The organism is Candidatus Nitrospira bockiana (assembly GCF_965152565.1).
Window position 1 is genome coordinate 1,463,282 of sequence record NZ_OZ224215.1, and the last position, 114,012, is coordinate 1,577,293.

The 114,012-nt window shown below is 65.7% G+C and carries 107 protein-coding genes and 4 pseudogenes (2 of these 111 only partly in view); 74 read left to right on the forward strand and 37 right to left on the reverse strand.

Annotated features, from left to right (window positions below; translation table 11 throughout):
- The 15 genes from ACWHYV_RS07270 to ACWHYV_RS07340 all read right to left on the reverse strand — a co-directional run.
- Positions 1-835, reverse strand: partial view of a DUF1207 domain-containing protein gene (locus ACWHYV_RS07270; RefSeq protein ID WP_447979984.1) — the 5' portion only. Its footprint begins 86 nt before the window's first position; the window shows 835 of its 921 coding nt (coding positions 1-835); its start codon is at positions 833-835; its stop codon lies beyond the left edge, outside the window.
- Between the two features lie 562 nt (positions 836-1,397).
- The gene (locus ACWHYV_RS07275) at positions 1,398-1,916 is read right to left on the reverse strand and encodes a c-type cytochrome (protein ID WP_447980700.1); all 519 of its coding nucleotides are present in this window, start codon (positions 1,914-1,916) and stop codon (positions 1,398-1,400) included.
- A gap of 22 nt (positions 1,917-1,938) precedes the next feature.
- Positions 1,939-3,204 carry a sulfite dehydrogenase gene (gene soxC / locus ACWHYV_RS07280; protein WP_447979985.1) on the reverse strand — a complete coding sequence of 422 codons (1,266 nt, stop codon included), beginning with the start codon at positions 3,202-3,204 and terminating at the stop codon, positions 1,939-1,941.
- A 65-nt stretch (positions 3,205-3,269) separates the two neighbouring features.
- Positions 3,270-3,911 (reverse strand): NAD(P)-dependent oxidoreductase, encoded by a 642-nt coding sequence (locus tag ACWHYV_RS07285; RefSeq protein WP_447979986.1) that lies wholly within the window; start codon positions 3,909-3,911, stop codon positions 3,270-3,272.
- 123 nt (positions 3,912-4,034) lie between these two features.
- The gene (locus ACWHYV_RS07290; protein ID WP_447979987.1) at positions 4,035-4,616 is read right to left on the reverse strand and encodes an NADPH-dependent F420 reductase; all 582 of its coding nucleotides are present in this window, start codon (positions 4,614-4,616) and stop codon (positions 4,035-4,037) included.
- A 77-nt stretch (positions 4,617-4,693) separates the two neighbouring features.
- Complete coding sequence (locus ACWHYV_RS07295; RefSeq protein ID WP_447979988.1) at positions 4,694-5,125, reverse strand: DoxX family protein; 432 nt, start codon at positions 5,123-5,125, stop codon at positions 4,694-4,696.
- A gap of 32 nt (positions 5,126-5,157) precedes the next feature.
- Positions 5,158-5,658: a sugar O-acetyltransferase gene (locus ACWHYV_RS07300; RefSeq protein ID WP_447979989.1), complete on the reverse strand. Its 501-nt coding sequence runs from the start codon at positions 5,656-5,658 to the stop codon at positions 5,158-5,160.
- Between the two features lie 16 nt (positions 5,659-5,674).
- Positions 5,675-7,222, reverse strand: a complete 1,548-nt coding sequence (locus tag ACWHYV_RS07305) for an FAD-binding oxidoreductase (protein ID WP_447979990.1) — start codon at positions 7,220-7,222, stop codon at positions 5,675-5,677.
- 20 nt (positions 7,223-7,242) lie between these two features.
- Positions 7,243-8,124: a hypothetical protein gene (locus ACWHYV_RS07310; RefSeq protein WP_447979991.1), complete on the reverse strand. Its 882-nt coding sequence runs from the start codon at positions 8,122-8,124 to the stop codon at positions 7,243-7,245.
- A 12-nt stretch (positions 8,125-8,136) separates the two neighbouring features.
- A complete protein-coding gene (locus ACWHYV_RS07315; protein WP_447979992.1) occupies positions 8,137-8,469 on the reverse strand; it encodes a c-type cytochrome in 333 nt (110 codons plus the stop codon).
- Positions 8,470-8,489: 20 nt separating this feature from the next.
- Positions 8,490-9,056: an NADPH-dependent FMN reductase gene (locus ACWHYV_RS07320; protein ID WP_447979993.1), complete on the reverse strand. Its 567-nt coding sequence runs from the start codon at positions 9,054-9,056 to the stop codon at positions 8,490-8,492.
- 33 nt (positions 9,057-9,089) lie between these two features.
- Entirely contained in the window at positions 9,090-9,722 is a 633-nt protein-coding gene (locus ACWHYV_RS07325) for an HdeD family acid-resistance protein (protein ID WP_447979994.1), read from the reverse strand.
- Positions 9,723-9,763: 41 nt separating this feature from the next.
- Entirely contained in the window at positions 9,764-10,078 is a 315-nt protein-coding gene (locus tag ACWHYV_RS07330) for a c-type cytochrome (RefSeq protein ID WP_447979995.1), read from the reverse strand.
- Positions 10,079-10,169: 91 nt separating this feature from the next.
- Positions 10,170-10,373: a cbb3-type cytochrome c oxidase N-terminal domain-containing protein gene (locus tag ACWHYV_RS07335; protein ID WP_447979996.1), complete on the reverse strand. Its 204-nt coding sequence runs from the start codon at positions 10,371-10,373 to the stop codon at positions 10,170-10,172.
- The gene (locus ACWHYV_RS07340) at positions 10,345-13,242 is read right to left on the reverse strand and encodes a cbb3-type cytochrome c oxidase subunit I (protein WP_447979997.1); all 2,898 of its coding nucleotides are present in this window, start codon (positions 13,240-13,242) and stop codon (positions 10,345-10,347) included. Before ACWHYV_RS07340 ends, ACWHYV_RS07335 begins: the two co-directional genes overlap by 29 nt.
- A gap of 1,051 nt (positions 13,243-14,293) precedes the next feature.
- Here ACWHYV_RS07340 and ACWHYV_RS07345 point away from each other — a divergent pair.
- The 7 genes from ACWHYV_RS07345 (at position 14,294) to ACWHYV_RS07375 (ending at position 20,003) form a co-directional block, all read left to right on the forward strand.
- Positions 14,294-14,812 carry a hypothetical protein gene (locus tag ACWHYV_RS07345; RefSeq protein ID WP_447979998.1) on the forward strand — a complete coding sequence of 173 codons (519 nt, stop codon included), beginning with the start codon at positions 14,294-14,296 and terminating at the stop codon, positions 14,810-14,812.
- A gap of 36 nt (positions 14,813-14,848) precedes the next feature.
- Entirely contained in the window at positions 14,849-15,406 is a 558-nt protein-coding gene (locus ACWHYV_RS07350; protein WP_447979999.1) for a c-type cytochrome, read from the forward strand.
- Between the two features lie 71 nt (positions 15,407-15,477).
- Positions 15,478-16,524 carry a cysteine hydrolase family protein gene (locus tag ACWHYV_RS07355; protein ID WP_447980000.1) on the forward strand — a complete coding sequence of 349 codons (1,047 nt, stop codon included), beginning with the start codon at positions 15,478-15,480 and terminating at the stop codon, positions 16,522-16,524.
- 482 nt (positions 16,525-17,006) lie between these two features.
- Entirely contained in the window at positions 17,007-17,411 is a 405-nt protein-coding gene (locus ACWHYV_RS07360; protein ID WP_447980001.1) for a BC1872 family protein, read from the forward strand.
- Positions 17,412-17,825: 414 nt separating this feature from the next.
- A complete protein-coding gene (locus tag ACWHYV_RS07365) occupies positions 17,826-18,086 on the forward strand; it encodes a UBP-type zinc finger domain-containing protein (protein WP_447980002.1) in 261 nt (86 codons plus the stop codon).
- 201 nt (positions 18,087-18,287) lie between these two features.
- Complete coding sequence (locus ACWHYV_RS07370) at positions 18,288-18,971, forward strand: SDR family NAD(P)-dependent oxidoreductase (protein ID WP_447980003.1); 684 nt, start codon at positions 18,288-18,290, stop codon at positions 18,969-18,971.
- Between the two features lie 168 nt (positions 18,972-19,139).
- Entirely contained in the window at positions 19,140-20,003 is an 864-nt protein-coding gene (locus ACWHYV_RS07375) for a DUF5996 family protein (RefSeq protein WP_447980004.1), read from the forward strand.
- Between the two features lie 68 nt (positions 20,004-20,071).
- On the opposite strand, the gene ACWHYV_RS07380 is transcribed toward ACWHYV_RS07375, so the two are convergent.
- Positions 20,072-20,551, reverse strand: coding sequence for a hypothetical protein (locus ACWHYV_RS07380; protein WP_447980005.1), 480 nt, complete (start codon positions 20,549-20,551; stop codon positions 20,072-20,074).
- Between the two features lie 33 nt (positions 20,552-20,584).
- Positions 20,585-21,652, reverse strand: a complete 1,068-nt coding sequence (locus ACWHYV_RS07385; RefSeq protein ID WP_447980006.1) for a sulfite oxidase — start codon at positions 21,650-21,652, stop codon at positions 20,585-20,587.
- Between the two features lie 259 nt (positions 21,653-21,911).
- Here ACWHYV_RS07385 and ACWHYV_RS07390 point away from each other — a divergent pair, with 259 nt between their 5' ends.
- From ACWHYV_RS07390 to ACWHYV_RS07470, 17 genes are all read left to right on the forward strand, one after another.
- Positions 21,912-22,433, forward strand: coding sequence for a vitamin K epoxide reductase family protein (locus ACWHYV_RS07390; RefSeq protein WP_447980007.1), 522 nt, complete (start codon positions 21,912-21,914; stop codon positions 22,431-22,433).
- Positions 22,434-22,436: 3 nt separating this feature from the next.
- Positions 22,437-22,772 carry a glycoside hydrolase family 15 protein gene (locus ACWHYV_RS07395; protein ID WP_447980008.1) on the forward strand — a complete coding sequence of 112 codons (336 nt, stop codon included), beginning with the start codon at positions 22,437-22,439 and terminating at the stop codon, positions 22,770-22,772.
- Between the two features lie 180 nt (positions 22,773-22,952).
- Complete coding sequence (locus ACWHYV_RS07400) at positions 22,953-23,297, forward strand: hypothetical protein (protein WP_447980009.1); 345 nt, start codon at positions 22,953-22,955, stop codon at positions 23,295-23,297.
- 634 nt (positions 23,298-23,931) lie between these two features.
- On the forward strand, positions 23,932-24,258 hold the full coding sequence (locus ACWHYV_RS07405) for a YtxH domain-containing protein (RefSeq protein WP_447980010.1): 327 nt from the start codon (positions 23,932-23,934) through the stop codon (positions 24,256-24,258).
- Positions 24,259-24,283: 25 nt separating this feature from the next.
- Positions 24,284-24,616 (forward strand): BON domain-containing protein, encoded by a 333-nt coding sequence (locus ACWHYV_RS07410; protein WP_447980011.1) that lies wholly within the window; start codon positions 24,284-24,286, stop codon positions 24,614-24,616.
- A 113-nt stretch (positions 24,617-24,729) separates the two neighbouring features.
- On the forward strand, positions 24,730-25,470 hold the full coding sequence (locus tag ACWHYV_RS07415; protein ID WP_447980012.1) for an SRPBCC family protein: 741 nt from the start codon (positions 24,730-24,732) through the stop codon (positions 25,468-25,470).
- Positions 25,439-26,491 (forward strand): NAD(P)/FAD-dependent oxidoreductase, encoded by a 1,053-nt coding sequence (locus ACWHYV_RS07420; RefSeq protein ID WP_447980013.1) that lies wholly within the window; start codon positions 25,439-25,441, stop codon positions 26,489-26,491. The genes ACWHYV_RS07415 and ACWHYV_RS07420 overlap by 32 nt, the downstream gene beginning before the upstream one ends.
- Before the next feature lie 20 nt (positions 26,492-26,511).
- Positions 26,512-27,273 carry a metallophosphoesterase family protein gene (locus tag ACWHYV_RS07425; protein WP_447980014.1) on the forward strand — a complete coding sequence of 254 codons (762 nt, stop codon included), beginning with the start codon at positions 26,512-26,514 and terminating at the stop codon, positions 27,271-27,273.
- An 8-nt stretch (positions 27,274-27,281) separates the two neighbouring features.
- Positions 27,282-28,091, forward strand: coding sequence for a nucleotidyltransferase (locus tag ACWHYV_RS07430; RefSeq protein ID WP_447980015.1), 810 nt, complete (start codon positions 27,282-27,284; stop codon positions 28,089-28,091).
- Between the two features lie 70 nt (positions 28,092-28,161).
- A complete protein-coding gene (locus ACWHYV_RS07435; protein WP_447980016.1) occupies positions 28,162-28,509 on the forward strand; it encodes a cupin domain-containing protein in 348 nt (115 codons plus the stop codon).
- A gap of 125 nt (positions 28,510-28,634) precedes the next feature.
- On the forward strand, positions 28,635-29,096 hold the full coding sequence (locus tag ACWHYV_RS07440) for a DoxX family protein (RefSeq protein WP_447980017.1): 462 nt from the start codon (positions 28,635-28,637) through the stop codon (positions 29,094-29,096).
- Positions 29,093-29,968 (forward strand): sterol desaturase family protein, encoded by an 876-nt coding sequence (locus tag ACWHYV_RS07445; RefSeq protein WP_447980018.1) that lies wholly within the window; start codon positions 29,093-29,095, stop codon positions 29,966-29,968. The genes ACWHYV_RS07440 and ACWHYV_RS07445 overlap by 4 nt, the downstream gene beginning before the upstream one ends.
- An 8-nt stretch (positions 29,969-29,976) precedes the next feature.
- Positions 29,977-30,840 carry a halocarboxylic acid dehydrogenase DehI family protein gene (locus ACWHYV_RS07450; protein WP_447980019.1) on the forward strand — a complete coding sequence of 288 codons (864 nt, stop codon included), beginning with the start codon at positions 29,977-29,979 and terminating at the stop codon, positions 30,838-30,840.
- 42 nt (positions 30,841-30,882) lie between these two features.
- Positions 30,883-31,740 carry an alpha/beta fold hydrolase gene (locus ACWHYV_RS07455; RefSeq protein ID WP_447980020.1) on the forward strand — a complete coding sequence of 286 codons (858 nt, stop codon included), beginning with the start codon at positions 30,883-30,885 and terminating at the stop codon, positions 31,738-31,740.
- A gap of 63 nt (positions 31,741-31,803) precedes the next feature.
- On the forward strand, positions 31,804-32,934 hold the full coding sequence (locus tag ACWHYV_RS07460) for a site-2 protease family protein (protein WP_447980021.1): 1,131 nt from the start codon (positions 31,804-31,806) through the stop codon (positions 32,932-32,934).
- A gap of 421 nt (positions 32,935-33,355) precedes the next feature.
- Positions 33,356-34,519 carry a DNA topoisomerase IB gene (locus tag ACWHYV_RS07465; RefSeq protein WP_447980022.1) on the forward strand — a complete coding sequence of 388 codons (1,164 nt, stop codon included), beginning with the start codon at positions 33,356-33,358 and terminating at the stop codon, positions 34,517-34,519.
- 162 nt (positions 34,520-34,681) lie between these two features.
- On the forward strand, positions 34,682-35,947 hold the full coding sequence (locus ACWHYV_RS07470) for a lipase/acyltransferase domain-containing protein (protein WP_447980023.1): 1,266 nt from the start codon (positions 34,682-34,684) through the stop codon (positions 35,945-35,947).
- A 162-nt stretch (positions 35,948-36,109) separates the two neighbouring features.
- Here ACWHYV_RS07470 and ACWHYV_RS07475 read toward each other — a convergent pair whose 3' ends face one another.
- Both ACWHYV_RS07475 and ACWHYV_RS07480 read right to left on the reverse strand, forming a co-directional pair.
- On the reverse strand, positions 36,110-36,676 hold the full coding sequence (locus tag ACWHYV_RS07475) for a Slp family lipoprotein (RefSeq protein WP_447980024.1): 567 nt from the start codon (positions 36,674-36,676) through the stop codon (positions 36,110-36,112).
- 26 nt (positions 36,677-36,702) lie between these two features.
- The gene (locus ACWHYV_RS07480) at positions 36,703-36,891 is read right to left on the reverse strand and encodes a hypothetical protein (RefSeq protein WP_447980025.1); all 189 of its coding nucleotides are present in this window, start codon (positions 36,889-36,891) and stop codon (positions 36,703-36,705) included.
- A gap of 240 nt (positions 36,892-37,131) precedes the next feature.
- Between ACWHYV_RS07480 and ACWHYV_RS07485 the strand changes: the two genes are divergently transcribed.
- The 7 genes and pseudogenes from ACWHYV_RS07485 (at position 37,132) to ACWHYV_RS07515 (ending at position 43,603) form a co-directional block, all read left to right on the forward strand.
- Positions 37,132-38,649, forward strand: coding sequence for a RecQ family ATP-dependent DNA helicase (locus ACWHYV_RS07485; protein WP_447980026.1), 1,518 nt, complete (start codon positions 37,132-37,134; stop codon positions 38,647-38,649).
- 40 nt (positions 38,650-38,689) lie between these two features.
- The gene (locus ACWHYV_RS07490) at positions 38,690-39,841 is read left to right on the forward strand and encodes an AI-2E family transporter (RefSeq protein WP_447980027.1); all 1,152 of its coding nucleotides are present in this window, start codon (positions 38,690-38,692) and stop codon (positions 39,839-39,841) included.
- Positions 39,842-40,091: 250 nt separating this feature from the next.
- Positions 40,092-40,922 (forward strand): annotated as a pseudogene (locus tag ACWHYV_RS07495) (cation:proton antiporter); the annotation flags it as partial.
- A 115-nt stretch (positions 40,923-41,037) separates the two neighbouring features.
- A pseudogene (locus ACWHYV_RS07500) lies at positions 41,038-41,109 on the forward strand (hypothetical protein); the annotation flags it as partial.
- 177 nt (positions 41,110-41,286) lie between these two features.
- A complete protein-coding gene (locus ACWHYV_RS07505; protein WP_447980701.1) occupies positions 41,287-41,586 on the forward strand; it encodes an Ig-like domain-containing protein in 300 nt (99 codons plus the stop codon).
- A gap of 230 nt (positions 41,587-41,816) precedes the next feature.
- Positions 41,817-42,881: an SDR family oxidoreductase gene (locus ACWHYV_RS07510; RefSeq protein ID WP_447980028.1), complete on the forward strand. Its 1,065-nt coding sequence runs from the start codon at positions 41,817-41,819 to the stop codon at positions 42,879-42,881.
- A 140-nt stretch (positions 42,882-43,021) separates the two neighbouring features.
- Positions 43,022-43,603 (forward strand): hypothetical protein, encoded by a 582-nt coding sequence (locus ACWHYV_RS07515; protein WP_447980029.1) that lies wholly within the window; start codon positions 43,022-43,024, stop codon positions 43,601-43,603.
- Between the two features lie 57 nt (positions 43,604-43,660).
- Here ACWHYV_RS07515 and ACWHYV_RS07520 read toward each other — a convergent pair whose 3' ends face one another.
- The gene (locus tag ACWHYV_RS07520; RefSeq protein WP_447980030.1) at positions 43,661-44,101 is read right to left on the reverse strand and encodes a response regulator; all 441 of its coding nucleotides are present in this window, start codon (positions 44,099-44,101) and stop codon (positions 43,661-43,663) included.
- 77 nt (positions 44,102-44,178) lie between these two features.
- On the opposite strand from ACWHYV_RS07520, the gene ACWHYV_RS07525 reads away from it, so the two are divergent.
- The 27 genes from ACWHYV_RS07525 (at position 44,179) to ACWHYV_RS07655 (ending at position 75,289) form a co-directional block, all read left to right on the forward strand.
- Complete coding sequence (locus ACWHYV_RS07525) at positions 44,179-45,579, forward strand: cytochrome ubiquinol oxidase subunit I (protein WP_447980031.1); 1,401 nt, start codon at positions 44,179-44,181, stop codon at positions 45,577-45,579.
- Between the two features lie 152 nt (positions 45,580-45,731).
- On the forward strand, positions 45,732-46,760 hold the full coding sequence (locus ACWHYV_RS07530) for a cytochrome d ubiquinol oxidase subunit II (protein ID WP_447980032.1): 1,029 nt from the start codon (positions 45,732-45,734) through the stop codon (positions 46,758-46,760).
- A 124-nt stretch (positions 46,761-46,884) separates the two neighbouring features.
- The gene (locus ACWHYV_RS07535; RefSeq protein ID WP_447980033.1) at positions 46,885-48,750 is read left to right on the forward strand and encodes a PAS domain-containing sensor histidine kinase; all 1,866 of its coding nucleotides are present in this window, start codon (positions 46,885-46,887) and stop codon (positions 48,748-48,750) included.
- Complete coding sequence (locus ACWHYV_RS07540) at positions 48,747-49,427, forward strand: response regulator transcription factor (protein WP_447980034.1); 681 nt, start codon at positions 48,747-48,749, stop codon at positions 49,425-49,427. Before ACWHYV_RS07535 ends, ACWHYV_RS07540 begins: the two co-directional genes overlap by 4 nt.
- Before the next feature lie 429 nt (positions 49,428-49,856).
- Positions 49,857-52,337, forward strand: a complete 2,481-nt coding sequence (locus tag ACWHYV_RS07545; protein WP_447980035.1) for a phosphoketolase family protein — start codon at positions 49,857-49,859, stop codon at positions 52,335-52,337.
- Positions 52,338-52,724: 387 nt separating this feature from the next.
- Positions 52,725-54,218: a potassium/proton antiporter gene (locus ACWHYV_RS07550; protein ID WP_447980036.1), complete on the forward strand. Its 1,494-nt coding sequence runs from the start codon at positions 52,725-52,727 to the stop codon at positions 54,216-54,218.
- Between the two features lie 60 nt (positions 54,219-54,278).
- Entirely contained in the window at positions 54,279-55,172 is an 894-nt protein-coding gene (locus ACWHYV_RS07555) for a universal stress protein (RefSeq protein ID WP_447980037.1), read from the forward strand.
- A 158-nt stretch (positions 55,173-55,330) separates the two neighbouring features.
- Positions 55,331-58,138, forward strand: coding sequence for a cation-transporting P-type ATPase (locus ACWHYV_RS07560; RefSeq protein ID WP_447980038.1), 2,808 nt, complete (start codon positions 55,331-55,333; stop codon positions 58,136-58,138).
- A complete protein-coding gene (locus ACWHYV_RS07565) occupies positions 58,135-59,037 on the forward strand; it encodes a universal stress protein (protein WP_447980039.1) in 903 nt (300 codons plus the stop codon). The genes ACWHYV_RS07560 and ACWHYV_RS07565 overlap by 4 nt, the downstream gene beginning before the upstream one ends.
- A 70-nt stretch (positions 59,038-59,107) precedes the next feature.
- Complete coding sequence (locus tag ACWHYV_RS07570) at positions 59,108-59,953, forward strand: YihY/virulence factor BrkB family protein (protein WP_447980040.1); 846 nt, start codon at positions 59,108-59,110, stop codon at positions 59,951-59,953.
- A 211-nt stretch (positions 59,954-60,164) separates the two neighbouring features.
- On the forward strand, positions 60,165-61,046 hold the full coding sequence (locus ACWHYV_RS07575) for an LOG family protein (RefSeq protein WP_447980041.1): 882 nt from the start codon (positions 60,165-60,167) through the stop codon (positions 61,044-61,046).
- Between the two features lie 126 nt (positions 61,047-61,172).
- Positions 61,173-63,053, forward strand: coding sequence for a glycoside hydrolase family 15 protein (locus ACWHYV_RS07580; RefSeq protein ID WP_447980042.1), 1,881 nt, complete (start codon positions 61,173-61,175; stop codon positions 63,051-63,053).
- 402 nt (positions 63,054-63,455) lie between these two features.
- The gene (locus tag ACWHYV_RS07585) at positions 63,456-64,196 is read left to right on the forward strand and encodes an SRPBCC family protein (RefSeq protein ID WP_447980043.1); all 741 of its coding nucleotides are present in this window, start codon (positions 63,456-63,458) and stop codon (positions 64,194-64,196) included.
- 95 nt (positions 64,197-64,291) lie between these two features.
- Complete coding sequence (locus tag ACWHYV_RS07590; protein ID WP_447980044.1) at positions 64,292-65,464, forward strand: zinc-dependent alcohol dehydrogenase; 1,173 nt, start codon at positions 64,292-64,294, stop codon at positions 65,462-65,464.
- A 69-nt stretch (positions 65,465-65,533) separates the two neighbouring features.
- Positions 65,534-66,046 (forward strand): DUF6335 family protein, encoded by a 513-nt coding sequence (locus tag ACWHYV_RS07595; protein WP_447980045.1) that lies wholly within the window; start codon positions 65,534-65,536, stop codon positions 66,044-66,046.
- Positions 66,047-66,064: 18 nt separating this feature from the next.
- Positions 66,065-66,658, forward strand: a complete 594-nt coding sequence (locus tag ACWHYV_RS07600; protein ID WP_447980046.1) for a DUF3341 domain-containing protein — start codon at positions 66,065-66,067, stop codon at positions 66,656-66,658.
- 32 nt (positions 66,659-66,690) lie between these two features.
- Entirely contained in the window at positions 66,691-67,446 is a 756-nt protein-coding gene (locus ACWHYV_RS07605; protein ID WP_447980047.1) for an FAD-binding oxidoreductase, read from the forward strand.
- 13 nt (positions 67,447-67,459) lie between these two features.
- A complete protein-coding gene (locus ACWHYV_RS07610; protein ID WP_447980048.1) occupies positions 67,460-68,380 on the forward strand; it encodes a universal stress protein in 921 nt (306 codons plus the stop codon).
- A 133-nt stretch (positions 68,381-68,513) separates the two neighbouring features.
- Complete coding sequence (locus tag ACWHYV_RS07615; protein WP_447980049.1) at positions 68,514-68,894, forward strand: four-helix bundle copper-binding protein; 381 nt, start codon at positions 68,514-68,516, stop codon at positions 68,892-68,894.
- Positions 68,895-69,233: 339 nt separating this feature from the next.
- Positions 69,234-70,427: a CBS domain-containing protein gene (locus ACWHYV_RS07620; RefSeq protein WP_447980050.1), complete on the forward strand. Its 1,194-nt coding sequence runs from the start codon at positions 69,234-69,236 to the stop codon at positions 70,425-70,427.
- A 58-nt stretch (positions 70,428-70,485) separates the two neighbouring features.
- Positions 70,486-71,718 carry a zinc-dependent alcohol dehydrogenase gene (locus tag ACWHYV_RS07625; protein WP_447980051.1) on the forward strand — a complete coding sequence of 411 codons (1,233 nt, stop codon included), beginning with the start codon at positions 70,486-70,488 and terminating at the stop codon, positions 71,716-71,718.
- 43 nt (positions 71,719-71,761) lie between these two features.
- Complete coding sequence (locus ACWHYV_RS07630; protein ID WP_447980052.1) at positions 71,762-71,956, forward strand: hypothetical protein; 195 nt, start codon at positions 71,762-71,764, stop codon at positions 71,954-71,956.
- A gap of 25 nt (positions 71,957-71,981) precedes the next feature.
- Positions 71,982-72,344, forward strand: a complete 363-nt coding sequence (locus tag ACWHYV_RS07635) for a hypothetical protein (protein WP_447980053.1) — start codon at positions 71,982-71,984, stop codon at positions 72,342-72,344.
- On the forward strand, positions 72,344-73,009 hold the full coding sequence (locus ACWHYV_RS07640; RefSeq protein ID WP_447980054.1) for a phosphoribosyltransferase: 666 nt from the start codon (positions 72,344-72,346) through the stop codon (positions 73,007-73,009). Before ACWHYV_RS07635 ends, ACWHYV_RS07640 begins: the two co-directional genes overlap by 1 nt.
- An 11-nt stretch (positions 73,010-73,020) precedes the next feature.
- Positions 73,021-74,361, forward strand: coding sequence for an erythromycin esterase family protein (locus ACWHYV_RS07645; RefSeq protein WP_447980055.1), 1,341 nt, complete (start codon positions 73,021-73,023; stop codon positions 74,359-74,361).
- A gap of 16 nt (positions 74,362-74,377) precedes the next feature.
- Entirely contained in the window at positions 74,378-75,088 is a 711-nt protein-coding gene (locus ACWHYV_RS07650; RefSeq protein ID WP_447980056.1) for a dienelactone hydrolase family protein, read from the forward strand.
- A 3-nt stretch (positions 75,089-75,091) separates the two neighbouring features.
- Positions 75,092-75,289, forward strand: coding sequence for a hypothetical protein (locus ACWHYV_RS07655; protein ID WP_447980057.1), 198 nt, complete (start codon positions 75,092-75,094; stop codon positions 75,287-75,289).
- Positions 75,290-75,293: 4 nt separating this feature from the next.
- Here ACWHYV_RS07655 and malQ read toward each other — a convergent pair whose 3' ends face one another.
- From malQ to ACWHYV_RS07675, 4 genes are all read right to left on the reverse strand, one after another.
- Positions 75,294-77,171, reverse strand: coding sequence for a 4-alpha-glucanotransferase (gene malQ, locus ACWHYV_RS07660; protein ID WP_447980058.1), 1,878 nt, complete (start codon positions 77,169-77,171; stop codon positions 75,294-75,296).
- 96 nt (positions 77,172-77,267) lie between these two features.
- Positions 77,268-78,443, reverse strand: coding sequence for an SRPBCC family protein (locus ACWHYV_RS07665; RefSeq protein ID WP_447980059.1), 1,176 nt, complete (start codon positions 78,441-78,443; stop codon positions 77,268-77,270).
- Between the two features lie 128 nt (positions 78,444-78,571).
- A complete protein-coding gene (locus ACWHYV_RS07670; protein ID WP_447980060.1) occupies positions 78,572-79,249 on the reverse strand; it encodes an endonuclease/exonuclease/phosphatase family protein in 678 nt (225 codons plus the stop codon).
- Between the two features lie 61 nt (positions 79,250-79,310).
- Entirely contained in the window at positions 79,311-81,440 is a 2,130-nt protein-coding gene (locus ACWHYV_RS07675) for a VTT domain-containing protein (protein ID WP_447980061.1), read from the reverse strand.
- Positions 81,441-82,132: 692 nt separating this feature from the next.
- Here ACWHYV_RS07675 and ACWHYV_RS07680 point away from each other — a divergent pair.
- From ACWHYV_RS07680 to ACWHYV_RS07690, 3 genes are read left to right on the forward strand one after another with little or no spacing between them, the layout of a single operon-like run.
- Complete coding sequence (locus ACWHYV_RS07680) at positions 82,133-82,840, forward strand: alpha/beta fold hydrolase (protein ID WP_447980062.1); 708 nt, start codon at positions 82,133-82,135, stop codon at positions 82,838-82,840.
- Between the two features lies 1 nt (position 82,841).
- Positions 82,842-84,239: a hypothetical protein gene (locus ACWHYV_RS07685; RefSeq protein ID WP_447980063.1), complete on the forward strand. Its 1,398-nt coding sequence runs from the start codon at positions 82,842-82,844 to the stop codon at positions 84,237-84,239.
- A 3-nt stretch (positions 84,240-84,242) separates the two neighbouring features.
- Entirely contained in the window at positions 84,243-85,001 is a 759-nt protein-coding gene (locus tag ACWHYV_RS07690; protein WP_447980064.1) for an alpha/beta hydrolase-fold protein, read from the forward strand.
- Positions 85,002-85,047: 46 nt separating this feature from the next.
- On the opposite strand, the gene ACWHYV_RS07695 is transcribed toward ACWHYV_RS07690, so the two are convergent.
- Positions 85,048-85,242, reverse strand: coding sequence for a hypothetical protein (locus tag ACWHYV_RS07695; RefSeq protein WP_447980065.1), 195 nt, complete (start codon positions 85,240-85,242; stop codon positions 85,048-85,050).
- Positions 85,243-85,366: 124 nt separating this feature from the next.
- Positions 85,367-86,911 carry a hypothetical protein gene (locus ACWHYV_RS07700; protein ID WP_447980066.1) on the reverse strand — a complete coding sequence of 515 codons (1,545 nt, stop codon included), beginning with the start codon at positions 86,909-86,911 and terminating at the stop codon, positions 85,367-85,369.
- A 175-nt stretch (positions 86,912-87,086) separates the two neighbouring features.
- Between ACWHYV_RS07700 and ACWHYV_RS07705 the strand changes: the two genes are divergently transcribed.
- The 4 genes from ACWHYV_RS07705 (at position 87,087) to ACWHYV_RS07720 (ending at position 91,862) form a co-directional block, all read left to right on the forward strand.
- Positions 87,087-87,719 (forward strand): superoxide dismutase, encoded by a 633-nt coding sequence (locus ACWHYV_RS07705; protein ID WP_447980067.1) that lies wholly within the window; start codon positions 87,087-87,089, stop codon positions 87,717-87,719.
- 309 nt (positions 87,720-88,028) lie between these two features.
- Positions 88,029-89,741 (forward strand): HAD-IIB family hydrolase, encoded by a 1,713-nt coding sequence (locus ACWHYV_RS07710; protein ID WP_447980068.1) that lies wholly within the window; start codon positions 88,029-88,031, stop codon positions 89,739-89,741.
- Between the two features lie 81 nt (positions 89,742-89,822).
- Complete coding sequence (locus ACWHYV_RS07715) at positions 89,823-90,965, forward strand: AI-2E family transporter (RefSeq protein WP_447980069.1); 1,143 nt, start codon at positions 89,823-89,825, stop codon at positions 90,963-90,965.
- A gap of 156 nt (positions 90,966-91,121) precedes the next feature.
- A complete protein-coding gene (locus ACWHYV_RS07720) occupies positions 91,122-91,862 on the forward strand; it encodes a methyltransferase domain-containing protein (protein WP_447980070.1) in 741 nt (246 codons plus the stop codon).
- Here ACWHYV_RS07720 and ACWHYV_RS07725 read toward each other — a convergent pair.
- The 3 genes from ACWHYV_RS07725 to ACWHYV_RS07735 all read right to left on the reverse strand — a co-directional run bounded on the left by ACWHYV_RS07725 (position 91,801) and on the right by ACWHYV_RS07735 (position 93,515).
- Entirely contained in the window at positions 91,801-92,604 is an 804-nt protein-coding gene (locus ACWHYV_RS07725; RefSeq protein WP_447980071.1) for a hypothetical protein, read from the reverse strand. The two genes, ACWHYV_RS07720 and ACWHYV_RS07725, sit on opposite strands and share 62 nt — an antisense overlap.
- A 55-nt stretch (positions 92,605-92,659) precedes the next feature.
- Positions 92,660-92,896 (reverse strand): hypothetical protein, encoded by a 237-nt coding sequence (locus ACWHYV_RS07730; protein ID WP_447980072.1) that lies wholly within the window; start codon positions 92,894-92,896, stop codon positions 92,660-92,662.
- A 208-nt stretch (positions 92,897-93,104) separates the two neighbouring features.
- Positions 93,105-93,515, reverse strand: coding sequence for a DoxX family protein (locus ACWHYV_RS07735; RefSeq protein ID WP_447980073.1), 411 nt, complete (start codon positions 93,513-93,515; stop codon positions 93,105-93,107).
- A 206-nt stretch (positions 93,516-93,721) separates the two neighbouring features.
- Between ACWHYV_RS07735 and ACWHYV_RS07740 the strand changes: the two genes are divergently transcribed.
- From ACWHYV_RS07740 to ACWHYV_RS07755, 4 genes are all read left to right on the forward strand, one after another.
- Positions 93,722-93,868, forward strand: a complete 147-nt coding sequence (locus ACWHYV_RS07740; protein ID WP_447980074.1) for a hypothetical protein — start codon at positions 93,722-93,724, stop codon at positions 93,866-93,868.
- 579 nt (positions 93,869-94,447) lie between these two features.
- Positions 94,448-97,819 (forward strand): AsmA family protein, encoded by a 3,372-nt coding sequence (locus ACWHYV_RS07745; protein WP_447980075.1) that lies wholly within the window; start codon positions 94,448-94,450, stop codon positions 97,817-97,819.
- 8 nt (positions 97,820-97,827) lie between these two features.
- Positions 97,828-98,493 (forward strand): cyclase family protein, encoded by a 666-nt coding sequence (locus ACWHYV_RS07750; RefSeq protein ID WP_447980076.1) that lies wholly within the window; start codon positions 97,828-97,830, stop codon positions 98,491-98,493.
- Positions 98,490-99,902 (forward strand): glucose-6-phosphate dehydrogenase, encoded by a 1,413-nt coding sequence (locus ACWHYV_RS07755; RefSeq protein WP_447980077.1) that lies wholly within the window; start codon positions 98,490-98,492, stop codon positions 99,900-99,902. Before ACWHYV_RS07750 ends, ACWHYV_RS07755 begins: the two co-directional genes overlap by 4 nt.
- Positions 99,903-99,906: 4 nt before the next feature.
- On the opposite strand, the gene ACWHYV_RS07760 is transcribed toward ACWHYV_RS07755, so the two are convergent.
- The 8 genes from ACWHYV_RS07760 to ACWHYV_RS07795 all read right to left on the reverse strand — a co-directional run bounded on the left by ACWHYV_RS07760 (position 99,907) and on the right by ACWHYV_RS07795 (position 108,417).
- Entirely contained in the window at positions 99,907-101,229 is a 1,323-nt protein-coding gene (locus ACWHYV_RS07760; protein ID WP_447980078.1) for a cytochrome ubiquinol oxidase subunit I, read from the reverse strand.
- A gap of 2 nt (positions 101,230-101,231) precedes the next feature.
- Positions 101,232-102,476 (reverse strand): hypothetical protein, encoded by a 1,245-nt coding sequence (locus ACWHYV_RS07765; RefSeq protein ID WP_447980079.1) that lies wholly within the window; start codon positions 102,474-102,476, stop codon positions 101,232-101,234.
- A gap of 8 nt (positions 102,477-102,484) precedes the next feature.
- Positions 102,485-103,072 carry a c-type cytochrome gene (locus tag ACWHYV_RS07770; RefSeq protein WP_447980080.1) on the reverse strand — a complete coding sequence of 196 codons (588 nt, stop codon included), beginning with the start codon at positions 103,070-103,072 and terminating at the stop codon, positions 102,485-102,487.
- Positions 103,073-103,080: 8 nt separating this feature from the next.
- On the reverse strand, positions 103,081-103,602 hold the full coding sequence (locus ACWHYV_RS07775; protein ID WP_447980081.1) for a quinol:electron acceptor oxidoreductase subunit ActD: 522 nt from the start codon (positions 103,600-103,602) through the stop codon (positions 103,081-103,083).
- On the reverse strand, positions 103,586-104,914 hold the full coding sequence (gene nrfD / locus ACWHYV_RS07780; RefSeq protein ID WP_447980082.1) for an NrfD/PsrC family molybdoenzyme membrane anchor subunit: 1,329 nt from the start codon (positions 104,912-104,914) through the stop codon (positions 103,586-103,588). The genes ACWHYV_RS07775 and nrfD overlap by 17 nt, the downstream gene beginning before the upstream one ends.
- A gap of 20 nt (positions 104,915-104,934) precedes the next feature.
- Positions 104,935-105,621: a 4Fe-4S dicluster domain-containing protein gene (locus tag ACWHYV_RS07785; protein ID WP_447980702.1), complete on the reverse strand. Its 687-nt coding sequence runs from the start codon at positions 105,619-105,621 to the stop codon at positions 104,935-104,937.
- 89 nt (positions 105,622-105,710) lie between these two features.
- Complete coding sequence (locus tag ACWHYV_RS07790) at positions 105,711-107,867, reverse strand: molybdopterin-containing oxidoreductase family protein (protein WP_447980083.1); 2,157 nt, start codon at positions 107,865-107,867, stop codon at positions 105,711-105,713.
- 37 nt (positions 107,868-107,904) lie between these two features.
- The gene (locus ACWHYV_RS07795) at positions 107,905-108,417 is read right to left on the reverse strand and encodes a cytochrome c3 family protein (protein WP_447980084.1); all 513 of its coding nucleotides are present in this window, start codon (positions 108,415-108,417) and stop codon (positions 107,905-107,907) included.
- A 377-nt stretch (positions 108,418-108,794) separates the two neighbouring features.
- Here ACWHYV_RS07795 and ACWHYV_RS07800 point away from each other — a divergent pair, with 377 nt between their 5' ends.
- The 5 genes and pseudogenes from ACWHYV_RS07800 to ACWHYV_RS07820 all read left to right on the forward strand — a co-directional run.
- Positions 108,795-110,543, forward strand: coding sequence for a thiamine pyrophosphate-dependent enzyme (locus tag ACWHYV_RS07800; RefSeq protein ID WP_447980085.1), 1,749 nt, complete (start codon positions 108,795-108,797; stop codon positions 110,541-110,543).
- A gap of 10 nt (positions 110,544-110,553) precedes the next feature.
- Positions 110,554-110,889, forward strand: a pseudogene (locus tag ACWHYV_RS07805) (enolase C-terminal domain-like protein); the annotation flags it as partial.
- A 214-nt stretch (positions 110,890-111,103) separates the two neighbouring features.
- Positions 111,104-111,187, forward strand: a pseudogene (locus ACWHYV_RS07810) (hypothetical protein); the annotation flags it as partial.
- 163 nt (positions 111,188-111,350) lie between these two features.
- Positions 111,351-113,660, forward strand: coding sequence for a putative monovalent cation/H+ antiporter subunit A (locus ACWHYV_RS07815; protein ID WP_447980086.1), 2,310 nt, complete (start codon positions 111,351-111,353; stop codon positions 113,658-113,660).
- Positions 113,657-114,012: the 5' portion of a Na+/H+ antiporter subunit B gene (locus ACWHYV_RS07820; protein ID WP_447980087.1), read on the forward strand. 61 nt of this gene lie beyond the right edge of the window; the window shows 356 of its 417 coding nt (coding positions 1-356); its start codon is at positions 113,657-113,659; its stop codon lies beyond the right edge, outside the window. Before ACWHYV_RS07815 ends, ACWHYV_RS07820 begins: the two co-directional genes overlap by 4 nt.

The following is a 114,012-nucleotide window of genomic DNA, read 5'->3' on the forward strand; positions in this document are numbered from 1 at the left end:
TGACCAGCAACCGGAAGCGGCGGTCGGCTCCGGCTTTCGACCATTCCAACCCACCAACGACGTTGGCGTTGATGATCCAACGAAGCTCCTCGTACGACTGAAAGTCCGCGCCAAAGACCGGCGTGATCCGGAGCCGAGGCAGCTGCCTCGCTAGAATCGGCGGTGTGGTAGTAGGCCCTCGCAGCTCAAGCCCCCAGTGCACCCCATTCCGGTCCAGCGTGGCGGGTTCCCGGTGTATCAGTGTGCTGCCGCCCGCATACACCCGCCCCCACCCTCCTGGCGCATCGAGCGACAGAATCGCCTCGAACGCTTCGAAGCTCAGGTTCACACGGCGAAAGCCCGGCCTGCCCAACAGGAACTCATCGCCCAAATGACTGCTCTGGTGGTACACCCGGATACGGGTCGAGAAGAGCCGGTATCGCCAGGAGACCGGAATCCCGACGACATAATCGGCATTGATGAGGTCGGTTGATGGCGAATCGAGATCGAACTGCGCAAAGACTCCGCCGAGAATGCCGACTTGCCAGCCATTGCAGCCATTGCGCCGTCCCAGCAAACCAAAGGTCTCACCCAGGCCCACCGATGCGAGGTTGACGTAGGTGTTATTGGAGCGGACACGGGTCGCCTGCCAGGAGGCGAAGAACTGAGGCTGCTTCGGATCGGCCCACAGCGGACGGAAGACGTCGTTTTCCGGAAAGACCTCCAGCGGAGACGAGCGAGCGCTGCCTGGAGACACCGCCCCAATCCCTTCGTAGCGACAGTCGACCCCCGAGAGGTCCATAGTCGTCGACTCTTCAGCCGCCATCGACACGAGGGTGAATGCGCACAGTGCCATGACGATCCCACATGGCGCGAGCCATGAGTAGCCACACCGCCTCTCTCGATGACTCAAGTACCCATAAGGCCCCCGCATGCCTTTCTCCCGTGCGGCCTTCGAAAGGAGCGAGGACGGCATACCGCTACTCGGTGCAACGGCCGGTTGGGGTGGAGCCTCGTTTTGACATCCTGTCCATGGCGGCCAAGACGAGTTGGAGAGCGCATTCCGCCTACGGATAAACACCTCGGGCAACCGCTCGGCGCGCCGACTACCTGAGGTGCGTCATCTCCATAGAGTAGTGGTGGCCATCATTGAGGACGACTTCGGCCACCAAGAGCGGGACGCCGGCCTTGTCATGAAGCGTCAAGGTGCCGGTTCCCAACAAGATCTCCCTTCCACGATCGCTGACGAAATTGAAGTATCCTCGTTCTCTGATTGTCAGAGTGACCTACGCATGCTTCCGCAGAGATTCCTCCGTTGCGTCAGCACTATCGTCATCGCATCCTGACCGTCTTCGCCTCGAAGCGTGGCGACGCGACCGCCGCCGCGGCCTCTTCTCCTCCAGCGGAAGAGGACGCGACTACGGCACATCGGGCCGAGGGTCCGGGATAAACCCATGACGGTTCGGCATCTCGATCTTCGGTAAGGTCTGCGTATCGATCACGGCATCTTCCGCGACGATCTGATTCTGGAACAGGAGCCACGCGATGACCGAATAGGCTTCGTCCGGGCTGAGCGACTGCGGCGCGTCGAACGGCATGGCTCGGTAGATGTAGTCGTACAATGTCGTCGCATAGGGCCAGTAACTGCCGATCGTTTTAATCGGCTTCGTCGTCGTCAAGGTGTTCCGGCCGCCGACGAGCCTATCCTTCGGCCCCTCGGTTCCCGTCGCTCCATGACAGGAAGCGCATTTGCGGGCATAGATCTGTGCGCCTTGTTTGACCGTCCCTCGACCGGGTGGAAGTCCCTCACCGGTCGGCGAGACATCGATGTTCCAAGCCCGTATCTCATCCTCGGTCGCCGGCCGGCCCAGGCCATACGTGTCGTGCTCGTCGATGGCCCATCCGGCCGAACTGCTACTCAGCGCGAAACCGAGCATGCCGATGACGATGAGGAATCGCTTAGGCATAGATGTTCCGCACTCGTCCATCGCGTTCGACCTTCCAGCTTTGAATGGCGTGGTAGTGATAGACAGCATTCGTTCCTCGCACCTTTACAAGGTCCTCTCGGGAGGGTTGCACATACCCGGTTTCGTCGACACATCGACTTTGCAAGATCGCCTCTTGTCCGTTCCACCGCCAGGGTAACCGGAATCGTGTGTGACACTTCGGAAGGACCGGCTCCTGAAGACGAGCGGACTGCCAGGTGCGGCCGCCATCGACACTGACCTCGACCTTGGCCACCCGTCCTCGGCCGCTCCAGGCCAATCCGCTGATCTCGTGAAAGCCCGGTTGAAGACGTCGCTGGCCCGAGGGGTAGGTGACGACGGACTTGGCCTCCATCACCAGAGAAAATTGATAGGCCTTCCCGTCCGGCATCAAATCCGTGTACTTGGCCGTCTCCCAGCGGGTCATCCACGGTGCCGACCCGAGCTTCAGCCGCCGCAGCCATTTCACATTGATGTTGCCTTCATAGCCGGGCAAGAGAAGGCGCACGGGATAGCCTTGCTCCGGCCGCAACGCTTCGCCGTTTTGACCATAGCACACGATCGCTTCTCGCAACACGTCCTCCGTCAGCGGGACGCTGCGGTCGAGGCCGGCCGCGTCGGAGCCCTCCGCCAAGACCCAGCTCGCTTCTCGACGAATGCCCGTGGCCTCGAGGAGCGTGGAGAGCTTGACTCCGGTCCACTCGCTGGTGCTCATCAATCCGTGGGTCTCCTGAACGGTGAAGTCCCGCGCCTCGCCCCATCCATCCCAACTGTTGCCGGCGCATTCGATGAAGGCGAGCCGCGAGACGGAGGGCAATCGTTTCAAGTCCTCGAGCGTGAAGACGAGGGGCCGCTCGACGAGCCCATGAATGAGGAGGCGATGGCGCGCCGGATCGATCGTGGGCACGCCGTTGTGGTGGCGCTCGAAGTGCAGGGAGGACGGGGTAATGATCCCATGCAGATCCTGAAAGGGGGTGAGCGAATTGTAATTGTCCGGGGCATTGGCCCCCCATCCTCGTGGCGCTCCCGGTCCTGCTCCGCCCAATCGCGTGGCCTTCTCGAACGGAGATCGTTCCCCGTATGGACGCGGCAGGGCGCCGGGAACGCGCATGGGATCATCCGAGCGCGTTTCTTCAGCTTTAAGCGTAGGAAGAACAAGCGCGGCCGCTCCCGCTGCCGTGAAAGAAGCCGCCTGTCGTACAAACGTCCGTCGATTTATTTGCTCTGCTATGTGGTTCATAAAACGCTCCTGAGAAGCGCGGCAATTTTTCATCATGATTGATTATTGTCGTCTAATCTCGATCCTCAATAGCCCACTGTGAACCGCTGCCTGATGTGCTTGGGCTGCTCCACTTCATCGATCATCGCCATCGCGTAATCCTCGAGCGAGATGCGGCTCTGTCCCTGTGCGTCCACCAGCAACTGATCCGTGCCCAGCCGGAACTTTCCCGTCCGCTGCCCGGGCGCCAGGTTCGCCGAGGGCGCGAGGAAGGACCAATCGAGCGTGGGCTCCTGGCGGAGCATGGTCAGCGCTTCGCGAGTCGCGAGCGCACCCTGCTTCCATTCCTTCGGGAACTCGGGCGTCTCCACCAACTGAACGCCCGGCTTCACTTCCAGACTGCCCGCGCCTCCGACGAACAGGAGCCGCTTCACGCCGGCCTGCTTGACGCCATTGATGATGGCCCGCGCCCCCTTGACCTGGTGATCGTAGAGCTGAGGATCCGTCCAGCCCGGATTGAACGCGCTGATCACGGCATCATGGCTTGCGACCAGCCGAGCCACTTCCTCTTCGTCGTAGACGTCTCCTTTTTGGGGATGGAGTTTCGGGTGGGACGGTAACTTCTCAGGATGCCGGACGATCGCTGTGACCTCATGGCCGCGATCCAACGCTTCCTTCAAAATGGCTGACCCGACAAAACCGGTGGCTCCGATCAACGCGACCTTCATGGTTCGCCTCCTCATGACCCTTCAACCCCGTACTCTGCCTGGAAGGCGCAGATGCTCTTGGCGGCCGGCGTCGGAGAGCCGGACCACCGTTCCCGTCTCGATCGGCAGACAAGCATGGTCGTTTCAATGGATGAGCTTGAACCCGATCTGCGTGCCCATCTTGAGGACGTAGCCAAGCTGGATGTTCAGGTACCCCAGCGTCTCGAGCCAGCGGGCATTCGTGAGCGGACCGGCATCCACAGCGTCGAATCCGATATCCCGCCCCAGGCCTAGCACAAGGTCCTTGGCACCCTGATCGTCAGCTGCCACAAGGAGCGTGAGCGCAGTGCCCTTCACGTGCCCCGTGGCCATGTGCTCGGCGAAGACCGTGTTGAACGCCTTGACGACTCTGGCCGCAGAGGCCTTCTTCTGAAGCTCCTCCGCACCGCTCGTCGTGAAGCCGAGGGCGAGCTGAAAATCGGCCGTGAGGACATTGGTCACGTCGACGAGAGGCTTGCCGCGGATGGTGTCACCCAACTCGCGGATCGCGTCATCGACGGCGGAGTAGGGCACTGCAAGGATGACGATGTCTCCCCACGCGCCCGTTTCACGGACGCGTGCCGGATCCTTCCCGACGGCCCGCACCTCGTAGCCGGCGCCCTCGAGGCCTCGGCGGAGCGCACCGCCCACATTCCCCGTTCCGATCACCGCAATCTTTGCCTTCATGCCGCACCTCCTTCCTCAAAGAAACCTTCCAGGGCTAGACACATGCCGTTCTTTCGGTAACCTGACGCTGCGCTCTCTCATGAACGCGCCTGCCACTGCGATTCGGAGCGACTGAGGCCGATCTCGGCCTCGCCGCGCGCAGCATCCACGCTCCAGATGCCAGACCCGTGGGCCGCGATGAACAGAAAGACGAAGCAATACAGGGCCGCCAGCTCGCCGCCGTTAATGATCGGGAACAAGGCCTGCGTCCCATGAGCCATCCAATAGGCCGCCGCCATGAGCCCGCTGCAGAAGAACGCGGCCCAACCGGCGAAGAGCCCGATGGCGACGAGCAGGCCGCCGATCAGCTCGATCGGTCCCGCAATGTAGGTCACAAACGGTGGGACCGGTGGAGGAGACCCGGGAAACCCAAACAGCTTCTGCGTGCCGTGCCATAGAAACAACAGGCCGGCCACGATGCGCATCAACGCATACGCCTGGGGTTGAAACGGTTTCAGGAAGGTTGGCATGCGTGACCTCCTGTGTGCCGGCGTCGTTGACGTTACAGATGATGAGCCGAGTCGTCGTTCAGGATCCGGACAATGTGAGCCGGGTTGCCTGCAACGACGCAGGCTGAAGGGATATCGCGCGTCACCACGCTACCTGCGCCAACCACGCTCTGGTCTCCAATGGTCACGCCGGGCAAAATCACCACGCCGCCTCCGATCCATACATCGTGGCCAATGCGGATGGGGCGGGCGTATGCCATCCCGGATCGCCGCAGATCGGCTTCCAAGGGATGCGCTGCGGTATACAGTTGTACCGCCGGTCCCATTTGGAGGTTGTCTCCGATCTCGATCAGGCCGCAGTCGAGGAAAACGCAGTTGTAGTTGATGAAGGCGTTCCGCCCGAGCCGGATGTTGTACCCGTAATCACACGCGGTGCCTTGGTAACGGGCGAGCAGCTCATTGTCGTCCCGTTCGCCTGTACAGTCAGAAACGACCCCTGGATCATCATTGGCAGGACGACCACAAGGATCATGTCGCGTCTCAATGCCATGCATGACTCCTTTTCTCTGCCTAGAGCCAAATCCCCGATTTGCCCGGAGCCAGGATGCCGTTGGGATCGAGCGCCTGTTTCAAGGTGCGGTTCACCGACCGCTGAACCGGCCCGAAGCTGTCGGCGACTTTGTCCATGAACGCCGGGTTCGTCCGATAGGTGCCGTACCCGACGGCCAGAAACTCTGTCAGCAGCTCATCGAAACATTGATAGGCGGCCTTTGTCATGTCCGCGTCCGTTCGGTCGTACAGCACATCGATGATGTGGTGCATATCGCGCATGCCGACGATGAACTCCCCGCAGTAGTCCAATCCGTACTTGGCAAGAATGCGCTTGGCGAGCGCCACTTGGCTGAGCGTCTCGCGGCCGCGCGCTTGAGACACGGGCGCGAACCATAAGGAGCCGCCGCCCCCGCGCCAGTTGTACAGCCCGAATTCCCTCATGTCCATTCCGCCCCGCATGAGTGCGGCCCGATAGCCGAACCCGGGATCGTCGCAGACGTCGTCTTCGGTCAGAAACTTGGCCTTGCCCGACCTTCCAAACGCGTCGGTGACGATCTTCCAATTCACGTCCACCTGTTCCTTCGTGCCATAGAGCGCCGCGTAGACGTTCCACATGCCCATCTTGGTGTCACGGATGAGCCGGCGCACCGCTTCGTCAGAAATAGAGCCCGGTCCCGATACATAGTCGCGCCGCTTGGCTTTCAACGGAGCCTCGTAAAGCGCATGCGCGATCACCCCGGAGTTCGGAATGACGCCATTGATGCGGAGCGGCCGCATGAGTTCTACGATCTCCACGAGGTCGCCTTCCTCGGGATATTGGATGAGGAACGGCTTGTACACGGGCGGCGCGGGCTGAAGCCAAAAGCCGAATTTCGTGACGATCCCATAGTTGGACTGGGTAAAAATTCCGTCCAGGTAGGGGCCGTACCCCCACTTGAAGACCTGCCAGGTGGTGGATTTCGCCAAGCCACCCATAGCCGTGCGTAGGATGTCACCGTTCGCGAGTACGACTTCCATGCCGCAGGCATTGAGAAAATGCTCCCCGTATGGTGTATATCCGACCCCCCGGTCCAAGGTATTCCCCGTTGGACTGGCGATGACGGACGGCGCCGGCACCGACAGCCATAAGCCGAGCTTGTGTTCTTGGATGTAGTCGTATAACTGCTTATAGGTGACGCCCGGCTCGACGAGCGCATAGCACAGGTCGCCATCGACCTCGAGAATGCGGTTCATGCGATGCAGATCGAGCACCACCTGACCACGTTGCCCTGGGAGGGCGTCTCCATAGCCGAGGTTTTTGCCGGTCGAGAACGTCCAAATCGGCACCCTGTATTTGTTGCATACGCCCACGATCTTCTGGATCTGCTCCACGGTCGTCGCTATCATCGCGGCGGCCGGCACGTACTTCTCCTCGTGTACCGGCATCATGGTCTTCAAATAGGGCGCAAGCTGTTCGGCCTCCGTCAGCACGTTGTCGTCGCCCAAGATCTGGCGGAACTCCTTGACTGCAGCGTCGAACGCCTGTTCTGATACCCCCTTCGGCAGCGCGAGGTATTTGCTGGCCATGCTCCTCCTCCTTCGGTCGGCTACACATCCAGGACGAATGAGACAAAGCGGTCCATCGGCTGCCGTTGCCCGTGGCCGTGCGGGTGGTCATGGACGAAGGCACGGCCAGAGCAGGATTCGCCGACTGTTGCCACCCCAAGAGCTTTGGCGGTCACCGCATAGCCGACGGACTCGGCCCAATTCCTTGACCGCCAGCTCACAGCCTCACATCTGCACGCCTCTGGAGGAATGGGCGTCCATTCGTCATCGGCGACGAGACCGATCCATCGACAGCCTTCAGCCAACGAGAGGTCCGAGCAGTGAAGGTGCATCGCATCCGGCCGGCTTACCCGGTAGGAGGAGAACCCTGGAGCCGCCCAACCCTTCAACGTCCGCTCATCACCCGGGTCTTTGAGACAGCGCTCCGTGATCGAAAAACTGATGCGCTCTTTGATCATGTGCGAGGCCAAGAGCCCTGCCGCGCCCTGAACCGGCGAGGCGACCAGCCAGTCATGACGAATGCGACACGAACCATCATCCACCGATGCATGCGAACCGATCGAGAACAATCGCACGCCGATCGTCCGAATGACTTCTTGGAAGATCACGGCCTCGGCATCGTCGAGTACGGCAATCCATCTCGTTCCTCGAGATCGCGACACCATCCCGTACACGATGTCAGTCTCGGTTAACACACTGTCCTTCAGCTTGGTGACCCGCAGTCCCTCGAAGCCTCGTGCTGCGCAGGCTGCCCGCGCGCCGGTCGCGAAGGCGTCGTCCGCATTGAGATCACCCAGCAGCAACACATAGTCCGTGGGCGTTCGCGCCGGCGAGCGGGCGAAGGCCCCTGTCGGCACACCGAACGCCAGGAGCGCGCCGCTCGCGAGCATGCCTTTCATCAGACCACGTCGATCGACGTCCATGGCCTGCCCTCCTCACTTGTCGACTGCTTGTTTCGAGACGTATACCGCGAGCTCGTTCAAAGCCTGATCATCGATCTCGGACTGCCGAAAGGCCGGCATGGCCCCGTTGCCATTGCGCACGATGAAGCTGGTGTAGAGAGGGTCGAGCCCGCGGCCCAGAAGGGCCGGACCTATTTTTGTTTCGTGGCAATAGGCGCACACCTTCGCGTAGACCTCCGCTCCGTCCTTGTACCTGAAGCCGGTGTCCGGCGACTCTTTCGAGCCCGCCCATCCCATGGCGGCTACCAGACCGATTCCGGCGACCGCTCCCAGCGTCGAACCCCATGTGAACGACCTTGTGTTCATGTCGCCTCCTGGGCAAAGCGTTAGGCCATGGCCTTCCTGAGCCTTCGCGTCCACGCCACCAACGCCTCGAGGAACTCTTTGATCTTTTGAGTGGTCTTCGCGTCCTTGAGATTGCCCTGCTCATCGAACTTGTCGGTCGCATTCGCAATCATGACTTCCGGATCGTTCAGTGGGAACATGTTCAAGAAGACGAACATCTGCCGCAGATGGTATTGCGCGCGGGCTGTGCCCAGGTTTCCGATCGAGGCGCCCATGATTCCCACCGGTTTGCCGTTCCAGGCGTTGTCGCCGTAGGGGCGTGAGGCCCAGTCGATGGCATTCTTCAGCACGCCGGGGACGGAGTAGTTGTATTCCGGGGTGACAATGAGAATCGCGTCGGCGGCCGAGACTTTGGCTTTGACCGTCCGCACCGATGGCGGCGGTTGATGCTCGTGATCCTGGTTGTAGGGCGGGATGCCGTCGAGCTCAACGATCTCCAACGTGCTGCCGGGAGGTACGAGCCCAACCGCCGCTCGTAGCGCAGCTCGGTTGTACGACTCTTTGCGAAGACTGCCTGCGATGCCGAGTATGCTGATCGTCTCGCTCATCTCATGCTCCTTTTCTGTGCCGTCAGCCACCGTTCACCCGGCCTGTCCCATCTCTCGCCTTGGTGCGGAGGAGACGAGCGTCTCTTCCTGGGTGGTAGGGAGCCGTCGCGCCGCCAGGGCCAGCATGGTCAGCCACGTGCCGCTGAAGATCATGTCGATGCCGACGAAGAGGCCGATCACCCACAGCCCGGATACGGGCCACTCCGCCAGGATCAGAATGCCGAGCAGCAGCGTGACCACGCCGCTGACGACGAGCCATCCCCATTGCGGAGGCCGCAGCGCCGAAGCGGCAACAATGCGGAAGACCGCGCTCGCCAGAAAGAAGGCCGCGATCAGGAGCGTCAGGGACAAGGCGCCGACTCCAGGGTTGAAGAGCAGCAATCCACCAACCACGACGTAGAGGATGCCCATCAGCAGCTCGAGGACGAACCCGCCCCACCGATCGATCTTGAAGGCATGAACCGCCTCGAAGAGACCCCCGACCATGAGCGTCGCCCCGAACACCAAGACCGAGGCCAGCGTCGTGAGCACCGCGTACAGCAGCGCGAATGTCCCCAGAATGACAAAGGCCGCACCAGAGGCAAGAATCCATCCCCAGTTCTCTCGAACCGAAGCGAGACCACTGTGCAACAGGTCGCGCCGACCGAGAGGGGCATCGTGGTTCATGGTTGTGCCTCCTTGTTCGTGGTCGATCGAGCTTTCCTCCTCTACTTTCTCAAGGACTCGACATACGCCAGAACATCGTCGATCTCTTGTGCCGAAAGCTGGGACTTCCACGCCACCATCGAGGTCTTGGGGACGCCGTTTTCGATGATGCGCCGCAATTCTTCCGGGGACTTCTTCTTGCTTTCGGGGCTCGAAAAATCGCCCGCGGGCGGCTTGAGCTTCTTCCCGAGTGGTCCATCCCCTTTGCCCTGCGGCCCGTGACAGGTGACGCACTTGGTCTGGTAGATCGCCTTCCCGTTGGCCGCATCTCCCCCCGCGGCCAACGCGGGCTCGCCACACCAGAAGGCACTAGTCATGATTAAGCACGTCGGCACGGCCACGGACCAATAGGATGCTCTCATGGTTCTCCTCCTCGGAAGAATTGCCTGGTTGACGTCAGCCTCTCTTTCAATCGCCACTCCAGTAGCGGATCGTGTAATAAATGCCCCAAACGATCAGTCCCAAGGCAACGAGCTTGAGCCACATCGGGACAGAGCCGCTGTATTCCCGTATTCCGGCCGGCTCATAGACATACATCTCCGGCGGCCCCGCAGGCTCGTGTTCCGACTCCAGTGGACGTCTCTCATCGGCGCGCGCCAGGTCTTCTGTCATCGCCTCCTCTGTGATCCTGGCCAGCCATACTGTGTGCATGGACCTCGTTCAATGTCCCGGTCATGACCATCTTCTGATCGTGCTCAGCCCTCGACAGTACGGCCCAAATTCTCTCTCTCGCCGTCGGCCGGTCCTCTTCGTTCAGTCCTCTGGCCACAAGCTCGGCTTCATGAGCCGAGGCTCTGAGAGATTGGACATAATGGACGAGGTCCCACACCTCCTCTGAGGTCACACTGCCCTCGAACGGCGGCATCGGGGTTCCACCGATCCCCGCCATGATCGTTTGAAACAACCGCACCCCGTTGTGGCCCAATTTGACGCCTCCCGGCGCCCCGGCCGGGAGCGCGAGATGGGCCGGTTTGATCGGCTGGCCCCAGTCGTCTTGAAGGGCAGCAGCCAAGGGCCCGTCGGCTTTTCCCTCCGAACCGTGACAGATCATGCAATTGCCGTCGTACAGCGTTTTGCCCTTTTCAATCGAGGCCGGCGTAACGGGCGGTTCAGGCGGAATCGACATCGGTTGCTCAACGGATTCGCGCCCCCATCGATCGGAAAACGTCTTGAGGTACTGTACGACGGCCCATCGCTCGCGGTCCGAAATCGTCTGCCATGACGGCATGGAGGTTCCCCAGAGCCCATGGGTGACGACGAGAGAGAGGTCCGCGTCCGTCGGGAGCGAATCCTTCCCGGTCGTCGATCGAAATTTGAAGATGCCGGTGGTGAAGTCACGCGCTTGGGGCGTCAAAAACCGGGCCGCCGGGCCTTTCCCGTCGCCCTTGGTGCCATGGCACCCGGCACACCGTCGTTCGTAGACCTGTTTGCCGAGGGAGAGGAGCTCCTCGCGACCGTGTGACGTCTGAGGCATTGCTACGGCACCGGAGATTCCGATTGACCAGCTCTCGAGCCAATCGCCGATCGGGGTGCCGAGTCGCTGAAGATAGGCGATGAGCGCCTTGCCATCCTCGTTCAGCGGCGGTCGTCCGCCGTCTTGGCTCAACGCAAAGAGCCAGGGGAAGCGCGGCATGATGGAATCAGGCACGAGGTCCTGCGGGTTCCAGAGATGGGCGATGTGCCAATCGTCGCCATACTTCCGCCCGACGCGCGCCAGATCCGGACCGATGCGCCGGGTGCTGAAGACGTGTGGCCGGTCGTAGGCGTACTCGCCGATCTGTGAGACCGGCCCCCATCGCCACGTCTCTCCCGTCACGGGCCGAATGAATTGCGAATGGCATTGCCAACAGCCGTCGCGTAGGTAGACCTGCCGACCTCGCTCCTCGAGCGGCGAATACTCAGCCACCTGCACAGGCAGACCCGTGACGACATCCGAGACGGTGGTCGAGCGCGTCGCAGCTTGAAGCCACGGGAGGCCGCCCAGGAGGAAGACGGCGCCGATGAAAAAGAGGACGCCACCGACGAGGCCGACCATCGACGGGTTCTCCAGCCAACTCTTGCTCGGCGCCATGGCGATCGGTTGAGTCACTTTCGGCAGTGGCTCGCGGTCCTCCGCTTCGATCGGCTGCCCTTCACGGAAGGTTTTATAGAAATTGAACGCCATGAGCGCGAGCGCCACATCCATCATCGTGCCGACGATCGTTCGAGCCACCCACCACGGCAGCATCTCTTTGACCGAATCGACGAAGTCGGCGCCGTTTTCCAGCATCGCGCCTTGGATAAAGCCTTGCGCCGTCAGCCCAAGAACCATCGTGGTAAAACCCACGATCGTGAGCCAGAGGTGCCAGCTCGCGAGGCGATCGCTCCAAAGCTGTCTGCCGGTCAACCGTGGCCAGACGTAGTACAGCCCTCCGACGACCCACAGGATCATCGCGCCAAAGACCGTCAAATGGGCATGACCGACGACGAAATCGTTGAAGTGGGTCAATTGCTGAAAGCGGTGCAAGGATTCGATCGAGCCCTGAACGCTGCCGATGAGGTAGGCGACCACGCCCACCATGAGAAATTTCGCGGCGTAGTTGTCCGCTCCCCCTCCTCCCAAGACCGCGCCCCATCGTCCCAGCATGGTACCGAAAAAATTCACGATGACGGTGAAGACGGGAATGATCATCCACATGCTGTGGACGATCGCGAATGTCTGCGTCCAATGCGGGATGGGACTGTAAATGTAATGATGCGTGCCGGTCAGGGGATAGAAGAGCGCGAGCGTCCAGAATCCCAGCAACGAGAGTTTGTGACTATAGAGGGGGTTCTTCGCGCTCAGCGGAAGAAAATAATAAATCGTCGCCAGTCCGGCAGGCGTAATCCACAGCCCGACGAGGTTGTGCATGTACAGGCCATGCATCGCCGCACTGTTGACGCCGGCGATCGGGCCGTACGAGACGAGTAGGCCCCCCAAGGGCAGGTTGAGGAACGTCCAGACCGCGGCGGCGAGCGTATACCACAAGGAGACGTAGAAGCGCGGTGCTCGTCGGCGAACGATCGTGCCGATCACTTGAATCGCCACGCCGGCGATCACGACATAGCGCAGGATGTTCACGGGCCACGTGAACTCGGCGTATTCCACACCGCTCGTGTATCCGAGAAAGAGCGACAAGGAGCCGAGCACCAGAAAGGCGTTCCAGGTCCAGAGCAGCCACCATCCCCATTCGACTTGGTACAGCGGAGTCCCACAGAGGCGGGGAACAAAGTAATAGAGGAGCGCAAAGAACGCCGTCGTGAACGAGCCGAAGAGCACGCCGTCCAAGTGCACCGCGCGCAGCCGCCCGAAGGTGAACCAGGAGAGCCCGCCCAAAAATTCGGGATTGTGGAATTGGATCGAGACCAGGATCCCAACCAGCGGGAACACGGTGAGCCATACCAGCGCCCACCAGGCCCAGGCTTTGACGAGCGGTTTATTGGTCAAGTCTGTGTCTGCCATCCATCCACCAACTCGTCGGGGAGGGTCCTGGCTCCCTTGTTTCAGAAAGAAGCGACAGGTCCTAATCTCATCGTCGTCTCCACGAGCTGCTCTCCGGATGAACACGTTATGAGCGGGTTGGGCTGCCTCTGTCGGGTCAGGGTAGTTGAGCGAGGCTACATCTCCGCGGTCTCACCCTTAATCAGCGCGTAGCGTAAAAAGATGTCGGAGCGGTTTGCCGGGTCTCTCAGCCGACGCATGAACCAATGACCGGTGAGGACGGCAATGCGGGAACGGAGAAACGCACGGAGTACAGTCAGAAACGCTCAACAAATGAGATGTATCGCGTCCTTGAGTATGCTGACCGGTGTCAGGAGAGCTTCTGTCCCGTTAATCAGGGTATTAATACCTGCAAATTCTTTTTCAAAACACAAACGGCGGCCTCTGAATCACTACGCCGTGCTTTTCCTTCACATAGATTCTTCAGTTCCTTGGTCGATCTGAAGCGTCCTCGCGGCAGCATTTGGTGGAATCGGGCAGCGGAGGAGCTCGGACACAGCGGATCGTAGGTGTCGCCTCAGCTCACGAACTCCCCGATGCCCACGTGCGCCAGTAGTGGGATCGACATTTTTGAGCGCCTCGGGCGCCGGGGCCTTCTTCACCTCCCCGGCCGTGCCCGACGTCAACCTGGTCGGACTCGTCCCCGCTTCGCCCGCTTCGATAGACTCGTCCCCGACACGATAGGCTCTCACCCAAGCCCTCCGCCTACAGGCCGCTCTCCGCGCGGGGTTCTTTGACGCCAGAACATCGGCGTTTGTCATCGACCAATCGAGAGGTGCACGTGTGGCGAGCACGTGTCGCGGCTCTTGGTGTACCAGACTCTATCTCGGCGAGCACGAGCAGTGTAAGCCATGGCAGGGGTACGCGCTGTGATGTGCATCACAGAACACGCCGGTGTCCGACGCATATCGTAGAACGCAGTTGGCCTCGAGGGCAGGCACGAAGAGTGTCCGAACGCGGCTGACACCTGCAGCCGTGATGGCCTCGGTAAGATCGAAGAGGAGGTGGAGTGATGAACCAGTACTTTGCACGGAAGCACGTCAACGTCGGGGACGCTGTCTACGCCGGAGTCCTGGCGGGCCTTCTAGCCGGCGTCGCCATGGCGATGGTCTCGATGATGATGTCGATGATGACGGGCCAAGGGTTTTGGATGCCCGTCAAGAAGATTTCCGTCACGTTGCTGGGACAATCAACGGTCCAAGACCCCGGGTTTCAGATGATGCCGGTCATGGTGGGGATGATGATTCATTTCGCAACGGCCATCATGTTCGGCGTCATTTTTGCGCTGTGGGGAGGACGCTGGTCCTATGGTCCGGCGATCGGCTGGGGGATCGCCTATGGCCTCGCCATCTGGGTGGTCATGCAGTTCGCCGTGCTCCCGATCGTCAACCCCGTCATGGCCGAGATGCCGTATCTGCAATTTGCCATGCTCCATGTGATCTTCGGCGGCACGTTGGGGAGCTATCCGGCCTTCTTGCCTTCCGAGAGCGAGAGCCGGGCCAAGGCGCTCCGGTCGGAGAGAGCCGCGTGACGCCGTGCCAGCCGTGATTCAAGGTGTGGGTGGGTCATGCTCAGGATCGTGGTTTCCATTCTCCTCTTTCTAGTCCTGGCAGGAATGACGGGAGCGCTGCTCATCTCGGCGGGCGCCTATAACGTCTCGGCGGCCATCCCGCACACCGAGATCGTGCAGTGGCTGTTTGCGACGGTGCGCGATCGGTCCATCGCCGTCCGGAGCGATGACCACCAAGCTCCTCGACTGGATGATCGCGAGCGGATCAAGGCCGGATTGCGCTCGTACCACGATATGTGCCGTGTCTGCCACGGAGCCCCGGGAGAGGAACCGACCCCCATCCGGCAGGGGCTCAACCCCCAGCCGCCGAAGTTGGACGCCCAGCGGACGCAACGGCGGGATGAGGGCGAGCTCTTTTGGATCATCAAGAACGGCATTCGCATGACCGGGATGCCGGCGTTTGGGAAGACCCACAAGGATGAGGACCTCTGGTCTCTGGTCGCATTCATCCGGCATCTCCCGGCCGTGCGACCCGAGCAGTACGAGGCCCTGCTCAAGGAGGCCGGGCTACCCGAGACGCCGCCGCCGGCCGACGGCCACGACCATGAGCACTAACGTCATCCGGGTCGCCGACCAGGCAACATGAGCCGGCCCCGCGGCCGGACCGGGAGAAGACGGAGGACACCATGACGACGCACGAGGGTCTGAAAGCCGGAGTGAACGAGTCGGGCGCGAGCACGGTCGAGTATTTGCCGAAGGAGGAACCGACGCCGATCTTTCCCCGCGACCGAACCGTCCTGCTCGTCGTCGATCCCGTCAACGATTTCCTTTCAGAGGGCGGTGCCGGCTGGGACTTGGTCAAGACCACGGTGACGATGAACGAGGTCGTCGCCAACTTGAAGCGGCTGATCGAGGGCGCGCGCAACCGTCGGATTCCCGTTCTCTTCGGGCCGATGGCCTACGTCGAGGAGGATTACGCGGACAAGGCGCTCCAGCAGCGGAGCGGCATCAACCGGATCATGTTCGAGCAGAAAATGTTCTTGGCGGGGAGCTGGGGCGCCGACTTTCACCCCGACCTGAGGCCCCGGGAAGACGAGATCGTCCTCCTGCCGCATAAAGGCATCGACGTGTTCGAAACGGATTTGCCCGAGCACCTCCGGCGGCTCGGGACGACGCACCTGGTGATCGCGGGCATGACGGCCAACCTCTGTTGTGAATCCACCGGCCGGCATGCCATGGAGCGGGGCTATGACGTGACCTTCATCTCGGATGCCGTCGGGGCGGAAAGCGTGCTCGCCTACGAAGCGTCCATCCGGATCAATTATCCGCTGGTCGCGAACGCCGTGATGACGGTGGACGAATTCCTCGCGGCGGTGGATGCCCGTGTGGCTCCCGGTGTGAAGGTGCAGGCCGGAGACAGGGTGCGAGGGTCCGATGACGGTGAGATCGGCGTGGTGGACCGGGTGGTGGAAGCAACGTCCGAGACCGACGGCCACCTGGTTGTCCCGAGCGGCATCATCTTTCAACAGGACCTGTTCATCCCGCTCGATGCCGTCGTCAAGCGGACCGACTCGCTGGTCTTCATCAATGTGCCGAAGATCGTCGTCGGGCAGATGCCATGGAAAGAACCGCCGCGCCGGACGGATCGACCGGCAAAGCTCGGCCCCTCCGCCGGCGGCGTCAAGAAATTGTACAGGTCACGCGCAGCGTCGGTGCAGGAACGGGCAGAGTAATGCGGGAGAGGGGACTTCGTTGTCCGCGATGCCTCCCGCCGTTCGGCCGTCACGAGCCGAATAAGGTGCTGATCGCGTGATCAAAGCAAAATCCCGTATGAAGGGTGCGCTGACGACCTATCCCGAGGGCAGTGATACCTAGAGCATCGCCCATAAGACTTCAAACCTGAAAGCGTTCGCCTGAGAGCTTCACCCCTTCCGACCATCCTTCTCACCTCGTCCCCATTGCCTGACAGTGATCGGTCGGGTCCCTTTTTAGAATGGATCTAGGCTCCGACCTTCTGGTGAAGGTCGGAAGTAGGGAACGGTGTGGGATGCGCTGACCGGCGAGCCGGTCCCTTGGTCTCTTCGGGCTTGCGCGCCGGCGAGCACGACGACCGTCGTGTGGAAAGGAGTCTAGAGGACAAGGAGGTCAGGCGCGCCTTTTTTTGAACCCTGCAGCCGATGAAGGGGAACGTGACCGGAGGCGATGTGGGAGGCGGATGAGCATGAGTGATGTGGCATTGGCGGCCGGGCGGAACCTCGACGAAGAAGTCGCCGAGACCGTCATGGGCTGGCGGCGCGAAGCGGGAGAACGGTCGGGGAGATGGCGACGACCTGATGGGACGGTCCTCACCGACTTGCCGAAGTTCAGTACGGACATTGCCGCGGCATGGCAGGTCGTGGAGAAGCTCGGGCTGGAGGATGTGTTCCTGGCGATCAGGCTCTTGCCCGACGGGGAATATGAGTGTACGGCGCAGAACGAGATCGGCGAGACTTTGAAACTGGGCGACTCGGGCCGTGTGCAAGCGGCGAGCGCGGCGCTGGCGATCTGTGTCGCCGCCATGTTGGCGGGAAGCGCCGTCCCTCGCCCGCCGCTCCAACGCACGGACAGGCCGAAGGTCTAGCCGCCTGCAACCACCCTCATCTTTCTGCACGCCGCGCGTCTCAGGCCTGTCGGGTGACCGCCGACCGACGCATCTCCTGAGAAGACCGGCAGTGTCAGCGCGCAAGATCGACACCTTGGTGCTCGGCCGACTTGAAGCCTGAAAGGAGAACGCGCGAGAAAAGCACGAGTCAAAACAGCGGTTGGGTGCTCTGAAGGCCCCTCGCGGGCATAGTGGAGACCGTCCTGGTTGGTCAGCAGCCGAGTCGGCGGAAATCCGCTTGCGCTCGCGTTCATGGCGTGCCATTGTCCAAGTCACTGATCACTCCTGTCGGTTCTTTGGAGCAGGGCTGCTCGCAAGTGGGACCGGCAGTCTTCCCTCTCCCTTCAGGGATGGAGCTGATCCGGCGGAAATCGGTGCCGGTCGGAGGACGACATGGCGGCTCAATGTACCCATCTGAATCAAATCCGACAGGTGATACCCAGCGCGAGCGGCTGCGAAGACTGCCTGAAGATCGGAGACGCCTGGGTCCATCTGCGCTTGTGTCTTACCTGCGGCCATGTCGGCTGCTGCGATTCGTCGAAGAACAAGCACGCCACCAAGCATTACCACCGGACTTCGCACCCGATCATCCAGTCGTTCGAACCCGGAGAGAATTGGAAATGGTGTTATTCGGATCACCTGTTGCTGGAATAGGGCTGGTTGCCCATGCTCCTCGGAGAGAAGTGAGATGGAACTCATGGCGGCCCTGGTGAAACGCGGCTGCTGAGGCTAAGCCATGGCGAGCGGAATGCGAAGAACGCTCAATGGATCTGCCGCTGACTCGCGTCCTGACGTCTTCGCTGATTCTCAGACTCGGGAAGCTCGGCCTTCCTGCATTTCTCACCGAGAGGCAGCATGAGGCGGCTGGACAACAAGGTCGTCGTCATAACCGGAGCCATGGGCGGATTGGGAACGACCGTCACGTCGGTCTTCGCTGAGACGGGTGCGAACGTCATGGCCGTCGACCGGGCGGTCTCCGGCCCTCTGCCCACCGGCGTGACGGGGTTCGCCGGGGACGTCGCCGACGAAGCCGAGGTGGGCCGCCTCGTGCGCGAGGTCGTGATACGACTGGGCCGGATCGATGCGCTGGTCAATCTCGTCGGCGGCTTTGCGATGGGACGCGCCGTCGAGACCGACGTGGGGGTCTGGCAAAAGATGCTCACCGTGAACCTGACCTCGGCCTTCCTGTTGTCGAAGGCCGTTGCGCCGATCATGCTGAAGCAAGGCGCCGGCCGCATCGTGCACATCGCCGCCCGCGCTGCGCTCGATCCCTTCCCCGGAGCCGCGGCGTATCTTGTAGCCAAGTCGGGGCTGATCGCGTTGGTGAGAGCGCTCGCGCTCGAGCTGACTGGCACAGGCGTGAGCGTCAATGCCGTGCTGCCGGCCACGATCGACACGCCGGCCAACCGAAAAAGCATGCCGGAGGCCGATCCCCACTCTTGGGTCAAGCCGGATGCGATCGCCGGCCTGCTCGTCTTTCTCATCTCCGATGAGGCCCGTGGCCTCAACGGCGCCTTGATCCCGATCGGTTCGACTTGAGCCTGCATGAAGTCCGAGTCGCCCGTCAGCTCAAGGTCATCCTGCTGCTGAAGCCCGCTCCAAAAGGGAGGTCGTATTATGCGTGAGCGTCCATGCCTTCCTACGGATCCGGATGCTTGGCCTAGCCTGCCGCTTGAAGCATGGCGAGAGACCTACGCGACGCTCCACATGTGGATGCAAGTCGTCGGGAAAATCCGGCTCGCATTGGCCCCGATGGTATGCCATTGGTGGCACGTGACCCTGTATGTCACGGCTCGCGGTCTCACGACCTCCCCCATCCCGTACGGCAGCCGCGTCCTTCAGATAGACTTCGACTTCCTCAACCACCAGGTAGTGATCGAGACGGTGGATGGCCGAACCCGCTCGCTGGCGCTGGCGCCGCGCTCCGTGGCCGACTTTTACATGGAAACGATGTCGGCCCTGCGGTCGCTCGGCGTCGATGTGAGCATCTGGACGACACCCGTTGAAGTCGAGGATCGGACTCCGTTTGAGCAGGATCACCAGCATGCGGCCTATGACCCCGAATACGCGCAACGGTGCTGGCGCATCTTGGTACAAACCGATCGTGTGCTGAAGGAGTTTCGTTCGCAGTTCATCGGCAAGGTCAGCCCGGTCCATTTCTTCTGGGGCGCTTTTGATCTGGCCGTGACCCGCTTCTCCGGTCGCCCGGCCCCTCAGCACCCGGGTGCGCCGAACCTGGCGCGTTTCGTGGCCCGCGAAGCGTACTCGCACGAGGTGAGCAGTTGCGGATTCTGGCCGGGAGGGGGTGTCGTGGACAAGCCGGTCTTCTACGCCTACGCGTATCCGGAGCCGGAAGGGTTTAGAGGTTGTCCCATCCAGCCAAAAGAAGCTTTCTACAGTGAAGAATTGAGAGAGTTCCTGTTGCCGTACGATGCGGTCCGAACTGCCGAGTCGCCCGATCAGGTCCTGCTGTCGTTTCTCCAGAGCACGTACGAGGCCGCAGCAAACCTCGGCAAGTGGAACCGGGCGGCACTCGAGCGTGATTGGAGCCGCTCAAGAGCAGGAGAGTAGGCTGCTCAGACGCATGGCGCAAGGGCGGAAGGCAGGCGTTGTGGTGGGCTCTGCCGAGGCTGCTGCGTTTACCGAGTGACGATCTCGAACATCTTTTCAGCCTCGAGCCGCTCGTGCGCGTCCGGACCTTGGGGCACGTCGCGGAAGTCGCCTCGAAGGGCCTTCAAGGCATACCGTTCGTAATCGATCTCGGTCTGGGTGCGAACGCCCATGCGCCGGAACAATGGAACGGGGGGACACCACCCCTGGACGGCATGTTGGAGCAGAAACGTCGCGACGAGGGTCGGCAGCAGATACCAGCGACGGTGGAGCAGGGTTCCCAGGCTGAGCCCGATCAGGGACACCACCGCGGCGTTCGCTTCGAGTGTCCGCTCGATGTCCCATTCCTGGTCCAGCTCGGCCAGCCGCCGAGTGATGGCGTCGGGGCCTAGTTTTCCATAGTGCCAGATATGGCATGCCGTCTGGCGGCGGATGCGCTCGTTCAACTCTGCTTCGGTCTGCCGCGGCACGCGAGTCGTCGTGGCCGGCAGGTCCAGCGTTCTCCCCATCGCATCCTCCTTTGGGTCGGCTCTCCGCCGGGTTCATCCCACTTCGATCCTGATCCGATCGATCACGTTCCACAGGGCGCCATCGGGGTTCCAGAAGGGCTCGATCGGCTGGAAGCGATTCAGGCTGTCGCGGGCGCGAGCCATGGCGACGTACGCGCCCGGTTTCTTCACCTCCCACTCATATGTCCAGAGCCGCCAGGCATATCGGGCCTTATCTCCCCCCAGGGCGGCGGGTTCCCAGTGACGTCCTAAGTCGGTCGAGACGTCGACCCCCAGGATTTCGCCCTCGCCGCCGTAGGCCACGCCGGTGACCCGGATGCGTCCGGCTTCGATCCGGGCCCCGTCCATCGGGCCGGTGATCAACGACTTCACGGGCAGACTGGTGATCATCTCCATCTCCGAAGGGGGCACGTGCGTTCCCGGGACGACATACGTGGTAGGAAATCGGTACTCTTCCTTCATGAAGTGTCCGCCATCGGGCTCCGGAGCTACCCGAATCTGGGTCAGCCACTTGACCGAATGGTTCCCCGTCCAGCCGGGGACGATGACGCGCAGGGGATAGCCGTGGGGGATCGGAAGAACCTGACCGTTCATGTCGAAGGTCAACAGCGTCCCGTCGTCCATCGCCTTGTCGATCGGGAGGCTCCGGACGTAATCGGGCTTGGTCCCCCGGGTATCGGCGCCGTCGAAGACGACATGGCGGCCCTGTTCCGTCACACCGGCACGCTGGAGCACATCGGCCAGCCGAACCCCGGTCCACCGGGCCGTCCCCACCGCGCCTTTCTCCCACGGCACGCCCTCGACTTTCGGTGTGAAAAAGGCCCGCCCGTTCCCGGAACACTCGAGGGTGACGACGTCGGAGACGATGGGAAATCGCGTGAGCTCATCCAGTGTGAGCGTGAGCGGGTGCTTGACCGCTCCATCGACGCGCAACCGCCAGCGACCGAGATCGACGTGCGGCGTGTCGTTGTGGGTGCGCACATAGAACAGGTCGTTGGGCGTGATCCACGTCCTGAGCCGATGGACGGGGGTCTCGAGGTTCTGTGGCTCCGCCTCCCGGATGATCAACCCGCTCTTGTCGATCTGCGGATTCGAGTCCACGGCTCTCACCAAGAGAAGGGTAAGGCTGAGGTTGAGGGTAAGGTCGGAGCCAGAACACTCAACCTTAACCTGAGCCTTAGTCTGCATCGAGCCTCACAGGAGGGCATGGATTGTCAGCGAGATCGCGGCGTTCACGTGGGTGACGACGGCCGTCCGGGTACACGGGGTGGATCCTCCGGCTGGAAGCGCAACGAACGGACAAGACGAGACACCCGCCGCTGACAGCCAACCGGCGCTGCCATGTGCCACACAAGAAGCCATGGCGGTTCTCTCGCAGACCGATCCGGAGCAGTTGCGGCGGGAGCTCCAACAAGGAGAAGGCCCCGACCTCCGGATACGCCGGGCGATCGTCGGGCTGTCGCTGGTCGGGATGGCGAGTATGGCCGTCGTGTCCCTGTTTCAGACCGGCGTCATCCGGCACTTGCCAGATCCTCCGCTGGATCGCTTCAACTCGGACAAGGTCAACTCTTCGGTCACGGCATATCACTGGGGGGTACCGGACGGGACAGTGTCGATGGCCGGTCATGCGGTCAACGTCGCGCTCGCCGCCGTCGGGGGACCCCAGCGGGTGCGCGAGCAGCCGTGGGTACCGCTCATTGCCGCTGCGAAGGCTGCGGCCGAAGCGGCGGTTGCAGCGCGGTACCTCTTCTACGAAATGCCGATCGTGCAAAAAACGTGGTGCGGGTACTGCATCGTCGACGCGCTGGCCCACATCGGCACGTTCGCCCTGACGTTGCCGGAGGCGGGAAAGGCGCTGGCCGCGATCCGACAGACGAGATGACCGTTGAGGACCCGGTCGGCGCCGGTCGGCGACTTCGAAGGGGCCTTCCTTCCCTGTACCTTCTGGCTGGTGACCACCTATGCGAGGACGGGTCGCGTCGACGAGGCTGAGGCGATCCTCGATCGGGCCGAGGCATGGGCGGGGCCGTTGGGCCTGTTTGCGGAGGAGGTGGACCCGCGGTCGAGGGGGTACCTTGGAAACCTGCCGCTCCTCTTTGCCCACGTCGAGTACATCAGAGCCGTCATGGAAGTCGCGAAGGCCCGCCCATTGGATCGTCTTCGGCTGATGATCGGCCACATCACGCGATGGATCGGCCGGCAAATTCCGCTCCCCCGCTAACGATCGGCCTTTCCACATCGCCTGCATCACCACGTCGCAACCACCCTCCGCTTTTGTCCGAAGTGCGACAGGATTGTCGGATCGACGGAGGCTGCCACTTCAAAGCCAGTGAAAAGACACGGCACGGCAGCTGGCACCTCCATTGCTGTCCAGTAGAATCATCGAGGAAGGAGGATCGCCATGAACAGGATGCCCCGTTCTGAACACTTCTCAATGGAGGCCGAGATTCTGGAATCCTTGCGGCACGGGCCGCTGGAACTCCAAGCTCTCGCCGGCTCGTTGGGGGAGCGGTGGAGCACGGCCTTTCTCGCGGTCGACCAGTTGAGTCGTTCTGGACGTGTGAGGCTCGAATGGGTGGGGCGGGCGCGGTATCTCGTGTCGCTGGCGACCGGGCGGGGTGCAGGCGCGGATGAACAGGATCGAAGCCTACGGGAGCGCGACAAGCTGGATGTCTGCGAGAGGATCGACGCGTATGCGCTCCCGGTGATGGCAGTCCATGACCGACAACGTTCAACGGCGGAATGAAAATGGTACGGGCTCTTCTTGCGCACTCCCACCTCCCGCTACTTCATGATCAGGGAACCGCTCTCAGCCATCAGCGTGGAAAGAAGCTCGCGCTCCCTTCCCTTCATCAAGCTGATAGCAAACAGCTGAAAGCTAACGGCTCGTTCCTGCCCCGGAACAGTTCTCAGCGATCAGCCTTCAGCAGTCAGCTCAGAAAAAGCTTGGCTACCCGGCCGCACCCTTCCTCAGCTGATAGCTGATGGCTGAACGCTGAAGGCTGCTTCCTTCCCCCGAGACTACTTGTCCGAATTCGGACAAGGTGTATCGTCACTTCGGGGATCTTGCGCCGTGCTGCTGTCGGTCTCCGCCCGACCTGTCGTCCGAGGCCATCTCAAACCAAGCTGAAATCAGGCCGTTGGCGAGCACGATCGTATCACCCGCGTCCGCCGGTCCGGCGGCGCGCCGCTTGCACTGTTCTCTCTCCGTTTCTTCCAGCGAACACAACCACCAAAAAAGAGGCCGGCTATGGGCAAGGCGTTCGTGCTGTGGTTGCTCGGGGTTCCGGTCAGCATCATCGTGCTGCTGTGGCTGTTCGGCATCCTGAGCTGAAGGGAGCGTCGGGAGTTCAATCGATCTAATCACAGGGAGGTCTCACATGTACAACGAGTACGAAGGGAACGACTATACGGCGTGGTCGGCGTTTCTGGCCGGGGCCTTCATCGGCGCCGGCATCGCCCTCTTGTTTGCCCCCCAGACGGGGTCCGAGCTGCGCGGGATGCTGCGCAGTTACGCGAACCGCGCCAAGGACGAGGTCGTGGAGCGAGGGCGCGAGGCCTGGGACACCGCCGTGGAGCGGGGGAAGGAATACATGGACACCGGGCGTGAGACGATTCAGCAGGCCGGTCGAGCGGTTCGGGAGACCGTGCAGCGGGGTCAGGAGACGGTCAAGGAAGCCGGCCGCGAAGCCATGAATCGCGGGTAATCCACACTACAGCAGGAGGACGACCATGTTGAGAAGTATGACGGCAGCAGTGTTGGGGCTGGTGATGATGGCGGCGACCGGCTGTCAGTCCATGACGGGCAAGACGGCCGGGGAGAGCATGAGCGATTCGGCGATCACGGCGAAGGTTCAAAGCAAGCTGACTGCCGACCGTCTGTCGAACTTCACCCGGGTGGACGTCGATACCGAGCGTGGGATCGTGAATCTGAGCGGGGTGGTGCCGACCGCGGAGCAGAAGGCGCGTGCGGCGGAGCTCACCCGCCAGGTGGAGGGCGTCAAGCGCGTCAACAATAATCTGCAGATCGAAGAGCCGACGAAGACCGGCAAGCTCAACGAGTAGTCGGCCTGTCCGTCAGCCACCGGGTCGGGGACGGGGGCGGCTCCGGCCGCCCCCGTTTTCGTCCGATGGATGGCGGTGCGGGCAGCGGCCCGTAACAGCGGATGAGAGAGGTCATGAGGGAGAGAGAGGGACCGGAGGAGGACCAGAAGGCCGCGCAGGAGCGCTTCTTCTCTACGCTGCTGGGCGCCGGGTTGACGCTCTACGGCGTGCGCCGGCGGGCGATGCCGGGGCTTTTCGCGGCGGGCTTGGGATTGTGTCTCTTGTACGGATCCGTGCCTTCCGCGTGGCGACGCCGTTGGGCCGCCCGCGCGAGTGGGATGCCGGAGAGGGGCCGCGGCCACGAAGGGGAACGGGGTGATGACGCAGGGGCACGAGAGGGAGCAGCCTCCGTCCGGCGGGGGATCGAGGAAGGTGTGACGATTCACCGTTGTGCCGCCGACCTCTATCGCTTCTGGCGCGACCCGGAACACCTTCCTTCGTTCATGCCCTATGTCGAACAGGTCACGGCGGCCGGTCCATGTCTCTGGCAGTGGGTACTGAAGACCCCCGCCGGCCTCACCGTCCGGTGGGACGCCGACCTCGTCGTCGACCGAGAAGACCGGCAAATCCGGTGGCAGGCTATGGCCCCTCGAGGGGTCGACGTGGCGAGTACGGTGGAGTTCCGGCCGATCGGACCGGATGAAACCGAGGTCCAGTTGAGCCTCGACTATCGTCCGCCTGGAGGATTGGTCGCGACCGCGCTACGGGCCGTTCTGGGAGACAACCCGGCTCGGACCGTCCGTGCCGACTTGGAGCGGTTCAAGCGTCTGATGGAGACGAGCGATGAGCCGGTCGCCGCACCCATCGGGAGCTGACTCCTCGCGGCGGGACGTCATCATCGTGGGAGGCGGGCTGGCGGGGCTTTCGGCTGCGGTCTATCTCGCCCGCAGCCGCCGGGATACCGTGCTGATCGAGTCCGGTCATTCCATGGCCGTTTGGGAGCCGGACGTCCAGAATTACCTGGGCTTTCCCGAGGGGATCTCAGGGGAAGCGCTCCTCGGGCGAGGCCGAGCGCAAGTGGAGCGCTTCGGCATCACAATCGTGCGCGACGAGGTCCGCACGGTATGCCGGCTGGCGGACGAATTCCGGGTGGAGGGTCGGGGCGCGAGCTATAGGGCCAAGCGGGTGCTCCTCGCGACCGGCCTGACGCATCTCCCGCCGGATATCCCCGGGGTCCGCGAGTGCCTGGGGAAGAGCTTGTTTTTCTGCAAGGACTGTGACGCGTTCCGGGTGCAGGACAAGCGTATCGTCATCGTCGGCTGGAACAACGAAGCCGCGGAGTATGCGTTGGCGATGCTCGCGTTTTCCCCCAGCGTGCTGGTGGCCCTGAATGGCCGGGAGCCCCATTGGGACGACCGGCACGACGGCTGGCTCAGGGAGTACGGGGTGCCGGTGCGCCGTGAGCGGGTCACCGTGGTGGACCATGCGGAGGGATGTCTTCGCGCGTTGCGATTCGAGCATGGCGAGTCCATCCAGGCGGATGCAGTCTTCACCACCCGGGGAGACGTGTATCACACGGCCCTTGCGGAAGGAGCCGGGGCGAGCCTCGACGAGGAAGGCCAGGTCGTCGTCGATCATCACATGCGGACGAGCGTCCCCGGTCTCTATGCGGCCGGCTGTATGACGCCCGCCAATTGCCAGATGATCATCGCCGCGGGCCAGGGTGCGACCGCGGCGCAAGCGATCAATCGGGATTTGTTCGAGGAGAGCCTCCGGCAGCACGCGCTGCCGGTGTATGAACAGTCCGTTGAGTCCGTTAATTCCGTTGGGTCCGTTTGGACCGTTAGGTCTGTTGGGGATTCGAACGGACTCAACGGACTTAACCGACTAAACTGACAAAACATCCTGTTCCGACTATGCAGCCGTCCAACGACTCCTTGCGTATCGCGGCGATGGCGGACCTGCACTGCCCGCGGTTGGAAGGCGCGGAGCTGCGGAGCCTGTTCGAGTATGCCGCCGACGGGGCCGATGCCATGGTCCTGTGCGGCGATTTGACCGACTACGGGAAACCCGAGGAAGCGCGGGCGCTCGCCGCCGCGTTGCCGGCCGCTCGACGCGTGCCGGTGCTCGCCGTGCTCGGCAATCACGATTATGAATGTGGCGCGCAGGACCAAGTGGAACAGATCTTGAAAGACCACGGGGTCACCGTGCTGAATGGGACGACCACCGAAATCCGAGGCGTCGGGTTTGCGGGCGTGAAAGGGTTTGCCGGTGGGTTCGGAGACCGGGCTCTGCAGCCCTGGGGTGAGCCGACGCTCAAGCAGTTCGTCCAGGAGACGGTGGAGGAGGCCCTGCGCTTGGAGTCGGCCTTGGCGAAACTCCAGACCTCGCAGCGCGTGGTGCTGATGCACTATTCGCCGATTCTCGACACCGTGCTCGGTGAGCCGGCCGACATCGTGCCGTTCCTCGGATCCAGCCGCTTGGAGGAGCCGTTGAATCGGTACGCGGTGTCCGCGGTGTTTCATGGGCACGCGCATCACGGGTCGGTCGAGGGGCGGACGCGGGAAGGCACCCCGGTCTACAACGTCGCGGTGCCGCTGCTGCGGCGCCTCTTTCCCGAGCAACAGCCGGTTCGGTTCCTCGAAGTGCCGGTTGCGAAGGCGCCGGTGACGCGATAGGAGGTCTCATGGAGACCATCGGACGACCGCAGGACGCAGCGCATCAGTTTTATCGGGACACCTTGCGGCTCTTGAAGCAATCAGGGGTGCCGTTCTTGGTGGGCGGCGCCTTTGCGATGGAGGCGTATGCCGGCGTCACCCGGCGCACCAAGGATCTCGACGTCTTCGTCCGACCGGAGCATGCGGAGCCCTTGCTCGCCTACCTGAGCAAAGCCGGCTACGAGACCGAGATGCGGTTCCCACACTGGCTCGGCAAGGCTCGGCAGGACGACCACTATCTCGACATCATCTTCAGCTCGGGCAATGGGATCTGTACGGTCGACGATCTCTGGTTCGAGCACGCCTTTCACGCGACCGTCGTCGGCGTCCCCGTGCCGATGGTACCGCCCGAGGAGATGATCTGGTCGAAGGCGTTCATCATGGAACGGGAGCGCTACGACGGTGCGGACATCGCCCATCTGCTGCGCGCCCGCTCGAAGAGCCTCGACTGGGCTCGCCTCCTGTATCGCTTCAACAGCCACTGGCGGGTCCTGTTCAGCCATCTCATCCTGTTCGGGTTCATCTATCCGGCTCAGCGCCTACAGATCCCGGCGTGGATCATGGAGGAGATGATTCGCCGGTTGCGGGTTGAAATGTCGACCCTCCCGAGCGACCAGCGGCTGTGCCAGGGGACGCTGCTCTCGTGGTCGCAATACCTGGTGCACACCCAAGGCGGGGATTACGAGGATGCCCGACATCACCCCCGCGGGCCGCTGACGAGGCAGGAGACGCGGCTCATGACCGACACGCTCCTGCGGGAGCAGAAGAAAGCAGGCTGAGGTCGTCGGTGCAGGCCCCGGCCTCGCCGACGCCCAAGAACTCAACGAACCCTGTCACATCGGTGCCGTCATGCCAGACACGAGCGTCAAAAAAGTCAACGCGCATTACTCCCCCATGGGAGAGATGGGGCAGAAGTACTTGGTGTCGGGGAAGTCGCTCTCCATGCGGTTGTGGGAGGACGAGCCGGCGGGCGTCAAGAAGGAAGCCACGCGACGGCAATACGAAACCGTCGGTTACGTCATCAAGGGACGCGCGGAGCTGCAGATCGAAGGGCAGACCATCCTGCTCGAGCCCGGAGACTCGTGGGTCGTCCCCAAGGGCTCGTCCCACAGCTACTCGATCCTGGAGCCGTTCACGGCCGTGGAGGCGACCGCGCCGCCGGCGCAGGTCCACGGGCGGGATGAGAATAACCGTTAGGACGTTGAGTCAATTAGGTCTGTTTCGTCGGTTGAGTCCGTTAGATGACCCAACGGACCCAACGGAATTAACGGACCCAACGGACCCAACGGACCCAACGGGACAGTGAACCGCGGAGGGAAGCCATGCGAGCACAGGGTGACTATATCGCGCTGATAGGACGAATCCTCCTGGCGGCGATCTTTCTCATGTCGGGGCTCAACAAGATCGCGAACCCCGAGGGCACCCAGCAGTACATGCAGGCGATGGGGATGACCACGGCGACCACCTTCTTGTACATCGGGGCCATCGTCCTCGAGGTGGGTGGGGCGCTGGCGATCCTGCTCGGCTACTGGACCCGGCTGGGCGCCTGGGCGCTGATCCTGTTCATGATCCCGACGACCTGGATCTTTCACACGAACTTCGCCGATCAGAACCAGATGATTCATTTCATGAAGAACCTGGCGATGATCGGCGGGCTGCTCTATGTCGCGGGGTTCGGCCCCGGCGCCGTGAGTCTCGACGCCCGATCGGGAGTGCCGGGCCAGACCACCGTCGATATCGGCGGCGTCATGCGGGCGGCTCAACGCAGGACGGGATCGGATTGAGCCGCTCACGCCTCCGCCGCCTTCCATGGTCGGGCCTCGGTGTGGCCGCCGCGTTCCTGGTTCTGTTCCGGCAGGAACGCAGACGGCCCTTGCGGCGCCGGTGCGGCGACATGCCCGCCCGGCTGGCCCGCAACGCCGTCATCGCGGCGACGAGTGCCGCGGTCGTGCAAGCCGTGGAGCGGCCGATCGCCCGTTACCTCACGGCCGTGGTGGCGCGTCGGGGCTGGGGCCTGCTCCAGGCGCTCCGGCTACCCGGCTGGCTACCCGGCTGGATGGAGACCGTGAGCGCCGTCGTCCTCCTCGACTACACCTTGTACGTCTGGCACGTGTTGACGCATCGAGTGCCGACGCTCTGGCGGGTCCATCTCGTGCACCACATCGACCGCGACCTGGACGTGACCACCGCGGTGCGCTTCCACGGGGCCGAGCTGTTGCTGTCGGTCCCATGGAGGGCCGGGCAAATTCTCTTGATCGGCGTCCGGCCGCGCGCGTTGAGCATCTGGCAGACGGTGACGCTCATCTCGGTCATGTTCCATCACTCCAATCTACGCCTGCCGGTCGGGGTGGAACGAAAACTGGGGAAGGTGTTCGTGACGCCACGGATGCATGGGATTCACCATTCGACCGTCGAGGAGGAGCGGAACTCGAACTGGTCGAGCGGGTTGACCTGGTGGGACCGACTCCACGGCACGTTGCGCCTCGATGTGCCGCAGGAGGAGATCATGATCGGCGTTCCGCCCTATCGCGACGAGTCCGTGGGCCTCGGTCGCCTGCTCACGTCGCCGTTCCAACCGCAGAGGCGGAGGATGGAGCGCCGCCGATCCTCTGTCGGCGTACGAGCACAGCCTGCAAGGGCGGAAAGGGCCGTCTGATGTTCGGCTTGGGGACACCCGCGTCCATCGCCGAGCACGAGGCAACCGGGGAGGTGGCCGAGATCTACCACGATCTCCAGCAGACCTTGCGTGTCAACGGCGTCAACCTGGTCTTCCGGACCTGGGCGGGGTTCGGGCGAACGCTTCGCCCTCTTTGGGACGCCTTGCGGCCGAACGCCGGGACGCGGGCGTTGGAAGCGGCGGCCGATCGCATTCGCGCCGAGGCCGTCGATGCCGCCGAGGCAATGGGGTTGCTCGGCGCGCGTGGGCTCGTTCGACTGGGAGAGAGCCAGGCCTATCACATCCGGAAGGCCCTCGCCCTGTATCACTACATCAATCCGAAGCTGCTCGTGCTGACGAGCGCGGTCACGCTGGCACTCGACGGGCAGGCGATCGGCCGCGGCGACGCGCCCGAGGACCCCGGCGTCCCAAGGGGGGTACCGCCGACGATGTCCCCGATGGAGATGGTCGACAGCGAGCCGGATGACGAACGGCTCCAAGAGCTGTTCGAGGACATCTCGACGACGCTGGAGCTGTCGCAGATCAACAGCGACTATCGCACGCTCGCTCTCTGGCCCGACTATCTCGGGGCCGCCTGGGCGCAACTCAAGCCGAAGACCAAGCGCGACGACTACCGTCGCGCCTCAGAGGACCTCCGGAAACGGGCACGGGACTCGGCCGGCGCGTTGCCCTATCCCGTCCCGATCACCGAAGCCCGGATCGATGAGGCCGGGGACGACGCGGCGTCGTTCAAGCAGCTCACCCTGTCCTTCGAACGCCTGCTTCCGTCGCTGATCGTCAACGTCGCCCTCATGCAGTTGGACTGGCTCTCGCCGGAAGAGGCCCGGAGGTCGCCCTTTCCCGTGTCCTAAAAGAAAGAGGCCGAACGAAGGAGTCGCCTCGAAGCTGTAGCCATGATGAATTGGCGGACCTATCAGGCGCAACAGCGGGTCATCGAGATTGCAGATCGGTTCCTCAGTTACCTGGATGAAGGGGAGGGGCCTCCGGTCGTGTTGCTGCATGGTATTCCCACGTGGGGATACCTCTGGGCCGGACTGCTTCGAGTACTGTCCCGGGAGTGTCGGGTCCTGATTCCCGACCTGCTCGGGTTCGGCTATTCCGACAAGAGCGACCGGTTCGAGCGGGGCCTCGATCGGCAAGCGGAGGCGATCTGTGCGTGGATGGACCGGCTCGGCGTCCCGCGGGCTACGGTGGTCGGTCATGACATCGGGGGCGGGGTGGCCTTGCGCCTGGCGGTCTTTTCCGCTGAGCGCGTCGAGCGCCTGGCGCTGCTCAATACCGTCTGCTACGACTCGTGGCCGATCGAAGCGATGTTGCAGTTCGGACATCCCGAGGCGAAGCGCCGGGTCTCGGCCGCCACCGCACGGTTCCTGCTGAAGCAGGCGCTCAAGCGCGGGATGGCGACCTCGCAGCCGGCGGAGGTCTTCGACGGGTTGCTCGCGCCGTATGCCACCGAGGTCGGCAAGCTCTCGCTCGTTCGCAATGCGGTGGCGCTCGATACGAACCTCACGATGACGCTGACGCCATACCTGGCCGGCGTCCGGATCCCGACCCTGGTGCTGTGGGGCGAGGAGGACGTCTTCCAACCGGTGACCTATGGGGAACGCCTGGCGAAGGACCTGGGCGCGGCCCGTCTGGTCCGTGTCCCCGGCGCCCGGCACTTCGTGATGCTGGATCAGCCCGAGGTCGTGAGCGAGCGGCTCCTGGCGTTTTTGGCCGATCGGAGCGCGGCGGCAAGAGCGGCGTCCTAACGGACGTAACATTAATAGCCCGGGGCCAGCAGCCTCACTCGAGACACTGATCGCCTGAGCACCATGCACCCACACATTCGCCTCGGTCGCATCGCCGGTATCGATGTCGGTCTACACTACAGTTGGATCGTCATCGCGCTGTTGATCTCCCTGTCCCTTGCCGCCCATTTCTGGGACGTCAATCCCGACTGGCCGAGCGGGGTGATCTGGACCAGCGCGATCATCACGGGGCTGTTGTTTTTCGGGTCCATCATCGTGCACGAGTTGGCTCATGCGCTGGTCGCGCGCTCACGCGGCCTCCCGGTCCGATCCATCACGCTGTTCGCGCTGGGCGGCGTCGCCTCGATCGAAAAGGACGCCGGAGACGCCAAGACCGAGTTCTGGATGGGCATCGCCGGTCCTTTGACCAGCATTGCGATCGGGCTCCTGTGCACGGGCGCGGCATGGGTCATGGGGTGGGGAGTCAACCTCACGCCCTCCAGCCCCCCGATGGCCGTGCTGGTCTGGCTCGGGTACATCAACTTCCTGCTCGCGGGCTTCAACATGATCCCCGGCTTTCCGCTGGACGGCGGCCGCGTCCTGCGCGCCGCGATCTGGTGGAGCACGGGCGACGCGGAGCGGGCGACGCGGATCGCCGCGCGTATCGGGCAGGCGGTCGCCTTCTTCTTCATCCTGCTGGGCGTCTGGCAATTCCTCAGCGGCACCGGATTCGGCGGCCTCTGGATTGCCTTGATCGGCTGGTTCCTGTTGGACGCGGCGGGCGCGGCCTACGCTCAAACCGAGATCATCGCCGGCTTACGCGGCGTGCGCGTCCGGGACATCATGGCGAACGACTGCTTGCGCGTGGACGGGCGGATGACGCTCCAGAAGTTCGCCGAGGAGTACGTCTTGCGCACCGGGCAGCGCTGTTACGTGGTGGAAGAGGGCGGCACGGTCGCCGGGCTCGTGACGGCCGGCGATCTCAAGCAGGTCGAACGGGAGCGGTGGCCCTTGGTCCCGGTCAGCTCGGTCATGCGCCCGCTCGGGCGGCTCCGCACCGTGACGCCCGACACCCCGGTGATCGAGGCGCTGCAGGCGATGGGGCGCGAGGACGTGAATCAGCTCCCGGTCGTGTCGGATGGCCGACTCCAAGGCATGCTGTCGCGAGGACATGTGGTGCAGTTGCTGCAAGCACGCACCGAGCTCAGTATGTAGCGGCGGCTGAAAATGGCCTCCAGCGGCGTTCTCGGTTGGCATCGCCCTGCGGCGTACAAGCCAAGTACGCCTCGGTCGCTGCCGCCCTGCGGCCTTGCTGGCGACCATTTTGAGTCGCCGCATGTGAAGGCGCTGAAACGGCTCCCCAACTGCGTTCTCGGCTTGCCCGAGTCCTCAACGTAGCCTACGGCTACGCCTCCGGCTCGGGCTTCACCTGCGGCCTTGTTGGAGAAGCCGTTTGAGCGCCTTCAGGAGTCGTCACTGTAGAGGAAGGTTAAGGTTGAGGTTAAGGGTAGTTACGGAGAAGATGGAGAAGACACCTCTTGCCTCCTCTCTTGTCTCTTCCTGAAACCTCGACTTGAACCTTGGCCTCAACCTCAACCTCTTCCTCGGCCTTAACCTCAACCTGAACCTTCTTCTTATGCCTGCCGCCGAACCGGTCTTGGCCCCTGTGGAATCGGCGAGGAGCGCCGGGCTGCGCTACGTCTCTGATACCGAGCCCGGCATCCGGCGACAGAAGTCCGGGAAGGGGTTCGTCTATCGTACCCCCGAGGGGCGGGTCGTTCGCGACGCGGAGACGCTGCGCCGCATCACGTCGCTCGCGATCCCCCCGGCATGGCGTGACGTCTGGATCTGCACGGACGCCCGCGGACACCTGCAAGCGACGGGGCGGGATGCCAAGGGCCGGAAGCAGTACCGGTATCATGCCCGGTGGCGCGAGGTCCGGGACGAAACGAAGTATCATCGCATGGTGGCGTTCGTCAGGGCCCTGCCGAGGATCCGCCGGCGGGTCGCACGGGACCTGGCCAGGCCGGGCCTCCCGCGGGAGAAGATTCTGGCGACGGTCGTCCGCCTGCTCGAGACGACGTTGATCCGGGTGGGCAACGAGGAGTATGCCCGGGACAACGACTCGTTCGGGCTCACCACGATGCGCGACCGGCACGTCGACGTGAACGGGGCGGCGATTCGCTTCGAGTTTCGCGGGAAGAGCGGGATCAAGCACACGGTGGATCTCACCGACCGGCGGCTGGCGCACATCATCAAGCAGAGTCAGGACCTGCCCGGGTACGAACTGTTTCAATACCTCGAGAAGGACGGCGTCCGCCGAAGCATCGACTCGACCGATGTGAACGCCTATCTGAAGGAGATCGCCGGGGAAGAATTTACCGCCAAGGACTTCAGGACGTGGGCGGGCACGGTGCTCGCCGCCCGTGCGTTGCAGGAGTTCGAACAGGTCGGGACGGCGGCGCAGGCGAAACGGAACGTCGTCAAAGCCATCGAGGCCGTCGCCTCGCGACTCGGCAACACCAAAGCGGTCTGTCGCAAGTGCTACATCCATCCGGCGGTCCTCGACCTGTACTTGGATGGGACGCTGATCGAGGTGCTCCGAGGGCGGGTCTCGAAGGAGCTGACGACCGGGCTCCACGGCTTGCCGCCGGAGGAAGCGGCGGTGCTGGCGCTGCTTCAGGAACGGCTCCGCCGTGAAGCCGAACGGACGGGGCGTGGCAAGGGCGGCCTCGTTCGTGCGCTCACCCGCTCCCTGCATGCCGAGCGCCGGGCCCGGCGCGGGCGAGCAAGAGGATGATCATCGAGAAGTCCCCTCGTCCGGCGTGCAGCGCTCCCGCAGTCGCCGCACTCCTCCTGATCGAGGGCATGAGCCCGTTGCGTTGGAGCGGGACGAGGAGGGATATTGTAGCGGCGGGCACGGCGCCCGTAGGTCCTGGGAGGGGACCGCGGAGAGGGGTGGATGACCGGGCGGACCTGCATCTCGCTGCTGCTCATGCTCGTCGTCGGCTGCACCGCCGCCGACGTGCCGGGACCTGCCGGGGCCCGCGTGTCCTCGGTCGTCATTGTCGTGCCGGGATATTACGGATCGAAGCTCGTCCGCGTGGCGGACGGGAAGCTCGTGTGGATTTCGGCGCTCCAGGCCGTGCTTGGCGATCACTCTTTGGCGCTTCCTCTGCCGGGCCTCGATGTCCAGGACGCGGTTCCCCTGCGCCCGGACGGCGTGCTCGAGAAGATTTCAATCGTCCCGCTCTTGTACTCGGTGGACGGGTATGGCGCGATCCTCCAGGCCCTGCGGGCATCGGCCGGTCCCGGGACCGCGGTCGTGGGGTTGTCTTACGATTGGCGGGCCGACCTCATGGAGGCGGTCCGGAGCCTCGATGCGACGATTCAGGCGTGGCAGGCGTCCGGCGCGGGCGAGATTCGGATCGTCGCCCACAGCCTGGGCGGTCTCATCACGGCCTATTACCTTCGCTACGGTACACAGCCGCCTGGGACGGCGAGTGAAACATGGGCCGGCGCCGAGCTCGTAAAGGCCGCAGTGCTCGTCGGCGTCCCGTTCAAAGGGACGATGATCGCCCTTCGCAACAGTCTGTACGGCGAGGCCATCGGCTGGAACAGGACCCTGCTGACCGCGACGGCCGTCGCGTCGTTCCCGTCCACCTATCATCTGCTGCCCAGCGCAGAGGCGGACGTCTTGCTCGATCGAGACCTACGGCCGGTTCACGGAGCGATTCGGGATGCCCGAAATTGGACGGTCTCCGAATGGGGGCTTCTCGCCGGCCCGTCGCTGACCAAGGACGTGAGGGAGCGGCGAGAGGCCTACACGAGAGCCTGGTTGTCCCGATCGCAGCGATTCGTCTCGCTGCTGTTCGCGCCGCAGTCGGTCGCCGCTCACCGCTCGCTGTCTTTGCTGTCCGTCGTTGGGACGGGGCAGCCGACGCTTGCGACGGGCGTGTGGGCACCCACCGCGGCCGGTTCACAGCGCACCGTGATTTTTGAGGGGCCGCAGTTGGCGGCGGTCGTCCCCGGCGTCACACGCTCGATGCTCTATCGAGACGGCGACGGGACCGTGACCACAGCTTCCGCCGCCCTCCCGCCGCCCTATGCCGAGGCGTTCCCGGTCACCGTCCGCAGGTATCAGGTGAGCCATTCGGAATTGGTGGCCCGACCGGACATCCTCCAGGAGATCATCGCCTTTCTTCACGCCGATGAGGAGCGCGGGTAATGACGGCGCCTCGCGCATCGAGGCCAACTCCTTCCCTATCCCATATCACCTAACCTTCTCCCCTACTCTTCACTTATCCCATACCACCGATCCCTCTATCCCCACTCTTCGCCTCCCCCGTACCACCTCCCCCTCTACCTTTACTCACGTCCGCTACCCCTCTCAATAATAGAAGAACGGACGGTAGCCGTACCAATAGTAGCCGCCGTAGTACGGGTAGGCGTACCCCCAACGACGGGCGTCCCGCTTCTCCCATTTGGTCAGATCTTTGATCCGGATCGTGGGGTATTGGTACTCGGCCTCGTCCAAGCGATCGGTGGTGGCGCCCGTAACCTCTCCCACGATCGTCACCGGCGTTCCCTTTTCGAGGGTGGCCGGGTCGATCAGGTCCTTGCCGGCATCGAACGCATAGAAGCGTCCGCGTGACGCCTCCGTGCGGTCCGCCTGCGGAACCAGCTCGTCGGTCAGCGGCAGCTCCAGCACCTCGATCCGGGTCTTGTCGCTGAGTCGCTTCGCCGAGAGCACCTCTCCGCCGAGGACGACCAGCTCACCCCTGTGTGCATCCGGACGTGTCTTGATCTCTTCGAACGACAGACTCTTGTTGACGTGCCGCTCGAGGCGGTCCGGAATCACCTCGTAGCGGCTGCAGCCGGCGGTCAACGAGAGCGCCGTGCAGAGGGCCAGGGCGGACGCCAGGGTCAGGAACGATCGTCGTGTTGGTCTTCGCATGGATCTCCCTCGTCAGTTCTCCACGTTCAGCGTTGGTCCTTCGGTTCGGGTTGCATGGGGTCCTGCATCGGATCCTGTTGGTGCACCGGCTCGGACGCCTGCGGCACGCGCTCCGGATTGCCGATGTAGTGGCGCTCGCCGGTGTAATGCCCCTTTTCACAGGCCGCCATGAGCACCAAGAGGCACAGGGTGAGGAGCACGGGTACCCTCTTCATGGTTCCTCCTTTTCGCTGTTCAAAGCCATCGGTCGTCTATGCAATTGCCGCTCCCGGCCCTCACCCTCACCCTCACCCTCAACCTGCGCCACGGTTGTGGCGCCCCGAGGGACGTTTTGTGCCGGACGGGACGACTGTTCCAAGGACACGGCTTTCGCCGACCGGCTACGCCGTTTCTACGGACAGCGGCCTAGGGCCGTGTCCGGCTGTCGACGGACGCGCCGGGCGACATAATGAATCGTGAACGAGGCGTGGTCGTGGTCGCCGAGGAACGAACGCCGGGCGATGGCCCGATTGGGGGTCGAGCGATATCGGCCCGGCCAGCGTGAGCTCATCGACGCCGTCATGCGCGGGCAGGACGCCGTCGGCGTGCTGCCCACCGGCGGCGGCAAGAGCTTGTGCTACCAGCTCCCGGCCCTGTTCCTGCCTCATGCCATCCTCGTCGTCTCCCCGTTGATCTCGCTCATGAAGGATCAGCACGACAAGCTGACCGAGCGGGAGATCGCGAGCGCCAAGCTCGACTCGACCCTCAGCCGCACCGAGGAGAAGGCCGCCGTCGACGACATCCGGGAAGGCGAGCCGGAGCTCATCTACGTCACCCCCGAGCGGCTCGAGAACCCCGAGTACCTGCACCTGCTCGAGACGACCCGGGTGTCCCTCTTCGTCGTCGACGAGGCGCACTGTATCTCGCAGTGGGGCCACGACTTTCGACCCGCCTATCTGGCGCTCAGAGACGCGATCCGGGCGCTTGGACGGCCGCCGGTGCTGGCGCTGACGGCGACCGCGACGGCGGACGTCATCGAGGACATCCGCGTGCAGCTTGCGATCCCCGACGCCGTCGTCGTCAACCTCGGGATCGAGCGCGACAACCTCGTCTACGAGGTGGTGCGGACGGTCAACGAAGCGGAAAAGCTCGAGCGGCTCGTCGAGTTCCTCGGGGCGCGTCCCGGGCAGGTGGGGATCGTCTACACGGCGACCGTGAAGCTGGCGGACGACCTGTGGCGGCGGCTCAACGCGGCGGGGATTTCCGCGGCCCGATACCACGGAAAGATGCGGGGACCCGATCGCGAAGAGGTCCAGACGCGATTCATGGACGACGCCTATCCGGTCGTCGTCGCGACGAAGGCCTTCGGGTTGGGCATCGACAAGCGTGATCTCCGCTTCGTCGTCCACTACACGGTTCCCGATTCCATCGAGAGCTACGTTCAGGAAGCCGGGCGGGCGGGACGCGACGGCAAACCGGCCACGGCCGTGCTGTTCTATCGGGTGGAGGACCGCAGGGTCCAGGCGTATTTTCTCGGCGGGAAGTATCCCCGGCGTGAAGAGTCGATCCGGGTCTACCGCACCCTAGGCCGCCTGGCCGACGCGGATCGAGCGCACCAGGGCGTCATGCTGAGCACGTTGATCGAGGAGTCGGCGTTGCCGAGGAACCGCGTCAAGGTGATCGTGGCCCTGCTCGAGTCGGCCGGCCTCGTCGAGCGGGGGCGGCGACTCCGCAAGCTTCGCGACATCGAGAGCCACGAAGAGCTCGAGGGGCTGCTGGCCGAATACGAGGAGCGTCACGCCGACGATCGCGAGCGGTTGGCGTCGATGATGCGGTACGGACAGACCACGATGTGCCGGGTCCGCTACCTCACACGGTACTTCGGGGAGGAGACCCCGAACGACTGCGGACGGTGCGACAACTGCCGAGCGGGCGTCACGACCCACAGAGTGGACGTCGACGCCGTCGTGCGCGGGGAGCGCGCCGCCGTGTGAGCGCGATGGTCGCGCACGCTCGCGCGGGGCCGCGAGGGCTATGAGCCGAAAGCAGGTCTTCACGATCACGTTTCTGGCGCTCTTCCTCTTCCTGCTCTACGAGCTGATCCAGATTTTCACCCCGTTCGTGATGCCCGTCTTGTGGGCGGTGATCCTCGGCCGTCTCGCCCATCCGTTGTATCGCGAGGTGCGCGCGGGGCTCCGCGGCCGCGAGACGCTGGCCGCCGCCCTCGTGACGATCGTCGTGTTCGCCTTGGCCGTCGTGCCGGCCGTGTACGTCGTCGTGCTCCTCGTCCAGGAGAGCGTCGCGGCGTACGAGGCCGTCCAGGCGTGGCTCAACGAGGACGGGCTGGCGCGCCTGGCCGAATCCATCTCCCACCTTCCGCTCGTCGGCCGGTACAGCCAAGAATGGATCGGCCGGGGGGTCGTGCATCTCCACAAGGACCTCGAGAGCTCGATCCTGCAGGGCGGCCGCGCCCTGAGCGGGTTCCTCCTGGCGCAGGCCACCGACGTCGCGAAGAACGCGGTGGCGGTGATCACGGACTTTCTGGTGATGCTCTTCACGCTCTTCTTCCTGTTCCGTGACGGCGACCGCGTCGCGACCCGGCTCTACCGGGCGGTTCCGCTCGAGCCGGCGCACAAGGCCAAGCTGTTGCAGCGGCTGAACACGACCATCTCGGCCGTCGTGCGGGGGACCCTGCTCACGGCGCTCGCGCAAGGGACCGCGGCCGGCCTGACGTATTGGCTCCTCGATGTCCCGTTTCCGGTCTTTCTCGGCGCGCTGAGCGCGCTGCTGTCGCTGCTCCCCTTCGGCGGGACTTTCCTGGTGTGGGGGCCGGTGTCCGCTTACCTGTTCGTGACGGCCCCCATGTGGAAGGCCGCGGTGATGCTCGCGGTCGGCGGTCTGCTGGTCGGCCTGATGGACAACGTGCTGCAACCGCTTCTCGTCGGAACCGGCGCGAGGCTCCCGCTTCTGCTGCTCTTCTTTGCCTCCATCGGCGGGTTGGCCTACTTCGGGTTCATCGGCCTCTTCCTGGGGCCCATCCTGCTGGCGATCGCGCTCACGGCCTTCCAAATCTATGAAGAGGACTATCAAGAGCCCGCGACACGGGACGAGACGAGGCCGGAGCCCGTGTCACGTCCGCCCCGTCGCGCTGCGGCCGACCGGAGCCGGGTCGGGCGCGCGCGATGACTGCCCCCAGCACCGGCACACCCGGATCGCCGCGGCCTCCGTCCCGAGCCTCGTCCCGCACGGGCCCAGGGGGGGCGGTCGCCCCCATACCGGCACGCGGCCCCCGCATCCAGCCGCATCTCCCTGATGCCCATGCCCGCAGGCCGGGCGGCGAGGCGAGGCGGCCGTGCCGTTGATCGAATCGATCCTCTTGCTGCTCGTGCTGTCCCGCGTCGCCGGTGAAGTGGCCGAGCGATACGGGCAGCCTTCGATGATCGGCGAGATCGCGGCCGGCATCGTGCTCGGCCCCTCGGTCCTCAACCTCATCCAGGTCACCCCGGAGCTCAGAGCCATCGCCGATCTCGGCGTCCTGTTGCTGGTGTTCCTCGCCGGGATGGAGATGGACGTGCACGATCTGTTCGGCGCGCTGAGAGGGCGAGGGATCTGGGTCGGCATCATGGGCTTCGTCGTGCCCCTGGTCCTCGGCATCCTCGTGGGCCATGCCTTCGGCTTGGAGCGAACGATCTTCCTCGGCCTCTGTATCGCCATCACCGCGTTGCCGGTCAGCGTACGCATCTTGATCGATCTCGGGAAGCTCACCACCCCGCTCGGCCGGCGGATCGTCTCCGCGGCGGTGATGAACGACGTCACGGCGCTGCTGATCCTCGGTGTCGTGCTCGGCCTCCCCCACGAGGGGGTCGGATGGACCGAGTTCTTCCGCGCGGTCGGCCTCGTCCTCGTGAAGGCGGTGGGGTTCATGATCTGCGTGGCCGCGACCGCCCATGCGGTGCGCTACTCGACCGGGCGGCTTCCGGTGTCGCGGCAGTGGCTGACCCGCCTGCTGCCGCACCTCCGAGGGAAGGAGACGGTGTTCGCCGTGACGCTCCTGTTCGTCCTGCTCTTCGCCGGCGTCTCCGAGGTCATCGGGTTGCATTTCGTCGTCGGGGCCTTTTTCGGCTCGATGCTCCTGAGCCACGAGCTGCTCGGCAGGACCCATTTCAAGGCCGTGGAGCGGACGGCCTCGAGCGTGACCATGGGATTTCTCGGGCCGCTGTTCTTCGCGGTGATCGGCCTGGAGTTCAATCCACCCAGCTTGTCGAGCTGGGCGTTGGTCGCCGCGGTCCTCGCCGTCGCCTTCCTGGGGAAGATCATCGGGGGTCTGGGGCGGGCGACTCGCCGGTCACTCGAGCCGGGAAAGCTGGACGTTGGGCCTGGGGTTGAACGGGAGAGGCATCATGGAGCTGGTCATCGCGAGCATCGCGCTCGCGAACGGATTCATCGACGAGCAACTGTTCTCGATCCTCGTGCTGATGGGGGTCGCGACGACCGTCGTCACTCCCGTCCTGCTCGGCCGCGCGTTCGGGCGTCTCACGCCGCCGGCGTCGGCGGCCGCCGGCGCGCGGGCGGCAGAGCCGGGGCAGGGCGCCGCGTCGACCGCCGCGGCGAACCAAATCAACGACCCTCCGGTGGCCAATCCTGATTTCAAGACCATGCTCCAGGACCGGACGCTGCGGTTTCCGGCGAGCGACCTCACCGCGAACGATACGGACGCCGAGGGGCAGCGGTTGTCCGTGATCGCCGTGCTGGCCAATGCCGAGACGCACGGCTCGGTTCGTCTGGCCGACGGGTCCGTGACCTATGAGCCCGACGCGGGATTCGCAGGCCGTGCGATGTTCGGGTATCTCGTCAGGGACACCGGAGGGGCGACGTCGATCGGGAACGTGTACGTGACCGTGGTGCGGGCCAGGCGCCCGAGGGTCGCGTAGACGTTCGGCATAGAGCGGCCTCATGAGCCTTGAAGCGTGTTCAGCCGTCAGCGCTTCACGGACACGCCGGTGCACGGTGCATGGCTGGCGTCCTGCGGCGCTCCAAGCGAGAATGCGCGGTGCATGGAGACGGTCGGCGGCCTCTCTGGAAGCGCAGACGCGCCGAGGCGTGCCCTGAGGAGCAGGAACCGACGCCGAGGCCGTATGCGGGGAACCATGGGGAACTTTGGATGGGATCGACCAGGAATGAGAGGAACGGAGGACGCCGGCGGGAAGTGGTGGTCGTGACGGGTGCGTCGGCCGGCGTGGGCCGGGCGACCGTTCGAGCCTTCGCCCGTCGAGGGGCGTGGATCGGGTTGCTCTCCCGGAGCCGGGAGCGGCTCGAGGCGGCGGTGCGGGAAGTCGAAGAGCTGGGAGGGCGAGGGCTGGCCCTCCCCGCGGACGTGGCCGATCCCGAACAGGTCGAGGCGGCGGCGGCGCGCGTGGAGGAGCAGCTCGGCCCCATCGAGATCTGGGTCAACAATGCGATGGTCTCGGTCCTGTCGCCGGTCAAGCAGATGACGCCCGCCGAGTTCCGGCGTGTAACGGAGGTCACCTATCTCGGCTACGTCCACGGCGCGTTGGCGGCGCTCAAGCGCATGCTGCCGCGCGATCGCGGCGTCATCGTCAACGTCGGCTCGGCGCTGGCCTACCGGTCGATCCCGTTGCAATCGGCGTACTGCGGAGCGAAGCATGCCATCCAGGGGTTCACGGAATCGCTCCGCTCCGAGTTGATCCACGACGGCAGCCGCGTCCACGTCACGAACGTCCAACTGCCCGCGGTGAACACGCCGCAGTTCGGCTGGATCAGGACGCGGATGCCCCGCCACCCGCAGCCCGTGCCGCCGATCTATCAGCCGGAGGTCATCGCCGAAGCCATCGTGTGGGCGGCCCATCATCGCCGCCGGGAGCTGACGGTCGGATGGCCGGCCGTGAAGGCGATCCTCGGGGACAAGTTCATCCCGGGGATCCTGGACCACTACCTGGCGTGGAAGGGCTACAGCGCCCAGCAGACCGAGGAGCCGGTCGACCCCGATCGTCCCGACAACCTCTTCGAGACCGTCCCCGGTCAATTCGGCGCGCACGGCAAATTCGACCGCGCTGCGCGGACCTCGAGCGTCCAACTCTGGATGAACATGCACCGGGGCATGCTCGCGCTCTTGGGCGTCGGGCTTGCCGCGGTGGCATGGTCGATGCGCGCACGGCCCGGACGGCGCGCCGGGCATGAGCGAAAGCCGGTCGCCGCTCTCGGGTGAGGGATCGAGAAAGTACGTACGCCGCCATCCGTCTGCGCCGTCGCCTTTTCTTCTACGCAGGACGTGTCCTCGTTCCAGTGGCGACGCCGGCGCGCCGGGTGTGAAGTGTAGGAACGTGTCCCTGAGAAGAAGGAGGGGTTATGGAAACGAAGGTTATGATATCGATGGTGGCATTGGCGGTTCCGCTCGCTCTCCTGGCGGCCTGCGCTGCGGAGCCCGAGCGGCGCTCCATGGACCGCTCGGCGGCGATGGAGCGGCCGCCCGCGGCCGCCGAGTCGCCAGACCGCCACGCGCGGGAGGCGCGACCGGCGCCGTCCCCGAGCCCGACGGAGCCAAGCGGGACGTCGGCAAGCGAGCCGCCGGTGGTCCGGGAGCGCACAATCGTCATCGTCCCGACGGAGTCGAAAGAATCGGAAGTCTCGCTCCGGCAGCAGGAGGAGGCGCAGGCGGCCAAGATCGGGGACATCACCGAGTACGAGGCGGACTTCCGCCGGAACTATGAGACGAACTTCGCCGACACCGGTTATGGGTACGATCAGTTCCGCCCCGCGTATCACTACGGGTACGAGCTGGCGAAGGATCCGGCCACCCGGAACCTCGACTGGGATTCCCTGGAGCGGACGGCCCGGCGAGGTTGGACGGAAGCGACGATGGGACCGTGGGATCGGTACAAGGATGCGGTGCGCTACGCCTGGGAGCGCGTCCGTCAAGGCAAAGGATGAGGGCGGAACGGACGGCGTGCTCGGGCTCCATCGAGGGCCGGACGCGCCCCGACTCGATCAGCTCTTTGCCGACTTGAATCCCGAGACGGTGACCGGGTCGAAGTGCTCCGGCGGGGGGCGACGCAGTAACTTCGAGCGGAGCAAGGCGCGGCTCACGACCGAGAAGAAGACGTCGACGACGAACGGCTTGTGGATGAAGGCGTAGGCGCCCATCCGCAAGGCCCGCTCCTCAAGCCGCGGGTCGCCGAAACCGGTGATGAGGACGACCGGTGTGTCGGGCCTCACCTCTCTGGCCTTGCGCAGGAACTCGATGCCGTCCAGGCCGGGCATGCGGATGTCGCTGATCACGACGTCATAGTCCTGCTGTTGCAACAGCCTAAGTCCATCTTCGGCGCTGGTAGCCGTCTCCACCCCGAAGTCGCCTTTCCGGAGCTCGGCCGCTTCGGTCAGCGCTTGCAGGAACACGGGCTCGTCGTCGATGACGAGTATTCTTGCCATACTGCCCGCCACTTAAGCACATACTACAGGGCCGACCCCCGACGTGCGTATCAGCGGTACCACTCGGAGCGGGTCCGGTGGGGTCTGACAACGTGCCGGGAATGCTGCGGCGGAATCCCCGCCTGTTCGTGAGCGGAGGGATGATGTCCGATTTGCTCGCGGCCCGCGCCCAAATGGCGATGTCGCTGGGTTTTCACATTATTTTCGCTGCGATCGGCATTGCGATGCCGCTGATGATGGCCTTGGCCGAGTGGCGATGGTTGCGAAGCGGAGACCGCCTCTATCTCGCCCTGGCGAGGCGGTGGGCGAAAGGAACCGCGATCCTGTTCGCGGTCGGCGCCGTGTCCGGCACCGTCCTGTCGTTCGAATTGGGGCTGTTATGGCCGGCCTTCATGGAGCAGGCCGGACCGGCGATTGGGCCGCTCTTTGCGCTGGAAGGGTTCGCGTTCTTTACCGAAGCGATTTTTCTGGGCATCTACCTCTATGGGTGGGAGCGGATCCCGCCGAGGGCGCACTTGACGGCGGGGTTCGTCGTGGCCGCCAGCGGCGTTGCGTCCGCGATCGTCGTGGTCATCGCCAACGCGTGGATGAATACCCCGACGGGGTTCCAGGTGGACCAAGGCCGGCTCGCGCACATCGATCCGATCGCCGCCATGCAGAACCCCCATGCGTTGCATGAGACCCTGCACATGGTCCTGGCGGCGTTTGCCGCGACGGGCCTGCTCGTCGCCGGCATTCACGCCTGGTTGATCGCGCGGGGCGGTGACACCGCCTTCCAGGCCCGCGCCCTCGGCTTGGCCCTGCTCGTCGGCGGGATTCCGGCCGTGCTGCAGCCGATCAGCGGGGACCTCCTGTCCCGCGACGTCGCGAGGCATCAGCCGGCGAAGTTCGCCGCCGCCGAGGCGCTCTATGAAACCGAACGCGGCGCCCCCTTCCGGATCGGCGGCATCCCGGATTCCGATCGGCGCACCGTCTCCTATGCGATCGAGATTCCCCACGCACTCAGCCTGCTGCTGTACCTCGATCCTCATGCGACCGTCGTCGGGCTCGACCGGGTCCCCCGGGACCAATGGCCGCACGTCGGCGTCGTCCACATTGCGTTTCAGGTCATGGTGGCCGCCGGCCTGCTGATGGCGGGCGTCTCGCTCTGGGCGGGGTGGCGCTGGTGGCGGGGCGCGGCGATCGAGCGGGATCGGGTACTCTTGTGGGCCTTGGTGGGGGTGGGGCCGCTGGGCTTCGTTGCGATCGAAGCGGGATGGGTCGTGACGGAAGTGGGCCGCCAACCCTGGATCATCTACGGGGTGATGCGGACGCCGGATGCCGTGACGCCCATGCCGGGGCTTTGGGTCCCGTTCACCGCCTTTACGGTCTTGTACCTGGGCCTCGCGCTCGTCGTCGTCTGGCTGCTCTGGCGCCATGTGACGAGTAGTGATAGAGGGGTATGGGGTAGAGGGGTAGGTAGTAGGGATATGGGATAGGGATATGGGATATGGGATATGGGGTAAAGGGGTAGAGGGGTAGGGATATGGGGGTGGAGTGGTATGGGGTATGTGAACGGGGAGTTGGTATAGATTACGGCCACTCTCTGCTCTTCGCCATACCCCATACCCCTGTATCACTCTATCCCCACTTGCTGGCTGGTGTCATCGTCGTGTCGCTGACGTTCTATGCGCTTCTGGCGGGCGCCGACTTCGGCGCCGGTGTCTGGAGCCTGATGGCGCGCGGCCAACGGGCCGCCGAGCAGCGCGCGCTCATCGCCGATTCGATCGCGCCGATTTGGGAGGCCAATCACGTCTGGATGATCCTCGTGGTCACGGTCTTGTTCACCGGCTTCCCCAAGGCCTTCTCCCTGATCACGACCGTGCTCCATATCCCGCTCACGCTCATGCTGATCGGGATCGTCCTCCGGGGATCGGCGTTTGCGTTTCGCACTCATGACGTACCGCACGCCAAGAACAGCGGCACGGACGTTCTCTGGGAACGGGTGTTTGCCGCCTCCAGCATCTTTACGCCCGTGATGTTGGGCGTCACGATCGGCGCGATCGCGTCCGGACGGGTGACGAGGGGCGGCGCGGGATTCGTCGCCGTGTTCGTACGCCCGTGGCTTGCGCCGTTTCCGATCGCGGTCGGGCTGTTCTCGCTCGCGCTGTTCGCGTTTCTGGCCGCCGTCTACCTGACCCTCGATGCACGATCGGCCGACCTGAAGGAGGACTTCCGCCGCCGGGCGCTGGCCGCCGCCGGGATCGTCGCGGGGCTCGCGCTCGTCGTGCTCGTCCTCTCCAAGGATGGGGCGCCGGAAATCCGTGAAGGCCTGGCGCACAGTGTGGGGGGGCGGCTGATCCTCGGGCTGGCCGTCGTCAGTGCCCTCGCCGCCGTCGGGCTGCTCGGGATGCGCCGCTATCGGGCGGCGGCGGTCTCGGCCGCGGCCGAGGTGGCCCTGATCATCTGGGGCTGGGCCTTGGCCCAGTATCCGTATCTGGTCGAGCCCGATCTCACCATCATGAACGCGGCCGCCCCGCCTTCGACGCAGCGGTTGCTGCTCGCGGCGCTCATCGCAGGCGCGGTCCTCTTGTTTCCCTCCCTGTACTACCTCTATCGGATTTTCAAGGGGCAGGTCGTGTTCGAGAGTAGGGGGAGTAGGGATAGAGGGGTAGGGTGATAAAGGGGTATGGGGGAGAGTAGGGATAGAGGGGTAGAGGGATAGAGGGGTAGAGGGATAGGGGGATGGGCTGGAAGAGGGAAAGAGGGAGAAGGTGATCAAGGGATCGTGGGGAGCGCATTGGATGGGAAAGAGCCTCCCGAGCTTCTTGCTCACTCTTGCCATCGCGGCGCTGGCGGCGGCCGTCTTCCTCTTGGATCTGTGGCTGCCGTTGGGCGTCGCCGTCGGCGTACTCTATGCCGGCGTCGTCTTCCTGGCTTTGTGGTCGCCGCGCCGGCACGATGCCTTGCTGGTGGCGGCCGGCTGCAGCGTCTTGATCGCCTGGGCGTTCTTCAGGTCTCCCCCTGGCTACGACCGCTGGATCGATCTGACCAGCCGCGGGCTCGAGATCTTCGCCGTCTGGACGACGGCCCTGCTCGTTCTGCTCCGCAAGCAGACCGAAGCGGCCCTGCATCGGGCCCAGGCGACGTTGGAGCGACGCGTGGAAGAGCGGACGGCCGAGCTGGCGCGGGCCGTCGAGGCCGCCCAGGCCGAGCTGATCGAGCGAAAGCGCGCGGAAGCGGAGCGGAGGACCACCGAAGAACGGCTGCAGCTCATTGCGCGTGCGACGAATGACGCCGTCTGGGAGTGGGATTTCGCGACCGACGCGGTGTGGTGGGGAGAAGGGCTGCATGCGCTGTTCGGATACGAACCGGCGCAGGGGGCGACCACGATCGGATGGTGGTCCGAGCGGATCCACCCGGACGATCGTGACCGCATCGTCACGGATGTCCGGGCGGCGCTCGATCGTGACGAGCGGGCGTGGTCGGGGGACTACCGGTTCCGGCGCGCGGACGGCTCCTTTGCCCACGTGCTCGATCGGGGTTACATCGTCTACGATGAGCGAGGGCGATCCGTCCGGATGATCGGCTCGATCCTCGACATGACCGAGCGCAAGCGGGCCGAGCAGCTCCTGCACGAGAGCCAGGAGCAGTACCGCCGGCTGTTCGAGAGCAACCCGTTGCCGACGTGGGTCTATGACGTCGACACGCTCGCGTTCCTGGCCGTCAACGACGCCGCGGTCCGCCACTACGGGTACTCGCGCGAAGAGTTCCTCGCCATGACCATCAAGGACATTCGGCCTTCCGCCGACGTGCCGCGGCTGCTCGACTATCTGTCCACGATCCGCGACGCGGCGGAGGGGACGAACATCGGGGCCTGGCGGCATCGACGGAAGGATGGCACCATCATCGATGTGGAGCTCGCCTTCCATACGCTGCCTTATCAAGGGAGACCGGCCAGGCTGGTGTTGGTCAACGACGTCACCGAGCGCAGGCAGATGGAGCAGATGCGGGCCCAGCTCCTCGAGCAGGTCATCACCGCGCAAGAAGAGGAGCGCCGGCGGATCGCCCGGGAGCTCCACGACGAGATCGGGCAATCCCTCACCGCGCTGCTGGTCGGGCTGCGCGCGATGGAGAACGGCCGCCGCGAGGGCGCCGGCTCGGCCGGGGGGAGCGAGCTGTGGAAGATCGCCGCCCAGACCTTGCAGGAGGTCCAGCGGCTGGCGCTGGGGCTGCGGCCGAGCGTCCTCGACGACCTCGGCCTGGAGGCCGCGCTGAACCGGTACACGGATGAGTTTGCCAAGATCCACGGGATCGAGACCGAGGTGCAGGTGGTCGGCATGGACGGGCGGCGATTGCGGCATGCCGTCGAGACGGCGCTCTACCGGATCGTCCAGGAGGCGCTGACCAACATCGCCAAGCATGCCCGGGCGACAAGCGTGAGCCTGCTGGTGGTGCGAGGCCCGTCCGCCGTGCAGGCGATCGTCGAAGACGACGGCCGCGGGTTCGAGGTCGAGCGGGTCCTGAAGGCGGGCGCCACGCGCCATCTCGGTCTGCACGGAATCCGGGAGCGGGTCGCGCTGCTGCACGGAACGCTGTCGATCGAGTCGAGCCCGGGCGGAGGCACGGTCGTGTCAGTTCAGATTCCCCTCGAGGCGGAGGCGCGATGACGATTCGGATCCTGATCACGGATGACCACGCGGTGCTGAGGGCCGGTCTGCGGCTCTTGTTCACGGGCCAACACGACATGGAAGTCGTCGGCGAAGCGGCGGACGGGCTCGAGGCGCTCAGCCAGGTCGAACAGACGAAGCCGGACGTCGTGCTCATGGATCTGGCCATGGTGCGGCAGGCCGGGATTCCCGCGATCAAACGCATCCGGGAATTGTCGCCCGCAACCCGGGTGCTGGTCCTGACGATGTACGCGGACCCGGCGTATCTGCGGATGGCGCTCGCCGCCGGCGCCGCGGGTTACGTGGTGAAGAGCGCGGCCTATACCGAGCTGCTCGAGGCCACGCGCGCCGTCGCTCGCGGCGGCACCTTCGTCGATCGTTCGTTCGACGCCCAAGCGGTGCTGGAAGCGATCGACCCGAAGCCGCGGAAGGAGGCCGAGAGGCGAACGGGATCGCTGGCGGTCTTGAGCCCCCGCGAGCGCGAAGTCTTCGAATTATTGATTCACGGGTTTACGAACCCTCAGGTCGCCACCCACCTTGGCATCAGCGTGAAATCGGCCGAGACCTATCGGTCCCGGCTGATGGAAAAGCTCGGGCTTCGGAATCGCGCGGATCTCGTCCGCTTTGCCCTCGGGTGCGGTCTTCTCGTGTCCGGCAAGAGCGCGGAAGACTCCTGACCGCCCGCCTCGCGAGGCTGTCGGGGAAACCCTCACCGTCCGGGCACTGTCGGAGTTTCCCTGCTAGCTGCACCGCCCGCCCTCTGCTACTCGTGAGCCCAGTCGGGAGAAGGAGCTGTGGGGTCTGACACCCGATCCCGCGCTCGAGCGGGAGCGGGGCCGCGTCCGGCGTCACGCCGGGGAGAGCGATCGGGCGTCTCCCGGACCAGTCGGCGAGCGGGACGGCGCGCATGATCGAGCGTGCCGGGCTCGTGCGTCGTGAGCTCCCGCCATTCCAGCCGTGACCTCACCACCAGGGCCACCGTCGTCGTCCATGGACGGCGCGAGCGCTCGCGTGCGCGTCCCCCTGATTCTTCCTTCCATTCACGCCACTACACGGGCAGAATCGGTACGATGAGAACTGCGTCTCGAGCGCGAGAGGAGGATGACATGGAGACGAGTCCGGCGGTTCCAGACATCGACACGGCGCAGCAGGCCGCGTATTACCGGCAACGCCATCCACGCTTCGCACGCTGGGCGGCCGGCTATGGGGCGATCCGCCATACCGATCAGACGCAGGTCCGCGTTCATGATATGGCCGGCCGGCTGGCCGGCGGCGTCGACGAGGAGCGGGTCTATGACCTCCTCTTCGCGTTGGACCGCCTGACCAGCGCCGGGCTCTGGCTGGTCGTGCACCAGACGTATGCACGGAACGTCTATCTCGATGGGCGGTCCTTGGTGGCGGAGGATTTCAAGTGCCGACCCGAAGGGCATACCGGGGGATCGCTCAACATGGTTCCGGCCTATGCCGGATATCTCGCGGTCAACATCCTGACCCAACACACACGCGGTTGGCTGATGGGGCAGGGGCATTGCGTGGCGGCGGTGGACTCGTTGAACCTGCTCGTCGGCAACATGACGCCGGGGCATGCGGAGCGGTACTCGGTCTCGGACGACGGGCTCAGCCGGTATGTGCGGGACTTCTATGCCTATCGGCTTCGGGCCGACGGGAAGCAGGAGTCGCCGCTGGGGAGCCACGTCAACGCGCACACCGCCGGCGGCCTTGCGGAAGGCGGGTACCTCGGCTTTGCCGAGCTTCAGTACGTCCATATGCCGCTGCCGGGCGAGCGTCTGGTCGTGTTCTTGTCCGACGGCGCCTTCGAGGAGCAGCGGGGGAGCGATTGGGCGCCGCGGTGGTGGCGCGGCGAGGATTCGGGCCTGGTGGCGCCGATCATGATCAAGAACGGCCGGCGGATCGATCAACGCACGACCCTGTCCCAACAGGGCGGAGCGGACTGGTTCTGCGACCATCTCCGGCTGAACGGGTTCGACCCGCTGGTCTTCGACGGACGCGATCCGGCGGCGTTCGCCTGGGCCGTCTTCGAGATCGAGCGCCGCCTGGAAGCCGCCGTCGAGGACGTGACGATGGGCCGCCGGCGCTATCCGGTCCCGCTTCCTTACGGCATTGCGATCGCGCCCAAGGGGGCGGGGTTCCCGGGGGAAGGCACGAACCTCGCGCATAACCTGCCTTTGATGGGCAACCCTCGGCAGGAGACCCGTGCGGCGGCGCTCTTCAATGAGGGGGCCAAACGGTTGTGGGTGCCGCCGGACGGCCTTCGCGAAGCCCTCCAAGCCTTCCAGCAGCACGGCGCGCAGGACCGGCCGCGTGAGCGCGATCATGCGTTCGTGCACCGTGCCGTGGAGCTGCGGACGCGCCCGGCGGTCGCTTTCAAGCCCGTGTCCGCACAGACCCGCCGGGATCCGGCCGGCTGGACCTACTCGTCGCCGATGACGGCGGTGGACCACGTCTTTGCCGCGACCGTCGTCGCCAATCCGCACCTGCGCCCCCGCGTCGGAAACCCCGATGAAATGCTCTCGAACCGGCTGGTGGAGACCCTCGGTCTCTTGAAATTCCGCGTGACCGATCCCGAGCCGGCCATTCCCGAATCGACGCATGGGGCCGTCATCACGGCGCTGAACGAAGAGGCCGTCGCGTCCGCGGCCTTGGCCAACAAAGGCGGCCTCAACCTCTTCCATACGTACGAGGCGTTCGGGACGAAGATGCACGGCGCCGTCCGCCAGGAGGTCATCTTCGCCAATCACTGTGAGGAAGCGGGCCGCCCGCAGCGGTGGCTGTCGATCCCGCTGATCCTGACCTCGCATACCTGGGAGAACGGGAAGAACGAGCAATCGCATCAGGATCCCAGCATGGCCGAAGCGCTGCTCGGCGAGCCCGCCCCTGTCTCGCGCGTGGTGTTTCCCGCCGATTTCAATACGGCGGCCGCCGTCATCGAGCGGGTGTATCAGACGCACGGGCAGATCTGGACCGTGGTCCTCCCGAAGGCGGACGTCATTCCGGATCTGTTCACCGCCGAGGAAGCGGCGCGCCTGGTGTCGGACGGCGGGATGACACTGGAATGGGCGGGGCGGGATCCGGATCGCGCGCAAGTGATCCTCACGGCCGTCGGCGCCTATCAGCTCGGGGAGGTGCTCCGGGCCTCACGCCGTCTCGCGGAGCGTGACGTTCGGCACGCCGTCGTGTATCTGTTGGAGCCCGGCCGGTTCCGGGGGCCGCGCTCCGAACGGGAGCAGGCGCACGGCGCCCCGTCTGATCTCGTCGAGCGGCTGTTTCCGGAGACCGTCCATCCCAGGCTGTTCGTCACGCACACGCGCCCGGAAGTGATGCTGGGGACGCTCGTCCCGCTCCACACCGGGCGGCGGACGTGCGGCTTGGGCTATATCAACCAGGGGGGCACGCTGAATACGCCGGGGATGCTCTTCGTCAACCGCTGCACCTGGGCCCATTGCCTGATGGAGGTGGCGCGCCTGCTCGAGGTTCCGCGGCAGCACGTGCTGGCGCAAGAGGAGCTCGAGGCCCTGGACGGAAAACGAAGCCCGCACGGCGTGATCATTCCCGAGGTGAGCGAATGAGCCTCCCGCACGTGCGACAGGGGGCGACCCTCAGCACGCCGGGTGCGAGCCGCGGTGCATGAGCCCAGAGCTTTGCTTTACCAAGTCCGGTTCGATATTCTTGCTCCGGCGGCCGTGGAGCTCGTGATGGCGTGCCGTGCGCCCTCAAAGGTGCACGGCAGCGTCCGCATGCTCATCCCTCGCTTTTCCGGAGACGCCTGGATCGGCACGGCGCGTCCCCGTCGCTTTTCGGGAGTCACACCGGCTCCTCTCAGGAATGTCGCCCCGTCGTGCACCAAGGGAAGAGCGGGGCGTGCCGAGACGTAAGCTGCCGCCTTCGGTCCACCGTGGCGACGATGCTGACATACCTGCGACCTCTGACAGGAGGGAACGCGGTCTCTGTTCACGATGTCGATAGAAACGATATTCCTCGGCGCATCGGTTCTTCTGCTCATCAGCGTTCTGGCCAGCAAGGCCTCCGCGAGGCTCGGGGTTCCGGCCCTGCTCCTGTTTCTCCTCATCGGCATGTTTGCGGGATCAGAGGGGCCGGGCGGCATTGAGTTCGACTATCCCCGACTCGTGCAATCGGTCGGCGTCGTGGCCTTGGTCTTCATCCTCTTTGCCGGAGGGCTTGATACGGAATGGGCGAGTGTGCGCCCGGTCCTCTGGCAAGGCGTGGCGCTGTCCACGCTCGGCGTGGCGTTGACGGCGCTGCTCGTGGCCTGGTTCGTGGTTCGCGTCCTCGACTTTTCCTTGTTCGAGGGTCTCCTCCTTGGGTCAATCGTGTCGTCCACCGACGCCGCGGCGGTCTTCGCCGTCCTTCGCTCGAGAAACGTCAGCCTGAAACCTCCGTTGAGGCCCCTGCTCGAGCTCGAATCCGGCAGCAACGACCCGATGGCCGTGTTCTTGACGACCGGGTTCATCACCCTCCTGGTGAACACAGACAGCTCCCTGATGGACTTGCTTCCGATGTTCACGCGCCAGATGTCGGTCGGGGCGTTGCTCGGCTGGGTCATGGGACACGGGATGGTGTTCGCCATCAACCGGTCGCGGTTGGAATACGACGGTCTCTACCCCGTGTTGAGCCTCTCCCTGGTGCTCTTCACCTATGGTCTGACCGACGCGCTCGGAGGCAACGGCTTCCTGGCCGCGTATCTCGCGGGGCTGATCATGGGGAACAGCTCGTTTGTTCACAAGGTGAGCTTGATGCGCTTCCACGACGGCCTTGCGTGGCTGATGCAGATCACCATGTTCCTCGTGCTCGGCCTCCAGGTCTTCCCGTCGCACATCGTCCCGATCGTCGGCGTCGGCCTGCTCGTGTCCCTCTTTCTCATGCTGATCGCGCGGCCGCTGAGCGTGTTCGTCACGCTCGCCTTTACCCGCATGTCCTGGGCGGAAAAGACGATGATTTCGTGGGTCGGCTTACGGGGCGCCGTCCCGATCATCCTGGCCACCTTTCCGCTGCTTGCCGGGGTCCCTCAGGCGAACATGATCTTCAACGTCGTGTTTTTCATCGTCCTCACCTCGGTGCTTCTCCAGGGAACCTCCCTGCCCGTCGTGGCCCGGTGGCTGCGCTTGGACGCGCCTCTGCCTCGCGCTCCGGAATACTCATTGCCGTTGGAATCGCCCGATAGTATTCGGACGGGTCTCGCCGAGATCACGATTCCTCCGACGTCAAAAGCAGTGGGGAAGCAAATCGTCGAGCTCGGCCTTCCCAAGCAGGTCGTGGTCATGATGATCGGAAGGAACAAGCACGCCTTCATTCCAACCGGGCGTTCCGTTCTTCAGCCCGACGACAAATTGCTCGTCTTCGCCGACAAGGAGATGCTGCTGGACACGATGAGGATCATCGAAGCGTTCGGTACGCACCAGATCCCAGGGCCACGCGGGGACGTGGTGTAGGTGTTGCGAGCGCGCCGGAAACCGGGAGGGCGGGCACGAATGAACGACAGGAACGAGCGCATGTCTCGAATTCTTCTCGCGACCGATTTCTCGGCCCCGGCTCGGCGGGCGTACACCTACGCCTTGAGGATGGCGCAAGTCTTTGCAACCGATGTCACCATCCTCCACGTCTTGAAGGCCCCGCCCGGGTTTGACGCGGCGACCTCCGGGACAACCTCCTCTCGTCTCGATGATGAGAACACTCACGCCCTCGTCGAGCTCGGAAGGATGCTTCGTGTCGCCGACGAACATGCGGTGAAGGCCGAGCACAGGGTGATCGTCGGGGCGCCCGACCAAGCGATCTTGCAGATCGCGGAGGAGATCGGCGCCGGCATGATCAGCATGGGAACGCACGGGCGAACGGGTTATGACCGGCTTCAGTTCGGAAGCACGGCGGCATCGATTGTCCGCCAGGCCCGATGCCCCGTTCTGACGGTCCACGCGGGGATCGTCGGAGACTTACCGATGACCGTACGGCGGCTCAGGCTCGCCAACATCCTTGTGGCGATCGACGTTGACGCTGATAGTCACGCCGCCGCCCTCAGGTGTGCCTCGGCTCTCGCGACCCGAGTGCAGGCGCGAATGCGCCTCGTCCATGCCGCCGATGACGTCACCGTTTCTTCCCCCGCACGAGAAGCGGTGCACCAGCACGCCTCCGTCCCGTACGTCCCTCCTGAGCTCCGGGCGGCCGTGTCCGTCGTAAAGGACATGGGAATTGGGGCAGAGGCCGTCTGCGCCCCGGGACGTCCTGTCGACGTCATCTTGAAGGAGGCTGCATCCTTCATGGCGGACCTCCTTGTGATGGGGACCCGGCGGACGACAGCTCTCGGACGTCTGGCGCTGGGGAGCGTCGCCGACTCCGTCATCCGAAGAGCCGGCTGTCCGGTTCTTGTCGTGAAGGATGAGAGCCAGTAATGCCCTGTGCCGTCCTACCTCACGCACCTGGTCATAGGCCGGCGGCTCCTCCTTTGGGATTGCGACGAGGCGTCAGACGCCTGTGGAGTCGGTGCTCCAAGATCCGGGCATCGTCGTGGTCAGGGGCTCGGCGCAGGTGATGAAGAAGAGGTCGTATCATGAAAGGTCTTGAGGCGCACGCCTCCTCGAATCCACCGGTGAATCAGCAGACGTTCCCGCCGCCGAGCCGCCTCCATCACCTGCCGGCCCACGAAGTGCTCCTCCTGCTCGAAACCGACCGGGAGCGGGGGCTGACGTCGGAGGAGGCCGCCGCGCGATTGCAGCGCTTTGGGGCGAACGTCCTCCCTCGGCTCAAACGTCGGGGGCCGCTCCTGCGCTTCCTGCTCCAGTTCCACCATCCGCTGATCTATGTGCTCGTGGCCGCCACGGCGATCACCGCGATGCTGGGCGAGTGGGTCGATGCCGGGGTGATCGCCGCCGTGGTCGTGATCAATGCCCTCGTGGGGTTCATCCAGGAGTCGAAAGCCGAGCGGGCCCTGGAAGCGCTGGCCGCGATGATGACGACCGAGGTGACCGTGCGGCGGGACGGACGGAAGCGCCGCATCCCCTCGTCGGACGTGGTGCCCGGAGATCTCGTCCTGCTCCAATCGGGGGACAAGGTGCCCGCCGATCTCCGCCTCGTCTCGGTCCGCGAGTTGCGCGTGGACGAGTCGGCGCTGACCGGAGAATCGGTGCCCGTGGAGAAAGAGGACCGGGTCCTGCCTCCGGACACGATCGTGGCGGATCGTCGGAACATGGCGTTCTCGGGGACCTTCGTCACGTACGGGGTCGGGGCCGGCGTCACGGTGGGCACCGGCGCGAGCACCGAGCTCGGCCGCATTCACCAACTCGTCGGAGAAGCCGCCGAGATCGCCACGCCGTTGACGAAGAAGCTGGCCTACTTCAGCAAGATTCTCACCGTGGCGATTCTCGGCCTCGCCGCGGTCACCTTTGCAATCGGGATGTGGCAGGGGCGGCCGGTGACGGAGATCTTCATGGCGGCCGTCGCGTTGGCCGTCGGCGCGATCCCCGAAGGGCTCCCGGCCGCCGTCACGATCACGCTCGCGATCGGGGTCAGCCGTATGGCGCAGCGGCATGCGATCATCCGGAAGCTCCCGGCGGTCGAGACGCTCGGGAGCACCACCGTGATCTGTACCGACAAGACCGGGACGTTGACCAAGAATCAGATGACCGTCCGCGCGGTGCTGGCGGGCGGCCGGCGCTTCGAGGTGCAGGGGAGCGGGTACGAGCCGGTCGGGGAGATCCATCTGAACGGCGCTGCCGTCGACGTGGACCAGGTACCTCCGTTGAAGGAATGCTTGCTGGCCGGGACGCTCTGCAACGACGCCCAGATCGTGGAGAAGGACGGCCGATGGGACGTCGTGGGCGATCCGACCGAGGGCGCGCTGCTCGTGGCGGCCCGCAAGGCCGGGATCGATCACGGCGAACTGCTGAACGTGTGCCCGCGCGTCGACGCGATCCCGTTCGAGTCCGAACGGCAATACATGGCGACCTTGCACGGGGGCGCGGCCGACGGCCGGGCGGTGATCTATGTCAAGGGCGCCGTCGAGAAAGTGGTGGCCTTGTGTGCCCGGGAGCTCGCGCTCGACGGCACGGAGCGGCCCATCGGGGCGGCGGCGATCCTCGATCAGGCGTCGGCGCTGGCGGGAGAGGGGCTTCGCGTGTTGGCGTTCGCCCGAAACGGCGCGACCTCTTCCCTGAGGCTCGTCGAGGAGGAGATGCGGGCGGGCGGACTGGCGTTTCTAGGGCTCCAGGCGATGATGGATCCGCCGCGGCCGGAAGCGATCGCGGCGGTCCATGCATGCCAGACGGCCGGGATCGCGGTCAAGATGATCACCGGCGACCATGCGGCCACGGCCCGGGCGATTGCCGAACAGATCGGCCTCGACGGCTCGACCGGCGGAGGGGCCGGAGGCCCGAACGTGATGACGGGCGTCGAGCTGGCGGCCTGCCCTGCAGGGGAGCTGCCCGACGCGGCGAGCCGGACGGCGGTCTTTGCGCGGGTCTCCCCGGAGCAAAAGCTGCGATTGGTCGAAGCGCTGCAGGCGCGCGAACAGATCGTGGCGATGACCGGCGACGGCGTCAACGACGCCCCGGCCCTGAAACAGGCGGACATCGGCGTGGCGATGGGGCGCGACGGCACCGAGGTCGCCAAAGAAGCGGCGGACATGGTGTTGACCGACGACAACTTCGCCTCGATCGAAGCGGCGGTGGAAGAGGGCCGCGGAGTCTTCGACAACCTCACGAAGTTCATCGTCTGGACGCTTCCGACCAATATGGGGGAGGGGCTGGTCCTCTTGGCGGCGATCGGCGCCGGGATGGCCCTGCCGATCCTGCCGGTGCAGATCCTGTGGATCAATATGACGACCGCGGTCGCCTTGGGCATGACGCTGGCCTTCGAGCCGAAGGAGCCGGGCATCATGCACCGGCCGCCCCGGGACCCGGGCCAGCCGTTGTTGACCGGCGCCCTGGGCGAGCGCATCGTGCTGGTCTCCCTGCTCATGCTCACGGGGGCGTTCGGTGTCTTTCTCTGGGAGCAGGAACGGACGGGTGCCATCCAAGAAGCCCGAACGGCGGCGGTGAACCTGTTCGTGATGGTCGAGCTCTTCTATCTGTTCAATTGCCGGTCCCTGACGCATACGATGTTCCACGTCGGGGTCTTCTCCAATCCATGGGCCGTCTGGGGGGCCGGGGCCATGGTGGCGCTCGAGCTCGCCTTCACCTACCTCCCGGCCATGAACCGCTGGTTCCACACCGCCCCGATCGATGCGACCGCCTGGCTGCCCATTCTCGCCGTCTCGGTCCTGGTCTATGCCGTCGTCGGCATCGAAAAGTGGATCAGGCGGCGGTTGGCGGCGAGGCAAGGGCGGGGAAGGGGGACCCATCGCAAGAGGAGAGCCGAATGAAGGTCTTGTTGGCCGTCGATCAGTCGCCCCATTCCAGGGCCGCCGCCCGTTTTCTTCAGCGGGTTCCGCTTCCCGCCGGATCGGTCGTCCACTGCCTTCATGTCGTGGAGCTCCTGCATGTGCCGGCCCGATGGCTGTCCGCCCGCGCGGAGCAAGACCTCGCGCGGCTGCGCGCCGAGGCCACGCGGCAAGCGGAGCGCTTCGTCGCCGGCACCGCGGCCGGCTTCTCAGGCCGGACCAAGGCTTCCGTCTCGGTCACCGAGGGATTCCCGGGGGGAGAAATCCTCGAGGCGATCGACCGGCTGAAGATCGACCTTGCGGTGGTGGGGACCCGCGGGCTGTCGGCGCTCCAGCGGTTCGTGCTCGGCAGCGTCGCCGAGGAAGTCGTCAACTACGCCGCCTCCTCCGTGTTGATCGTGCGGGAGCGGCCTCGCCGGCCGCCCGCGGCCGGCTTGCGCGTCGTCGTCGCCGTCGATGAGTCCCGCGGCGCGGCGGCGGCGCTTCGGTTTCTCCGGCGGCTCGACGTGCCGTCCTCCTCGCGCATCACGCTCGTGCAGGTCGTCGGCACGCCGGACTTGCAGTTGTCCCCCGAGCGCAGCGATCTGCGCCGGGTCGTCCACGAGGTCGTCCAGGCCGGCCGGACGCGGGCGCAACGGCTGTTGGAAGGACTCCGGCGGCGGATGGCGCGTTCGGGACTGCACGTGGACAGCGTCATCATGGAGGGACGGGCGGCTGAAGGCGTCGTCCGAGCGGCGAAGCACTGTCGCGCGGACCTCATCGTCATCGGCTCCCGGGGCCTGGTCGGGGTCACGCGCATCATCCTGGGCAGTGTGTCGAGCAAGGTCGTGCGGGCCGCGCCTTGCTCGGTCTTGGTCGTGAGAGAGCGGGCGGGACGCTAGCTCGGTCCCGTTCCGCACCGCCGTACGGAGCCCGGTATAGCGGGAGGTCCATCGGAGGCAGAGGGTGCGCATGGCGTGGTGGCGTATCATCCGGGGGGCGGTACACAAGTTCTTTGCGGACCATGGACTCTTTCTCGCCGCCGGGCTCGCCTTCTACCTCTTGCTCTACTGTTTTCCGCTCGTGCTGATCGTCATCTCGCTGCTGGGCTATGCCGTCGCCGCGGAAGAGGCCCTGTCGATTCTCCAGGTGGTACTCTCGGGGCTCCTGCCCTCGAACAGCCGACAGCAAGTCTCCGATGCCCTGGCCGTCATCGTCGCGAACAGGGACCTCCTCGGGGTCACCGGGTTGGTGATCCTGCTCATCTTCAGCACGGCCGTGTTCAGCGCGGTGCGGGTCGTCCTCAATCTGGTCTTCGGCGCGCGGCAGTCGCGGCCGATGTGGCATGGGGTGGGCATCGACGTGCTGATGATGTTTGCCGTCGTGACCCTCGTCATGGCCGCGGCGGGGATCGTGTGGACCTTGTCCTTGGTGCACGCGCTCCTGGAGCGTCTTCCCGGCGGCAGCCTGATCCTGCAGCCCGGCTGGCTGCCCGGCCGGGCTGCCGGGCTCGTGGTCGCCTTCGTCCTCTGCTACGTGCTGTACCGCTTTTCCCCCTCGGAGACCTTGGCGCCGCGTGCGCTGCTGATTGCCTCCGGCACGGGAGCGGTGCTCTTCGAAGTGTCCAAATCGCTCTTTGGCTGGTATCTGGGGGTCGCGGAAGGCTACGCGGCGATCTACGGCGCGCTCGGCGGCGTCCTCTTCTTCTGCCTCTGGCTCTACTACGCGTGCGTGGTCTTCATCTTTGGAGCCGCGCTCGGGTGGGCCTATCAGCAACACGACCGCCTGTCCGGGTTGGAAGGGGCAGGTACAGGTTAAGGGTCAGGCTAAGGCTAAGGGCGCTTCCGAAGTCCGAACCTGCGATCAATGAGGTGCTCGCCTACATCCGGACGTTGGGTCGCTGAGCCGGCCTTCGCCGCGCGTCGGTTCCAGATTCCCGGCAGGATCGTGTGAATGGCGGCGCCGAGACTCCGAGGCGGTCATGAGCAGGACAAGCGGGCGGTAGGAAGGGAAGGGAGGAGGTGACGGCATGATCGAATACCCGTGCGACGACGAGACATCGCCCCAGTGTCGGGAACAGGCGGCCTCGTATCGAAGGGCCGATCAGGATCTGGACTTCCTGGCGAGGCCCGAGCTTCGGCCCGTTCGAATGCAACTGGAGCTCCTCAAGCCCGAGCTGATCCAGCAGGAAGCGGGGATCCGCTCCACGATCGTGGTCTTCGGGAGCGCACGGCTGCTGGAAGCCTCGGCCGCCCGTGAACGGCTTGCGCTGGCCGAGGCGGCCTTGACCGAGCGTCCCGGCGATCCGCACGCCGAACGCGCCGTCCGGCTCGCGAGACGGCAACTGACGATGGCCTCGTTTTACGACGAAGCCCGTGAATTCGGCCGCCTCGTCTCGTCCGCATGCCGGGAAAACGGCCAGACCGAGTGCGTCGTGGTGACGGGGGGAGGACCCGGCATCATGGAGGCGGCCAATCGCGGAGCGGTGGACGGCGGAGGGCGATCCATCGGACTCAACATCGCCCTTCCCTATGAGCAGGAGCCCAATCCGTACATCACGCCGGGCCTGTGCTTTCAGTTCCGCTATTTTGCGCTGCGCAAGCTGCATTTCTTGCTGCGAGCCCGGGCGCTCGTCGTCTTCCCCGGCGGATTCGGGACCCTGGACGAGCTGTTCGAAGTGCTCACCCTCCTTCAGACCGGAAAGGCGGTCGACATCGTCGTCGTGCTCGTCGGGCAGGCGTTCTGGAAGCGGCTCATCGATTGGTCCCTCCTCGTCGAGGAGGGATTCATCAACGAGCAGGATCTGCACCTCTTTCACTTTGCCGAGACCGCGGCGGAAGCGTGGGACATCATTTCAACCATGCGGGGCGCGGTGACGGCCGTGGAGCGACCGCCGGGCCCCACGGCATAGTGTCCGGGTTCCCCCGATACCGCAGGCGGGCGCACGCTGCTAAGTAAGAATTGCAACCGCTCGCGGAGGCGCGGGGCGGCGCCGGTGGTATGCCGCTCGGCGGCGATCCGGCGCCGCGCGCCGTTCATGAAGATCGACGTGGAGAACCGGGTCTCCATACCGTTTGCTCCGCTCCAACGGACCGACGGCTATCTGCCGCTCGAGGACTACGGCCTCATCGGCGACGGGGCGACCGCCGCCCTGGTCGGCCGCGACGGTGTGATCACGTGGATGTGCGTGCCGCGGTTCGATTCGCCGCCGCTGTTCTGCGGCCTGCTGGATGCCGGGCGCGGCGGCGTCTTTTCCATGACCGTCGACGGGCTCGTCGAAGCCCGCCAATACTACGAAGGAGAAAGCGCGGTGCTCGTCACGGAGCTCCGGAGCCGCACCGGCTTGGTTCGGCTCAAAGACGCGCTGACCCTCCGGTCGGGCGCCGATCTCACCGAAGACGTTCCCGCGGCCAGGCGAGAGCTCCTCCGGTCGGCCACCGTCGTCGACGGCCATGTCCGCTTGCACATCGAGCTCGCTCCTCGGGGCGGCGTGGAGACAGAACGACGGAGCTGGGGGCTCACGCTCCATTGTCCCGGACATCCGCAGCTCGACCTGCGTCTCTCGGCGAACGTGCCGCTCACGGGGCCGCGCACGCGGCTGGCGTTGAAGGCCGGGGATCACGTGGACCTGCTGCTTCGTTGGGGGGGCGGCCACGGTCCGCACGAGCCGCTGAGCCCCGACGAGCTGCTGTGGGCGACGCTCGATGCGTGGTACCGCTGGACGGCCCGGATCGAGTATGAGGGGCCTCAGGCCGCGCTCGTGCGCCGCTCCGCCATTACCCTCAAGCTGCTCGATCACTTCGAGAACGGCGCCATCGTAGCGGCCCCGACCTCTTCCCTCCCCGAGGCGCTGGGCGGCCCTCGCAACTGGGATTACCGCTATGCGTGGATCCGGGACGCCGCCTTCTCCGTCTACGCGCTCCATCGGATCGGCCTCCAGCAGGAAGCGTCCGGATTCCTCGCCTGGGTCTTGGATGCCATCGAGCGTGACGGCCGTCCCCGGGTGCTCTACACGCTCGACGGCAAGGCCCCGGACCCCGAGCAGGAGGACCCCGGGCTCGAAGGCTATCGCCGGTCGCGGCCGGTCCGTTGGGGGAATGCGGCGGCCGAGCAGCGCCAGCACGACGTGTACGGCGAGATCCTGGACTGCGCCTATCAATGGGCCCGGCACTATGGGCAGATCGACGACGTGCTCTGGTCGCGGCTGCGGAAGCTCATCGACGCGGCGGATCGGGAATGGCGCACGCCGGATCATGGAATTTGGGAGGTGCGCACGAGCGGTCGGCCGTTTACGTACTCGGCCGCCTTGTGCCAGGTGGCGCTGGACCGGGGCGCGCGATTGGCCGAGCAATTCGGGCTGCCCGGCCCGTCCCCGAGCTGGCGGGCCGCCGCGTACCGGATTCAGGCGGCGATCCTCGAGGAAGCATGGGACCCGGGGCTCCAGTCGATCACCGAGCATTTGGGCGGCGGCGCACTGGATGCGAGTCTCCTCGCGCTCCCTCTTCGCCGGGTGCTCCCCGCGGATCATCCGCGGATGGTCGCGACGACCGCCGCGGTGTCGCGCCGCTTGGGCGCCGGTCAGGGATTGCTGTACCGGTACCTTCCCGACGACTCTCCGGACGGTCTCCCCGGACACGAAGGCGCGTTCCTGCTGTGCAGCTTTTGGTTGGTGGACAATCTCGCGCTCCAAGGCCGGCTGGAAGAGGCGTTCGACCTGTATGACTCGCTGTGCCGCCGCGCCGGCCGTTTGGGCCTCCTTCCCGAGCAGATCGATCCCCCGACCGGCGCCTTCTTGGGCAACTATCCGCAGGCGTTCAGTCACATCGGGGTCATCTCGAGCGGAGTGAATTTGGCGCGGAGGCTCGCCGCCGTGCGGCGGGGCGAAAGCCGACCCTCCCAGGTCGTCCCAGGACCGTGAGTGCGGCCGGGGATTCTCCAAACGGAAACCCGAACAACGAGAGGTCAGCATGGACATCCTCGCCATCATCGGCCTGCTGGCGTTGATCATCGGCGTCCTGGGGGTCGTCGTCCTGTTGAAAGGGAAAAAGAAGAAGACGGGCCGATCGTCCTGATCCGTGAGAAGAGCACAAGGAGCGCCTCTTTCGTTCGCTCGAGCCCGCCGTCCACTCGAGCGCGCCGTCCGCCCGGAGCGATCTGTCCTCTTCATCCGGACCAAGTGTCCATCCGAAGACAAGCTGCCCGCCCCTGGGTCGCAGTGTGAGGCGTGGCGGCGGCTATGCGATTGACGATAGGCCGTTGCGGAGATCCGCCTGAACAGGTCTGGGGCTTGCAGCAAGGAGGGAGAGCAAGCGGAAGACGTATGGAGCGGATGGTCACGCGAACCGAGCAAGGCGAGCCGACCGGCCGGAACGGATCGGCGTCGGTCAATGTGAGCGATGCCGAACGGATGGCCTCCGGGATCGCCGGAGCGGCGCTGGCGGCATTCGGGATCCGGCGAGGCGGGGTTCCCGGGTTGGCGATGGCGGCGCTCGGCGGCGCGCTGCTGTATCGCAGCGTCACCGGCCACAGCCGCGTCTACAAGGTGATGGGGTTGCGCGTGGTGCGCACCACCTCCGGCCGTCAGCGCATCGAGGTCGTCCGGACGATGACGATCAATCGGCCGGCCGACGAGCTCTACCGTTTCTGGCGCCGATTCGACACGCTGCCCCAGGTCATGACGCACCTGGAATCCGTCCACGTCCTCGATGAGAAGCGGTCCCACTGGGTGGCTCGTGCACCGGGCGGCGGGACCGTGGAATGGGATGCGGAGATCGTGAACGAAAAGGAGAACGCCCTGCTCGCCTGGCAGTCGTGTGAAGGGTCGGACGTCGCCCATTGGGGCGTGATCCGATTTACTCAGGCTCCGGGTGGGCGGGGGACCGAGGTGACCATCGAGCTCGAATACGAGCCGGTCGGCTCGACCCTGGGGTCGGCCCTGGCCAAGTTGTTCGGCGAAGAGCCGAGCCAGCAGATCCAGGAAGATCTGCGGCGGTTCAAACAGCTCATGGAGACGGGGGAGGTCCCGACGACCAAAGGGCAGCCCCGCGGTCCCCGGAGGTAACGATCGATGCCACGGCCTAGCCGTTCGTCTGTTTCCGAACGCTCCCTAAATCTGAGCCTTAACCTCAACCTCAACCTGCTCCCGAACGGTGCGCCATGAGAGCCGCGTGCTGGTACGGAACGAGAGACGTCCGCGTCGAGCACGTCGAGGATCCGAAGATCCTGAATCCTCACGACGCGATCATCAAAACGACCCTGACGGCGATTTGCGGGTCGGACCTCCACCTGTACGACGGCTATAACCCGACGATGCAGGCCGGAGACATCCTGGGGCATGAATTCATGGGCGAGGTCGTCGACGTCGGGAGGGACGTGACGTCGCTCAGGCCTGGCGACCGTGTCGTCGTGCCGTTTGCGATCGCGTGCGGGAAGTGTTTCTACTGTACGCGCCTGTTGTGGTCGCTTTGCGACAACACGAATCCGAACGCCTGGATGGCCGAAGGGCTGTACGAGGACAGCACGGCCGGTCTCTTCGGCTATTCGCACCTCTTCGGCGGGTATGCCGGCGGGCAGGCGGAGTACGTGCGGGTGCCGTTTGCCGACGTGGGGGCGCTGAAGGTCCCGGGCGAGCTGTCGGACGAGCAGGTGCTCTTCCTCTCCGATATCTTTCCGACCGGCTATATGGCGGCCGAGAACTGCGGGATCCAGCCGGGCGACACGATCGCCGTCTGGGGGTGCGGGCCGGTGGGGCAGTTCGCGATTCGAAGCGCGCTCCTGCTGGGCGCCTCGCGCGTGATCGCGATCGACCGGTTCCCGGAACGGCTGGCGATGGCCAAGCGCGACGGCGGCGTCGACGTGCTGAACTATGAAGAGGTGGACGACCTCGTCGAGACGTTGCGGGAGATGACGGGCGGCCGCGGCCCGGACGCCTGCATCGACGCCGTTGGGATGGAGGCCCACGGGACGACGCTTGCCGCCTGGTATGATCGGGTGAAGCAGAGCATGTACCTGGAAACGGATCGACCGATCGCGCTCCGTGAGGCGATCCAAGCCTGCCGGAAAGGCGGGACCGTGTCCATTCCCGGGGTCTACAGCGGGGTCATCGACAAGGTGCCGATCGGGGCGGCCTTCACCAAGGGACTCACGTTCAAGATGGGGCAGACGCATGTGCACCGCTACATGCGGCCGCTGCTCGATCATATCCTGCGGCGGGCCATCGATCCGTCGTTCGTGATCACCCACCGGATTCCCTTGGAAGAAGCCCCGCGTGCCTATCGACTGTTTCAAGAGAAACAAGACGGCTGCATCAAGGTGGTGCTCACATCATGAGGCCGCAGGCGCCACCGCGTCGAACGACCGTGGGCGCTCGAGCACGGGTGCCGCCGGCCAGGAGGCAACATGGCCCGGAAGAAGAACACGAAGCAGAACGAGGACAAGGACGTCCGTGATGCGAACGAGGTGATCCGCGACTATTACGAAGGCGATGCCTCCGTCGAGGCCGAGGCGAACGAAGAGGTGAAGGGAGAATTTCAGGAGGCGCAGCGCGTCCGTGGCGCCGAGACGCGGCGCGGAGCGCCGGCGGACTATGAACCGGGCGCGACGGAGGTGTCCGGCGGAGACCTCGACGCGCGGTGGGACCGGGAGGACATCGGGGACGAAACCGTCGGCGGGTCCCATGCGCTTCCGGACCAGGACGTCGTCGAGAAATTGGGAGAGGCGGTGGGCCTGACCTTTCAGGACACCGAACCGCTCGGCGCCGGCCGAAAACTCGAGGAGCGCGATACGAACCGCTGGGAGTTGAATCCGGCTTCTTCCGAAGATTATCAAGAGCGCCGCCAGTTCGAGGCGAGCGGGGAGCCTCCCGAGCAGGCCTCGGGGGGAGAATCGGGAACGGAACGAAAAGCCGGCTAGGAGTGCGGGACAAGGTCCATGCAGGCGAACAGAGCCGAGACAGCGGGGAGGCGTGAGGCGGAGCGCCGCGTGGTGGCCGGGCTCTTTCGGGATCTCGACACCGCGGGGGAGAGCGTCAAGGCGCTCAAGGCGGCCGGGTTCACCGAAGGGCAGATCGGCCTCGCCATGCACCGGCCCCAAGAGCCGGAGCCGACCGCCGAGACCGGGACGCGAGCCGCAGAAGAAGCGGCCAGGGGCGCCGTCGGGGGCGGCGTCCTCGGCGGGCTCACGGGGCTCTTGGTCGCCGTGGGCGTCGTGGCCGTTCCCGGATTGGGCCCGCTGCTGGCGGGAGGGGCGCTCGCCGGGGCCTTGGGAATCACCGGGGCGTCGGTCGTAACGGGAGCCGGGGTCGGTGCGGCCGCCGGGGGGCTTGCGGGAAGTCTGGTCGGCATGAACATCCCCGATGCCGACGCGCAGCAATTGGAAGCCGGCGTGCGTGCGGGACGAGTGCTGGTGACCGTGACGGTCGAGACCGGCGAGCGAGCGGCGGCGGCGCGAAGGCTCTTGGAGCGACACGGGGCCGACACCGCGGTGGGGGGCGGGGCCGAGCCGGCTGCGCACACGCTGATCTAATCGAAGAGCAACTTGACTCCGTCGATGGTGGCATGCCGTTCCAATCATTTGTCGCGTCCGTCGACCACGTCCGGAACCTGACGCACGACGTCAGAGAGATCTCGTTCGGTCTCCTCGAGCCCAAGGAGATCCGGTTCAAAGCCGGGCAGTTCATTTCATTCGAGCTCGAGTCCCCGAGGACGGGGCGGAGCGTCATTCGACCCTATTCGATCGCCTCGCCGCCGCAGCAGGTCGACCGCGTGACCATCGTGCTGAATCGCATTCCGGGCGGGGTCGGGTCGACCTATCTCTTCAGCCTGCGCCCGGGTGATCGGGTCACGTTTCAAGGGCCGGCCGGGTCGTTTTATCTGCATGACCGCACCCGCGACTGCGTATTCGTCGCGACGGGGACCGGAATCGCCCCGATCCGCTCCATGCTCTGGGACCTGTTCGAGTCGGGTTACTCGGCGGAGGCCACGCTGTATTGGGGGCTGCGGAGCCAACGCGACCTCTACTATCAAGAGGACTTCGGCGCACTGATGAGGGCGCATCGAAACTTCCGGATGCAGGTGGCGTTGTCCCGGCCTCAGCCCGCAGGGCCGGGCGTGGCTGGATGGGACGGGTACCACGGACGGGTGACCGAGCTCGTCGACAAGACGATCACGTCGGTTCGGAACCTCGCGGTCTATCTGTGCGGGAATCATGCGATGATCAAGGAGATCACCGCCTCGATCCACAAGAAGGGGCTGTGCCCGGTCTACCGGGAGATCTACTACGACGATCCGTCGCCCCAGGCCCCGGATTATTGACCGGTGGAGCACCATGCGTCTCAAACGCCTGTTGATCCCGACCGATTTTTCAACCCCGGCCGAAGCGGCGTCCCAGTTCGGGCTCCGTGTGGCGGAATACTGCCGCGCCGAGGTGCTGTTCCTCCACGTGGTCGAATTCGAGCCCGGCCTCTATCCCTATCCTCTGCTCAACGATTTGGCCCTGCAACAGATCCGGGAACAGGTCGGGGCGGCGCTGGGCGGCATGGTGGCGGCGGCGGAGGGGCGCGGCATTCCAGCGACCGGACGGCACGAGCAGGGGATCGCGAGCGAGCGCATCATCGAGACGGCGACCGTCTGGGATGCCGACCTGATCGTCGTCGGCACACGCGGCCGCACCGGGCTCGACCACGTTCTCTTGGGCAGTACGGCGGAGCGGGTGGTCAAGGGGGCACCCTGCCCGGTGGTGACCGTACGCGGGGATCGGGACACCTCGTCGATCCAGCGGATCCTGGTTCCCCTCGATCTGTCCGATTGCTCGCTCGAGGCCTTGGAGTACGCCGCGCAGACTGCACGCGAATTCAAGGCGGCCCTACGCATGCTGCACGTGCCGGATTGGGCGTCGATCAGACTCAACTTCAGCCCGGCCGAGCTCGCCGACCATGAGCGCGTCCGGGGCGAGATCGAGACGCGCTTGGGCGGGTTCGTCCAAGCCTTCGGCCGTGAGGGCATCCCGGCGAGCTTCACCTTGCGGAACGGTCCGCCGCCGGATGCCATCTTGGAAGAGGCGGGCGAGTCCCGGAGCGACCTGATCGTCATGGGGACCCATGGCCGGCGCGGGGTCTCACGACTCCTCTTCGGGAGCGTTACCGAGGCGGTGCTTCGGCGGTCCTCCGTGCCGGTGCTGACGCTCCGGAGCGCGAGATTCGCCGGACGCGAACGGCGCCTCGTGCCGCAGGCGGCCGGCGGCCGGTAGCGGTCGGAGGCGGGCCGCCGTGCGACCCGCTCGCCGGCGAGCCGGTCTGGAGCGGATACCCCGTTGCACGCGGGGCTGATAGAGGCCATGACTCGACTGGGGAAGAATGATGGACTCAACGAGGAGGTGGTCCATGCATGAAGGGAAGCGAACGCTCACACAAGACTGGAAGGACTGTATCGCCGAGTGCTTTCGGTGCGCCCAGATCTGCGAGGAGTGCAGCGACGACATGATCGGCATGGAACACAAAGGCGATACGCAACTCATGGAACGGTGCATCCGGTTGTGCCGGGAATGCGCCGACATCTGTGTGATGTCCGCGCAGTGGATGAGCCGGGTCTCTCCGTTGGCGGAACGGATCTGCACCCTCTGCGCGGAGGTCTGCGACCAATGCGCGCAAGCGTGCGAGCAGCACGCGAGCCATCACGCGCTCTGCGGACCGTGCGCCCAGGAGTGCCGGCGGTGCGCCGATCTGTGCCGCCGCATGAGCCGAGCCGGGGCGAAAGCAGCATAGGGAAGTGCTGAGTGACGAGCATACAGGGAAGTGATGAGTGATGAATGATGAGTGCTGAGTGGAGGACGGGGAAGGAGAAGGGAAGTGATGAGGGCATACAGGGAAGTGATGAGTGATGAATGATGAGTGCTGAGTGGAGGACGGGGAAGGAGAAGGGAAGTGATGAGGGCATACAGGGAAGTGATGAGTGATGAATGATGAGTGGAGGACAGGGAAAGAGAAGCTTCCGTGGCTCTTCAACTCATCACTCATCACTCTGCACTCATCACTTCTTTGGGGGGCCTCAACTCATCACTCAGCACTCATCACTTCTTCGAGGGGTGAATCATGATCCGAAGCATGGCGTGGCTGACGGGTGCGGGACTGGGGGCGGGCCTCATGTATCTGTTCGATCCGGATGGCGGCCGCCGCCGGCGGGCTCTCCTGCGCGACCAGGCGGCCAAATCGCGGCGGATGGTCCGCGACTCGGCCCAGGCCACGGCGCGCGATGCGGCCAACCGGGCCAGAGGGCTCATGTATTCCTTCCGAGGCTTCCTCGCGGGGGAATCCGTGCCGGATTCCGTGCTGGCGGAGCGCGTGCGGGCCAAGCTCGGGATGCTCGTCCGGCACCCGCGCGCGATCACGGTCGAGGTGGATCGAGGCCGGGTCGCGCTGAGCGGGCCGGTCTTGGCGGACGAGCTCGACCATCTGCTCAAGATCGTCGCGCGGGTCCCGGGCGTCGTCCGGGTCGACAATCAGCTCGACGTGCACGAGCAAGCGGACGGCGTTCCGGAGCTCCAGGGCGGACCGGTCGAGCCGCGTCGCGGCGAACGCTTCGAGCTCATGCAGCGCCATTGGTCGCCGACGGCCCGGCTCCTCGCCGGGACCGGCGGCGCGGCCTTGGCGGCCTATGGGCTCGGTCGGCGCTCGCCGGCCTGGATTGGCTTGTCGGCGTTGGGGGTGGCTCTCCTCGTCCGCAGCGTGAGCAACGAAGAGTGGCGCGGTCTGATCGGGCTCGGCGCCGAATGGAACGACGAGAAGGCCCGCAGGACGGGGCGCCCCCGCCGGCTCGATCGCGAGGAGCGAGAACGCCCGGGCCGCCGGCTGAAGGACATCATGACGGCCGAGGTCGAGGTCATCCATCCCGACGCCTCCATCGAGGCGGCGGCTGAAAAGATGAAAGCACTCGACGTCGGCGTCATCCCCGTCTGTGACGGGGAGCGACTCGTCGGGATCGTCACCGATCGGGACCTCGTCGTCCGAGCGATCGCCGAACACCGTGATCCCAAGCACGTGACGGTGCGGGAGGTCATGTCCGACGAGGTCATCTACGGACGCGAAGACGACCTCGTCGAGGAGGCGGCGCTGCTCATGGTGGAAAAGCGCATCCGGCGCCTGCCCGTTCTCGACCGTGAGCAGCGGCTGGTCGGGATCGTCTCGCTCGGCGACCTCGCCGTGCATACGACCGATACCCAGCTGAGCGGAGAGGTCCTCGAATACGTCTCCCAGCCGGCGATGCCGAGGAGAAGAAATAAAGAAGAAGTAAGTAAGTAATTTACTCAATTCCTTACTTCCTCAATTACTTCCCCAAATTACTTCCCGGGGGTGTGCCATGAAAGCGGTGGTCTTTTACGGCGTCGGCGACATCCGAGTCAGCGATGAGCCGGAGCCTCGTCTCCAGCAGCGGACGGATGCGATCGTCCGGCTGACGGCGAGCGCGATCTGTGGGACGGACCTGCACATGATTCGGGGAACGATGCCGGGCATGGAGCCCGGGACGATCCTCGGGCACGAGGGAGTGGGCGTCATTGAGGAGCTGGGGCCCGACGTGCGAAACCTGCGCGTCGGCGATCGGGTGGTCATTCCCTCGACGATCGCGTGCGGGTCCTGCGTCTACTGCCGCGCGGGTTATCAGGCGCAATGCGACCAAGCCAATCCTCATGGGCCCCGTGCGGGGACCGCGTTCTACGGCGGCCCCAAGCAGACGGGACCGTTTCAAGGCCTTCAGGCCGAGAAGGCGCGCATTCCGTATGCCAATGCGAGCTTGGTGAAGCTGCCCGACGATGTGAGCGACGACCAAGCGATCGTGCTGTCCGATATCTTCCCGACGGGCTACTTCGGGGCCGATCTCGCGGAGATTCGACCGGACGACACCGTGGCCGTGTTCGGCTGCGGCCCGGTGGGCCAGTTCGCGATCGCCAGCGCCCAGCTCCACGGCGCCGGGCGCGTCCTGGCCGTGGACACGATCCCTTCTCGACTGGAGATGGCGCGGGCGCAGGGTGCCGAGGTGATCGACTTCCAGGCGGAGGACCCGGTGCAAGCGATCCTCCGGCTGACCGGGGGGATCGGCGTCGATCGGGCGATCGACGCCGTAGGCGTGGATGCGACCCTGCCGCACCGGGGCCCGGCGGCCGAGCAGCTCGAAGGCCGGCGGGAGCAGTTCGAAGAGGAGCTGAAACAGATCGCGCCGGCGACCAATCCCCAGGGCGATAACTGGCACCCGGGTGATGCCCCCTCCCTGGCGTTGGACTGGGCGGTCGAGGCGTTGGCCAAGGCCGGGACGCTCGCGATCATCGGCGTCTATCCCCAGAGCGCGTCCGCGTTCCCGATCGGGGCGGCCATGAACAAGAACTTGACGCTGAAAATGGGGAACTGCAACCACCGCCGGTACATCCCCCGTCTGCTCGAGCTCGTGCAGAGCGGGATCGTGGATCCGGCGGAGATCCTCACGCAGGAGGAGCCGCTGACGTCCGCGATCGAGGCCTACAAGGCGTTCGATACCCGGCGGCCGGGCTGGATCAAGGTCAAGCTCGACCCCGAGCGGGTGCATGCGAAGGCGTCATGACGGCGAGCCGAGGCGCCGGGGCCCAAAAAGGAAAGGTGGAGCGATGCGATTGAGTGCCTGGTTCGTGGCGGTGCTGCTGACGGCGGGCATGACGACGGCGGGGTTGGCCGACGACCCAAGGCCCAGCCCGGGGCCCACGGATCCGACACCGAAGCCGAGCGACCCCTTTCCGGGGCCCAAACCGGAGCCGTTGCCCATGCCGCTGCCGCCACCGCCGACGCCGTTGCCGCCGAGCTAGCGACGGGGTGGGCTGATCGAGGATCATGGAGCGCGCTCGATCGAGTGAGCGTGACGGGATGGAGCCGACGTACAGCGAGATGGTGCGGATCGGGTGGGCAATCTGGTGGCGTGCGGTGGGAAGCTTTCTCCTGCTGCTGTTCGTGATCAACCTGGTGTTGCTCCTCCTGGTGCCCGAGCTCGTCCGGGCCGGACCTTCGGTGTGGGCCTCGGTGGTTCCGATCGCCGTCAGCACCGTGGTGTCCGTGTTCCTGATCATGCCCTTCGTGGTCCGTGCGCTGCTCGGGAAATCATTTCGGGGCGGCCGCCTGCACGTGGCCTTCCGCGAGGAGCACGGCGCGCCGCACGAGCGAGTCCCGCGACCGTCGGGGACCGAGGGGCGGGGATAGTGGACAGCATCTTTCGCGACCGGGTCGACGCAGGCCGGCGGCTCAGCGAGCATCTCAGACACTACCAGGGGCGGGGCGATCTCGTCGTCTTGGCGCTGCCCCGCGGCGGCGTCCCGGTCGGCTATCAGGTCGCGCAGGCGTTGCAGGCGCCGTTGGACGTTATGGTGGTGCGCAAGCTCGGGGTGCCCGGCCATGAAGAGCTCGCGATGGGGGCGATCGCGTCGGGAGGGGTGCGGGTCGTCAACGAGGAGGTCCTGCACATGCTCGGCGCCCCCGACGCGCTCGTCGACCGGGTCGCCGCCCAGGAAGAGGTGGAATTGGCCCGGCGCGAACGCGCGTATCGCGGCGATCGGCCGCCCGTCCAGGTCGAAGGTCGGGTCGTCATCCTCATCGACGACGGGCTGGCGACGGGGGCGACGATGCGTGCCGCGGTGTCGGCGCTCAAACGACGGGGGCCGGCCCGGATCGTCGTCGCAGTGCCGGTGGGAGCGGAAGAGGCGTGCCACGAGCTGCGGGCCGAAGCCGATGAAGTGGTCTGCGCCGCGACCCCGTCGCCCTTCTTCGGCGTCGGCGCCTGGTACGAGGACTTTGCTCAGACCACGGATGACGAAGTGCGCGAGCTGCTCGAACGAGCCGCAGCGGCAGGGAGAACCGAGCGGGAATGAAGTAAGTGAGTATGGCCCCAATCACAAGCTCCGGTCTCGATACGGTCCGAGAGGCCGCCTTTCCCATCGTCGGCTCAGGGGCGGATTACGACCCGCTCGTCCAGTGGATCGGCGACGCCCGGTTCGTCCTCATCGGCGAGGCCTCCCATGGGACGGCCGAATTCTATCGGGAGCGGGCGCGCATCACGAAACGCTTGATCCGCGACCATGGGGTTACGGCGGTGGCGGTGGAGGCCGACTGGCCGGATGCCTACCGGGTGAACCGCTACGTGCTCGGGCGGAGCCGGGACCGGTCGGCCCGCGAAGCGCTCGAGGACTTCAGGCGGTTTCCCACCTGGATGTGGCGCAACCGGGAGGTCCTCGAGTTCATCACCTGGCTGCGTGAGCACAACGACAGCTTGCCTGCGCGCGCGGTCAAGACCGGCTTCTATGGCCTGGACCTCTACAGTCTGCATGCGTCTATGGCGGCGGTGCTCGACTATCTCCATCGGATGGACCCGGAGGCGGCCGCCCGCGCCCGGTCTCGCTACGCCTGCTTCGACCACTTCGGCGAGGATACCCAGCGCTACGGCTATGCGGCAGGGTTCGGCCTGAGCCGGTCGTGTGAAGAAGAGGTGATCGGAGAACTCCGCGACCTGCGGCGTCGAGCGGAGGCCTACCTCCAGCGGGACGGGTTCGTGGCGGAGGACGAGTACTTCTATGCCGAGCAGAACGCGCGGCTCGTCAAGAACGCCGAGCGCTATTACCGGACGATGTTCCAGGGGCGCGTCTCCTCGTGGAACCTCCGCGATCAGCACATGGCGGAGACGCTCGATGCGCTGGTGGCGCATCTGGGCCGCCGCCACGCGGAGCCCAAGGTGGTGGTCTGGGAGCACAACTCCCACCTGGGCGACGCGCGGGCGACGCAGATGGGCGAGGCCGGGGAGCTCAACGTGGGCCAACTGGTGCGTGAGCGTTACGGCCGGCAGGCCCGGTTGATCGGCTTGACGACGTACACGGGGACGGTCACCGCCGCCTCCGATTGGGACGCGCCGATGGAGCGCAAGCAGGTGCGGCCGGCCTTGCCCGAGAGTTATGAAAGCCTGTTCCATCAAGTCGGCATCCGGACCTTCCTGGTCTCGACCGGAGACCCTCGCCTCGAAGGGGTGCTCCGGGAGCGCCGGCTGGAGCGGGCGATCGGCGTGGTCTATCTGCCGGAGTCGGAACGGGTCAGCCACTATTTCTACGCGACGCTCCCCGACCAGTTCGATGCCGTCCTGCATGTCGACGAGACCCATGCCGTCGAGCCGTTGGATCGCCCGGCCGGATGGGAAGGCGGGGAGGTCCCCGAAACCTACCCCACGGGGATTTGACGTCGGAGGAGGACGCATGCCCATTCCAGAAAAAGGACACGTGTACACCCGGCACCCCGTGGACGCCCCCTCCTCGACCCAGGAGCGCACTATCCAGATCCTGCTCGAAGAGGCCGAGCTGACCGGCGATCTCGCCGTCCCCGATCGCGCCCGGGGCGTGGTTCTGTTCGCCCACGGCAGCGGGAGCAGCCGGTTGAGCCCGCGCAATCGGTTCGTCGCGAGGGCGCTGCAAGCGGCGGGACTGGCGACCCTGCTCGTCGATCTGCTGACCGAGGCGGAAGAGCGGGTCGATGCGCAGACGATGGAGCACCGCTTCGATATTGGTTTGCTGGCCCGCCGGCTGATCGGCTTGACCGACTGGTGCGCGATGCGGTCCGATATCGGCGACCTGCCGCGCGGCTACTTCGGCGCCAGCACGGGCAGTGCGGCGGCGTTGATCGCGGCCGCGGAGCGGCCCGACCAGGTGCAGGCGGTCGTCTCGCGCGGCGGCCGACCGGACCTGGCCAAGGCCGCGCTTCCGGCCGTGAAAGCGCCCACGCTCCTGATCGTGGGCGGAGAGGACGAGCCGGTGATCGAGTTGAACCGCGCCGCGTTCAGCGTGCTGACGGCGGAGAAACGCCTCGAGATCGTTCCCGGCGCCACCCATCTGTTCGAAGAACCCGGCGCATTGGACGCGGTGGCCCGGCTGGCTGCCGAATGGTTCAGCCGCCATCTGAGCGGAAGGTGAGGCATGTCGGCCAAAGGCGAGACACGAGCCACGCGTCCCGCTGCCGGATCGTCGATCCGCGAGCGTGAGGTGCAACAGACCCCTGACGGGCGGCGGAGTCGGGAGCTGCTGGAAGAGCTCCAGGACGAGGCCGCCACCGCCAATGAACGGGTCGACGATCCGCAGGAGAAGCGCCGCGTCGTGCCGAGCAAGCCCTGCTGATCGCTCACCCGGCGCGGGAGCGTCGCAAGCCGGCGCGCTTCGGGGCGGCCGACCGGCGTTGGAGCACGCGGGCAATGGCCTGAGGGAGGGGGGCGCTCTCGATCTGTTCCAGGGTGAGCGGGAGGGCCAGCGACCAATTCGGGTAGGAGCCGGCGGCGCCGGGCATGTTGGGGCGCGTCGTGACCGCGCAGGCGTCCTCCAACGAGGCCATCACGACCGCGGAAGGCGCCTGAGCGAGCCCCTCGTAGGTCTTCGCGATCACCTGCTCGGCCTGCGCGCCCGGCGGCAGTCGCGTCGTCTCCGCCAAGACGGCCTTCAGCTTCTCCTGATTCGATTCGTCGACCTTGAGCCCGAGGCGCCGCTGCGTCTCCACATCGGCCCCGGTCCACACCCCGGCGATCGTCGGCAGATCGTGCGTCGAGACCGCCGCCAAGGCCTTCACCGGGTACTGTGAAGGCGGGGTCTCTTCGAACCACAAGAGGCGGTACGACAGGATGTCGTGGGCGCTCAGTTCTTCCCGGACTCCTTCCTCGACCGTGCCGAGGTCTTCCCCGACGACGATCGCCCGGGCGCGCTGGCTTTCCAACGCGACGATCGCGAGCAGGTCCTTTGCCGGGTAACGGACGTACGCCCCCTCCCCGGGCGGGTGGCCCGCGGGGATCCACCACAAGCGGAAGAGTCCCATGACATGGTCGATCCGGAGTCCGCCGCCGTGGCGCAGGATGGCCCGGATCGTGTGGATGAACGGCTCGTACCGGGCCGACTGGAGCTTGTGCGGGACGAATGGCGGGAGCCCCCAATCCTGCCCGTCCACGCTGAAGAGGTCGGGCGGAGCACCCACGCTCATTTCCATGGCGAGACAGTCCTGCCACTCCCAGGCATCGGCGCCCGCCGGTGAAAAGCCGACGGGCAGGTCGTGCATGATCCGCACCGGCGCCGCGGCGTCTTGCAACTGCCCGTCCGCCAACCACTGCAGCCACTCGTGGAACTCCACGCGATCCGCATGGTCGCGGGCGAAGGCCTGAACCGCGGGTGAGTCGGGACGGCGGTACTCGGCCGGCCACCGGCGCCAATCAGCCCCAAGGTGCTCGGCCAGGACGCAGAACGCCGCAAAGCGCCGGAGCGCGTCCCCTTGCGCCGTGCGATAGCGATCGAAGTGGTCGTCCCCGTGGAACCGCGTCCAGAGCGCCTCGAGCGCCTCCTGCTTGAGACGGAAAACGCGGTCGCGGTCGAGACGGCGCTCCGCGTTCAGGGCTCGTCCGGTCTCGCCCCATCGCCGGAGGTCCGGACCCAGCGTGGAGGGGCCCGGGACGTCTTCGATGCGGAGGTAGAGCGGATTCAGATATCGGCGACTGGACGGTGAGTACGGACTGGCCTCCTGGGGGGTCGCCGGAAGCACCGCCTGCAAGGGATTGATCATGACGAGGCCGGCGCCGGCCCGGCTCGCCCACCGGGCGAGCCGGGCGAGATCCCCGAGGTCGCCGAGACCCCAGCTCGATTCGCTCCTGGTCGCGTAGACCTGTGCGGACCAGCCCCAGATGCGAAGGTCGGGAGGAAGAAAGCACCGCGCCGGGCTGACGATGATGCGGACCGTCCGCCCGTCCGTCGAAGTCAGGTCGTGGTAGCCGATCGGCAGATCGCCGGGAAGCCGGCCGCTCACCCGCATCGCGCTCCCGTCCTCCAGCGCGAGGTCCGCCGCCGCGGGGACGGCGAGCCTGTCGCCCTGCCTGAGGACGACGACCGGCCTGTCGAACAGGGACCGTGCGGGTGGAGGCGGCGTGCCGATGGCCCGGCGGATCGTCCTGCGCACGGAGGCGGGAACCTGCTTGACCGCCCCGTGCGCGTCTTCAAAGCGATCGTCGATGCCCCACCGATCGGTCACCGCGCGGCACCTCCACGGTCCCGTTGAAGACTGAGACGGCTGGACGCCGTCTTCGGCCGGGGTCGTCGAGGCGGCCGGCCCGGCATGGCGCTTCGGTCATCCCCCCGGGGCCGTTTCGGTCCGCTCCCCCGCCGGCTGCTGGGCGTCGTGCGGGACGATCCCACTCTCGATGACGCTCTTCATCCGCATCAGGTCCTCGTCGAGCAACGTCTTCGCGTCCTCTCCGAGCAGCGTGGCGAGGCCGTGTCCCACGGCGCCCGCGGGCGGATTGTAGGTCATGCGGAGGTGGATCGTCGTCGTCCCGTCCTGGTTCTCCGTGAACTTCACGATGCCGGCATGCTGAACGGTGGAGCCGGGCTCGGTCTTCCATGCCAACTCCCGGTTCGGCACGAACCGCGTGAGGACCGCTTCCCACGTGAGGGGCACTCCGCCGGGGCCTTCCAGCCGCCAGCGCGAGCGGCCTTCACCCGTCTTCCGGACCTCCTGCACGCGACTCATGAAGTGCGGGAAGTTGTCGTAGCTCGCCCAAAAATTGAAGACCTGGTCGACCGGGGCGGCGACCCGGATCGTCTTCACGACGTCGATCGCCCGGCGTCCCGAGGCGATCCCCACGAGCCGTTTCATCTCCAGGTTCGTGAGCGCGCGTCCGACGAGCGCAAGCCCGACCAAGGCGAGCGCGGTGCCTGGAAGGTCACGACGCGCGCCGCCGTACCAGGCGAGGGCGGCGCCCGTGGCCCCGGCCGCCGCGCGTGCACTCGGCGACCAGTTGGTCTGGAGCCATTCGATCTGCCGGCCTTGCGGTCGCCGGGGCGGCTCGCCCTGTAAGCCGGGGACGTTCCCCGGTTGCTCGTGCACCTCGAGGCGGTTCTCCACCTCCCGAACGCCGCGGACGTTCCGGACCTGGCTCACCAGCCGGTCCACCTCGTCGGCGAGCACCGGCCCGCTCAGGATCACCCGGCCCTGATCCGCGCACACCTCGATCGAGCCCGGGTGCCGGACGAGAAAGCCGAGCTGCGACCGGACCCGTTCGACCAGCGTCGCATCGCTCACGTCTTCCCTGTGCCAGACCGACTGGACACGGGCCGTCACGCCGGTCGCCCGGTTGCGCACGTCGCGCCACGTCGTATCGAGGGCTTCGCCGGTCACGTTGGCGGCGCGGCTGAGCTTGTCCCGTACCAGCGCACGCCGGCGGTTGCCCCCTTCCGGATCCAGGATGTACATCAAGCCGGCGCCGATCCCGGCGCCGCTCAGCAGTAGCATGACTCTGTTCATGGTGCCCTCTCGTGTCGTGGTTGACCGCCGACTCTTTCACACCTACCCAGATCGGGGGAGTGCGCCTAGCGGCGCGAGCGGCACCGGGATGTAGGGTGGCGGCGTACAACGGGCGTGCGGCGAATGCCTTACCATTCGATGACCGCGGTGACGGGCAGGTGATCCGACGCCCGTCTGGCGAGCCCCGAGCGGTGGACCTTCAGCCGGACGAGCGTGCCCGGTGGCCTGATCCAGATACGGTCGAGGGCAAAGATCGGGAAGGAGGACGGAAACGAGGCGGGCGACGGCGAATGGCCGAAGATGGCCTTGATCCACCGCAGCGGGCGGCCCCAGAGAAACCACTCGTTCAAGTCTCCCATGAGCACGCAATGTTTCGTACCGAAGCGCGCCAGCAGCCGCTGGACCTGCATCCGGCGCTCGGCCGGGTTCAAGCCGAGATGCGTGGCGATGAGCTGGAGGATTTCCGTGTCGCATTGGAGGTCGATGTCCAGCGCTCCCCTGGGCTCCCGGCCCGGCAGGCTGAGGTCGACGCGCCGGATCTCGCGCGCCGGGCAACGGGTCAACAAGGCGTTGCCGTAGTGTTCGGGGTCCTTGATGAGGGTCGGCCCGGCGATCGGCTGGAGCTTCGTTTCGGCGGCGAACCACTTCAACAATTCGAGCCCCCGGTGCTCCCGGGAATTCACCTCTTGGAGCGCAATCACATCGGCATCGAGCTCCCGGAGGACGCCGAGAACCCGGTCGGGGTCGTACCGCCCGTCCATGCCCTGGCACTGGTGGATGTTATAGGTGGCCAACGTCAGGCGCATCGTCCCGAGAAGCGATCCGGCCGCCGGACGGCGGGGATGCAGTACAAGGCCGGCGCCGCCGTCACGGCGCCTTGCCTCTCAGCCAGCGCCGCAACAGGACCGCGCCTCCGGCAAGCACCAGGACGATCACGGCCAGCAGCAGGAAGCTGCCCGGTCCCGGGTCCCGTACGGCCGCCGCCACTTGGTCCATGAAGATCGAGATGCCCAGCAGGCCGGGCAGCTCGCCGATCACGGTTCCGATGAGGAAGTCGCGAAAGCGGATGTGCGAGGCGCCGGCGACCAGGTTGACGATCGTGAACGGGGCGACCGGGATCACCCGCACCGCGACGACGGCCAGCACCCCCCGCTGGCCCAGGCGCTGGCTGAGCTTGTGGAGCCGGGACCCGGACAGTTTCTGAACGGTTTGTTGGCCGAGGAGATGACCGAGGCCGAACGTGAGCAGGGCGCTCAGCGTCATCCCCGCGAAGGCATAGGTGAAGCCCGCGAGCGGGCCGAAGGCGAGGACGCTCACGGCGATCAGGAACGTGACCGGGACGACGGCCAGGCCGCCGACGACGAACCCCCCGATCGCGACGATCGGGGCGATGCGGCTGTCCTGGAAGGTCGACACGTACTCCACCATCTTCGGGATGTCGAGCCACGCTCGAAGCGGGGTCCAATGCCAGGCCGCGGCGAGCCCGACGAGTGCCAGCAGCAGCGAGGCGCCGATGACGATCTGGCGGCGGGCGGGTTTGCGGTGGGGCGGCGGCACCATCTGATCGACGAGGATCTCGGGGTCGAGCGGCCGGTCGGGATCGATGAGGACCGCATCAGGGACCCAGGAGTCGACCTCGGGCGGAATCTGGCTGTCGAAGATGCGCAGGGACCGCCCGTCGCTCCTGAGCCGTTCGACGGCCTTCAGGAGCGAGCCCTCCCGGCGCACCGTCTCGCGCACGGTCTGCGGAGAGGTCCCCACATGCTCTCCCAACAATCGGCTTCGAAACTGCACGATCCCTTCCCGGACCCTCGGATCGCCCTGGGCTTCCACGGCGACGTCGCACTCCGTGTCGAACCCCATCGAGCGATTGCTCAGGTTGGCCGATCCGACCCGCACGAGGTCGTCATCGACGATGAGCACCTTGCTGTGCACGCTCATGCATTCACCGGAATACTCGGGGACGTGCGGATAGTACAGGCCGAGCCGATGAGACCGGTCGGCCGCGCGCAGGCGTTTCAAGAGGCGGCCCCGGAGGACATCCATCGTATGTTGCTCGAGCCACCCGTCGCTGTTGGGATGCAGGACGATCAGGATTTCCGGACCCTGCGGCTCCTGGAGCCTGGAGACGAGCGTGTCGACGATCGCCTGGGACGTCAGGTATTGCGTCTCGATGTAGACGTGGCGTCGGGCGGCCTGAAGGGCGTCGAGGTACAGGCGCTCGACCTCGCGGATCTCGGGACGGTCGAGATAGCGCGGCTGCGTGCGCGCGATCGCCACGTCGACGTCGTGGAGATCAGGGCGGTACGCCTCCGGCCAGCAGCGGCCGAGCGGCATCGGCGGCAGCGACGCGATGTGCCGTCCCGTCGCCGCCCGCCATCGCTCGCGGACCAACGTGCCGAGCGCGCCGGCGACGGGCCCCTCCAGCATGACCATGACGTCGTGGAAGGGGCGGCAGGGCTTGCCGTCGGGAAAGACGCGCAATGGATGATGCGGGCGATGCTCGGAGGTGTCCCAGCGGCACTGCGCCAGGTCGAATCCGCCGACGAAGGCGAGTTGGTCGTCGACGACCACGACTTTCTGATGGTGCGACGCGCCGGGCGGGTGCGTGCCGTCCATCTTGAAGTGCAGCCGGCGGTCGGGGCCGATCTTCGACAGCGGCCACCACTCACGCTCGAACGCATAGATCATGTGATAGTCCCAAGGCAGGACGTAGACGTGGAGATCCCGCCGGCGCCGGAGCAGGGCTTTCAAGAAGTCGCCGAGGACCGTGGGGAGGCCCTCCGCCTGAGTGTCCTCACACAGCCGGACGCGGGTATCGAAGTCCCAGCCGAGGATCATGATGGCCCGCTCGGCCTTCGCCGCGGCGCGCCGGAAGGCGGTGAAGTACTGCTCGCCGTCGATCAAGAAAGCCACGCGGGCCGCGCGCTCGATACGCCAACAGTTGCGCCCGGGTTCGAGCAGCCGGCGCGTGTCGATTGGACAAGGATGAATCAAACGGACCTCTTGCGTGCGAGGCGCCCGAGCATGGCGGGGCTCGCTGACCGGGGACCGGGCGGGCTCCCACGTGGCTCTATCGTAAAGGTTGACCCGGGATCTGAATCAGTGCCGATAGCAGAAGGGCGGCTGTCGGAGGGAGGATGACAGAAGAGAGCGCTGAGTGATGAGTGCTGAACGAGAAGAGAGCGATGAGTGATGAATGATGAGTGATGAATGGAGGATGGAGAGCTCGGAACGGAGAAACGGAAACGAATGCTGAAAGCTGATGGCTGAAGGCTGATCGCTGAATGATGAATAATATGATGAATGGGGGAGGAAGAGAGCGCGGAGCGATGAAGGAGGGGGGAAGAGAGTGATGAGTGATGAGTGATGAATGATGAGTGATGAATGGAGGATGGAAGAGAACGCGGAGTGATGAATGGGAAGAAGAAGAGAGCGCGGAGCGATGAGCGGGAAACGGGAAGCGGAAAGCGGGAAGCGGAAAGCGGAAAGCGGAAAGCGGAAAGCGGAAAGCGAATGCTGATCGCTGAATGCTGAACAGAGCAATGGACGACGGAACGGGCGCTCGCATGAACGGCATGCAGACGGCGGAACGGGCTAATCAACTCGAGCCGTCCTTTTCAAGCTCAGCGCTCAGTGCTCATCGCTCCGCGCTCTCTTCCCGCTGGGTGCCGACGCGATTCGGGCGCATGCACGCGCGCGTGGGCGGCGCCTCAGCCGAGAGCCGCTGGACGGCCGTCGTCCTCCTCCATGGCCTCGTGATCTCGAGTCGGTACATGGTGCCGACGGCGGAGCGGTTGGCGGCGTACGGCCGCGTCTATGCCGTCGACCTCCCGGGCTATGGCTTGAGCGAGAAACCTCGCCGGGTGCTCTCGCTCGCCGAACTGAGCAAGGCGCTCGCGTCATGGCTGGATGCCGAGCGGCTGGATCGGCCCCACTTCGTCGGGAATTCATTCGGCTGCCAGATCCTGGCGGACTTCAGCGTCCGGTATCCGGAGCGGGTGGATCGGCTGGTGTTCCAAGGCCCCACCATGGATCCGCGGGCGCGATCCTTTTGGATGCAAATGTCTCGGGTGGCGCAGAACTCACGGAGAGAGTCCCCGGGCTTGGGTTGGATCACGCTGCAGGATTACTGGCGGGCGGGGCTGCGCCGGATCATCGGAACGATCCGGATCGCGCTGGACGATCGCATCGAGGAGAAGTTGCCCGCCATTCGCGCCCCCGTCCTCGTCGTCCGCGGGGACCGCGATCCGGTGGTGCCGCAGGAATGGGCCGAGGAGATCGCGGCGAGGCTTCCCAACGGCCGGCTCGCCGTGATTCCGGGCGCAGCCCATACGATCAACTATACGAAGCCCGGTCCTTTCGTGGACGTCATACGACCGTTTCTCGAGGGCTGACATGCCGGAACAGCCGTCCTATCTCGCCGACTTTGACTCCGCGCTCGGGATGCTCCGGGCCCTGTCCCGCTGCCTGCGCGGCCGGGATTTTCCTCTTCTCGGGACGTTGCCGAGGTGGGCGGGGCCTCCGATGCGCTGGCTCGGGGCCGTCATCAACCGGTTGCCTCGGGCGGCCCGGGAGCAGGTCTACATCTGGAGCGGCCGGTTCGAGGCGATTTCCGGCCGCCGCCTCCAGGAGATCGACGGGGACGCGATCGCCGACTGGATCGTCTCGTGCTACCCCCCGCGGTCCTATCCCGCGGTGGCCATCGGGTCCGCCAACGGCGCGGCGACGCACCTGTGGGCCGCGCTCGGCGTTCCCTGGCTCCCTCAAACCGTCTTGGTTCCGGTCGCGCGCTCCGGCATCGCTCCCGATGAGCCGGAACGGGAGATGGCTTGGGGACGAGCGCCGGGCCGACTGGTGCTCCAACGAAACCCGGATCTTCAGCTCCATCACATGCACGACCCCGTGCAGGATCGCTTGATGGTGCAGCGGATGAGCTATTTCCGTTTCAAGCGGCGGACGCTGGGCCAGGCCTATCGACGATTCCTCGAGCAGTCGCTCGAGCCCGGCGGCACCGTGCTGCTGGTGGAATGCGGGTTGAGCTGGCCGGTGACGGAGTGCGGCGAGCGCCATGTGTTCCAATTCGGCGCGCTGGGCGGCGCGACGGTCGAGGAGCTGCAGCACGGCGGCCCCCGCGTGGCCGACTATCTGCGCCGCTACGGCTCGCCCCTCGACCGCTGGAGCCCGCCTCCGGTCGATCGCTGGGCGCCGGAGGCGGAATGGGGGTTCGAGCCGTCGTTGCGCGAGGAGGTGCTGGCGCTGGCGGAGCAGAACGGCTGGCGCGTCCGCCGCGTGGTCTTCGAGCAACCGGAAGCGATGAGCCCCCTGGTCGCGGATCTCTACGAGTGGTGGAACCGGAGACGCGGGATCGAGGCGCGCCGCCTCCTGGTCGAGTCGTTCATCCTCATGGAGCCGTATTGGACGATGCGAACCGGCTCGATTCCGTTTTGGATGGTCTTCAACAAGGAGCCGTCGCTGGAGGCGCTGGAGCGCTATCTGGACCGCAAGACGGTCGAGGAGATCTCTCTGACGCTCTTCTCACACGGCGTCGATTCCATCGGCCTGGTCCCGATCGAGCGATGGCGGCGGGTCCTCGCTCGCGCCCGGGTGGGCCGGTTCGTGGGCGTGGACGAGCACGCCTTCCCCCGGGATTTCGCGGTCTATTCTCGGTACTCCTACGATCTGCTCAAGACGGTCTCGGCGCGGTATCCTATGCCGGTGCCGCTGACGCTGAAGGACCTGGACGTCTTTCTCGACCAACATCCCTCACCCGCCGTCGAGTGGCGGGCGGCCTGACCCATGTCCGTGCCTCGCCGTCTGACTCGCGTGACCCGCGGCATCATCGCCCGCCTGGCGCTCCGTCTGCCGCCGTTCGTCCGCTTTCTTCCCGTGCACCAGCCGCTGCCCGCGGAACGCCACGTCGCTCCGGTCGTCGCCGGGGAGCGCGATCTCCTCGTCCTGATGCCGGGGATCGCCGACAGTCCCGAGGACTACCGGCGGTGGGGGTTCGTCGAGCTGCTGCACGCCGGTGAACGACCGTGCGACGCGATCGCCGTGGACTCACACTATGGCTACTACGCTCGGGGAACCGTGCTCGAACGGTTGCACGAGGACGTCATCCGGCCGGCACGGGCCGTCTATCGGCGGGTGTGGCTCGCCGGCATCTCCATGGGAGGATTCGGCGCGCTCCTCTATGCCAGCCGGTACGAAGGCGAGGTGAGCGGCGTGATCGCGCTGGCGCCGTATCTCGGGGGTCCGCCCCTGGTCGACGAGATCGCGGGGGCCGGGGGATTGCCGCGCTGGATCCCTGCCCCGGCGGGTCGCGATCATGTCCGGTGGGTGTGGACCTGGTTGAAGCAGTACGAGCAGGCTCCTGAGCGGGTGCCGTCCTTGTACTTGGCGTACGGCGAACGAGACAAGTTCGCCCCGGCCCACCGCCTGCTGGCGGCCGTCCTGCCGAAGGAGCGGGTGTTCGTCGAGCGCGGGGCGCACGACTGGCCGACCTGGCGGCGGCTCTGGGGGCGTCTTCTGGCCGCCGGTGCCTTACCGCCTCCCTGAGGTCACGTTGGGCCGGGTGGCGCAATGGCACGAGGGAGGCGCGAGGTTATTTCTTGCGAATGACGAACAGGCTCACGTGGATGACGACCAGGGTATAGAGCATCTCCATGGAGGCGGGGAGGCGGCGGCCGAGCAGCTCTTCCTCATAGAACAGCGGCGCGAGGCCGACGCATAGGATCACCGTGCAGATGACGGCCGGGGTGAATCGTCGCGTGAGGGAGAACCGGTGTCCGAGCGCCATGCCTTCGTCCAAACCGGGCCATGATGCCCGGTTTCGTGCGCTTCTTCAATCGATCCTTGGGAGTACTCCTTCCGGAGGGGAAGGCGGCTGCCCCGGCGGCCGGTTGGTCGCCCGCTCGAGCGGGTCACCGCGGGCCGGAGGGCGTGTTGCACTGTTCCGCGAGATGTTTCGGGAAGGGCCGCACCGGATCGGTGGTGCGTTTCCACCGTGAGGGATCATCCGGCAACCGCTCCAGGTACTCTTCGAACGAGGTGACCGGATAGGTGCCGAACGGACGCCGGGAAGGAACCTGAGGGATGCGCAGGAACAGCACCGCCTCGAGATCGTCCCGCAACATCTCCTCGTACGCGGTGAGCGTCCGATCCTGCGGGACGGCGCGCTCCGCCAACCGCAGCAGATCGAGCGTCGCGGCCTGAAAGGCCAGCCGCGGCGACAGTCGGGTCTTCTCCTCGATGAAGGCGTTGTAGAACTGCCTGCCTTGGCTGACGTTCCCTTGGGTCAGCGACACATAGACGAAGCCGAGCAGGGCCTTGAAGATCCCGCTGCGGCCCAGGGAGGGAATGTTCCATCCCATCTGGCGGAGCGTATCGATGGGGATGCTCGTGCTGTTCATCGTGGCCACGTCGTATTCGAGGTTGTGGCAGTAGTAGTGGTAGAAGACGTCCTCGATGCGGCGTTGAAACAGGCGCGGCGCGCGGTCCTCCCGCAAGACCGCCACGGCGAGGTAGTTGGGCCGGTAGTAGGCTTGCCCGCTGTTCACGTCCATCAGGTAATTGTCCATCGGGACGATGGCCGAGACGATCCCCTTGGAATCGACCTTGTCGAGCGGATAGAAATTGTTCACGAGCCAATCGGCCCACTCCCCGGCCGGGCCGAGGTAGCCCGTGGCGACCGACATGTGTCCCGCGTGGGCATCGTCGTCGTCCGCCTGGGCTCCGTTCAGCACGAACGCCAGGACCGGCCGGTTGAGCCATCGCCTCGGCTCACCCGGACGCCGCTCCCACAGCAGGCGCATGTAGGGATCCGGAACCGACTCCATCTGCGCCATGATCAACGCATCGAGCTCGCGTGCGTCACGCAAGGGCTCGAGGCGAAGACGCTCGGGAACGATCCGAAAATCCTCGGGCCAAATCGTGCGTGCGACGAAGAGCGGGCTGGCCTCCCGAAACCACAACGTGCCGCGCAGGCGCAGGGGGCGGCCGAGAAAATAGCGGGCGGAGGCGTCGTCGAATTCGGTCTCGGAGTCGCCGGTCCTGGGCACGAGCATCACGGGGATCTCCCCATCGGTGAACAAGCGGACGTGCTCGAGCACCTCCGCGGCGCCGACCCAGATGACGGGCGAGTCATACGAGGCCGCTCGGGGGACGGCCAGCGTCTGGTCGCGCACGTACCAGAGCGTCGCCGCCGAGATGGGGCAGTTTCCACACTGCCCGCCGGTCAGGCGCAACTCGTCTGGATGATACAGGCCGAGTCGCAGCCCTTGTAACGCGGGCCTGAGGACCGGCTCCGCCGCGGGCGCTTGGGCCAAGACCGAGCCGGTCGCGATCAACACGGCCCAGCACGAGAAGACGAGCGCCAATGCGAAGCCGCGCCGGCACGTCTTGGCCCGTGGTGGCCTGGCTTCGCCGGGACCCGCTCTGACCGGGAGAAGATCCGGGATCCAATTCATCTCATCACGTCGCGTGACGGTCGCCTCATCTTAACAACAGCGCGCACTCGGGAGACGGCTGTCGGTGAAAGACGGGCAGGATTCGACGTAGTGAGCCGATGGTCGATCGTCGATCCTTCTCACAGAATGGACGAGATGGGGTGTGCACGGGGTCTCGATGTGAAGGGAGTTGCCGATGAAACAAATGCCGCATTACACTGCCAAATCCTTCGACCTCCACGGTCTTCATGGGATCTCGGACCGGACGATCGACATGCACCTGAAGCTGTACGAGGGCTACGTGGCCGCGACGAATACCCTGACGGCGCACATCCGCGAGTTCCTCAAGGACGGCAAGGTGGACCAGGAGGAGATGCCGGCCTATTCGGAGCTGACGCGACGCCTCGGCTTCGAGTACAACGGCATGGTGCTGCACGAATACTATTTCGAGAACCTGACGCGGGGTGGGTCGGGCGACCCCAAACGGGACTCGGCCTTCCTCCGCGCGGTCGAGGACAGCTTCGGGAGCTACGACGTCTGGAAAACCGATTTTGCGGGGGTCGGCAAGATACGCGGGGTCGGGTGGGCCATGTGCTATGCGAATCCCGCCAACGGCCGCCTGTCCAACCACTGGATCACGCTGCACGAGATCGGAAACGTCGCCGGGTTCATCCCGGTCTTGGTGATGGACGCGTGGGAGCATGCCTATCTGCTCGACTACGCGCCCTCGGAGCGTGCCGATTACATTCAGGCCTTCTTCTCGAACGTCAACTGGCAGGCCGTCGACGCGCGTCTCTCGGCCCAGCCCGCGTACGCGCGGGCGGGATGAGAAACAGTGCTGAGTGCTGAGTGCTGAGTTGGCGAGACGGAAGTAATGCTGAGCGGGGAGACAGACGACCGGAATGTTGAAAAGGGATGAAGAAATAGTGCTGAGTGCTGAGTGGGGGAGACGGAAGGAGCGCTGAACGCTGAGTGCTGAGCGCTGAGTAACGAAGGGACAGAAGATTTCTCCATGCGGGGAATGATACGGTGAGATGATCGTGACGGGGACATCAGTTACACTTTATTAACTCAGCACTCAGCACTCAGCACTCAGCACTCAGCACTCAGCACTCAGCACTCAGCACTCAGCACTCGTATGCGCTACCTTGCACTTGCCGCGGATTACGACGGGACGCTCGCCAGCCGAGGGGTGGTGGGCGCCGACACCGTCGACGCGCTCGCGCAGTTGCAGGCCTCCGGTCGCAAGCTCCTCCTGGTGACCGGCCGCGAGCTCGACGAATTGCTGTCCATCTTCCCGGCGATCGATCTGTTCGAGCGGGTGGTGGCGGAGAACGGGGCGCTCCTCTATCGCCCGGCGACGCGGGAGCGCGTCACGCTGGGCCAGGCTCCGCCCGACGTCTTCGTGACGGAGCTGAAGCAGCGCGGCGTGGCCCCCCTGTCGGTCGGCCGCTCGATCGTGGCGACCGTGCACCCGCACGAGACGACCGTGCTCGAGGTGATCCGCGATCTGGGGCTGGAGCTGCAGGTGATCTTCAACAAGGGCGCCGTCATGGTGCTGCCGGCGGGCGTGAACAAGGCGAGCGGGTTGATGGCGGCCCTGAAGGAGATCGGGCTCTCGCCGCACAACGTGGTCGCCGTCGGGGATGCGGAGAACGATCACGCCCTCCTCAGCTTGTGCGAGTGCGGCGTCGCCGTGGCCAACGCGGTGCCGATGCTGAAGGAGACGGCGGATTGGATCACGGAGAAGGATCATGGCGCCGGCGTGCAGGAATTGATCGAGGCCTTGCTCGAGCACGATCTGGAGCACTGCGAGCCGAAGCTCGTGCGGCATCGGATCCTGCTCGGCACCCGGGAGGACGGCCAAGAGGTCAGGATCAGCCCCTACGGCGCCAACCTGCTCATCGCGGGCTCCTCGGGGAGCGGCAAGTCCACGCTCGCGACGGGAATCCTCGAGCGCCTGGGCGAACGCGGTTACCAATTTTGCATCATCGATCCGGAGGGCGATTACGAAGCCTTCGACGGCGCCGTCGCGCTCGGCACCAGCGAACGGGCCCCCACCGTGGCGGAGATCATCCAGCTCCTGGACAACCCGGAGGCCAACGGGGTCGTCAACCTTCTCGGCCTGCCGCTTCAGGACCGGCCGGCGTTTTTCGTCGGGCTCCTGCCGCGGCTGCAGGAGCTGCGGGCGAAAACGGGCCGGCCCCACTGGATCCTCGTCGACGAGACGCATCACCTCCTGCCGTCCGGCTGGGACCCGGCGTCCTTGACCCTGTCCACCACCCTGTCCGGCATGATCTTCATCACCGTCCACCCCGACCAGGTGGCCGAGTCGGTCCTGAAGGACGTGGATCTGGTCCTCGCCATGGGAGAGGCGCCGGACAAGACGTTGTCGTTGTTCGGGCAGGCCATCGGCCGGGCGATCGAGCCGACCGGGACCGTGGAGTTGGACCCGAGGCAGGCGCTGGTGATCGGGCGGCCGTGGTCGGAACGGCCCTTCCGGCTCACGATCGCGCCGAGCAAGCTGGACCGCCGCCGGCACCAGCGCAAGTATGCCGAGGGGGAGCTGCCGACCGACCGGAGCTTCTATTTCCGCGGGCCGGACGGCCGGTTGAATCTCCGGGCTCAGAACCTCGTCTTGTTCATGCAGATCGCCGACGGCGTGGACGACGCCACCTGGCTGCATCATCTTCGACGCGGAGACTACTCGGTGTGGTTTCGTGAAGCGATCAAGGACGACACGCTGGCCCAGGAAGCCCGGCAGATCGAATTGGATCGTACCCTGTCGCCCGCCGAAAGCCGCCGCCGTTTGCGGGCGGTGATCGAGCGGCACTACACGATTCCCGCATGACCGCGAGCGCCGCTTCAACGCGACCCACGGCGACCGCGGACGCTGGCGACCGAGAGGACCGTGCCGGATGATGCGCCCAGCATGATCGGGAAACCCGGGCGGAAGGGCCTGCCGCCCGCCGCGTCCCGGCCGGCCGCGGATCGTCATCTCTGGCAGATCGTGCCCGTGCGCGACGTCGTCTGGGTGGCCCTGGTCGTCGCCGGGCTCGTCTTGGTCTACGAGCTGCGCGGCGTCTTCGCGCCGATCTTCTTCAGCCTCCTGCTCGCCTATCTGTCCAATCCGTTGATCACGCTCCTCAAGATCCAATGGGGATGGCCGCGGGCGCTGGGTGCCGGCCTGCTCCTCGCCGTGCTGGCGCTCGCGGTCACGGGGTTCGGCGCCTGGCTCGGCCCGCTGCTGCTGCAGCAGGCCCAGGCGCTCGCCCGCCGCATCCCCGAGTACATGGAGCGGCTCACCTCGTACTATGGCGTGGAGCTGGGGACCTTGCCGGACCAGGTTTCCACCTGGATGGCAAGCCTGCAGGAGGATCCGCTCGGCACGCTGCAGCCCTTGTTCGCCGGGACGGGGCAGGCCCTCGGAGTCATCGGGCAGGTGATCGGCACGACGAGCTACGTGGCGATGCTCCTGTTCTTGATCCCGTTCTATTTCTTTTTCTTCGCCTGGTACTTTGACGCCATGGCGGGACAGATCGGGCGCTTGATCCCGGCGAGTCGACGGGACGAGACGTTCGAGATCATCAGGAAGATGGACCGGGCCGTCACCGGGTTTTTCCTCGGACGGCTCCTGATCGCCGCGGTCACGGGCCTCATGTATGCCGTGGGCTGGCTGTTGACCGGCGTCCCGTACGCGTTTCTCTTGGGATTCGGCACGGGGGTGCTCAGCATCATCCCATACGTCTCGGTCATCGGATGGCCGCTGGCGATCCTCTTGAAGTACCTCGATGCGACCACGTCGGACGGCGCCGTGAGCTGGCTCGCGGTGGTCGTGTGGCCCAGCGTGCCCTATCTGATCGTCCAGTTCCTCGAAAGCTGGTGGCTCACCCCTTGGATCCAGGGCCGGTCGGTCGACATGAGCGCCGTGACCGTCCTCATCGTCGTGCTGATCGGGGGCGCGGTCGGCGGCTTCTTGGGCCTCTTGCTCTCGATCCCGGTCGCCGCCTGTCTCAAGATCCTCCTGCAGGACCTCATCCTGCCCCGGTTCGAAGCGTGGGCGGCACGGCACTGATCGAGCCCGGCCCGGGGTGGGGCCGGCAAGGACCTGAGACTGGCGTCATTGGTCCGGCCTGCTCCGATCTGCGCCGTGAAGAAGAGTCGTCAAATCGCTGGATGCGCCGCCGAGCAGGTGGGCGCTTGTCGGGCGACAGAAGAGCCGGAGGAGTGGATGACAGGGCTGGACCCGCGACTCCAACTCGTCGAGCGGTTCTTTGCGGGAACGGGCCTCACGTACGACCGCGTGGTCCACGCGGCCACCTTTGGGATCGACGACCGCTGGAAGCGGCGGATCGTCGACCGCCTGCCGCCCGATCCGCGACGGATCCTCGATCTGGCCTGCGGGACGGGCATTCTGACCCTGGCGCTTGCCCGGCGGTATCCCCGCGGTCATGTGGTCGGCGTCGATCTTCGTGACGAGTATCTCGAGATCGCCAGGGGGAAGGTCCGGCGGCTCGGCATCCGGAACGTCGAGCTGATCCAGAGCCGGGCCGAAGACTACCGGGCCGAAGAGAGGTTTGACGGCATCGTCTCCTCCTATTTAGCGAAGTATGCCGATCTCACGATCCTGACCGAGAACGCCGCAGCCATGCTCGAGCCCGGCGGGGTTATCCTCATGCACGACTTCACGTTCCCGCCCAACCCCGTCTTGGTCGCCGTCTGGCGTGGCTACTTCTGGATGCTCCAGCGCCTCGCCGCCCCGTGGCTTCCGAGGTGGCGGGAGATCTTTTTCGGGCTCCCGCGCCTGATCGAGCAAACCCGATGGGTCCCCGAGCTGATGGAGGGGCTCCGGGTGAACGGATTCCAGGCCGTCGAGTTGGAGTATCTCACCGCCTACGGCTCGGCGATCGTCACCGCGAGGAAACCGGCTCGGTCCACCGCAGCAGGAGAAGACCGAGTGCCAGCAGGATGACCCCGAGGCTGATGGACTTGAGGATCGCCTCGAACGGTCGAGCGGCTTCCCGCGCGGACTGACCTCCGTGCGGCTCCCGTCTCAGCTCCTTATACGGGCGCGAGGCCGTAATCTCCACGAGACTGAGCAGCCCCATCGCGGCCGCCATGACGATCGCGGAAAGCGAGACGGCGTTCGTCTGGATCACGTAACCGGCCAGGACCGGCAGCGCGCCCCACGACACGGCAAACCAGGCGTCCGTATGAAACCGGCCGTCGAACCATTCCAGGTTGTAGGCGAAGAGGAAGAATCCCTCGGTCAGGGCGATCAGCGAGAGCCAGGGAGCCGCCTGCACGACGTAGTAGGCGGCGATGACGTACGCGGCGGCGACCGAGGTGAGCGCGATGAGCCAGAGGACGGGTGGGGCGAGCACGGGGCCCCAGGGCTTGCGCCCCTTGCTGCCGACCGCGTCGAGCGCGTGGGCGCCGATGCCGAGTGCAAGGAAATAGATCGCGCCGATCGCGCCCACGCGATCCCACCAGACCCGCTCGGCCATCATCGCCCCGATGACCGTAAAGGACAGCACCATCCCGGTGTAGGGCAGGAAGAGCATGCCCACGAGCCGCCGGAACATCAGGGGGCCGAAGGAGGGGACGTACCATTCGGCCGTCCGGTCGGATCCGTCCAGCGGGGCGCCGGACGGTCGTCGTGCCTCGGAGAGCGGGGCGCCGGACAGGGGCATCGTCTTCTCACGCCGCCACATGGATGAGCTGCTCTCCTCCGACACGAGCCGTGGATCCCGACCCCAGCTTAGCACGCTAGCCGGGCGTCGATCCTGCCTGGCGCTGCCGAGCCATGAGATCTTCGAGCTTTTCTTCGATCGCTTCGATGGTCAGATCGTGGAGATCCGAGAGCGCGCCGACGTAATCGGTCAGCGCGTCGACCCGTTCCTGCAGGCTTTCCAGCGACCGGGGCGCGGCTTTCGCCCGTTCCATTCGCGCCCGCGCCCGTTCCAGGCTCTCGGCGGCTTCTTCGAGGTGCTTGACCAGTGCCATCGGTGCTTCTCCTCCAACGTTCTCCGGGGCGGTTCAACCCGTCGCTGATGATGAGGAGTAGCCATACTCGCTTCGATGAAACAGTCCGCGATCGTCTCGAAACTCCTGCCGAGTGAATGGAAGAGCCATACAGGCGCGGCACCTACGCGACGGCCCTTTACGTCAGGCCCCTGAAGATCAGCATCAACGGCACGAAAGCGGAGCCACGTTAAGGGGACGGGCTGCGTCCCCAACGTGAGGCCGAGGGGACGCGGGCCAAGAGAGCCTCGAGGCTCCAGATCCCGCCTCCCTTGGCCGCGATGTAGAGAAACACGAAGCAGTACAGCACATCGAGCTCCCCGCCATTGACGATGGGGAGAAGCGCGCGCCAGCCGAAGACCATCCAATAGGCGACGGCCATCAACCCGCTGCAGACGAATGCCGCCCAGCTCGTGCACAGGCCGATCATGACGAGACTTCCGCCCGCCAGATTGATCGTGCCGGCCACAGAGATGACGAACGGAGAATACGGAGGCGGCGGAGCGGGAAATTCAAATAACTTTTGCGTGCCGTGCCACAAGAAGAGAAAGCCGGTCACCATACGAAGCAGCGCATAGGCCGGCTCACGATAGGGTTCCATACCGGTAGTCTACATCAGCTTGCCAGCTCTCGTGGACGTTGACGCGACGGGGTCGCCGCTGTTCCGGCAGCGCCGACGGCGAACATCCAGGTCGACGACGATCGGACGCGGGTGCCCCCTATAGAACTCGGTCCGCCCCGGTGCCAATCTCGGCGGCATCTCTCGCGCAGCCCGCGCCGGCCGATGCGGAGCGGGCCCTGAGCTGCATGCGTTCGCATCCGCTGGGAGCCCGTAGCGCCATCATCGGCGAGGTGGTGGCCCGGCATCCCGAGACCGTCGTCCTGCACACGGCGATTGGCGGAAGCCGGATCCTCGATCTCCTGGTCGGCGAGCAACTGCCGCGTATCTGCTGAGTCGAATAGGCCTGCGCGGCCGGCCGCGCGAGGAGGGAGCAGATGGAACAGGGAAACGGAGCGGGACAGGGCGTGCCAGAGATCCATATCCTCTGGACGTCTGAAGGGATGAGCTTCGACGGCGATTCGGTCGACGGCTCCTGAGTGTTCCTCTCGAGTCTTGGATCCCTTGCATCGGTCTTTCCGCTCGCCTTCTGCCCCTAGTCTGAAGGGCGAGGCCCAGGGTGTCGATCAGGCAGGAAGAGGCGCGCATGCCGTCATGACACGGCCCTGACCGTTCGGCGCTCGCCTTACGAAGCGACCACGAGGGTGGAGACGCCTTCATCGGCGTCCGAGGACCCGTTTTCCGAGGACCCGTTGGGTCCTGCCTGGGGTCGGCGGCCAGGGCTGTCGTCCGTGGCTTCGGCGCCGTGTAAGGGTTCTCCTTCTACCTAGTCCGGCCTGACTCGGGTATAAGAAAAGATAGACCGTTCCCGTACGAACGATCGTCTCTCGCCGGCTTTCATCCGAGCTCACGGATCGCTCTCAGGCGGGGCGGCCGCCGTCCCTCCAACGAGGGACCGGCGGGAAGAGTGGAATATGTTCGTTCGCCTTCTGCTGGGCGGCATCGTCTCCGTGTTCGTGGTGCTGCTCTTCCTGCCCGCCTTGCTACGGCTCGACTCGGTCAGCAGCGTCCTGCTCACGGAAGCGGAATCCTTCCTCGGCTACGACATCGAAGCGAAGGCGATGCAGCTCTTCTGGTTTCCACGGCCCCGGTTCACGTTGGCCGACGTGGACGTGAGAGCCCCGGAAGGGACCTCCCCGCTTCTCTCGGCTCGGCGCATCGTCTTTGACCTCGAGCCGCTCGGGTTTTTGGGTCGTCGGCCGCTCATGCGGTCCGTCCGCATCACCGGAGCCCAGTTGCTGCTCCGGCGCAACCCTTCGGGAGTATGGAATATCAGCGGCGGCGGCCATGGGACCGCGGAGGCGCCGCGCGACCTCTCGCTCGTCGCGGCCGCCCTGCCCGCGAGCCTCTCGATGACCGAGACCCGTCTCACGGTCGTGGACCAGACGAACGGTGGTATGCCCGCGGGCCTCGAGGTGACGGACCTCGCCCTTCAGATGACCCGGGACCCGGCGCGGCGCATGATCAGCCTGACCGGCACCGGCTCGGTGCAGAACCGGTCGGGGCCGGGAAGCCTCCGACTGACGGCCTCCGTCCTGGCGCCCGCGGAGGCCGATGCATCACGGGCCGATGCATCACGGAGCGAAGTGCTGGCGGAGGCATCGATTCATCTGGGACGGATCGACGTGAGCGACCTCGCGACGCTGCTGGAATGGCCGGTCGACCCCGAGGTGCCGTGGCCGGCCGAGGTCACGGCCCAGGTCGCGGTGCGCTCCGAGCCGGGTCACCTCGTGCTTCACCTTCCACGGTGGACGATCTCAGGGGACGCCGTGTCTCTCCAGGGGCAGGGCGTGGTGAATCTGGACAGCGATCCACCGCAATTCTTCATCGCGTTCGCTTCCCCTCGGGTGGACATGAAGCCGTTGGTGCACCATCTCGCGCTCCGGCGTCTCGCTCCCGACCTCGCCCCCGTCATCACGGCGCATCAACCCGAGGCGACGGTGGAGGTGGCGTCCATGCTGGTGGCCGGAAGCCTGGGCACGGCGGAGGCGCCCACGGTCATCGGTCGGCTCAGCGTGTCCAGCGGTCGCCTTGCGATCCGTCCGCATGGTCCGGACGTGACTCAGCTCTCGGGTGTCGTCCTGTTCGACCCCGGTCAGATTCGCGTGAGAGACCTCCGCGGTCGATATGGGCCGGTGGACATTACGGACGGATGGATGCGATGGGATTATCGATCGGAGCCGCCGGTCTTCGATCTCGTGCTGAAGGGGGACGCGGACGCCGGCGCGATGGTCTCCCTGCTTCGATCCGAAGGGACCCTCGGAGGCCAGGCGCGCTGGCTCGACACCATCGACGAGGCGGGCGGGCCGATCCGGGTGTCCCTCCACTTCCGGCGGCGCGACGCCGGCCGGGACGTGGGGCTCGACGAGGCCGAGGTCATCTTCAACGATGTGCATCTGGTCTCCGGCGCGCTCGAGGCTCCGTTGACGAATCTGTCTGGGCGGATCTCCTATTCGCCGGGGACCGTGGCGATCGAGGCGGTGAAGGGCCGTCTCGAAGACGTCGACCTGTCGGCATCCGGCGAGATCGCCCTCGTCCAGGAGGGGACGGGGCAAGCCGCATGGGTGGGCACGCTGACCGTGAACGCCGATGCGAGCGGAGCCGCGCTGGCCGCCTGGCTGGTCCGCCACGACGCCGCTCCCGCTGACCTCGACCTCGACGGCACGGCTCGGCTGTCGGTGTCCCTGTCCGGGCCCGTTCAGCAGCCGCGTTTCCAGGGCACGCTCGACCTCACCGGCCTGGGCATGAATCTGCCGCGGGTGCTGCTGAAACACCGCGGGCGTCCGGCCGGCCTCTCTTTCGCGGGCTATCTGTCCTCCTCGGAGGTCGTCGTCGACCGGTTTCTGGCCACGTTTGCCTCGAACGAGGTGGCCGGGCACGCCGTGATCGATCGCGACCATCCCTGTACGTTCGAGGCCGAGTTGGTCATGCCCGGTTTCAGCATCCCCGCGATGGCCGAGACCGTGAGCATGCCGGCGTGGAAAGGTGGTCTCGTGAATGGGGTGGCCCGTGCGGCGGGCCGCGGCTGCCGCTGGCAGGACTGGCGGCTCAAGGGCTGGCTCCGCGTGCAGGATGCCCATATCGAGGCCGATCGGATTCCCATTTCCAGTCGGGACCTCGATGCCGAGGTTCACATTGAGCGGGATCGCCTGGTGATCGATCATCTGACGGGGACGATCGGGGTGAACGGCGTCCGCGTGGCCGGCACGCTGGAGAACTGGCTGAAGGCGCCGCGAGGCGAGCTGGTGGTGGAAGCCTCGGCCTTCGACTTCGGCACCCTGGTCTCCGCCTGGCGCGCCGGGGACGAGCCCTCGAAGGGGCGCGAGCAGCGGCAGGCCTGGGTGCCCGATTGGCTCGCCTCCGCCGACGTGACGACCATCGTCCTGATCGACCACGCCTACTACGAGCGGTTCCTCTTGAGCTCGCTGTCGTGTCGGCTCGTCCTCGCCGATGGGATCCTGGCGGTGGAGGCGCTGAGCGCCGACACCGACGCCGGCCATCTGGCCGGCCGCCTCTCGCTGGACCTGTCGGGCGGATCGCGGCGACTCTCGACCTCGGTCCGGTTGACCGGAATCCCGATCGAGCGCCTGTTCACCGTGTCCGGTGAAGAGGAGGCGCCTCTGACGGGATGGCTGACGCTCAACGGGACGGTCAGCCTGGAGATCGGGCCGAACGGCGTCGTCCCGTCGAGTCTCGAGAGCCCTGGTGTCGTCTACGTCATTGTGGAAGACGGCCGGATCCACAACATGCCCGTCGTCGCGTCCATCCTCAAGCTGCTGAACCTGCCGTCGCTGCTCCAAGGCGAGGTCGATCTGACTCGGAGGGGGATGCGGTACGACCGCCTCGTGTCCGAGCTGCAGGCGGTCGACGGCATGGTGAGATTGAAGCAGCTCGTGCTCGAAAGCCCGATCCTCAGGATCACGGCCGCCGGGACGTACGACCTGGTCCGCGATCGCTGGGACGCCGTCTTCGCGGCGAGCCCGTTCGGCTCCTACTCGAATCTGGTGAAACGAGTGCCCCTGTTCGGAACGCTCTTTGCCGGGGATCGAAGTGGGCTGGTGACCGCGATGTTCGAGGTCGGCGGACCGCTTCGCCATCCCACCGTGGAATACCTGCCGATCGAATCGTTGGCCAGAGGGTTGGGCGGGCTGCCGCTGCTCGCCTTCGATCTCCTGCGCAACGCCGTCACGCTGCCGAAGGAGGTCGTGTCCTTGTTCGAGGACGGGGAAGCGCCCGGCGAGCCCCGGGGATCGAGGACGCGTCCGGTTCCGCCGCGCACTCAGTGAGGGAGGCCATGACGCGTTCACAGGGATGGATCGACGTCAGCGTGGTCCTACGGAACGGGCTGCCGCATTGGCCGGACAATGATCCGGTCCGGATCGAGCGCATCCAGGACTTGGACCGCGGCGACGAGGCGACGGTGTCGACGCTGACGATCGGGGCCCATACGGGGACCCACATGGATGCCCCCCTCCATTTCATCAAGTCCGGGAAAGGGCTGGACGAGCTGCCTTTGGACGCCACGATCGGACCCGCGCAGGTCGTGGAGATCCGGGACCCCACGGTGATCACCGTACAGGAGCTGCGCGAGCAGCGTGTGGAGCCGCGTGGTCGCGTCCTGTTCAAGACGCGGAACTCCCACCGGCGCTGGCCGGACCAGGACTTCTTCCCCGATTTCGTCTACCTGTCCACCGAGGCGGCGCGCTGGCTGATCGAGCAGGGCGTGCGCACGGTCGGGGTCGACTACCTCTCGGTCGGCGGCTTTCAGAAGAACGGGCCCGAAGTGCACCGGGTCCTGCTGGGCGCGGGGGTCTGGATCATCGAAGGACTGGACCTCTCGGCGGTGGAGCCCGGGCCGTACGATCTCATTTGTCTTCCCCTGAAGGTCGCCGCCAGCGACGGCGCGCCGGCGCGTGCGGTGTTGCGGCGCCGCGAATCGAGCGAGCTCACCACGCGATGATCCGGCACCTCGTCATCTTCGGCGCCTCCGGGGACCTCACTTCCCGCTATCTGTTGCCGGCCGTCGCCGCCCTGGCGGTGGCGGGCAAGCTCCCCGAGGGGTTCGTCGTGCGCGGCGTGGCCCGGGATCCGTGGGACGATGACCGATTCCGCCGCCACATCGCGGAACGTCTCGCCCGGCACTGGCCGGCCGGGGACGCGGTCGCTCGGGACGAGGTGGTGAAGATGCTGCGCTATCGGCGGGGGGACATCACGAAACCCGAGGAGGTCCGGACGGCGCTGGCGGGCCTCGATGAGCCGGTCGTGGTGTATCTCGCGCTGCCCCCGCGGTTCTTCGCGCCGGCCATCGAATCGCTCGTGGCCGTCGGGCTGCGTCCGGGAAGCCGGCTGGTGGTCGAGAAGCCGTTCGGCGAGGATCTGGCGTCGGCCCAACGCCTCAATCGCCTGCTCCATCAGGCGTTCGCCGAGCAGACGGTCTACCGCATCGATCACTTCCTGCACAAGCAGACGGTCCAGAACGTGGTGGGCCTGCGGTTTGCCAACCGGGTGTTCGAACCGCTGTGGAATACTCAGCACGTCGAGCGGATCGACATCCGGTGGGACGAGACCGTCGCGCTGGAGGGCCGTGCGGGCTACTACGACACGGCCGGGGCGCTCCGTGACATGATCCAGAACCATTTGCTCCAACTGCTCGCGCTGGTCGCGATGGAGCCGCCCCAGTTGCTCACCGAGCGCGACCTTCGCGACCGGAAGGTCGAGGCGTTGCGCGCGGTTCGGCGCTTCACACCGGACGAAGTCCGCCGCCACACCCGACGGGCGCGCTACACGGCCGGGCGCATCCGGGGGCTGGATGTGCCGAGCTACGTCGACGAGCCCGGCGTGGACGGACGGCGCGGGACCGAGACGTATGCGGAGGTCACGGTCTTCATCGACAATTGGCGATGGGCCGGGGTGCCGTGTCGCCTGCGGACCGGCAAGGCGCTGGGCGAAGATCGGCAGGAGATCGCGATCACGTTCAAGCCCGTTCCGCATCTGGCCTTCTGCGAGCCGCGCGAACCGATGCAGAACGTGCTGCGACTTCAGCTCAAGCCCGATCGACTCTCGCTCGACGTCAACATCAACGGCCCCGGCGACCCCTTCGCGCTCGACGCCGCGCGGCTGGCGCTCGATCTCGCAGATCAAGATCTCCCGGCCTACGGTCGTCTCCTCCTGGACATCTTCGAAGGCACTCCCATTCTCTCGATCCGCGACGACGAGATCGAGGAGTCGTGGCGGATCGTCGAACCGATCCTCTCGGCGTGGCGTATGGGGGAGATCCCCGTCCAGGAGTACCCGGCGGGCTCGAACGGGCCGGCACCGCGCATCGAAGAGATCCGCGAGCCGGCCGAATGGGAGGTCCGAGCGCCGTGACGCGTCAGGGGGCGGACGAGGCGGTGGCCCGCTCGTGCTCCGCGCCGCCATACGTCGGCAGCTCGTCAGTCAGCCGGAACTCTCCAAAGATCAGGTAACCGTTCGCCGCCCGCGCCGTCTCCCGCACCCACCCCATGTTCAGCATGATCAGCATCGAGACCACCCCCAGGAGGAGCAGGACGGACGGGCTGGCCGCGGTCCCCGCGACGGCCGGACGCCACCGAAACCAGCGCACCCCGTACAGCCAGTTCCCGAAGCCGAGCACGACGAGGAGCGCGAGCGCCATGTACTTGTAGGGCTGCATCTTCCCCAGCGGGATGATGCTCCGGTCGGTCAGCAGGTCCATCCCGGGCACGTGCCGGAGATGGTAGGGCAAGGCGAGCAGTACGGCGGCCAGCGCCAACAGCACGAGGGACGCCGGCACGAACGTTCTCGCGGACGATCCGGGAGGGGCCGAGGTCTTCACGATCCTCCAGATGGAGATGGATCCCGCGACGACGAGCACGCCGTAGAAGAGCCCGACGAAATCGAACAGCCAGGATCGTTCGCCGAGCATGAGCGTGTGAAAGGCTTGCGGCTGCCCATAGCGCACATGCAACAAATACTGATAGCCGATGATCGGCATCACGACCAGGGCGCCGAATCCGATCAGGAGACAGAATCCGCCCCCCCAGGCATAGAAGCGGCGATCCTCCTCGGAGCGGGCGAGCCAGGATCCGATCGCGCAGATCGAGGCCAGGGCAAAGCCGGCCCAGGTGAGGTTCCCGAACCAGCGGTGCAGGTCGAGATGCAGCATGGTCGGGTTCAGGATGTTGCCCCACGCCTCCCCCGCGGGATAGGGCGTCAGCATGTACGAAGCGACGATGTCGATCATGAACATCGCGGCGACGGCGCAGATCGCGGCAAGCCATGCAAAGGTCAGGTGCCATCGGCGGCGGACGATCGAGGCGCCCGACCAGGCCCAGAGGTAGTACCAGGAGTAGGCGAAGACGGCTTCCCCCAAGAACAGGCCGGCTTCGAGCAGGAACGGCCAGAACATGATGCGAAAGATCGTGTGCCAGAAGCGCGGCCAGAAAATGTTCAGGCAGAAGACGAGCACCACGCCCAGGAACGAGATCGTGGCGGTGGAAATGACGAGGGAGAAGGCGATGAGATGCGCGAGTCGACGAAACCGTTCCTGGCGGCCCAAATGAGCGACGGTCGCGGTGGCGGCCCCAATCAGGGCGCTTCCGACGATGAACGTCGCACACAGGCCGTGCGTGAGCGCGGCGGTGGCGATGGCGACCCGGCCGGTCAGCAAGGACGTTTGGAGCGGTTCGAGATCCATGGCTATGGATCAGTCGAGTGCTGAGTGCTGAGTGCTGAGTGCTGAGTGACGGAGCCCTTGCCCTGGCGGAAGGCGGCCGGGGTTTCCGCCTCGTCCTGAAGCGAGATCACGCCTCGGATCGTATCGGGATGACGCGCGGTCTCCCGGATGGTGCCCATGGTCAGGTAGGTCAGCAGCGCGCAGAGGGAGAGCCCGACGGCCAGCCACCGCGAGCTCGCGCGGCGGACGCGGCACTCGGAAGCTCCGCTCGTGGCCTGCTTCCAAAGCACCCACCCCGTGACCACCAGCAAGGCCACAGTCCATGCTCGCCGGAGCCAGGGATGGCCGACCGAGGCGACCATCAAGAGGGCGACCGGCACGAGCGCCGCGTGGACCCGTCCAAAGGCCTGCCCCCGGCTGAACGTCAACCAGGCGACCGTTCCCAGGAACAACACTGCGATGAGCGTGAATTGCACGTAGACGAGCGGCTGGAACGGGCCTCGGACGACCTGCTCGTAGGCCGACGGGGCGGCGCCCTCGATCGACTGTGCGTAGACGAAACCGGTGACGGGTTGGAGGAGCAGGCCGATCGCGCCGATCCGGATGCCGACGTCCGCCATGTGGGTGTAGTAGTCGCGGTCGGCGGGGGCCGCGCGAGCGAGTCGCCACGCTCCGTAGGCCGCCATCAAATAGCCGGCCACGACGACGTCGCCAAAGAACCGGTGCGCGACGAGCGGGAGAAAGGTTGGATTCATGAGCGACCACGCCTCCTCACCCGGCGTGAGCATGTAGGAGCCGATTCCGTCCAGGATCGCGACCCAAATCAGGATGCCCGCGGCGGCGACGATCCCGAGCGCCACGTGGAGTCGGAGATGGCTCGCCCGGATGGCCTCCCAATAGTGATAGTACGGATAGAGCGCGAAGAGTTGGACGAGGAAGGCGGCGACCGCCACGCCGATCGCCAGGCGGAATCGATTGAAGATCCACGAATTGGTGAGCGGGAAGAGCCCGATGAACAATTCGATCATGATCACGGCCAAGACGAGGCTCGCCGTATAGGTGACCAGGGTGAACCGGGTCATCGTGTGGGCGAGCTCCGTGTAATGGGCGCGGCGACGCCCGAGCATTTCGGCGACGGGGGCGAGCACCATGAATGCGACGGCGGGGCTCGCGATTGCGATATGGAGCAGGCTGGCGAGACCGACCGCGAGGCTGTTCCCGAGCAATGGGAACCGAATCGGTCCGAGCGGCACACCGGATTCCACCATGTCCGGCCTCATCCTCCGTGCCCGCGGGCCTCGCGTTCCCGCGAGGGTTCCCGCATGAGGGATTTGACGTAGCGGGCCAGCCACCAACGTTCCTCCGTGGACAAGAGGCCGCGGAAGGACGGCATCACATCTTTCCCGTCCGTGATGACGTCATAGACCTCCCGCTCCGATTGCGCCTGCACGTGGTCCGAATGGAGGTTCTTGGGAAGCTCCTTCAGGAACCCGGCGACCGGTCCGTCCCCATGCCCCTCGGCTCCGTGGCAGTGCCGGCAGTTGACGGCGAACAAACGGTCGGCCTGTTCGTGAGCCGGGAGGAGCCCGACCGGGAGCGGTGGCGGGAGCTTGCGGCTCCCCCGCGGGACGCTGTCGGGCGGAGAATGGCGGCGCGGCGCCTCCTGCGCCTGGTACGACGGCTGCTCCACCATGTCCTCCGAGCAGCCGGCCGTGCACGCCAGCGCGGTCAAGAGGAGAGCCAACCTAAGTAGAGAAGTGCTGAGTGCTGAGTGCTGAGTGATGAGCAGGGGACGCCCGAGCAAATGCCGAGTGCTGAGTGCTGAGTGCTGAGTGATGAGTAGGCGACTCACAAAGAGGTACATCGCAACCCTCACGCGGCCCGCAGCTCGGCCAGCCCGTCGGCCCGCAGCGCCGACTCGATCCGGTCGCGGCGCGGATCGGTCGCATCCAGTCGGACCACGAGCCCGAGAAACCCCTCGTCGATCCGCACGTCGTAGTGCTCCGCGGCGCGACTCAGTCGGACGATGCGGACGATCAGCACGATGAACGTCGTCACCACGGCCAGGAGCATCATGACTTCATAGGAGATGATGCCGACGACCGGAAAGGCGACGATCGGTTTCCCTCCGGTCCGGAGGGGGTAGAGGGCGGCCGTGCCTCCGGAGAAGAAGACGCCGACGCCGATGCCGATCAGGCCGGCCACGATCGTGATGACGAAGAACGGCAACGGCCCCCACCGGGCGGAGGCGCTCGGGATTTGCGGCACGGCGGTGAGCACGTCCACCGACTCGCGTGACACACCCTGCGCGCGCAATCGATCCAGGATCGGCTCGATCGCCGTCGACGGTTGATAGAGCGCGAAGAGCCGGGTCTGTTCAGCCGCGTGTGCCATGCAGCCTCCCTTCCTTTTCCTCCCAAATCGAGATGACCGGGACGAGCTTGGCCGCGAGGACATACAAGAGGATCGCAAACGCCAGCGAGCCGATCATGAGCGCCAGCTCGACGAACGAGGGAAAGTAGCTGCTCCAGTTGTAAGGCAGGCGCGGGTGGGTGAGCGGTGGAACCAGGATCAGCATCCGCTCGATGTACATGCCCACGTTGATGAGGGCGCCCACGAGCATCAGCCCGAATGGCCATCGCCGGAACGCCGGGATGGTCAGCGTGGCGAGCGGGATCACATAGATCACCGCGACCATCCCCCACCAGGCCGGTGCAAAGCCGCCGGTGAGCATCGAGTACATGACGTGTTCCTCGTCGGGAATCTTTCCGTACCAGATCGTCAGCAACTCGGCGAAATAGAAATAGGCCAGGGTCAGCGTCGTGACGACCATCAACTTGCCCATCTTGTCGAAATGCTCCAGCCGGATGTAGGCCTGGAGGCCATAGGCGCGCCGCACGACGTACATGGCGATGGCCACCATGGCGAGGCCGGAATGAACGGCTCCGACGACGAAATACGGCGCGAGGATCGAGCTGTGCCAGCCGGGGACGAGGGCCATGCCGAAGTCCCATCCGACGATCGAGTGCACCGACACCATGATCATGACGATCAGCGGGGTGATGATCCGGATGGCGGTTTGGAGGACCTCCCATTCGCCCTGGGTGCCGCGCCAGCCGAGCGAGAGCAGGCGGTACAGCGGGCGGCGCCAGCCGCCCACGCGGTCGCGGGCCAGGGCCAGGTCTGGGATGAGCGGCAGGTACAGATAGATCGCGCTGGCGGTCGCGTAGGTGAAGACCGCCGTCGCATCCCACATTAGAGGCGAACGGAAGTTCGGCCAGATCTCCCGCTGATTGGGATACGGGAGGAGATAGTACCAGCGCCAGACGCGCCCCAAGTGGTAGAAGACGAACAGGGCCGCGATCATGACGGAGATGATCGTCATCAATTCCGCGAGCCGTGTGACGGGGCGGCGCCACTCCGCCTTCGTCAAACGAAGGACCCCCGAGATGAACGTGCCGGAATGGCTCACGCCGATCCAGAAGACGAACGAGGCGATGTACGACGCCCAGAAGATCGGCTTGTGCAGGTTCGTTTGGCCGATCCCCGTCTCGATTTGATAGGTCCAGGCGCCGGCCGCGACCGCGACGAGGGCGAGCAGAAGCATGACGAGCAGGACGTATCCGGCGCTGATGCCTTCCAGCGGCGCCAGCAGGTCGCGGTTGATCCGGGGGAAGTCTTGCAACGCGCGCTCTCGTTCAGCCATCCGGTAATACCAATACCCCTCTATCCCTCTGATCCCCCTATCCCTATTCTCTTGAGGTACGTGATGGCCGGCTCCGTGCCCAGGGACTCGAGCAGGTGGAAGCCGCGGTCGCTCCGGGCCAGCGCGGCTACACGGCTCGACGGGTCGTTGCGATCGCCGAAGACCAAGGCCGACGTGGGACAGGACTGTGCGCAGGCCGGCGTAACCTCGCCGTCCCGGACCCGGCGTCCCTCCTTGGCGGCGCCCTCTTTGGCTTTCCTGATCCGTTGCACGCAGAACGTGCATTTCTCCATGATCCCGTTCATGCGCACGGTGACGTCCGGATTCAGTTGCTCGGCCAACGGCTCGTCCCACTGCGGGTCGAACCAGTTGAATTGACGGGCCGTGTAGGGACAGTTGTTTCCGCAATAGCGAACGCCGATGCAACGGTTGTAGACCTGGGCGTTGAGGCCGTCCGGCGTATGATAGGCCGCGTACACGGGACAGACGGGCTCACAGGGGGCGTTCCCGCAGTGCTGGCACAGCACGGGCAGGAAACGCACACGCGCGTTGGGATACTCGCCTTCCCAATATCGCTCGATCCGGATCCAGTTGATCGCCCGCCCTTCGGCGCACTCCTCCTCGCCGGAGATCCGGACGTTGTTTTCGGCCCGGCACGCCACGACGCACGCTTCACACCCGGTGCATCGGTCCAGATCGATGACCATCTCCCACTTGTACGGCTTGCGTTCTTGCTGTCGTTCATCCGCCACGTGTTCCTCCGTTTCAGTGCGCGGTGAGCCAGGTGCCCGCGACTCTAGCCCGCGGACGGCCTTCCGATCTGGAGGAGCCTCTCGTCTGGCTGCCCCCCGTGATGGATGAGCCGGACGATGCGGCCGGCGCGTTCGCTCGGCTCCACCCGCACGCGCGTGGCTCCGCTTGCGATCCGCCCCGAATCCCGGTCGAGGCGGGGAGCCAAGAGTGAGAGAGGATTGACGCCCCGGCCTCCCGCATAGCGGCCATAGCCGCAATGTCCTTGTCCGAGCGGAATGCTGACGAGATCGGGTCGTATCCCCGGGTAGTGGATGACCGGCGCTTCGAGACTCCCGTACGGGCTCACGACTTTTGCCATGGCGCCGTCCTTCAAGCCGAGCTGTCGCGCCGTGGTCGGATTGATCTCGATCCAGGTCCCCCAGACCGCGGTCGTCAGTGGATCGGGCAGCTCCTGAAGCCACGGCCGGTTCGCCCCTTCCCCGCGATGCAGACCGAGCGAGGGAAATGGGTGGAAGAAGAAGGGGAACTCCCCGGGGTCGCCGTCGAACTCGGCCGGTTGGTACGGCGGAAGTTCCGTGAAGGTCACTGCCGCCGGTTCCTGCTCCTCCTCCCACCAGCCGCCTTGTTCGAGCCGCTGCATCCACGCGTGATCTTCCTCGACCCCGAGGCGGCGCCACCGCTCGCGCAGGAACGCCAGCGCGCTCGACGGTGCAGGCCGCTCGCGGTCCCGACCGAGCCGCCGGGAAGCGTCCAAGACGAGGTCTGCAACGGGCCGGGTCTCGTACAGCGGTTGGACGACCGGCTGCTGAAGGGCCGCCGCCCGCCCGCTCGTCTCGCCTTCATAGACGCGGTCGCCCCATGATTCCAGCGGTGTGTGGACCGGCAGCACGAGGTCCGCCATCGTACTCGTGTCGTCGAGGAAGGCGGAGAAGCTCACGATGAACGGCGCGGCCTTCAGAGCCTCCCGCACGCCGAAGGAGTCCGGCACGAGATGAAGCAGGTCGGCATCGTAGAGATGCAGGGCGCCGCCGCGGTTCACCTGGGTCAAGCAATCGAGCACCTGCTGTTCCGCTGCGGGTCGCGGTCCGGCGGACAGGGGATGGGCACGGGACAGCCAGAGACCGCCCTCCCGGTTGACGGCGCCGAGCAGCCGATTGAGGGCATTGGCGGCCGCCAAGACGAAGCTGCCGTTCGTGTGGCTGGCCGCTGAGCCGCCGGCCAGCACGAGCGGCCTCGATGCCTGCATCAGTTCGCGGGCCAGGCGACGGATGTCCTCTTCGGCGATCTCCGTCTGCCGGGCGACGTCAGCCGGCGACAGCGAGGCGGATCCCGCCCATCGGGATCGCTCGTGGGTGGGTAGGGCATGGGGTCGCTCCTCGAGAACCGCGTGGATCAGCCCCATCAGGAGGAGTCCTTCCATCCCCGGCCGGATCGGCACCCAGCGATCCGCGTTCGCAGCCGTCAGCGACAGGCGAGGCTCGACGTGCACGAAGCGCCCTCGCGTCGTCGGATGTCCCTGTCGCATCTCGCCGTACCCGATGCTCAATGTGACGGGAGACAGCCAGTGCTCGAGAAAGGGGGCGCCCATGGAGAGGAGATAGTCGCAGGACCCCAGATCGTAGCGCGGCAGGCCGTCAACCCCGAACGATCGCTGCATCGCCGCCCGGATGGCCACCGTCTCTTCGGGGGAATAGATGACGGTCCTGCCGCCAAGAGATTTCATGAATCCGTCGAGCAGCACCGCGTCGCTTCCGGACGGGACGCGGGCGATCAGGGCGGCGCCGGGATGGGCGCGCAGCACGCGGAGCCATTCGTCCATGGCTTCGGGCCAGCTCAGCGGCTCGAATCGTCCATCGCCGCGCGGCCCGATCCTTTTGAGCGGGGTACGGACCCGATCCGGATTGTAGAGCGCTTGCAGGGCCGCCTGGCCTCGGGCGCACAGCTTGCCTCTGTTCAACGGGTGCTCGGGATTGCCCTCGATCTTTTTCGCTCGACCTTCCATGACCCGGACCAGCGTCCCGCACCCGGCCTCGCACTCACGGCAGACCGAGGCGTACCAGTTGGCGACACCGGGAACGATCTCCTCGTCGGGCAGGAGGAACGGGATGAGGTTGTGCGCCTCGCGTTGACAGCCCGGAACTGCGGCGGCGGTCACGGAGACGCCGAGCACCTTCAAGAGGTCGCGACGGCCGAGGTCCATAGGTCCTTCTCCTCGCTCGTCGGGCGCCCGCCTTCGGCTACTTGTGGCACGTCCAGCAGTCCAGCGACGCGTGTTGCTGCTGATGGCACGTCACGCACCATCCCATTTCATAGGTCGACGCACGCGGCGTGTGGGGCATCCGTTCCACGTCGCCGTGGCAGGCGGCACACTGAAGCCCGGCGTTCACATGCATCTCATGGGTGAAATAGACGAAGTCGGGCAGACGCTGAAGACGGACCCACTCGATAGGCCGTCGCTGCTCCCAGTGGGCGGCCAGCATGCGGGCGTCCTCCGATCCAGTGGGCATGCTTGCGTGGCACGTCATGCAGAGCCGGAGACTCGGGATGCCGGCGACCTGAGAGATCTCCGCGTGGCGATGGCAGTACAGGCAGGCGATCTTCAACTCTCCCGCGTGCAGCTCATGGCTGAAGGCGATCGGCTGTCGGTCCTGCGCGGCCAAATCGGCGCTGCCTTGTGAATAGAGCGTGGCTAGCCCAGCCGCGAGCGCCACGGCGGCACCGAGCAGCACGAGTCCGAATCGCGGCTTCATCAGATCTTCATCCTCGGGCTCTTTCCGCGTCACGGAAAGCAAGTGGCACGCCGCTACGGTTCACGTTTGCCTGGGGGAAACTGGACGGCGAAAAGGACCGCAAGTCGTGTCGTTGCGATCCGGGGTGCTCTAGCGATGGCTGGCATCCGGTCGCGAGCGGTGCCCCTGGGGACACAGCGTGCCGCATGCCGGACAGCCTGTCCGCCTCCGAACAAGTGACCACCGCCCGAGGCGATATATGCGGCGGGATGTGAACGTCTGCTGCCTACCGGATTCCTATCCCATGACTGATACAGATCGCGGCAGGACGGTGGGAGCATTCGGAGAGGACCGTAGTAGGGGAGGCGCCCATCAGCGGCGAGCCAGAGGGAGGGGACATGGCGCAGACATCGGCCGACATTCTCATCGACATTTTGCACGACTGGGGCGTAGACGTCGTCTTCGGCCTTCCGGGTGACGGCATCAATGGGATTATGGAAGCCTTGAGGACCCGCCAGGACCGGATCCGCTTCATCCAAGTCCGCCACGAAGAAGCCGCGGCTTTCATGGCCTGCGGGTACGCAAAGTACACCGGGAAGTTGGGGGTGTGCCTGGCGACGTCAGGGCCGGGAGGTCTGCATCTGCTCAACGGACTGTACGATGCCAAGCTGGACGGACAGCCGGTGATCGCGATCACCGGACATCATTACCACGACCTGATCGATACGCATGCGCAACAGGACGTGGACCTCGACCGTGTGTTCGAGGACGTCGCCGTCTACAACACGCGGATCATGGGGCCCAGCCACGTCGAGAACGTCGCGCACGTCGCGTGCCGCACGGCCCTCAGCTATCACGGCGTGGCCCATATCAATTTTCCGGTCGACCTGCAGGAGCACACGGTGGACGAGCGCTCGAAGCGCAACCTCCCCAACCGCGTGACGGACGTTATGGGCCGCGGCGCCAAGCTCCCGGACGAGGGCGAGTTGCTGCATGCCTCACACATCCTGAACAACGGCAGCAAGGTGGCGATCCTCGCGGGCCGCGGGGCCCTGGGGGCGGGGCCCGAGCTCGAGCAGGTGGCGGACAAGCTCGGCGCCCCGATCATCAAGGCGCTGCTCGGGAAAGGCGCCGTCCCGGACGACAGTCCCTACACGACGGGCGGCATCGGTCTCTTGGGGACCAAGCCGTCGCAGGAGGCGATGGAAGCGTGCGATACGCTGCTGCTGGTCGGCACCTCCTTTCCCTATATCGAGTTCTACCCCAAGCCCGGCCAAGCCCGGGCGGTGCAGATCGATTTGGATCCCGCCCGAATCGGGCTCCGTTATCCGGTCGAGAGCGGACTCGTCGGCGACAGCCGGCGGGTCCTGCGCGCCTTGTTGCCGCTCCTGTACGAGAAGAAGGACCGGAGCTTTCTCAAACAGGCGCAGGAAGGGGCGAAGGAATGGTGGGCGCTCATGGAGGAACGGGGCACGCGCAAAGACACACCCATGAAGCCCCAGGTCGTGGCGTGGGAGCTCGGGAAGCGGTTGTCCGACACTGCGATCGTGTCGTCCGACTCGGGGACGATCACCACGTGGTGGGCGCGGCAGATTCCCGCGAAGCGCGGGCAGATGTTCAGCGTCTCGGGGACGCTCGCCTCGATGGCCTGCGGGCTCCCATACACCATCGCGGCGCAGATCGCCTACCCGGACCGACAATGCGTGGCGTTCGTGGGCGACGGGGGGTTTTCGATGCTCATGGCCGAGTTCGCGACCGCCGTCAAGTACCGCCTGCCGATCAAGGTCATTGTGATCAAGAACAATACGCTCGGGCAGATCAAATGGGAGCAGATGGTGTTCCTGGGCAATCCCGAGTACGGATGCGATCTGCATCCCATCAACTTCGCGGCGTTCGCGCAGGCGTGCGGGGGGACCGGCCTGACGGTGGAGGACCCGAACGACTGCGGCCGGGTCCTCGATCAGGCGCTTGCGACCCCGGGTCCCGTGCTCGTCGAGGCGGTGGTCGATCCGCTGACGCCTCCGATGCCGGCGAAGATCACGATGCAGCAGGCGGCCAAGTTCGCCGAGTCGCTGGCCAGGGGCGAGCCGAACCGGGGAAAGATCGCGTTGACCGTGATGCACGACAAGATCCGGGAAATGGTGTGAGCGACCGGAGATGCGATCGCAAGCCGCGTGCCGATTCTCGGTGGTGCCAGTCGAGGACCTCCGGATCGCGGTCTATCGCGTTGCCACGGAGACGCCGGAATCCGACGCGACCTTCGAGTGGAGCAGCACGACCGTCCTGGTCGTGCGTGCGTCCGGCGGAGGATGCGAGGGAGTCGGCTATGCCTATGCGGGACCCGGCGCGGCCCGGGTGATCACGGATCAGCTCGCGCCGGTGGTCCGCGGGCGCGATGCACTGGACGTGCCGGCCATCTGGTCGGTGTTGATGGCCGCCGTCCGGGAGCAGACGCGGCCGGGCCTCGCCACCTCGGCGGTCTCCGCGGTCGGCAGCGCCGTCTGGGACCTCAAAGCCCGGGTGCTGGAGCTGCCGCTCGTGTCGCTGCTCGGCCGTGCTCATCGGCAGGTCCCCGTCTATGGGAGCGGGAGCTTCACGTCGGCCTACGTCCCGAGCCTCCAAGCGCAGCTCGCCGGCTGGGTCGAGGCCGGCATGCCCCCGGGTGAAAATGAAGGTCGGACGCGAGCCGGGACAAGACCTCGCGCGGATGCGTGCCGCGAGACACGCGATCGGATCGGCACCGGAGCTGTTCGTCGATGCGAACGGGGGATACATCCGCAAGCAGGCGCTTCAATTCGCCGAACGCTTCGCGGCGGTCGACGTGACCTGGTTCGAGGAGCGGTTTCCTCGGATGATCTCGACGGCCTCCGCATGCGTGGCGCTCGAACATGCAGAATGCCGGGTCGTCTTCAAGGGAGTACCGCCGACCCACGTGGTGGGACTGATCATCTGGCATGGGATTGACCGCGACCGTCGTTTCCGGCTTCCTGCTCGCGGTCGCGGCGCCGTGGCTTCACCGCCTGGCCCGCGGGGCGACCGGGTGGCTGCTCGCGCTGTTGCCGCTGGTCCACCTGATCTACCTCGCCGGGTATCTCCCGTCCGTCTCGTCGGGACGGACGTTTTCGGAGTCGTACACCTGGATGCCGTCGATCGGAATCACCCTCTCCTTCCATCTCGACGGCCTCGGCCTGCTCTTTGCCCTCCTCATCAGCAGCATCGGCGTCCTCGTCTTGATCTACAGCAACGGCTACATGGCCGGCCGCCGGGACCAAGGGCGGTTCTATGCCTTCATCCTCATGTTTATGGCATCGATGACCGGCATCGTGCTCGCGGACGACCTGGTGGTCCTGTACGTCTTCTGGGAGCTGACGAGCCTCAGTTCGTATCTGCTCATCGGGTTCGATCACGAGTCGAGGGAGATCCGCGAGGCGGCCAAGCAAGCGCTCGTGCTGACCAGCGGGGGTGGTCTGGCCATGCTGGCCGGGCTCCTGTTGCTCGCCCAAGCGGGCGGCACCCTCCAACTTTCGATGCTGCGGGAGCACGGGGACGTGGTTCGAGGCGGCGCCTTCTACGCCCCGATCCTGCTGCTGGTCCTCGCCGGAGCCGCGACGAAATCGGCGCAGGTGCCGTTTCACATCTGGCTGCCGAACGCGATGGGGGCTCCCACGCCGGTGAGCGCCTATCTGCATTCGGCGACGATGGTGAAGGCCGGCGTCTATCTCCTGGCGCGGCTGAGCCCGGTGCTCGGCGGCACCGAGCTCTGGACGGGGCTGCTGGCGGCCATCGGAGTCACGACGATGCTGACCGGGGCCGTGTTGGCGCTCCCGCAGCAGGACATGAAGCGTGGGTTGGCCTACGCCACGATCAGCGTGCTCGGCATGCTCGTCCTGTTGCTCGGGCTCGGTACCGAAGCCGCGATGCATGCGGCCGTCTTCTACCTGGTGGCCCATGCGATGTACAAAGGCGCGCTGTTTTTCGTCGCCGGGAGCCTCGACCATGAGACCGGCACCCGGCGACTCGACCGATTGGGCGGGCTGCGTCGTGCGATGCCGGTGACCGCGGTCGTCTCCATCCTGGCGGCCTTGTCGATGGCCGGGATGCCGGCGTTCCTCGGCTTCGTGTCCAAAGAGCTGCTCTACGAAGCGAGTCTTGATGCACCCGCGGGCTCCGTCTTCTTCACGACGGCCGCGGGTGTCGCCAGCCTGCTCTTCGTCGCGGCGGCGTTGCTGCTCGGCGTCCGACCGTTCTTCGGGCGGCTGGGGCGACTTCCCCGCCAGCCTCATGATCCGTCTCTTGGGATGTGGGGGGCGACCGCCCTGCTCGCCGGGGCCGGCCTCGTGTGCGGCCTGAGGCCGACCGTCCTCGAAGACCTGCTCGGACCGGCCGCCGCGGCCGTGGGACCCGGCGCAGGCGACCACCACGTCGCGGCGTGGCCCGGGTGGACGCGCACGTTTGGGCTCAGCGTCCTGACCCTCGCGCTGGGCGTCGCCGTCTTCGCCGCACGGCGGAAGATCTTGCAGGCGGCCGCTTGGTTGGCGCCGGCCGTTCGGTGGGGCGCGCAGGAGGCGTATCGCCGGGGCGAGGCCGCGCTGCTGCGTCTCGCCGCCCGGCAGACCCGGTTGCTTCAGAACGGCTCTCTGAGTTGGTACGTGCGGGTGACGATCGCGACCGTGGTCGTGCTCGCCGGGTATCCCTTGCTCGCGAGCGAGCTCAGCGTGCAGAGCCGACACTGGCTCCACCTGCAATTCCATGAAGTGGGGATCGCGGTCGTCATCGTCGCGGCGACGGGAGCCGTCGCCATCGCCTCGTCTCGGCTGGCCGCCCTGACGGCGCTCGGCGTCATCGGTTACAGCATGGCCCTCCTCTTCATTTTTTTCGGGGCTCCGGACCTGGCCATGACGCAGTTTCTCGTCGACACGCTGATCGTCATCCTGCTGGTGCTGGTCTTGCCGGGCCTCCCCGAATCCCCCGGCCTGTCTTCCCCGGCGACCCGGCTGAGGGACGGGATGTTCGCCGCACTGATCGGCATGCTGGTCTGCGTGCTGGTGTTGCTGGCGACCTCCATCCCCATCAGCCCGGAACTGGCGCAGTTCTACGCCGCGGAGGGGCCGTCGCGGGCGCACGGCAGCAACCTCGTCAACGTCATCTTGGTGGATTTTCGGGCGTTCGATACGCTGGGTGAGATCACGGTGCTGGCCATGGCGGGGATCGGCGTGCTCGCGCTGCTGAAGGGCAGGCCGGTGAGACAGAAGGAGAGCGGATGAGATCGCTCGTGCTGGCCCTGGCGGCTCAGTACATGCTGCCGCTGTTGCTGGCGTTCTCGGTCTTTCTGCTCGTCCGCGGGCATGATGCCCCGGGCGGGGGCTTCGCCGGTGGACTGGTCGCCTCGGCTGCCGTGGCCTTGTATCTGGTGGCGCACGGCCCCGGCCGCACCCGGCGCCTCCTGCCGATCGAGCCGAGGACGGCGATCGCGGCCGGCCTCTGCACGGCCGCCGGCAGCGGCATCATCGCGGTCGGGAAAGGTGAGCCGTTCCTGACGGGTCAGTGGGTCGTGGCGCCGTTGCCCGTCGTCGAGGACCTGCCGCTGGGAACCCCGCTGCTGTTCGACGTCGGCGT

Coding starts and splice junctions, on each gene's coding strand:
- ACWHYV_RS07440 (WP_447980017.1), top strand. CDS start 28,635: ATGCGAGCACAGGGTGACTATATCGCGCTGATAGGACGAATCCTCCTG.
- ACWHYV_RS07515 (WP_447980029.1), top strand. CDS start 43,022: ATGGAAACGAAGGTTATGATATCGATGGTGGCATTGGCGGTTCCGCTC.
- ACWHYV_RS07545 (WP_447980035.1), top strand. CDS start 49,857: ATGGAGACGAGTCCGGCGGTTCCAGACATCGACACGGCGCAGCAGGCC.
- ACWHYV_RS07690 (WP_447980064.1), top strand. CDS start 84,243: ATGTCCGTGCCTCGCCGTCTGACTCGCGTGACCCGCGGCATCATCGCC.
- ACWHYV_RS07435 (WP_447980016.1), top strand. CDS start 28,162: ATGCCAGACACGAGCGTCAAAAAAGTCAACGCGCATTACTCCCCCATG.
- ACWHYV_RS07475 (WP_447980024.1), bottom strand. CDS start 36,676: ATGCGAAGACCAACACGACGATCGTTCCTGACCCTGGCGTCCGCCCTG.
- ACWHYV_RS07355 (WP_447980000.1), top strand. CDS start 15,478: ATGACGACGCACGAGGGTCTGAAAGCCGGAGTGAACGAGTCGGGCGCG.
- ACWHYV_RS07365 (WP_447980002.1), top strand. CDS start 17,826: ATGGCGGCTCAATGTACCCATCTGAATCAAATCCGACAGGTGATACCC.
- ACWHYV_RS07345 (WP_447979998.1), top strand. CDS start 14,294: ATGAACCAGTACTTTGCACGGAAGCACGTCAACGTCGGGGACGCTGTC.
- ACWHYV_RS07300 (WP_447979989.1), bottom strand. CDS start 5,658: ATGCATGGCATTGAGACGCGACATGATCCTTGTGGTCGTCCTGCCAAT.
- ACWHYV_RS07425 (WP_447980014.1), top strand. CDS start 26,512: ATGCAGCCGTCCAACGACTCCTTGCGTATCGCGGCGATGGCGGACCTG.
- ACWHYV_RS07550 (WP_447980036.1), top strand. CDS start 52,725: ATGTCGATAGAAACGATATTCCTCGGCGCATCGGTTCTTCTGCTCATC.
- ACWHYV_RS07290 (WP_447979987.1), bottom strand. CDS start 4,616: ATGAAGGCAAAGATTGCGGTGATCGGAACGGGGAATGTGGGCGGTGCG.
- ACWHYV_RS07560 (WP_447980038.1), top strand. CDS start 55,331: ATGAAAGGTCTTGAGGCGCACGCCTCCTCGAATCCACCGGTGAATCAG.
- ACWHYV_RS07650 (WP_447980056.1), top strand. CDS start 74,378: ATGCCCATTCCAGAAAAAGGACACGTGTACACCCGGCACCCCGTGGAC.
- ACWHYV_RS07605 (WP_447980047.1), top strand. CDS start 66,691: ATGCCGTTCCAATCATTTGTCGCGTCCGTCGACCACGTCCGGAACCTG.
- ACWHYV_RS07630 (WP_447980052.1), top strand. CDS start 71,762: ATGCGATTGAGTGCCTGGTTCGTGGCGGTGCTGCTGACGGCGGGCATG.
- ACWHYV_RS07815 (WP_447980086.1), top strand. CDS start 111,351: ATGGGATTGACCGCGACCGTCGTTTCCGGCTTCCTGCTCGCGGTCGCG.
- ACWHYV_RS07615 (WP_447980049.1), top strand. CDS start 68,514: ATGCATGAAGGGAAGCGAACGCTCACACAAGACTGGAAGGACTGTATC.
- ACWHYV_RS07800 (WP_447980085.1), top strand. CDS start 108,795: ATGGCGCAGACATCGGCCGACATTCTCATCGACATTTTGCACGACTGG.
- ACWHYV_RS07380 (WP_447980005.1), bottom strand. CDS start 20,551: ATGGGGAGAACGCTGGACCTGCCGGCCACGACGACTCGCGTGCCGCGG.
- ACWHYV_RS07410 (WP_447980011.1), top strand. CDS start 24,284: ATGTTGAGAAGTATGACGGCAGCAGTGTTGGGGCTGGTGATGATGGCG.
- ACWHYV_RS07330 (WP_447979995.1), bottom strand. CDS start 10,078: ATGACTAGTGCCTTCTGGTGTGGCGAGCCCGCGTTGGCCGCGGGGGGA.
- ACWHYV_RS07350 (WP_447979999.1), top strand. CDS start 14,849: ATGCTCAGGATCGTGGTTTCCATTCTCCTCTTTCTAGTCCTGGCAGGA.
- ACWHYV_RS07590 (WP_447980044.1), top strand. CDS start 64,292: ATGAGAGCCGCGTGCTGGTACGGAACGAGAGACGTCCGCGTCGAGCAC.
- ACWHYV_RS07455 (WP_447980020.1), top strand. CDS start 30,883: ATGATGAATTGGCGGACCTATCAGGCGCAACAGCGGGTCATCGAGATT.
- ACWHYV_RS07600 (WP_447980046.1), top strand. CDS start 66,065: ATGCAGGCGAACAGAGCCGAGACAGCGGGGAGGCGTGAGGCGGAGCGC.
- ACWHYV_RS07565 (WP_447980039.1), top strand. CDS start 58,135: ATGAAGGTCTTGTTGGCCGTCGATCAGTCGCCCCATTCCAGGGCCGCC.
- ACWHYV_RS07595 (WP_447980045.1), top strand. CDS start 65,534: ATGGCCCGGAAGAAGAACACGAAGCAGAACGAGGACAAGGACGTCCGT.
- ACWHYV_RS07535 (WP_447980033.1), top strand. CDS start 46,885: ATGGGAAAGAGCCTCCCGAGCTTCTTGCTCACTCTTGCCATCGCGGCG.
- ACWHYV_RS07755 (WP_447980077.1), top strand. CDS start 98,490: ATGATCCGGCACCTCGTCATCTTCGGCGCCTCCGGGGACCTCACTTCC.
- ACWHYV_RS07405 (WP_447980010.1), top strand. CDS start 23,932: ATGTACAACGAGTACGAAGGGAACGACTATACGGCGTGGTCGGCGTTT.
- ACWHYV_RS07670 (WP_447980060.1), bottom strand. CDS start 79,249: ATGCGCCTGACGTTGGCCACCTATAACATCCACCAGTGCCAGGGCATG.
- ACWHYV_RS07465 (WP_447980022.1), top strand. CDS start 33,356: ATGCCTGCCGCCGAACCGGTCTTGGCCCCTGTGGAATCGGCGAGGAGC.
- ACWHYV_RS07555 (WP_447980037.1), top strand. CDS start 54,279: ATGTCTCGAATTCTTCTCGCGACCGATTTCTCGGCCCCGGCTCGGCGG.
- ACWHYV_RS07770 (WP_447980080.1), bottom strand. CDS start 103,072: ATGTACCTCTTTGTGAGTCGCCTACTCATCACTCAGCACTCAGCACTC.
- ACWHYV_RS07610 (WP_447980048.1), top strand. CDS start 67,460: ATGCGTCTCAAACGCCTGTTGATCCCGACCGATTTTTCAACCCCGGCC.
- ACWHYV_RS07685 (WP_447980063.1), top strand. CDS start 82,842: ATGCCGGAACAGCCGTCCTATCTCGCCGACTTTGACTCCGCGCTCGGG.
- ACWHYV_RS07620 (WP_447980050.1), top strand. CDS start 69,234: ATGGCGTGGCTGACGGGTGCGGGACTGGGGGCGGGCCTCATGTATCTG.
- ACWHYV_RS07470 (WP_447980023.1), top strand. CDS start 34,682: ATGACCGGGCGGACCTGCATCTCGCTGCTGCTCATGCTCGTCGTCGGC.
- ACWHYV_RS07480 (WP_447980025.1), bottom strand. CDS start 36,891: ATGAAGAGGGTACCCGTGCTCCTCACCCTGTGCCTCTTGGTGCTCATG.
- ACWHYV_RS07460 (WP_447980021.1), top strand. CDS start 31,804: ATGCACCCACACATTCGCCTCGGTCGCATCGCCGGTATCGATGTCGGT.
- ACWHYV_RS07665 (WP_447980059.1), bottom strand. CDS start 78,443: ATGAACAGAGTCATGCTACTGCTGAGCGGCGCCGGGATCGGCGCCGGC.
- ACWHYV_RS07310 (WP_447979991.1), bottom strand. CDS start 8,124: ATGGACGTCGATCGACGTGGTCTGATGAAAGGCATGCTCGCGAGCGGC.
- ACWHYV_RS07570 (WP_447980040.1), top strand. CDS start 59,108: ATGGCGTGGTGGCGTATCATCCGGGGGGCGGTACACAAGTTCTTTGCG.
- ACWHYV_RS07745 (WP_447980075.1), top strand. CDS start 94,448: ATGTTCGTTCGCCTTCTGCTGGGCGGCATCGTCTCCGTGTTCGTGGTG.
- ACWHYV_RS07400 (WP_447980009.1), top strand. CDS start 22,953: ATGAACAGGATGCCCCGTTCTGAACACTTCTCAATGGAGGCCGAGATT.
- ACWHYV_RS07375 (WP_447980004.1), top strand. CDS start 19,140: ATGTGGATGCAAGTCGTCGGGAAAATCCGGCTCGCATTGGCCCCGATG.
- ACWHYV_RS07695 (WP_447980065.1), bottom strand. CDS start 85,242: ATGGCGCTCGGACACCGGTTCTCCCTCACGCGACGATTCACCCCGGCC.
- ACWHYV_RS07415 (WP_447980012.1), top strand. CDS start 24,730: ATGAGGGAGAGAGAGGGACCGGAGGAGGACCAGAAGGCCGCGCAGGAG.
- ACWHYV_RS07760 (WP_447980078.1), bottom strand. CDS start 101,229: ATGGATCTCGAACCGCTCCAAACGTCCTTGCTGACCGGCCGGGTCGCC.
- ACWHYV_RS07655 (WP_447980057.1), top strand. CDS start 75,092: ATGTCGGCCAAAGGCGAGACACGAGCCACGCGTCCCGCTGCCGGATCG.
- ACWHYV_RS07750 (WP_447980076.1), top strand. CDS start 97,828: ATGACGCGTTCACAGGGATGGATCGACGTCAGCGTGGTCCTACGGAAC.
- ACWHYV_RS07490 (WP_447980027.1), top strand. CDS start 38,690: ATGAGCCGAAAGCAGGTCTTCACGATCACGTTTCTGGCGCTCTTCCTC.
- ACWHYV_RS07790 (WP_447980083.1), bottom strand. CDS start 107,867: ATGGACCTCGGCCGTCGCGACCTCTTGAAGGTGCTCGGCGTCTCCGTG.
- ACWHYV_RS07645 (WP_447980055.1), top strand. CDS start 73,021: ATGGCCCCAATCACAAGCTCCGGTCTCGATACGGTCCGAGAGGCCGCC.
- ACWHYV_RS07740 (WP_447980074.1), top strand. CDS start 93,722: ATGCGTTCGCATCCGCTGGGAGCCCGTAGCGCCATCATCGGCGAGGTG.
- ACWHYV_RS07715 (WP_447980069.1), top strand. CDS start 89,823: ATGATCGGGAAACCCGGGCGGAAGGGCCTGCCGCCCGCCGCGTCCCGG.
- ACWHYV_RS07335 (WP_447979996.1), bottom strand. CDS start 10,373: ATGACAGAAGACCTGGCGCGCGCCGATGAGAGACGTCCACTGGAGTCG.
- ACWHYV_RS07510 (WP_447980028.1), top strand. CDS start 41,817: ATGGGATCGACCAGGAATGAGAGGAACGGAGGACGCCGGCGGGAAGTG.
- ACWHYV_RS07635 (WP_447980053.1), top strand. CDS start 71,982: ATGGAGCGCGCTCGATCGAGTGAGCGTGACGGGATGGAGCCGACGTAC.
- ACWHYV_RS07765 (WP_447980079.1), bottom strand. CDS start 102,476: ATGGTGGAATCCGGTGTGCCGCTCGGACCGATTCGGTTCCCATTGCTC.
- ACWHYV_RS07735 (WP_447980073.1), bottom strand. CDS start 93,515: ATGGAACCCTATCGTGAGCCGGCCTATGCGCTGCTTCGTATGGTGACC.
- ACWHYV_RS07390 (WP_447980007.1), top strand. CDS start 21,912: ATGGCGGTTCTCTCGCAGACCGATCCGGAGCAGTTGCGGCGGGAGCTC.
- ACWHYV_RS07710 (WP_447980068.1), top strand. CDS start 88,029: ATGCGCTACCTTGCACTTGCCGCGGATTACGACGGGACGCTCGCCAGC.
- ACWHYV_RS07360 (WP_447980001.1), top strand. CDS start 17,007: ATGAGCATGAGTGATGTGGCATTGGCGGCCGGGCGGAACCTCGACGAA.
- nrfD (WP_447980082.1), bottom strand. CDS start 104,914: ATGGCTGAACGAGAGCGCGCGTTGCAAGACTTCCCCCGGATCAACCGC.
- ACWHYV_RS07540 (WP_447980034.1), top strand. CDS start 48,747: ATGACGATTCGGATCCTGATCACGGATGACCACGCGGTGCTGAGGGCC.
- ACWHYV_RS07320 (WP_447979993.1), bottom strand. CDS start 9,056: ATGAGCGAGACGATCAGCATACTCGGCATCGCAGGCAGTCTTCGCAAA.
- ACWHYV_RS07520 (WP_447980030.1), bottom strand. CDS start 44,101: ATGGCAAGAATACTCGTCATCGACGACGAGCCCGTGTTCCTGCAAGCG.
- soxC (WP_447979985.1), bottom strand. CDS start 3,204: ATGAACCACATAGCAGAGCAAATAAATCGACGGACGTTTGTACGACAG.
- ACWHYV_RS07725 (WP_447980071.1), bottom strand. CDS start 92,604: ATGTGGCGGCGTGAGAAGACGATGCCCCTGTCCGGCGCCCCGCTCTCC.
- ACWHYV_RS07585 (WP_447980043.1), top strand. CDS start 63,456: ATGGAGCGGATGGTCACGCGAACCGAGCAAGGCGAGCCGACCGGCCGG.
- ACWHYV_RS07285 (WP_447979986.1), bottom strand. CDS start 3,911: ATGAAGGTCGCGTTGATCGGAGCCACCGGTTTTGTCGGGTCAGCCATT.
- ACWHYV_RS07575 (WP_447980041.1), top strand. CDS start 60,165: ATGATCGAATACCCGTGCGACGACGAGACATCGCCCCAGTGTCGGGAA.
- ACWHYV_RS07315 (WP_447979992.1), bottom strand. CDS start 8,469: ATGAACACAAGGTCGTTCACATGGGGTTCGACGCTGGGAGCGGTCGCC.
- ACWHYV_RS07325 (WP_447979994.1), bottom strand. CDS start 9,722: ATGAACCACGATGCCCCTCTCGGTCGGCGCGACCTGTTGCACAGTGGT.
- ACWHYV_RS07730 (WP_447980072.1), bottom strand. CDS start 92,896: ATGGCACTGGTCAAGCACCTCGAAGAAGCCGCCGAGAGCCTGGAACGG.
- ACWHYV_RS07795 (WP_447980084.1), bottom strand. CDS start 108,417: ATGAAGCCGCGATTCGGACTCGTGCTGCTCGGTGCCGCCGTGGCGCTC.
- ACWHYV_RS07700 (WP_447980066.1), bottom strand. CDS start 86,911: ATGAATTGGATCCCGGATCTTCTCCCGGTCAGAGCGGGTCCCGGCGAA.
- ACWHYV_RS07680 (WP_447980062.1), top strand. CDS start 82,133: ATGCACGCGCGCGTGGGCGGCGCCTCAGCCGAGAGCCGCTGGACGGCC.
- ACWHYV_RS07720 (WP_447980070.1), top strand. CDS start 91,122: ATGACAGGGCTGGACCCGCGACTCCAACTCGTCGAGCGGTTCTTTGCG.
- ACWHYV_RS07430 (WP_447980015.1), top strand. CDS start 27,282: ATGGAGACCATCGGACGACCGCAGGACGCAGCGCATCAGTTTTATCGG.
- ACWHYV_RS07370 (WP_447980003.1), top strand. CDS start 18,288: ATGAGGCGGCTGGACAACAAGGTCGTCGTCATAACCGGAGCCATGGGC.
- ACWHYV_RS07775 (WP_447980081.1), bottom strand. CDS start 103,602: ATGGCACACGCGGCTGAACAGACCCGGCTCTTCGCGCTCTATCAACCG.
- ACWHYV_RS07705 (WP_447980067.1), top strand. CDS start 87,087: ATGAAACAAATGCCGCATTACACTGCCAAATCCTTCGACCTCCACGGT.
- ACWHYV_RS07305 (WP_447979990.1), bottom strand. CDS start 7,222: ATGGCCAGCAAATACCTCGCGCTGCCGAAGGGGGTATCAGAACAGGCG.
- ACWHYV_RS07625 (WP_447980051.1), top strand. CDS start 70,486: ATGAAAGCGGTGGTCTTTTACGGCGTCGGCGACATCCGAGTCAGCGAT.
- ACWHYV_RS07420 (WP_447980013.1), top strand. CDS start 25,439: ATGAGCCGGTCGCCGCACCCATCGGGAGCTGACTCCTCGCGGCGGGAC.
- ACWHYV_RS07295 (WP_447979988.1), bottom strand. CDS start 5,125: ATGCCAACCTTCCTGAAACCGTTTCAACCCCAGGCGTATGCGTTGATG.
- ACWHYV_RS07340 (WP_447979997.1), bottom strand. CDS start 13,242: ATGGCAGACACAGACTTGACCAATAAACCGCTCGTCAAAGCCTGGGCC.
- ACWHYV_RS07580 (WP_447980042.1), top strand. CDS start 61,173: ATGAAGATCGACGTGGAGAACCGGGTCTCCATACCGTTTGCTCCGCTC.
- ACWHYV_RS07785 (WP_447980702.1), bottom strand. CDS start 105,621: ATGGTCATCGATCTGGACCGATGCACCGGGTGTGAAGCGTGCGTCGTG.
- ACWHYV_RS07275 (WP_447980700.1), bottom strand. CDS start 1,916: ATGCTCGGTTTCGCGCTGAGTAGCAGTTCGGCCGGATGGGCCATCGAC.